The organism is Geodermatophilus sp. SYSU D01180 (assembly GCF_054050415.1).
In genome coordinates this window covers 1-109,899 of the sequence record NZ_JBJGZH010000009.1, presented here as the reverse complement: position 1 = coordinate 109,899, position 109,899 = coordinate 1, and the positions used below count along the sequence as shown (strand labels likewise).

115 protein-coding genes, 3 tRNA genes and 1 riboswitch (1 of these 119 only partly in view) are annotated in these 109,899 nt (G+C 76.1%); of the genes, 32 read left to right on the top strand and 86 right to left on the bottom strand.

Annotated elements, in window-relative coordinates; all coding sequences use genetic code 11:
• The 7 genes from ACI8AA_RS10780 to ACI8AA_RS10750 form a co-directional block, all read right to left on the bottom strand.
• Nucleotides 1–449, bottom strand: partial view of a M1 family aminopeptidase gene (locus tag ACI8AA_RS10780; RefSeq protein ID WP_457044441.1) — the 5' end (the start) only. The gene continues 1,006 nt to the left of window position 1, outside the view; the window shows 449 of its 1,455 coding nt (coding positions 1–449); the start codon lies at nt 447–449; the stop codon falls past the left edge of the window.
• Nucleotides 446–874: a MaoC family dehydratase gene (locus ACI8AA_RS10775; RefSeq protein ID WP_457044440.1), complete on the bottom strand. Its 429-nt coding sequence runs from the start codon at nt 872–874 to the stop codon at nt 446–448. The genes ACI8AA_RS10780 and ACI8AA_RS10775 overlap by 4 nt, the downstream gene beginning before the upstream one ends.
• Nucleotides 871–1,317, bottom strand: a complete 447-nt coding sequence (locus ACI8AA_RS10770) for an FAS1-like dehydratase domain-containing protein (RefSeq protein ID WP_457044439.1) — start codon at nt 1,315–1,317, stop codon at nt 871–873. The genes ACI8AA_RS10775 and ACI8AA_RS10770 overlap by 4 nt, the downstream gene beginning before the upstream one ends.
• Before the next feature lie 32 nt (nt 1,318–1,349).
• Nucleotides 1,350–1,514 (bottom strand): 50S ribosomal protein L33, encoded by a 165-nt coding sequence (gene rpmG, locus ACI8AA_RS10765; protein WP_113811290.1) that lies wholly within the window; start codon nt 1,512–1,514, stop codon nt 1,350–1,352.
• 99 nt (nt 1,515–1,613) lie between these two features.
• Nucleotides 1,614–1,687, bottom strand: a tRNA-Met gene (locus ACI8AA_RS10760).
• 45 nt (nt 1,688–1,732) lie between these two features.
• Nucleotides 1,733–1,805, bottom strand: a tRNA-Thr gene (locus tag ACI8AA_RS10755).
• Between the two features lie 85 nt (nt 1,806–1,890).
• Nucleotides 1,891–4,377, bottom strand: a complete 2,487-nt coding sequence (locus ACI8AA_RS10750; protein ID WP_457044438.1) for a putative bifunctional diguanylate cyclase/phosphodiesterase — start codon at nt 4,375–4,377, stop codon at nt 1,891–1,893.
• Nucleotides 4,378–5,044: 667 nt separating this feature from the next.
• Here ACI8AA_RS10750 and ACI8AA_RS10745 point away from each other — a divergent pair.
• Complete coding sequence (locus tag ACI8AA_RS10745) at nt 5,045–5,437, top strand: pilus assembly protein TadG-related protein (protein WP_457044437.1); 393 nt, start codon at nt 5,045–5,047, stop codon at nt 5,435–5,437.
• Nucleotides 5,438–5,505: 68 nt separating this feature from the next.
• Here the strand turns inward: ACI8AA_RS10745 and ACI8AA_RS10740 are convergent.
• Nucleotides 5,506–5,587: transfer RNA gene (locus ACI8AA_RS10740), tRNA-Tyr, on the bottom strand.
• A gap of 89 nt (nt 5,588–5,676) precedes the next feature.
• Between ACI8AA_RS10740 and ACI8AA_RS10735 the strand changes: the two genes are divergently transcribed.
• Nucleotides 5,677–6,168, top strand: coding sequence for a YajQ family cyclic di-GMP-binding protein (locus ACI8AA_RS10735; protein ID WP_457044436.1), 492 nt, complete (start codon nt 5,677–5,679; stop codon nt 6,166–6,168).
• Between the two features lie 92 nt (nt 6,169–6,260).
• Nucleotides 6,261–7,301 (top strand): anti-sigma factor RsbA family regulatory protein, encoded by a 1,041-nt coding sequence (locus tag ACI8AA_RS10730; protein ID WP_457044435.1) that lies wholly within the window; start codon nt 6,261–6,263, stop codon nt 7,299–7,301.
• 7 nt (nt 7,302–7,308) lie between these two features.
• Here ACI8AA_RS10730 and ACI8AA_RS10725 read toward each other — a convergent pair whose 3' ends face one another.
• The gene (locus tag ACI8AA_RS10725) at nt 7,309–8,163 is read right to left on the bottom strand and encodes a M48 family metalloprotease (RefSeq protein ID WP_457044434.1); all 855 of its coding nucleotides are present in this window, start codon (nt 8,161–8,163) and stop codon (nt 7,309–7,311) included.
• 224 nt (nt 8,164–8,387) lie between these two features.
• On the opposite strand from ACI8AA_RS10725, the gene ACI8AA_RS10720 reads away from it, so the two are divergent.
• The gene (locus ACI8AA_RS10720) at nt 8,388–10,331 is read left to right on the top strand and encodes a 2-oxoacid:acceptor oxidoreductase subunit alpha (RefSeq protein WP_457044433.1); all 1,944 of its coding nucleotides are present in this window, start codon (nt 8,388–8,390) and stop codon (nt 10,329–10,331) included.
• Entirely contained in the window at nt 10,328–11,440 is a 1,113-nt protein-coding gene (locus ACI8AA_RS10715; protein WP_456929535.1) for a 2-oxoacid:ferredoxin oxidoreductase subunit beta, read from the top strand. The genes ACI8AA_RS10720 and ACI8AA_RS10715 overlap by 4 nt, the downstream gene beginning before the upstream one ends.
• A gap of 25 nt (nt 11,441–11,465) precedes the next feature.
• Here ACI8AA_RS10715 and pdxR read toward each other — a convergent pair whose 3' ends face one another.
• Nucleotides 11,466–12,848 carry a MocR-like pyridoxine biosynthesis transcription factor PdxR gene (gene pdxR, locus ACI8AA_RS10710; protein WP_457044484.1) on the bottom strand — a complete coding sequence of 461 codons (1,383 nt, stop codon included), beginning with the start codon at nt 12,846–12,848 and terminating at the stop codon, nt 11,466–11,468.
• Nucleotides 12,849–12,940: 92 nt separating this feature from the next.
• Here pdxR and ACI8AA_RS10705 point away from each other — a divergent pair, with 92 nt between their 5' ends.
• Nucleotides 12,941–13,600 carry a pyridoxamine 5'-phosphate oxidase family protein gene (locus ACI8AA_RS10705; RefSeq protein WP_457044432.1) on the top strand — a complete coding sequence of 220 codons (660 nt, stop codon included), beginning with the start codon at nt 12,941–12,943 and terminating at the stop codon, nt 13,598–13,600.
• Here the strand turns inward: ACI8AA_RS10705 and ACI8AA_RS10700 are convergent.
• The 19 genes from ACI8AA_RS10700 to ACI8AA_RS10610 form a co-directional block, all read right to left on the bottom strand.
• Entirely contained in the window at nt 13,584–14,840 is a 1,257-nt protein-coding gene (locus ACI8AA_RS10700; RefSeq protein WP_457044431.1) for a PQQ-dependent sugar dehydrogenase, read from the bottom strand. The two genes, ACI8AA_RS10705 and ACI8AA_RS10700, sit on opposite strands and share 17 nt — an antisense overlap.
• Before the next feature lie 12 nt (nt 14,841–14,852).
• Nucleotides 14,853–15,911, bottom strand: a complete 1,059-nt coding sequence (locus tag ACI8AA_RS10695) for a polyprenyl synthetase family protein (RefSeq protein WP_457044430.1) — start codon at nt 15,909–15,911, stop codon at nt 14,853–14,855.
• Nucleotides 15,911–17,440 carry an NADH-quinone oxidoreductase subunit NuoN gene (nuoN, locus tag ACI8AA_RS10690; RefSeq protein WP_457044429.1) on the bottom strand — a complete coding sequence of 510 codons (1,530 nt, stop codon included), beginning with the start codon at nt 17,438–17,440 and terminating at the stop codon, nt 15,911–15,913. Before nuoN ends, ACI8AA_RS10695 begins: the two co-directional genes overlap by 1 nt.
• On the bottom strand, nt 17,440–19,053 hold the full coding sequence (locus ACI8AA_RS10685) for an NADH-quinone oxidoreductase subunit M (protein WP_457044428.1): 1,614 nt from the start codon (nt 19,051–19,053) through the stop codon (nt 17,440–17,442). Before ACI8AA_RS10685 ends, nuoN begins: the two co-directional genes overlap by 1 nt.
• 34 nt (nt 19,054–19,087) lie before the next feature.
• Nucleotides 19,088–20,995, bottom strand: coding sequence for an NADH-quinone oxidoreductase subunit L (gene nuoL, locus ACI8AA_RS10680; protein WP_457044427.1), 1,908 nt, complete (start codon nt 20,993–20,995; stop codon nt 19,088–19,090).
• A gap of 18 nt (nt 20,996–21,013) precedes the next feature.
• A complete protein-coding gene (nuoK, locus tag ACI8AA_RS10675; protein WP_073421291.1) occupies nt 21,014–21,313 on the bottom strand; it encodes an NADH-quinone oxidoreductase subunit NuoK in 300 nt (99 codons plus the stop codon).
• Entirely contained in the window at nt 21,310–22,113 is an 804-nt protein-coding gene (locus ACI8AA_RS10670) for an NADH-quinone oxidoreductase subunit J (RefSeq protein WP_457044426.1), read from the bottom strand. Before ACI8AA_RS10670 ends, nuoK begins: the two co-directional genes overlap by 4 nt.
• Nucleotides 22,110–22,751 carry an NADH-quinone oxidoreductase subunit NuoI gene (gene nuoI, locus ACI8AA_RS10665; RefSeq protein WP_457044425.1) on the bottom strand — a complete coding sequence of 214 codons (642 nt, stop codon included), beginning with the start codon at nt 22,749–22,751 and terminating at the stop codon, nt 22,110–22,112. The genes ACI8AA_RS10670 and nuoI overlap by 4 nt, the downstream gene beginning before the upstream one ends.
• Nucleotides 22,744–24,240, bottom strand: coding sequence for an NADH-quinone oxidoreductase subunit NuoH (nuoH, locus tag ACI8AA_RS10660; RefSeq protein WP_457044424.1), 1,497 nt, complete (start codon nt 24,238–24,240; stop codon nt 22,744–22,746). The genes nuoI and nuoH overlap by 8 nt, the downstream gene beginning before the upstream one ends.
• On the bottom strand, nt 24,237–26,738 hold the full coding sequence (locus tag ACI8AA_RS10655; RefSeq protein WP_457044423.1) for an NADH-quinone oxidoreductase subunit G: 2,502 nt from the start codon (nt 26,736–26,738) through the stop codon (nt 24,237–24,239). Before ACI8AA_RS10655 ends, nuoH begins: the two co-directional genes overlap by 4 nt.
• A 73-nt stretch (nt 26,739–26,811) precedes the next feature.
• Nucleotides 26,812–28,140 carry an NADH-quinone oxidoreductase subunit NuoF gene (gene nuoF / locus ACI8AA_RS10650; RefSeq protein WP_457044422.1) on the bottom strand — a complete coding sequence of 443 codons (1,329 nt, stop codon included), beginning with the start codon at nt 28,138–28,140 and terminating at the stop codon, nt 26,812–26,814.
• A 3-nt stretch (nt 28,141–28,143) separates the two neighbouring features.
• Nucleotides 28,144–29,166 carry an NADH-quinone oxidoreductase subunit NuoE gene (nuoE, locus tag ACI8AA_RS10645; protein WP_457044421.1) on the bottom strand — a complete coding sequence of 341 codons (1,023 nt, stop codon included), beginning with the start codon at nt 29,164–29,166 and terminating at the stop codon, nt 28,144–28,146.
• Nucleotides 29,163–30,485, bottom strand: coding sequence for an NADH-quinone oxidoreductase subunit D (locus ACI8AA_RS10640; RefSeq protein WP_457044420.1), 1,323 nt, complete (start codon nt 30,483–30,485; stop codon nt 29,163–29,165). Before ACI8AA_RS10640 ends, nuoE begins: the two co-directional genes overlap by 4 nt.
• Nucleotides 30,482–31,219, bottom strand: a complete 738-nt coding sequence (locus ACI8AA_RS10635) for an NADH-quinone oxidoreductase subunit C (protein WP_456930278.1) — start codon at nt 31,217–31,219, stop codon at nt 30,482–30,484. Before ACI8AA_RS10635 ends, ACI8AA_RS10640 begins: the two co-directional genes overlap by 4 nt.
• Nucleotides 31,216–31,893: a NuoB/complex I 20 kDa subunit family protein gene (locus ACI8AA_RS10630; RefSeq protein ID WP_457044419.1), complete on the bottom strand. Its 678-nt coding sequence runs from the start codon at nt 31,891–31,893 to the stop codon at nt 31,216–31,218. The genes ACI8AA_RS10635 and ACI8AA_RS10630 overlap by 4 nt, the downstream gene beginning before the upstream one ends.
• Nucleotides 31,894–31,920: 27 nt before the next feature.
• Nucleotides 31,921–32,283, bottom strand: a complete 363-nt coding sequence (locus tag ACI8AA_RS10625) for an NADH-quinone oxidoreductase subunit A (RefSeq protein ID WP_456941620.1) — start codon at nt 32,281–32,283, stop codon at nt 31,921–31,923.
• A gap of 152 nt (nt 32,284–32,435) precedes the next feature.
• A complete protein-coding gene (locus tag ACI8AA_RS10620) occupies nt 32,436–33,710 on the bottom strand; it encodes a geranylgeranyl reductase family protein (RefSeq protein WP_457044418.1) in 1,275 nt (424 codons plus the stop codon).
• 41 nt (nt 33,711–33,751) lie between these two features.
• Nucleotides 33,752–34,438: a phosphoribosyltransferase gene (locus ACI8AA_RS10615; protein ID WP_457044417.1), complete on the bottom strand. Its 687-nt coding sequence runs from the start codon at nt 34,436–34,438 to the stop codon at nt 33,752–33,754.
• A gap of 244 nt (nt 34,439–34,682) precedes the next feature.
• The gene (locus tag ACI8AA_RS10610) at nt 34,683–35,399 is read right to left on the bottom strand and encodes a demethylmenaquinone methyltransferase (protein ID WP_457044416.1); all 717 of its coding nucleotides are present in this window, start codon (nt 35,397–35,399) and stop codon (nt 34,683–34,685) included.
• A gap of 36 nt (nt 35,400–35,435) precedes the next feature.
• On the opposite strand from ACI8AA_RS10610, the gene ACI8AA_RS10605 reads away from it, so the two are divergent.
• The gene (locus ACI8AA_RS10605; protein WP_457044415.1) at nt 35,436–36,710 is read left to right on the top strand and encodes an isochorismate synthase; all 1,275 of its coding nucleotides are present in this window, start codon (nt 35,436–35,438) and stop codon (nt 36,708–36,710) included.
• Between the two features lie 97 nt (nt 36,711–36,807).
• On the opposite strand, the gene ACI8AA_RS10600 is transcribed toward ACI8AA_RS10605, so the two are convergent.
• On the bottom strand, nt 36,808–37,983 hold the full coding sequence (locus ACI8AA_RS10600; protein ID WP_457044414.1) for a transglycosylase family protein: 1,176 nt from the start codon (nt 37,981–37,983) through the stop codon (nt 36,808–36,810).
• A 4-nt stretch (nt 37,984–37,987) separates the two neighbouring features.
• A riboswitch (cyclic di-AMP (ydaO/yuaA leader) is annotated at nt 37,988–38,158 on the bottom strand.
• A gap of 467 nt (nt 38,159–38,625) precedes the next feature.
• Here ACI8AA_RS10600 and ACI8AA_RS10595 point away from each other — a divergent pair.
• The gene (locus tag ACI8AA_RS10595; protein WP_457044413.1) at nt 38,626–38,874 is read left to right on the top strand and encodes a VOC family protein; all 249 of its coding nucleotides are present in this window, start codon (nt 38,626–38,628) and stop codon (nt 38,872–38,874) included.
• Nucleotides 38,875–38,880: 6 nt separating this feature from the next.
• On the opposite strand, the gene menD is transcribed toward ACI8AA_RS10595, so the two are convergent.
• On the bottom strand, nt 38,881–40,560 hold the full coding sequence (gene menD / locus ACI8AA_RS10590; protein ID WP_457044412.1) for a 2-succinyl-5-enolpyruvyl-6-hydroxy-3-cyclohexene-1-carboxylic-acid synthase: 1,680 nt from the start codon (nt 40,558–40,560) through the stop codon (nt 38,881–38,883).
• Entirely contained in the window at nt 40,557–41,516 is a 960-nt protein-coding gene (locus ACI8AA_RS10585) for an o-succinylbenzoate synthase (RefSeq protein ID WP_457044411.1), read from the bottom strand. The genes menD and ACI8AA_RS10585 overlap by 4 nt, the downstream gene beginning before the upstream one ends.
• Nucleotides 41,517–41,557: 41 nt before the next feature.
• Here ACI8AA_RS10585 and menE point away from each other — a divergent pair, with 41 nt between their 5' ends.
• Entirely contained in the window at nt 41,558–42,694 is a 1,137-nt protein-coding gene (menE, locus tag ACI8AA_RS10580; RefSeq protein WP_457044410.1) for an o-succinylbenzoate--CoA ligase, read from the top strand.
• Nucleotides 42,694–43,566 carry a 1,4-dihydroxy-2-naphthoate polyprenyltransferase gene (locus ACI8AA_RS10575; protein ID WP_457044409.1) on the top strand — a complete coding sequence of 291 codons (873 nt, stop codon included), beginning with the start codon at nt 42,694–42,696 and terminating at the stop codon, nt 43,564–43,566. The genes menE and ACI8AA_RS10575 overlap by 1 nt, the downstream gene beginning before the upstream one ends.
• 10 nt (nt 43,567–43,576) lie before the next feature.
• Here ACI8AA_RS10575 and ACI8AA_RS10570 read toward each other — a convergent pair whose 3' ends face one another.
• The gene (locus ACI8AA_RS10570; RefSeq protein WP_457044408.1) at nt 43,577–43,888 is read right to left on the bottom strand and encodes a DUF4229 domain-containing protein; all 312 of its coding nucleotides are present in this window, start codon (nt 43,886–43,888) and stop codon (nt 43,577–43,579) included.
• 29 nt (nt 43,889–43,917) lie between these two features.
• Complete coding sequence (locus ACI8AA_RS10565; RefSeq protein ID WP_457044407.1) at nt 43,918–44,427, bottom strand: Lrp/AsnC family transcriptional regulator; 510 nt, start codon at nt 44,425–44,427, stop codon at nt 43,918–43,920.
• A gap of 37 nt (nt 44,428–44,464) precedes the next feature.
• Here ACI8AA_RS10565 and ACI8AA_RS10560 point away from each other — a divergent pair, with 37 nt between their 5' ends.
• The gene (locus ACI8AA_RS10560) at nt 44,465–44,674 is read left to right on the top strand and encodes a hypothetical protein (protein ID WP_457044406.1); all 210 of its coding nucleotides are present in this window, start codon (nt 44,465–44,467) and stop codon (nt 44,672–44,674) included.
• A 49-nt stretch (nt 44,675–44,723) separates the two neighbouring features.
• Here the strand turns inward: ACI8AA_RS10560 and ACI8AA_RS10555 are convergent, their stop codons facing one another.
• The 15 genes from ACI8AA_RS10555 to ACI8AA_RS10485 all read right to left on the bottom strand — a co-directional run bounded on the left by ACI8AA_RS10555 (nt 44,724) and on the right by ACI8AA_RS10485 (nt 59,459).
• The gene (locus ACI8AA_RS10555; protein WP_457044405.1) at nt 44,724–45,089 is read right to left on the bottom strand and encodes a hypothetical protein; all 366 of its coding nucleotides are present in this window, start codon (nt 45,087–45,089) and stop codon (nt 44,724–44,726) included.
• A 116-nt stretch (nt 45,090–45,205) separates the two neighbouring features.
• A complete protein-coding gene (gene ccsB, locus ACI8AA_RS10550) occupies nt 45,206–46,171 on the bottom strand; it encodes a c-type cytochrome biogenesis protein CcsB (RefSeq protein ID WP_457044404.1) in 966 nt (321 codons plus the stop codon).
• Nucleotides 46,168–47,802 carry a cytochrome c biogenesis protein ResB gene (resB, locus tag ACI8AA_RS10545; RefSeq protein WP_457044403.1) on the bottom strand — a complete coding sequence of 545 codons (1,635 nt, stop codon included), beginning with the start codon at nt 47,800–47,802 and terminating at the stop codon, nt 46,168–46,170. Before resB ends, ccsB begins: the two co-directional genes overlap by 4 nt.
• Nucleotides 47,799–48,617, bottom strand: a complete 819-nt coding sequence (locus ACI8AA_RS10540; RefSeq protein ID WP_457044402.1) for a cytochrome c biogenesis CcdA family protein — start codon at nt 48,615–48,617, stop codon at nt 47,799–47,801. The genes resB and ACI8AA_RS10540 overlap by 4 nt, the downstream gene beginning before the upstream one ends.
• On the bottom strand, nt 48,618–49,250 hold the full coding sequence (locus ACI8AA_RS10535; protein ID WP_457044401.1) for a TlpA family protein disulfide reductase: 633 nt from the start codon (nt 49,248–49,250) through the stop codon (nt 48,618–48,620).
• Nucleotides 49,247–49,879 carry a histidine phosphatase family protein gene (locus ACI8AA_RS10530; RefSeq protein WP_457044400.1) on the bottom strand — a complete coding sequence of 211 codons (633 nt, stop codon included), beginning with the start codon at nt 49,877–49,879 and terminating at the stop codon, nt 49,247–49,249. The genes ACI8AA_RS10535 and ACI8AA_RS10530 overlap by 4 nt, the downstream gene beginning before the upstream one ends.
• Nucleotides 49,879–51,261: a glutamate-1-semialdehyde 2,1-aminomutase gene (gene hemL, locus ACI8AA_RS10525; RefSeq protein ID WP_457044399.1), complete on the bottom strand. Its 1,383-nt coding sequence runs from the start codon at nt 51,259–51,261 to the stop codon at nt 49,879–49,881. The genes ACI8AA_RS10530 and hemL overlap by 1 nt, the downstream gene beginning before the upstream one ends.
• Nucleotides 51,258–51,788, bottom strand: coding sequence for a hypothetical protein (locus ACI8AA_RS10520; protein ID WP_457044398.1), 531 nt, complete (start codon nt 51,786–51,788; stop codon nt 51,258–51,260). Before ACI8AA_RS10520 ends, hemL begins: the two co-directional genes overlap by 4 nt.
• 13 nt (nt 51,789–51,801) lie before the next feature.
• Nucleotides 51,802–52,800 carry a porphobilinogen synthase gene (gene hemB / locus ACI8AA_RS10515; protein WP_457044397.1) on the bottom strand — a complete coding sequence of 333 codons (999 nt, stop codon included), beginning with the start codon at nt 52,798–52,800 and terminating at the stop codon, nt 51,802–51,804.
• On the bottom strand, nt 52,797–54,326 hold the full coding sequence (locus ACI8AA_RS10510) for a uroporphyrinogen-III synthase (protein ID WP_457044396.1): 1,530 nt from the start codon (nt 54,324–54,326) through the stop codon (nt 52,797–52,799). Before ACI8AA_RS10510 ends, hemB begins: the two co-directional genes overlap by 4 nt.
• A 103-nt stretch (nt 54,327–54,429) precedes the next feature.
• On the bottom strand, nt 54,430–55,380 hold the full coding sequence (gene hemC / locus ACI8AA_RS10505; RefSeq protein ID WP_457044395.1) for a hydroxymethylbilane synthase: 951 nt from the start codon (nt 55,378–55,380) through the stop codon (nt 54,430–54,432).
• Nucleotides 55,377–56,732 (bottom strand): glutamyl-tRNA reductase, encoded by a 1,356-nt coding sequence (locus ACI8AA_RS10500; protein ID WP_457044394.1) that lies wholly within the window; start codon nt 56,730–56,732, stop codon nt 55,377–55,379. The genes hemC and ACI8AA_RS10500 overlap by 4 nt, the downstream gene beginning before the upstream one ends.
• Nucleotides 56,729–57,415, bottom strand: coding sequence for a redox-sensing transcriptional repressor Rex (locus tag ACI8AA_RS10495; protein ID WP_457044393.1), 687 nt, complete (start codon nt 57,413–57,415; stop codon nt 56,729–56,731). Before ACI8AA_RS10495 ends, ACI8AA_RS10500 begins: the two co-directional genes overlap by 4 nt.
• A 278-nt stretch (nt 57,416–57,693) precedes the next feature.
• On the bottom strand, nt 57,694–57,945 hold the full coding sequence (locus ACI8AA_RS10490) for a glutaredoxin family protein (protein WP_456949112.1): 252 nt from the start codon (nt 57,943–57,945) through the stop codon (nt 57,694–57,696).
• Nucleotides 57,942–59,459 carry an AMP-binding protein gene (locus ACI8AA_RS10485; protein WP_457044392.1) on the bottom strand — a complete coding sequence of 506 codons (1,518 nt, stop codon included), beginning with the start codon at nt 59,457–59,459 and terminating at the stop codon, nt 57,942–57,944. Before ACI8AA_RS10485 ends, ACI8AA_RS10490 begins: the two co-directional genes overlap by 4 nt.
• A 199-nt stretch (nt 59,460–59,658) precedes the next feature.
• On the opposite strand from ACI8AA_RS10485, the gene ACI8AA_RS10480 reads away from it, so the two are divergent.
• The 3 genes from ACI8AA_RS10480 to ACI8AA_RS10470 all read left to right on the top strand — a co-directional run bounded on the left by ACI8AA_RS10480 (nt 59,659) and on the right by ACI8AA_RS10470 (nt 62,768).
• On the top strand, nt 59,659–60,459 hold the full coding sequence (locus ACI8AA_RS10480; RefSeq protein ID WP_457044391.1) for a sigma-70 family RNA polymerase sigma factor: 801 nt from the start codon (nt 59,659–59,661) through the stop codon (nt 60,457–60,459).
• Between the two features lie 118 nt (nt 60,460–60,577).
• Nucleotides 60,578–61,759 (top strand): DUF5667 domain-containing protein, encoded by a 1,182-nt coding sequence (locus tag ACI8AA_RS10475; protein ID WP_457044390.1) that lies wholly within the window; start codon nt 60,578–60,580, stop codon nt 61,757–61,759.
• Nucleotides 61,760–61,853: 94 nt separating this feature from the next.
• Nucleotides 61,854–62,768, top strand: coding sequence for an HAD family hydrolase (locus tag ACI8AA_RS10470; RefSeq protein ID WP_457044389.1), 915 nt, complete (start codon nt 61,854–61,856; stop codon nt 62,766–62,768).
• Between the two features lie 215 nt (nt 62,769–62,983).
• On the opposite strand, the gene ACI8AA_RS10465 is transcribed toward ACI8AA_RS10470, so the two are convergent.
• The 5 genes from ACI8AA_RS10465 to proC form a co-directional block, all read right to left on the bottom strand.
• On the bottom strand, nt 62,984–63,895 hold the full coding sequence (locus tag ACI8AA_RS10465; RefSeq protein WP_457044388.1) for a lysophospholipid acyltransferase family protein: 912 nt from the start codon (nt 63,893–63,895) through the stop codon (nt 62,984–62,986).
• Nucleotides 63,888–65,006: an NAD-dependent epimerase/dehydratase family protein gene (locus tag ACI8AA_RS10460; protein WP_457044387.1), complete on the bottom strand. Its 1,119-nt coding sequence runs from the start codon at nt 65,004–65,006 to the stop codon at nt 63,888–63,890. The genes ACI8AA_RS10465 and ACI8AA_RS10460 overlap by 8 nt, the downstream gene beginning before the upstream one ends.
• A 10-nt stretch (nt 65,007–65,016) precedes the next feature.
• Nucleotides 65,017–65,115, bottom strand: coding sequence for a 30S ribosomal protein bS22 (locus ACI8AA_RS10455; protein ID WP_012854759.1), 99 nt, complete (start codon nt 65,113–65,115; stop codon nt 65,017–65,019).
• A 267-nt stretch (nt 65,116–65,382) separates the two neighbouring features.
• Nucleotides 65,383–65,724 (bottom strand): helix-turn-helix domain-containing protein, encoded by a 342-nt coding sequence (locus ACI8AA_RS10450; RefSeq protein ID WP_456901439.1) that lies wholly within the window; start codon nt 65,722–65,724, stop codon nt 65,383–65,385.
• Nucleotides 65,725–65,975: 251 nt separating this feature from the next.
• On the bottom strand, nt 65,976–66,794 hold the full coding sequence (gene proC, locus ACI8AA_RS10445) for a pyrroline-5-carboxylate reductase (protein WP_457044386.1): 819 nt from the start codon (nt 66,792–66,794) through the stop codon (nt 65,976–65,978).
• A gap of 105 nt (nt 66,795–66,899) precedes the next feature.
• Between proC and ACI8AA_RS10440 the strand changes: the two genes are divergently transcribed.
• The gene (locus ACI8AA_RS10440) at nt 66,900–67,469 is read left to right on the top strand and encodes a type 1 glutamine amidotransferase domain-containing protein (RefSeq protein ID WP_457044385.1); all 570 of its coding nucleotides are present in this window, start codon (nt 66,900–66,902) and stop codon (nt 67,467–67,469) included.
• Nucleotides 67,470–67,496: 27 nt separating this feature from the next.
• Here the strand turns inward: ACI8AA_RS10440 and ACI8AA_RS10435 are convergent, their stop codons facing one another.
• Together ACI8AA_RS10435 and ACI8AA_RS10430 are read right to left on the bottom strand one after the other, a co-directional pair.
• Complete coding sequence (locus ACI8AA_RS10435) at nt 67,497–68,369, bottom strand: hypothetical protein (RefSeq protein ID WP_457044384.1); 873 nt, start codon at nt 68,367–68,369, stop codon at nt 67,497–67,499.
• On the bottom strand, nt 68,369–69,313 hold the full coding sequence (locus tag ACI8AA_RS10430; RefSeq protein WP_457044383.1) for a Ppx/GppA phosphatase family protein: 945 nt from the start codon (nt 69,311–69,313) through the stop codon (nt 68,369–68,371). Before ACI8AA_RS10430 ends, ACI8AA_RS10435 begins: the two co-directional genes overlap by 1 nt.
• 40 nt (nt 69,314–69,353) lie before the next feature.
• Between ACI8AA_RS10430 and ACI8AA_RS10425 the strand changes: the two genes are divergently transcribed.
• The 3 genes from ACI8AA_RS10425 to ACI8AA_RS10415 all read left to right on the top strand — a co-directional run bounded on the left by ACI8AA_RS10425 (nt 69,354) and on the right by ACI8AA_RS10415 (nt 73,277).
• Nucleotides 69,354–70,160: a hypothetical protein gene (locus ACI8AA_RS10425; protein ID WP_457044382.1), complete on the top strand. Its 807-nt coding sequence runs from the start codon at nt 69,354–69,356 to the stop codon at nt 70,158–70,160.
• 94 nt (nt 70,161–70,254) lie between these two features.
• Nucleotides 70,255–72,432 carry a bifunctional MFS transporter/dTMP kinase gene (locus ACI8AA_RS10420; RefSeq protein ID WP_457044381.1) on the top strand — a complete coding sequence of 726 codons (2,178 nt, stop codon included), beginning with the start codon at nt 70,255–70,257 and terminating at the stop codon, nt 72,430–72,432.
• A gap of 5 nt (nt 72,433–72,437) precedes the next feature.
• Complete coding sequence (locus ACI8AA_RS10415) at nt 72,438–73,277, top strand: class I SAM-dependent methyltransferase (protein ID WP_457044380.1); 840 nt, start codon at nt 72,438–72,440, stop codon at nt 73,275–73,277.
• Between the two features lie 305 nt (nt 73,278–73,582).
• On the opposite strand, the gene ACI8AA_RS10410 is transcribed toward ACI8AA_RS10415, so the two are convergent.
• Nucleotides 73,583–74,596: a helix-turn-helix domain-containing protein gene (locus tag ACI8AA_RS10410; RefSeq protein ID WP_457044379.1), complete on the bottom strand. Its 1,014-nt coding sequence runs from the start codon at nt 74,594–74,596 to the stop codon at nt 73,583–73,585.
• 81 nt (nt 74,597–74,677) lie between these two features.
• Between ACI8AA_RS10410 and ACI8AA_RS10405 the strand changes: the two genes are divergently transcribed.
• Both ACI8AA_RS10405 and ACI8AA_RS10400 read left to right on the top strand, forming a co-directional pair.
• Nucleotides 74,678–74,896 carry a hypothetical protein gene (locus ACI8AA_RS10405; protein WP_457044378.1) on the top strand — a complete coding sequence of 73 codons (219 nt, stop codon included), beginning with the start codon at nt 74,678–74,680 and terminating at the stop codon, nt 74,894–74,896.
• Nucleotides 74,897–74,906: 10 nt separating this feature from the next.
• Nucleotides 74,907–75,128, top strand: coding sequence for a DUF3072 domain-containing protein (locus tag ACI8AA_RS10400; protein ID WP_446757487.1), 222 nt, complete (start codon nt 74,907–74,909; stop codon nt 75,126–75,128).
• Nucleotides 75,129–75,168: 40 nt separating this feature from the next.
• Here ACI8AA_RS10400 and ACI8AA_RS10395 read toward each other — a convergent pair whose 3' ends face one another.
• Both ACI8AA_RS10395 and ACI8AA_RS10390 read right to left on the bottom strand, forming a co-directional pair.
• Entirely contained in the window at nt 75,169–75,849 is a 681-nt protein-coding gene (locus ACI8AA_RS10395) for a winged helix-turn-helix domain-containing protein (protein WP_456938205.1), read from the bottom strand.
• The gene (locus ACI8AA_RS10390) at nt 75,846–77,072 is read right to left on the bottom strand and encodes a sensor histidine kinase (protein WP_457044377.1); all 1,227 of its coding nucleotides are present in this window, start codon (nt 77,070–77,072) and stop codon (nt 75,846–75,848) included. Before ACI8AA_RS10390 ends, ACI8AA_RS10395 begins: the two co-directional genes overlap by 4 nt.
• Nucleotides 77,073–77,291: 219 nt before the next feature.
• On the opposite strand from ACI8AA_RS10390, the gene phoU reads away from it, so the two are divergent.
• Nucleotides 77,292–77,945 carry a phosphate signaling complex protein PhoU gene (gene phoU / locus ACI8AA_RS10385; protein ID WP_387988372.1) on the top strand — a complete coding sequence of 218 codons (654 nt, stop codon included), beginning with the start codon at nt 77,292–77,294 and terminating at the stop codon, nt 77,943–77,945.
• A gap of 60 nt (nt 77,946–78,005) precedes the next feature.
• Here phoU and ACI8AA_RS10380 read toward each other — a convergent pair whose 3' ends face one another.
• From ACI8AA_RS10380 to mshA, 5 genes are read right to left on the bottom strand one after another with little or no spacing between them, the layout of a single operon-like run.
• Complete coding sequence (locus tag ACI8AA_RS10380) at nt 78,006–78,776, bottom strand: phosphoglyceromutase (RefSeq protein ID WP_457044376.1); 771 nt, start codon at nt 78,774–78,776, stop codon at nt 78,006–78,008.
• Between the two features lie 5 nt (nt 78,777–78,781).
• Nucleotides 78,782–79,084 (bottom strand): hypothetical protein, encoded by a 303-nt coding sequence (locus tag ACI8AA_RS10375; RefSeq protein WP_457044375.1) that lies wholly within the window; start codon nt 79,082–79,084, stop codon nt 78,782–78,784.
• Nucleotides 79,085–79,102: 18 nt separating this feature from the next.
• Nucleotides 79,103–80,695, bottom strand: a complete 1,593-nt coding sequence (locus tag ACI8AA_RS10370; RefSeq protein ID WP_457044374.1) for an MFS transporter — start codon at nt 80,693–80,695, stop codon at nt 79,103–79,105.
• Complete coding sequence (locus ACI8AA_RS10365) at nt 80,692–81,276, bottom strand: YbjN domain-containing protein (RefSeq protein ID WP_457044373.1); 585 nt, start codon at nt 81,274–81,276, stop codon at nt 80,692–80,694. The genes ACI8AA_RS10370 and ACI8AA_RS10365 overlap by 4 nt, the downstream gene beginning before the upstream one ends.
• Nucleotides 81,277–81,289: 13 nt before the next feature.
• Nucleotides 81,290–82,576, bottom strand: a complete 1,287-nt coding sequence (gene mshA, locus ACI8AA_RS10360; RefSeq protein ID WP_457044372.1) for a D-inositol-3-phosphate glycosyltransferase — start codon at nt 82,574–82,576, stop codon at nt 81,290–81,292.
• Between the two features lie 126 nt (nt 82,577–82,702).
• Between mshA and ACI8AA_RS10355 the strand changes: the two genes are divergently transcribed.
• Nucleotides 82,703–83,491 (top strand): SDR family oxidoreductase, encoded by a 789-nt coding sequence (locus ACI8AA_RS10355; protein ID WP_457044371.1) that lies wholly within the window; start codon nt 82,703–82,705, stop codon nt 83,489–83,491.
• A 20-nt stretch (nt 83,492–83,511) separates the two neighbouring features.
• Here ACI8AA_RS10355 and ACI8AA_RS10350 read toward each other — a convergent pair whose 3' ends face one another.
• Nucleotides 83,512–84,513 carry a UDP-N-acetylmuramate dehydrogenase gene (locus ACI8AA_RS10350; RefSeq protein ID WP_457044370.1) on the bottom strand — a complete coding sequence of 334 codons (1,002 nt, stop codon included), beginning with the start codon at nt 84,511–84,513 and terminating at the stop codon, nt 83,512–83,514.
• Between the two features lie 59 nt (nt 84,514–84,572).
• Between ACI8AA_RS10350 and ACI8AA_RS10345 the strand changes: the two genes are divergently transcribed.
• Genes ACI8AA_RS10345 through ACI8AA_RS10335 form a run of 3 tightly spaced genes read left to right on the top strand, consistent with a single transcriptional unit; the run spans nt 84,573 to nt 86,545 of the window.
• A complete protein-coding gene (locus tag ACI8AA_RS10345; RefSeq protein ID WP_457044369.1) occupies nt 84,573–85,430 on the top strand; it encodes a class I SAM-dependent methyltransferase in 858 nt (285 codons plus the stop codon).
• A complete protein-coding gene (locus ACI8AA_RS10340) occupies nt 85,427–86,284 on the top strand; it encodes a spermidine synthase (protein WP_457044368.1) in 858 nt (285 codons plus the stop codon). The genes ACI8AA_RS10345 and ACI8AA_RS10340 overlap by 4 nt, the downstream gene beginning before the upstream one ends.
• A 51-nt stretch (nt 86,285–86,335) precedes the next feature.
• Entirely contained in the window at nt 86,336–86,545 is a 210-nt protein-coding gene (locus tag ACI8AA_RS10335) for a PspC domain-containing protein (RefSeq protein ID WP_387988362.1), read from the top strand.
• Nucleotides 86,546–86,567: 22 nt separating this feature from the next.
• Here ACI8AA_RS10335 and ACI8AA_RS10330 read toward each other — a convergent pair whose 3' ends face one another.
• The 9 genes from ACI8AA_RS10330 to ACI8AA_RS10290 all read right to left on the bottom strand — a co-directional run bounded on the left by ACI8AA_RS10330 (nt 86,568) and on the right by ACI8AA_RS10290 (nt 94,361).
• Nucleotides 86,568–86,852: a DUF2516 family protein gene (locus ACI8AA_RS10330; protein WP_387988361.1), complete on the bottom strand. Its 285-nt coding sequence runs from the start codon at nt 86,850–86,852 to the stop codon at nt 86,568–86,570.
• Between the two features lie 146 nt (nt 86,853–86,998).
• Nucleotides 86,999–87,739, bottom strand: a complete 741-nt coding sequence (locus ACI8AA_RS10325) for a hypothetical protein (protein WP_457044367.1) — start codon at nt 87,737–87,739, stop codon at nt 86,999–87,001.
• A complete protein-coding gene (locus ACI8AA_RS10320) occupies nt 87,736–88,260 on the bottom strand; it encodes a helix-turn-helix domain-containing protein (protein WP_456938219.1) in 525 nt (174 codons plus the stop codon). Before ACI8AA_RS10320 ends, ACI8AA_RS10325 begins: the two co-directional genes overlap by 4 nt.
• Before the next feature lie 88 nt (nt 88,261–88,348).
• Nucleotides 88,349–89,290, bottom strand: coding sequence for an asparaginase (locus ACI8AA_RS10315; protein ID WP_457044483.1), 942 nt, complete (start codon nt 89,288–89,290; stop codon nt 88,349–88,351).
• Between the two features lie 152 nt (nt 89,291–89,442).
• The gene (locus tag ACI8AA_RS10310) at nt 89,443–90,012 is read right to left on the bottom strand and encodes an RsiG family protein (RefSeq protein ID WP_457044366.1); all 570 of its coding nucleotides are present in this window, start codon (nt 90,010–90,012) and stop codon (nt 89,443–89,445) included.
• Entirely contained in the window at nt 90,009–91,118 is a 1,110-nt protein-coding gene (ygfZ, locus tag ACI8AA_RS10305; protein ID WP_457044365.1) for a CAF17-like 4Fe-4S cluster assembly/insertion protein YgfZ, read from the bottom strand. Before ygfZ ends, ACI8AA_RS10310 begins: the two co-directional genes overlap by 4 nt.
• Nucleotides 91,115–91,570 carry a Fur family transcriptional regulator gene (locus ACI8AA_RS10300; RefSeq protein WP_457044364.1) on the bottom strand — a complete coding sequence of 152 codons (456 nt, stop codon included), beginning with the start codon at nt 91,568–91,570 and terminating at the stop codon, nt 91,115–91,117. The genes ygfZ and ACI8AA_RS10300 overlap by 4 nt, the downstream gene beginning before the upstream one ends.
• Before the next feature lie 99 nt (nt 91,571–91,669).
• Nucleotides 91,670–93,004, bottom strand: a complete 1,335-nt coding sequence (locus ACI8AA_RS10295; RefSeq protein ID WP_457044363.1) for a hypothetical protein — start codon at nt 93,002–93,004, stop codon at nt 91,670–91,672.
• Nucleotides 92,994–94,361: a Mur ligase family protein gene (locus ACI8AA_RS10290; protein ID WP_457044362.1), complete on the bottom strand. Its 1,368-nt coding sequence runs from the start codon at nt 94,359–94,361 to the stop codon at nt 92,994–92,996. Before ACI8AA_RS10290 ends, ACI8AA_RS10295 begins: the two co-directional genes overlap by 11 nt.
• A 128-nt stretch (nt 94,362–94,489) precedes the next feature.
• Here ACI8AA_RS10290 and nhaA point away from each other — a divergent pair, with 128 nt between their 5' ends.
• Together nhaA and ACI8AA_RS10280 are read left to right on the top strand one after the other, a co-directional pair.
• A complete protein-coding gene (nhaA, locus tag ACI8AA_RS10285) occupies nt 94,490–95,839 on the top strand; it encodes a Na+/H+ antiporter NhaA (RefSeq protein WP_457044361.1) in 1,350 nt (449 codons plus the stop codon).
• A 344-nt stretch (nt 95,840–96,183) separates the two neighbouring features.
• Nucleotides 96,184–96,882: a hypothetical protein gene (locus ACI8AA_RS10280; RefSeq protein ID WP_457044360.1), complete on the top strand. Its 699-nt coding sequence runs from the start codon at nt 96,184–96,186 to the stop codon at nt 96,880–96,882.
• A 2-nt stretch (nt 96,883–96,884) separates the two neighbouring features.
• Here the strand turns inward: ACI8AA_RS10280 and ACI8AA_RS10275 are convergent, their stop codons facing one another.
• Entirely contained in the window at nt 96,885–97,532 is a 648-nt protein-coding gene (locus ACI8AA_RS10275) for an NAD-dependent epimerase/dehydratase family protein (RefSeq protein ID WP_457044359.1), read from the bottom strand.
• A complete protein-coding gene (locus ACI8AA_RS10270; RefSeq protein WP_457044358.1) occupies nt 97,523–97,822 on the bottom strand; it encodes a hypothetical protein in 300 nt (99 codons plus the stop codon). The genes ACI8AA_RS10275 and ACI8AA_RS10270 overlap by 10 nt, the downstream gene beginning before the upstream one ends.
• 128 nt (nt 97,823–97,950) lie before the next feature.
• Between ACI8AA_RS10270 and ACI8AA_RS10265 the strand changes: the two genes are divergently transcribed.
• Nucleotides 97,951–98,634 (top strand): TetR/AcrR family transcriptional regulator, encoded by a 684-nt coding sequence (locus ACI8AA_RS10265; protein ID WP_457044357.1) that lies wholly within the window; start codon nt 97,951–97,953, stop codon nt 98,632–98,634.
• Here ACI8AA_RS10265 and ACI8AA_RS10260 read toward each other — a convergent pair.
• The 3 genes from ACI8AA_RS10260 to ACI8AA_RS10250 all read right to left on the bottom strand — a co-directional run bounded on the left by ACI8AA_RS10260 (nt 98,631) and on the right by ACI8AA_RS10250 (nt 101,068).
• On the bottom strand, nt 98,631–100,322 hold the full coding sequence (locus tag ACI8AA_RS10260; RefSeq protein WP_457044356.1) for a DUF885 domain-containing protein: 1,692 nt from the start codon (nt 100,320–100,322) through the stop codon (nt 98,631–98,633). The genes ACI8AA_RS10265 and ACI8AA_RS10260 overlap by 4 nt on opposite strands.
• A complete protein-coding gene (locus ACI8AA_RS10255; RefSeq protein ID WP_457044355.1) occupies nt 100,319–100,855 on the bottom strand; it encodes an FABP family protein in 537 nt (178 codons plus the stop codon). Before ACI8AA_RS10255 ends, ACI8AA_RS10260 begins: the two co-directional genes overlap by 4 nt.
• A 66-nt stretch (nt 100,856–100,921) precedes the next feature.
• Nucleotides 100,922–101,068 carry a hypothetical protein gene (locus tag ACI8AA_RS10250; RefSeq protein WP_457044354.1) on the bottom strand — a complete coding sequence of 49 codons (147 nt, stop codon included), beginning with the start codon at nt 101,066–101,068 and terminating at the stop codon, nt 100,922–100,924.
• Nucleotides 101,069–101,135: 67 nt separating this feature from the next.
• Between ACI8AA_RS10250 and ACI8AA_RS10245 the strand changes: the two genes are divergently transcribed.
• Nucleotides 101,136–101,873 (top strand): DUF4184 family protein, encoded by a 738-nt coding sequence (locus tag ACI8AA_RS10245; protein WP_457044353.1) that lies wholly within the window; start codon nt 101,136–101,138, stop codon nt 101,871–101,873.
• A gap of 127 nt (nt 101,874–102,000) precedes the next feature.
• Here the strand turns inward: ACI8AA_RS10245 and ACI8AA_RS10240 are convergent, their stop codons facing one another.
• The 7 genes from ACI8AA_RS10240 to ACI8AA_RS10210 form a co-directional block, all read right to left on the bottom strand.
• Nucleotides 102,001–102,294 (bottom strand): DUF1416 domain-containing protein, encoded by a 294-nt coding sequence (locus ACI8AA_RS10240; protein ID WP_457044352.1) that lies wholly within the window; start codon nt 102,292–102,294, stop codon nt 102,001–102,003.
• Between the two features lie 2 nt (nt 102,295–102,296).
• Nucleotides 102,297–103,130: a sulfurtransferase gene (locus tag ACI8AA_RS10235; RefSeq protein WP_457044351.1), complete on the bottom strand. Its 834-nt coding sequence runs from the start codon at nt 103,128–103,130 to the stop codon at nt 102,297–102,299.
• Between the two features lie 36 nt (nt 103,131–103,166).
• Nucleotides 103,167–103,574: a DUF4395 domain-containing protein gene (locus tag ACI8AA_RS10230; RefSeq protein ID WP_457044350.1), complete on the bottom strand. Its 408-nt coding sequence runs from the start codon at nt 103,572–103,574 to the stop codon at nt 103,167–103,169.
• A gap of 215 nt (nt 103,575–103,789) precedes the next feature.
• Nucleotides 103,790–104,227 carry a TlpA family protein disulfide reductase gene (locus ACI8AA_RS10225; RefSeq protein WP_457044349.1) on the bottom strand — a complete coding sequence of 146 codons (438 nt, stop codon included), beginning with the start codon at nt 104,225–104,227 and terminating at the stop codon, nt 103,790–103,792.
• Nucleotides 104,228–104,272: 45 nt separating this feature from the next.
• Nucleotides 104,273–104,962 carry an LmeA family phospholipid-binding protein gene (locus ACI8AA_RS10220; protein ID WP_457044348.1) on the bottom strand — a complete coding sequence of 230 codons (690 nt, stop codon included), beginning with the start codon at nt 104,960–104,962 and terminating at the stop codon, nt 104,273–104,275.
• Between the two features lie 16 nt (nt 104,963–104,978).
• Entirely contained in the window at nt 104,979–105,809 is an 831-nt protein-coding gene (locus tag ACI8AA_RS10215; protein WP_457044347.1) for a hypothetical protein, read from the bottom strand.
• Nucleotides 105,806–106,603 carry an alpha/beta hydrolase family protein gene (locus tag ACI8AA_RS10210; RefSeq protein WP_457044346.1) on the bottom strand — a complete coding sequence of 266 codons (798 nt, stop codon included), beginning with the start codon at nt 106,601–106,603 and terminating at the stop codon, nt 105,806–105,808. The genes ACI8AA_RS10215 and ACI8AA_RS10210 overlap by 4 nt, the downstream gene beginning before the upstream one ends.
• Before the next feature lie 99 nt (nt 106,604–106,702).
• Between ACI8AA_RS10210 and ACI8AA_RS10205 the strand changes: the two genes are divergently transcribed.
• The 3 genes from ACI8AA_RS10205 to pstS all read left to right on the top strand — a co-directional run bounded on the left by ACI8AA_RS10205 (nt 106,703) and on the right by pstS (nt 109,776).
• The gene (locus ACI8AA_RS10205; RefSeq protein ID WP_457044345.1) at nt 106,703–107,473 is read left to right on the top strand and encodes a winged helix-turn-helix transcriptional regulator; all 771 of its coding nucleotides are present in this window, start codon (nt 106,703–106,705) and stop codon (nt 107,471–107,473) included.
• Nucleotides 107,470–108,408, top strand: a complete 939-nt coding sequence (gene mshD, locus ACI8AA_RS10200; RefSeq protein WP_457044482.1) for a mycothiol synthase — start codon at nt 107,470–107,472, stop codon at nt 108,406–108,408. Before ACI8AA_RS10205 ends, mshD begins: the two co-directional genes overlap by 4 nt.
• Before the next feature lie 243 nt (nt 108,409–108,651).
• Complete coding sequence (gene pstS, locus ACI8AA_RS10195) at nt 108,652–109,776, top strand: phosphate ABC transporter substrate-binding protein PstS (RefSeq protein WP_457044344.1); 1,125 nt, start codon at nt 108,652–108,654, stop codon at nt 109,774–109,776.
• The last annotated feature ends 123 nt before the right edge of the window (nt 109,777–109,899 follow it).

The window sequence follows — 109,899 nt, the reverse complement described above, 5'->3', positions numbered from 1 at the left end:
CCGTCGAGCTGGAGCACGTAGAGCCCGCCCGGGCCCTCGGCGCCGGCGTCCTCGTAGCCGGCCTGGTCGACGTCGTCACCGCGGACGTCGTCCACCGTGATCCGGTTGCCCAGCTCGGTCGCGCCGGGGCTGTTGGGCACCAGCCGGAACACCATCTCGTCGGTGGCGCGGTCCGGGGTGAAGACGATGTTCTCGGTGCCGGTGACGGTGCGCCCGTCGTCGGAGAGCCGGAACTCCAGGTCGACGACGGGGCGGTCGGGGTCGGGCTCGGCGCGCTCGGCCGGGCAGCTCGGGGCGTCGTCCCCGCCGCCGCCGTCCTCCTGGCCCGGCGACGACGGCGCCGCCGAGGAGGAGTCCTCCGCGGCGAGCGTCTCGGTGAAGGAGGTGCCGCAGCCGGCCAGCAGGAGCAGGGCCGCGGCCGCGACCGGCAGGGCCCGCCGGGGGGTCATGCCAGTGCGACGGTGGCGCGGGCGAGGGACAGCACCTTCTCGCCGCCGCTGGTGACCGTGAGGTCCACGCGCACCCGGCCGTCGTCGAGGACGGCGCCGACCCTGCCGCGGACGGTGACCTCGGCCCCGGTGTCGTCGTCGGGCACGACCACCGGGCGGCCGAAGCGGACCTGGTACTCGACGACGGCGCCCGGGTCGCCGGCCCAGTCGGTCACCGCGCGGGCGGCCAGGCCCATCGTGAGCATCCCGTGGGCGATGACGCCGGGCAGGCCGACGCCGGTGGCGACCCGGTCGCTCCAGTGGATCGGGTTGAGGTCGCCGGAGGCGCCGGCGTAGCGGACGAGGTCCGCGCGGGTGACCCGGTGCGCCTGCTCGGGCAGCTCGGTGCCGACGGCGACGTCGGCGGCCCGCAGCCGGGCGCTCACGCCGTCCCCCGGGCCACGAGCATCGAGGTGGCGGTGCAGACGGCCTCGCCGTCCTCGGTGGCGACGTCGACGCGGGTGGTGAGCAGGTCGTTGCCGGCCACGCTGCGCACCGCCTCGATGGTCGTGGTGCTCACCAGCCGGTCGCCGGCGCGGATCGGCCGGTGGTGGGTGAAGCGCTGCTCGCCGTGCACCACCCGGCTGTAGTCGAGGGCCACGTCGGGATCGTCCAGCACGACGTCGGCGGCGCCCAGGGTGACCACGATGGCGAAGGTGGGCGGCGCGACGACGTCGGGGTGGCCGGCCGCGCGGGCGGCGTCGGCGTCGGTGTGCACCGGGTCGGCCGCGCCGACGGCGGCGGCGAACTCGGCGATCTTGGCGCGACCGACCTCGTAGACGGCGGAGGGCGGGTAGCTGCGCCCGACCAGTCCTGCGTCCAGCGCCACTCCCGCCCTCCCTCGCTCCTCGCGGACCTGCGTCAGCGGGTCTCGCGGTGGACCGTGTGCTTCCTGTCCCGCGGGCAGTACTTCTTCAGCTCGAGCCGGTCGGGGTCGTTCCGCCGGTTCTTGCGGGTGATGTAGTTGCGGCTCTTGCACTCCTGGCAGGCCAGGGTGATCTTCGGACGGACGTCGGTGGCTGCCATGGGGCACTCCTCGCCTTGTGCGGACCGGCCCGGGGGCCGGGACCGTGGCGGCGGGTGCCGACACGGCGACGGACCCCGGGGTACGGGGTCCGTCAGGGGTAGCGGTGACCGGATTTGAACCGGTGACACAGCGATTATGAGCCGCTTGCTCTGCCAGGCTGAGCTACACCGCCGGGAAGACCGCGCGGCCCGGTCTCGCGACAGGACCGGTGGGTCGGAGCCCCTTTACGGAATCGAACCGTAGACCTTCTCCTTACCATGGAGACGCTCTGCCGACTGAGCTAAAGGGGCGTGCTCACTGAGCCGGAGGGAACTCTACCCCACCGTCTCCGGCGGTCTCGCACCCCCTCCGGGGTGTGCCAGACGACTGTAACAGTCAGGCGCGGACGAACAGCCGGCGGTGCTGGGCGCCGGGCGCGGCGGACCGCACACCGGTGCGCGCGAGCAGCCACTTCTCCAGCACCTCGTCCGCCAGCGGCCGGCTGACCAGGAAGCCCTGGAGCTTGTCGCAGCCCATCTCGGTGAGCAGCTTGCGGGTCAGCTCGTCCTCGACGCCCTCGGCGACCACGCGCAGGCCGAGGTTGTGCGCGAGCTCGATGATCGAACGGGCGATGAACGACTCCCCCTGGCTGGTGGACATCCCCAGCACGAAGGACTTGTCGATCTTCACCTCGTCGATCGGCAGCTGCCGCAGCTGGGACAGCGACGAGTAGCCGGTCCCGAAGTCGTCCATCGACAGCCGCAGGCCCAGGGCGTGCAGGTCGGTGAGGACGGTGCCCGAGCGCACCGAGTCGTCGACGACGCTGCCCTCGGTCAGCTCGAGGATGAGCAGCTCCCCCGGGACGCCGTGGCGGCGCAGCGCGCGCTGCACCCGCTCGACCAGGTCCGGCTCGGCCAGGCAGCGGGCGGAGAGGTTCACCGCGACCGACAGCGCGATGTCCTGGTCCAGCCACCGCCGGCAGCGGGCCAGCGCGAGGTCCAGCACGTGGTCGGTGAGCGGGCCGATGCGGCCGATCTGCTCGGCGAGGTGGATGAAGTCGTCCGGCGGGATCGCGCCGAAGCGCGGGTGCGCCCAGCGGACGAGGGTCTCCACGGAGACGATGTCGGAGGTCCGGGCGTCGATGATGGGCTGGAAGACGACGCTGATCTGCCCGTCGGCCATGGCCTGCTCGAGCTCGGTGCCCAGCTGCAGGCGGCGCAGGCTCTGCTGGTCCAGCACCTGGTGGTAGCTGGCGACGCCGCCGCTCTCGGAGGCGGCCGCCAGCAGCGCGACGTCGGCCCGCTGCATGAGCGTGCCGGAGTCCGTGCCGTGGACCGGCGCGGCCGCGACGCCGACGGTCAGCGTGACCTCGAGGTCCAGGCCGGCGACCCGCGCCCGGGTGGAGGTGGCCTCGCGCAGCCGCCGGGCGGCCCGCTCGGTCGCCGGCAGGGACAGCCCCGGCAGGAGGACGGCGAACTGCTCGCCCTCCATCCGCGCGACGAGCGCGTCCGGCGGCGCGTGCTCGCGCAGCAGGCCCGCGGTGACCAGCAGCAGCTCGTCGGCGGCGGCGTGTCCGAGGGTGTCGACGATCTCGGTGTGGTTGTCCAGGGCGGCGAGCACCAGGCCGGCCCGCGCCCCGACCGGGTCGGCGCCGAGCATCTGGTCGATCTCGGCGGCCAGCCGCTGCCGGTTGGGCAGCCCGGTGAGCCGGTCGTGGTCGGCGTCGTAGCGGATCTGGGTGAGCAGCTGCTGCTGGCGGATGGCCGCGTTGACGTGGGTCAGCATCGAGTCCAGCGCGGAGCGGTCGCTGCCGGAGAAGGACACGACGTCGCTGCGCCGGTCGCACACCTCGAGGTAGCCGGGCTCGCCGGCCGCCGTCGCCACCGGGGCGCCGAGGACCTCCTGGGCACCGCGGCGGGCCAGGGCGGCGGACTCGGCGGGCGTCGCGCGGCCGGCGGCCACCAGGACCGGCTCGGAGGACCCGGACGTCAGCACCCGCAGGCGCAGGACGTCCTCGGGGTCGGCCGGACCGTCGTACCAGGTGACGCCGCCGTCGCCGGCCACGACCAGCCGCGGCGGCTCGTCGAGGTAGGGCGGCAGCCACAGCGCGACCTTGTCCGCGTTGAGCAGCTCCTGGACGGCCTGGACGATCTGCAGCGGCCCGTCGGCGTCCGGCCGCACCTGCTCCACCCGCCGGGCGAACTCGTAGACCTGCTGCACGGTCCGCCGCTCACGCAGCGCCGAGGCCGAGAGCCGGAACACCGCGATCATCGCGGCGAGGATCGGGAGGATCAGCAGCCAGGTCCAGCCGTTGCCCTTCGTGAGCAGCAGGGCTCCGACACCGGCGGCCACGCTCAGGGGCCCGACGACGAACTGCGGCACCAGGGCGTCGATCCAGAAGCGCCGGTCGAGTCGGCCGTCGGTCATCGTGATGATGGCGGCGACGCAGGCCGCGGAGACGATGTCGGCGACGGTGACGGCGACGGCCAGGCCGGCCCAGGTCAGCGGCGAGCTGAGATCGGCCGGCGGGAACAGCTGCAGGACCGCCACCGCCGCGGTCACCTCGAGGACGGCGAGCGCGACGTTGAAGACCGTCTTCATCGGTGCGTACCGCTGACGCACCAGGACGAGGAGGACCGCGGCGCCGCGTGCCACGGCGGCCCACAGGCCGCCGACCTCGACCAGCGCGATGACGACGACGAGCTCCATCGGCGTCAGGGAGAACGTCTGGCGCCGCACCTCGAGGTCGAGCTTGACCGACTCGGTGACCAGGAAGGCGACGAACATCGCCAGCACGGCCAGCAGCGACGCCGACTCAGCAGCGGACGGCAGGACGAGGAGTCCGAGGACCAGCGTGATCAGCGCGGTTCCCCAGACGGGCACCCATGCCCGTCGCACGCGCGCGTCGACGGCCTCGGCTGGGACGGCCGAGGTCTCGGGCTGCTCCACGACGGGAGCCTGGGGCTCGGCCAACGGGACCCTGTCTCTTCGGTGGGCGGGCGTCGGCCGAGGCTAACAGCGGAGACCGCTGGTTGAGAGCGATCTCACCCCTCGGAGGCAGCCGCCGGCCACGGGCGGCGGCTGCCTCCGCTCAGGAGCGTGGAGGTCAGCTCCAGCGGTTGCCGCGGCTCCAGCGGTTGCCCCGGCTCCAGCGGTTACCCCGGCTCCAACGGTTGCCGCGCGCAGACAGGACCGTGGACGTGGTGGTGCCCATGACGCCTCCTCAGGCATGGAAAAGACAGCTGTCAGTGCGGCTGTCACCCAGGCGCGGGGGCAGAGCGTCGTTCGAGTACGGACCGCGCCCGGAACCATCGTTTCCCTCACTCGGGCGAGGCAAGCACAGAGCATCACGAACGGGTGACGGCCCGTAGTGTCACTACGGAACGTGGTTGTTGATCAGCAACACGTCACCGGCACGGGTGACAGGTGGTGCTCGTGTGATCGACCGTGTCTGTGGACGCCGGCCCGCCGGAGCCGCACCGCACCTACGCTGCGCGCCGTGCGAGGAGGCGGGAGGCCGGTCGACGGCGGGGCGGAGCGGGGCTCCGCGATGCCCTTCGTCCTCGTCTGCTGGCTGGTCGCCGCGTTCATGGCGCTGGGCGCCGTCGCCGCGTCCGACGCCTTCCTCGAGCACCAGGACGTGCAGGCGGTGTGCGACGGCGCGGCCCTGGCCGCCGCCAACCGGACCGACGAGGGGCGGGTCTACGCCACCGGCGTGGGCGGGGCGCTGCCCCTGACCGGCGAGACGGCGCGGGCCGCCGTCGCCGACCACCTGGCCGACGGCGGGACCGCCCTGGACGCCTGGTCGGCGGAGACCGACGGCACCGAGGTCACGGTCCGCTGCACGCGGGCGGTGCACATCGCCTTCGGCTGGCTGTTCCTCGGCGGGCGGCCGCTGGAGGTCACCGCGGTGGCCGGCGCGCAGGCCCCGACGCTGCCCTGAGGCCGGACACGGACCCGGAACGCGAGAGCGGCCCCCGACCTGCTGGTCGGGGGCCGCTCTGCGAGGGGTGGCGGGTGAAGGATTCGAACCTTCGTAGGCTAAGCCGACGGATTTACAGTCCGCTCCCATTGGCCACTCGGGCAACCCGCCGTGGACCCACGGGGAGAGCGTACAAGACGGGCCGGCGACGGCCCGACGAGGTCCCGACGCGGGTCCTCCGCGCGGGGTGAGGAGCAGACATGGCCGACTCGTCCTTCGACGTCGTGAGCAAGGTCGACCACCAGGAGATCGACAACGCGATCAACCAGGCGGGCAAGGAGCTCGCCCAGCGCTTCGACTTCCGCGGGACCAACGCCAGCATCGCCTGGGCCGGCGAGAACGGCGTCCTCCTCCAGGCCGACACCGAGGAGCGGGTCACCGCCGCCCTCGACGTCTTCAAGGACAAGCTCGTCAAGCGCGGCATCTCGCTCAAGGCGCTCGACGCCGACGAGCCGCAGTCCTCCGGCAAGGCCTACAAGCTGTCGGCGCGGATCAAGCAGGGCATCGAGTCCGACGTGGCCAAGAAGATCGCGAAGATCATCCGCGACGAGGGCCCCAAGGGCGTGCAGGCGCAGATCCAGGGCGACCAGCTCCGCGTCAGCGGCAAGAAGCGGGACGACCTGCAGGAGGTGCAGCGACTCCTGCGCGCGCAGGACCTCGACGTCGCCCTCCAGTTCGACAACTACCGCTGACCGGCGGACCCGCGGACGGCGACCGCCCCGATCGGGCGGTCGCCGTCCGCGGGCGTGCGACCCTCCCGGCGGGGCCGGTTACCGTGGGGGCGATGGTCCTCCACGGGAGCTGGCGGACCGGTGGGGAGCCCGGGGACGGCGCAGTGCGCCGCGACGGCTCCGCCGCCGCCGGCCACGACGCACACGACGCGGGTCCCCTGCCGCCCGCGGGCTCACGGCACGACGCGCTCGTCTACGACACGGCCGACGACGTCGCCGCCGCGGCCGCGCCGTGGCTGCTCGAGGGCCTCGAGTGCGGGGACGCGGCCGTGATCGCGACCGGGCCGGAGACCGCCGGCCCGCTGTGGGAGGCCGTCGGCCGGGACCCGCGGGTGGTCGTCGTCGAGCGGCACCGGCTGTACCGGTCCCGCACCCCCACGGCGATCACGGCCTTCCGCCGGTTCGCCGAGCAGCACGCCGCGTCCGGCCGGCTGGTCCGGTGCGTCGGCGAGGTCGACTTCGGCGCCGGCCCGGCGGACTGGCGGGAGTGGCAGGCCTACGAGTCGGTCATCAACGACGCGTTCGCCGCGCTGCCGCTGTGGGGCCTGTGCGTCTTCAGCTCCGCGCTGCCCGACCCGCTGCTGGCCTCCGCGCTGCACACGCACCCCGGCGTCGTCACCCCCGACGGCCGGGCGGTCAACCCCCAGTACGTCGAACCGGCCACCTACCTGCGGGCCCTGCCGGTGCCCGACGAGCCGCTCGAGGCCACGGTCCCGGCGCTGGCCGACGACGACATCACCGACTACGCCGGCCTGCGGCACGCCGTCCGCGCCCACCTGGACTCCGTCGACGGGCCGGCCGACGTGCTCGAGGACTTCCTCATGGCGGTGGACGAGATGACGTCCAACGCGGTCCGGCACGGCTCCCCGCCGGCCGGGTTGCGGCTGTGGACGGCGCCCGGGCGGCTGGTGGCCACCGTCCGCGACTCCGGCCGCGGGCTGGACGACCCGTTCGCCGGCTACGGGCCCGCGCACGGGGAGGACCTGTCCCACGGCGGGATGGGTCTGTGGCTGGCCCGCCAGCTGTGCGACCACGTCGCCATCCGCCGCGACGACGCGGGCACCAGCGTCCGCCTGTCGACGTCCTGGACCTGAGGCCGGGTCAGCCGCGGCCGGACTCCCCTGCCATGCGCTCCAGCCGGGCGATCCGCTGCGCCATCGGCGGGTGGGTGGAGAACAGCGCCGCCAGCCCCGCGGCGCGGACCGGTGCCGCGATCATGAGGTGGCTCTGCGCGACCAGCCGGTCGTCGGCGGGCAGCGGGCGGGCCGTGGCGCCGGCGGAGATGCGGCGCAGGGCGCTGGCGAGGGCCAGCGGGTCGCCGCTGAGGCGGGCGCCGTCGGCGTCGGCCTCGTACTCCCGGCCGCGGGTGACCGCCAGCCGCACCAGCCCGGCGGCCAGCGGGCCGAGCAGCACCAGCAGCACGGTCCCGGGGACGCCGCCGTCGCGGTCGTCGTCGGAGCGGCCGCCGAACAGCGTGGCGAACGTGGCCAGGTGCGCCAGGTAGGTGACGACGCTGGCCAGGGCGCCGGCGACACAGCCGACCAGGACGTCGCGGTTGCGGACGTGCGAGAGCTCGTGGGCGAGCACCGCCCGCAGCTCGCGGCGGTCGAGCAGCTCGAGGATGCCCTGGGTGCAGCAGAGCGCGGCCCGGCGCGGCGTGCGCCCGGTGGCGAAGGCGTTGGGCTGGTCGGTGGGGCTCACGTAGAGGCGCGGCATCGGTTGGCGGGCCTGCGTGGCCAGCTCGCGCACCATCGCGTACAGGCCCGGCGCCTGCGTCTCGGTCACCGGGAAGGCCCGCATGGCGCGCAGGGCCAGCCGGTCGGAGGAGTACCAGGCCCAGCCGTTGACCCCGAGCGCGACGACGAGCGCCACGAGCAGACCGCCGCGCCCGCCCACCAGCGCCCCGGCGGCGAGGGCGAGACCGGCCACCAGGCCCAGGAGGAGCGCGGTCCGCACCCCGTTGTCCCATCGCCGCACGCCCCGGTGAACGGAACGGCCGCGACCGCCGTTCCCGGCCCCCGTGCTGCGACCCCCGTCACGGACGGGAGTGGAGCGGAACAGCGGCCCGTCGGGGAGGGTTGGTGCCGAGAGCGCCGCGCGCGGCGACGGGTCCCGTGAGCCGCCTCACAGGACCGGCCCGTGAACCCGGCCCGTAATCTGAGCCGTCGGAGGTACACCTGATGACCGTCACCGGATCGCCTGCAACGCCCGGCAGCTCGGCCCCCGGCGGGCTCGTCAAGAGCGTCGTCGAACTCGACCGCGTCGTCATCCGGCTGGCCGGCGACTCCGGCGACGGGATGCAGCTGACCGGCAACCGGTTCACCAGCGAGACGGCGTCCTTCGGCAACGACCTGTCGACGCTGCCCAACTTCCCCGCCGAGATCCGCGCGCCGACGGGGACGCTGCCCGGCGTCAGCTCCTTCCAGCTGCACTTCGCCGACCACGACATCATGACGCCGGGCGACGCCCCGGACGTGCTGGTCGCGATGAACCCCGCGGCGCTCAAGGCCAACCTCTCCGACCTGCCCGGCGGCGGGCTGGTGATCGCCGACAGCGACGAGTTCACCCCGCGCAACCTGGCGAAGGTCGGCTACGCGACCAACCCCCTCGAGGACGGCTCGCTCGACGGCTGGCAGGTCGTCGCCGTGCCGCTGACCTCCATGACGCTGGAGGCGCTCAAGGACTCCGGGCTCGGCAAGAAGGAGGCCGAGCGGAGCAAGAACATGTTCACCCTCGGGCTGCTGAGCTGGATGTACCACCGGCCCACCGAGGGCACCGTCCGCTTCCTGGAGCGGCAGTTCCGCCGCAAGCCGGAGATCGCCGCGGCGAACATCGCGGCCTTCCGCGCCGGCTACAACTACGGCGAGACGACCGAGGCCTTCGCCGTCTCCTACGAGATCAAGCCGGCCCCGATGGCGCCGGGCCGCTACCGCAACATCTCCGGCAACCAGGCGCTGGCCCTCGGGCTGGTCGCCGCCGGCCAGCGGTCGGGCCTGCCGGTCTTCCTCGGCGCCTACCCGATCACCCCGGCGTCGGACATCCTCCACGAGCTGTCCCGGCACAAGGCCTTCGGCGTGCGCACCTTCCAGGCCGAGGACGAGATCGCCGGCATCGGCGCGGCGCTGGGCGCCTCGTTCGGCGGCGCGCTGGGCATCACGACGACGTCGGGCCCCGGCGTCTCGCTGAAGTCCGAGACCATCGGCCTGGCCGTGATGACCGAGCTGCCGCTGGTGATCGTGGACGTGCAGCGCGGCGGGCCCTCGACCGGCCTGCCCACCAAGACCGAGCAGTCGGACCTGCTGCAGGCGATGTTCGGCCGCAACGGCGAGGCGCCGCTGCCGGTGATCGCGCCGCGCTCCCCCGCCGACTGCTTCGACGCCGCGCTCGAGGCGTCGCGGATCGCGCTGAAGTACCGGACGCCGGTCATGCTGCTGTCCGACGGCTACCTGGCCAACGGCGCGGAGCCGTGGGCGATCCCGGCCGCCGACGAGCTGCCCGACCTGCGGGTGGAGTTCGCCACCGAGCCCAACGGCGCCACCGCCGACGGCACGCCGGAGTTCCTGCCCTACCTGCGCGACCCCGAGACCCTGGCCCGGCCGTGGGCGGTCCCGGGCACCGCGGGCATGCAGCACCGCATCGGCGGGCTGGAGAAGGCCGACAAGAGCGGCAACATCTCCTACGACCCGGCCAACCACGACCTGATGACCCGGCTGCGGCAGGCCAAGGTCGACGGCATCGCCGCCGACATCCCGCCCACCGACGTCGACGACCCCGACGGCGACGCGCGGGTCGCCGTCATCGGCTGGGGCTCCACCTACGGACCGATCGGGGCCGCCTGCCGGCGGATCCGGCGCTCGGGCCGCAAGGTCGCCCAGATCCACCTGCGGCACGTCAGCCCGATGCCGGCCGACCTCGGCGACGTGCTGAGCCGGTACGACCGGGTGGTCTGCCCCGAGATGAACATGGGGCAGCTCGCGCTGCTGCTCCGCGCGAAGTACCTCGTCGACGTCCAGAGCCACACCCAGGTGCGCGGGCTGCCCTTCCGGGCCGCCGAGCTGGCCGGGGCGGTCCAGGACGTCATCGACTCCACCACTCCGACCGCCAGCACCGGAGGCCTGCAGTGACCACCTCCCCGCACGTGCACGACCTCGGCATGCCGGGGACGCCGATCGACGACCGCATCCAGCAGGCGATCGCCGACTCGGTCGTCAGCCAGGGCGAGAAGCAGACGGCCCTCAAGGCCAAGGACATGAAGACCGACCAGGAGGTGCGCTGGTGCCCCGGCTGCGGTGACTACGTCATCCTCAACGCGGTCCAGAGCTTCCTGCCCTCGCTCGGGATCGCCCGCGAGGACATGGTCATCGTCTCGGGCATCGGCTGCTCCTCGCGCTTCCCGTACTACATGAACACCTACGGGATGCACTCGATCCACGGCCGCGCCCCGGCCATCGCCACCGGCCTGGCCGCCTCCCGGCCGGACCTGTCGGTGTGGGTCGTGACCGGTGACGGCGACGCGCTGTCGATCGGTGGCAACCACCTGATCCACGCGCTGCGCCGCAACGTGAACATGACGATCCTGCTGTTCAACAACCGGATCTACGGGCTCACCAAGGGCCAGTACTCGCCGACGTCCGAGGTCGGCAAGGTAACCAAGTCCACCCCGATGGGCTCGCTGGACCACCCGTTCAACCCGGTCTCGCTGGCCATCGGCGCCGACGCCACGTTCGTCGGCCGGGCGATGGACTCCGACCGCAAGGGCCTCACCGAGGTGCTGCGGCAGGCGGCCGAGCACGAGGGCACCGCGCTGGTGGAGATCTACCAGAACTGCAACATCTTCAACGACGGCGCCTTCGACCTGCTCAAGGACCCGGCCACCGGCCCGATGTGGACGATCCCGCTGGTCCACGGCGAGCCGCTGGTGTTCGGCCCGGACGGCGCCTCGTGCGTGGTCCGCGACGACTTCGGGGGCCTGCGGATCGCCGAGACCAACCAGGTCGACGCGAGCGAGATCGTCGTCCACGACGCGACCCGCCAGGACCCGTCCTACGCGTTCGCGCTGTCGCGGCTGTCCAGCCAGGACCTGCGGTACACGCCGATGGGCGTCTTCCGGTCGGTGCGCAAGCCCACCTACGACCGGATGATGCTCGACCAGCTCGAGGAGGCCCGCACCGGCGGCGCCGGCGACCTCGACGCCCTGCTGGCCGGCAACGACACCTGGACCGTCTCCGCCTGAGGCGCCTCCGCCGGGCCCGTCTCCCTCAGGGGAGGCGGGCCCGGCGCGTCTCCGCGAGCACCCCGGCGAGGACGGGGAGCGCCCGGGTGAGCTCGGCGCGGGACGGGGCGGCGAAGCCCAGGACCAGGCCGGCGGCCGGGTCGTGCGGCCCCGGGCCGGTCAGGTGCCGGGCCAGCCCGTCGACGGCGAGCCCGCGGGCGGCCGCGGCGGCGACCACCGCCTCCTCGGCCGCGCGGTCCGGCAGCGGGACGAGCACGTGCGCGCCCGCCGGGTCCCCAACGACGGCCACGCCCGCCGCGGTCAGCGCGTGCACCACGAGGGCCCGCCGCTCGGACAGCTCCCGGCGCAACCGCCGCAGGTGCCGGGCCAGGTCGCCGGAGGACGCCAGCGCCGCGAGCACCCGCTGCCCGGCGCGGGCGGGTCGGGTGCCGGTGGCCGTCCGGGCGGTCACCAGCTCCGCCCGCAGGCCCGGCGGCGCCACCAGCCAGCCGGTGCCGAGCGTCGGGCTGACGACCTTGCTGCTGGTGCCGAGGTGCACCACGACGTCGGGGGCCAGCGCGGCCAGCAGCGGCAGCGGGGCGACGTCGTAGCGCAGCTCGCCGTCGTAGTCGTCCTCGAGCACCCACCAGCCCCCGGCCCGCGCGCGGGCGACCAGCGCGACGCGGCGGCCCGCCGACATCCGCCGGCCCAGCGGCCACTGGTGCGCGGGCGTGCAGTAGACCGCGGCCAGCCCGTCCGGGACGGCGTCGACGACCAGGCCGTCGTCGTCGACCGGGCAGGGCACGACCTCGACGCCGGCCGCGCGCAGGGCGCCGGCCGCCCGCTGGTAGCCGGGGTCCTCCACGCCGACCCGGCTGCCCGGCGGCAGCAGGCGGGCGAGCTCGCTGACGGCGGCGGACGTGCCCGCGGTGGCGAGCACGTCGGCGGGGTCCACCGGCAGGCCGCGGTGCCGCAGCAGGTGCCCGGTGACCGCGGCCTGGAAGGCGGGGTCGGCCGCGGGCTCGGGCGCGGCGTCGGGAGGCCCGTCCCCGGCGGCGCGCCACGCCCGGCGCCAGGCGGCGCGGTCGAGCACCTCCAGGCACGGCGACCCGGCGCGCAGGTCGACGGTCACGGGGGCCGGCCGGGTCCGGCCGGCGCGCGGCGCGGGCAGCGGCGTCCCGGCTGGTGCCGTGCCGACGACGAAGGTGCCCGCGCCGCGACGGCCGGCGGCCCACCCCTCGGCGAGGAGCTGGTCGTAGGCGGCGGCGGTCACGGTGCGGCTGACCCGGAGGGCCGCGGCGAGCTCCCGTGTGGACGGCAGCCGGTCGCCGGGGCGCAGCACCCCGCCGGCGGCCGCGGTGCGCAGCGCGTCGGCGAGCTGGACCGCGAGCGGGCGGCCGGCGGTGCGGTCGAGGACGACCGGTGGCATGTCCACGTGCGCCTCCGTGCCCGAAGTGGCCTGGTCGATCGGCAGCATACTGGCCCTTCCGGCAGGCCAGTCGGCGTCGCAGGGTGGTCGCCGTGAGCACCGCGCCGCCGCTGTCCCCCACTCCCCGCAGCACCGTCCGCCGGGGCGCGAGGCGCGCCCGCACCGACCGCGCCGAGCTGCACGCCGTCCTCGACGCCGGGCTGGTCGGCCACCTCGGCGTCGTCCTCGGCGACGCCCCGGTCGTGCTCCCCACCGGCTACGGGCGCCGCGGCGACACCCTCTACCTGCACGGCTCCACCGGCGCGGCCACGCTGCGCGCCGCGGCCACCGGGGCGCCGGTCTGCTTCACCGTCACCCACCTCGACGGCGTCGTGTACGCCCGCTCGGCGTTCCACCACTCGGTGAACTACCGCTGCGCCGTCGTCCACGGGACCGCGCGCGTGGTGACCGACCCCGAGGAGCGGCTGCGCGGGCTGGAGGTCCTCACCGAGCACCTGGCGCCGGGGTCCTGGGCGGCGACCCGGCGGCCCACGCGCCGCGAGCTGGCCGCGACGGCGCTGCTGGCCCTCGACCTGACCGAGGCCAGCGTCAAGGTGCGCACCGGGCCGCCGGTCGACGACGAGGAGGACCTGAGCTCGCCGGTGTGGGCCGGCGTGCTCCCGCTGCGCACCGTGGTCGGGGAGCCCGAGCCCTGCCCCCTGCTGCCGGAGGGGACGCCGGTGCCCGACCGGGTGCTCAGCCGACCGGTGTGACGCGCAGCAGGACGTCCTCGCCGCCGCCGTTGTCGGTGGTGACGTACAGCGCGCCGTCGACGCCGAGCCGCGGCGTCCGGATCCGGCCGAAGCGGTCCTCCAGCCCCGGCATGCGGAACTGCTCGGTCAGCCGCCCCTCGCCGTCGATCCGCAGCGCGAGCACTCCGGTGTCCTTCTGCACGCCCACGAGCAGCAGCCCGTCGTAACCGCCCCAGGGGGCCCCGCTGAGGAAGTCGGCGCCACTGGTGGCGATCGTCGGGTCACCCGAGGACCAGACCGCGGCCACCGCGCCGGGCAGTCCGGGATCGGTCATCGGCACGCTCTCGTCGTAGGAGCCGCCCTCGCCGTCGGGGTCCCAGCCGTAGTTGCCGCCGGGCACCGACCGGTTGACCTCGTCGTCGCGGTCGGGCCCCTGCTCGACGGTGTAGACCTCCCCGGTCCCCGGCCGGACGGCGATGCCCTGCACGTTGCGGTGCCCGTAGCTCAGCAGCAGCCGGGTCACCGGGTCCGGGTCGCCGGCGAACGGGTTGCCCGGCGCGGGGCCGCCGGTGGCGGCGTCGACGCGCAGCACCTTGCCGGCCAGGGTCGAGCGGTCCTGGGGGTTGCTGCCGACGGCGTTGTCGCCGGTGCCCACGAGCAGCGCGCCGTCGGGCGCGAAGCGGACGCGGCAGCCGCCGTGCCGTCCGGTGCGCTCGTTGACCGGGATGCCGCCGACCAGCGGGTCGGCGACGCGGGTGGCGCGGGTCCAGCCGGCGTCGACGGTCCAGGCGATCACCTGGATCTCCGCGCCGCCGTCCTCCTGCACGCCCTGGCAGGTGTACAGCCGGCGGTTGCCGGCGAAGGCCGGGTCGAGGGTCAGGCCCATCAGGCCGGTCTCGCCGTCGGCGAAGAGGTCGGAGAAGTCGGCGTCGAGCTCCCGGGCGGTGCCGTCGGGCAGCACCGCGGTGAGGCCGCCGCCGCGCTCGTCGAGCAGCAGGGTGCCGTCGGGCGCCTGGGCGACGTCCCAGGGGTGGTCGAGCCCGCCGAGGACGGTCTCGACCTGCAGCTCGGGCAGGCCGCCCGGCGCGGGCACCCCGCCGTCGGGGGCCTCGGTGGCCGCCGCGTCCTCCTGCGCGCCGGGCAGGTCGCCGGTCCCGTCGCCCCCGTCGGTCCCGGAGCAGCCGGCCAGCACCAGGACGGCGGCCAGGACCGTGGCCCTCGTGCAGGGGCCCGCCGCGAGCGTGCGAGCGGTGCGGGGCACGGGGGTCCTTCGTCAGCTGGTGCGGGTGACCACGTAGTCGCACAGCGCCGACAGCGCGTCCCGCACCTCACCGGCGGGGACGGCGGACAGCGAGGACCGGGCACGGTCGGCGTACTCCCGCAGCACCGCGCCGGCGCGGTCGAGCGCCGCGGACCCGCGCAGCAGCGCCAGCGCCTCGGCGTGCTCGGCGTCGTCGGACAGCGGGCGGGACACCAGCTCGCGCAGCCGCGCGTCGTCGGGGTCGTCCCCGGCCAGGGCGATCAGCGCGGGCAGCGTGGCGACGCCCTCGCGCAGGTCGGTGCCGGGCGCCTTCCCCGACGCGCCGTCCTGGCTGACGATGTCGAGCAGGTCGTCGGAGATCTGGAACGCGACGCCGACCTCCTCGCCGAAGCGGGTCAGCGCCGCCACCAGGTCGGCGTCGACGCCGGCGAAGCGGGCGCCGAAGCGGGCCGAGGTGGCCACCAGGGAGCCGGTCTTGTCGGCCAGCACCTCGAGGTAGTGCTGCACGCGGTCCTCGCCGGGGCGGGCGCCGACGGTCTCCCGGATCTGGCCGGTGACCAGCCGCTCGAAGGTGCGCGCCTGGATGCGCACCGCCTCGGGGCCGAGGTCGGCGAGCAGGTCCGAGGCGCGGGCGAACAGGAAGTCGCCGGTGAGGATCGCGACGCTGTTGGTCCACCGGCTGTTCGCGCTGGGCGCCCCGCGGCGGACGGCGGCCTCGTCCATGACGTCGTCGTGGTACAGCGTGGCCAGGTGGGTGAGCTCGCACACGACGGCGGCCCGCACGACGTCCGGCGCGTGCGCGTCGCCCAGGTGAGCGGCCAGCAGCGCGAGCATCGGGCGGAAGCGCTTGCCGCCCGCGGCCATGAGGTGGCCCGCGGCCTCGGAGACGAAGGAGTGCTCGCTGGCCACCGCGGTGGCCAGCGCCGCCTCCACGTTCGCCAGCCCCTCGGCCAGCGAGTCGCCGAGGTCCCCGCCCGGGAGCCAGGGGCCCATGGTCGAGGCGGGGGTCGAGATGCGGTGCCAGACCTCGGCCGGGGCGATCCCGTCGACGGCGGCACGGGGTCCGGTCATCAACCGACGAAGATAGCCGCCCGATCGGCGAGACCGAGCACCGCCCCGGGGACGATCCCCAGGACCAGGGTGGCCGCGGCGGTCACCGCGAGGACGACGGTGGTGGGCAGCCCGGGCACGCCGACGGTGGGGCCGTCGGCGGCCGGCTCGGAGAAATACATGAGCACGATGACCCGCAGGTAGAAGAACGCCGCCACCGCGCTCGCCAGCAGCGCGACCAGCGCCAGCGGCCAGGCGCCGTCCTCGATCGCCGCCCGGAAGACGGCGAACTTGCCGGTGAAGCCGCTGGTGAGCGGGATGCCGGCGAGGGCGAGCAGGAACAGGCTCATCACCGCCGCGGTGACCGGCGAACGCTGCGCGAGGCCCGCCCACTGCGACAGGTGCGTCGCCTCGCCGTCGCCGCTGCGCACGAGGGTCAGCACGGCGAACGCGCCGAGCGTGGTCAGGCCGTAGACCAGCAGGTAGAACATCACGGCCGACAGGCCCGTCCCCGGGTAGCCGAGGACGCCGGTGAGCAGGAACCCGGCGTGCGCGACCGACGAGTAGGCGAGCATCCGCTTGAGGTCGGTCTGGGTGAGCCCGAGGACCGCACCGACGACCATCGAGACGATCGCCACGGCGTAGACGAGCGGCCGCCAGGTCCACTCCTCGGTGCCGAACGCGACGTAGAGCAGCCGCAGGATGGCGCCGAAGGCGGCGACCTTGGTGCAGGCGGCCATGAACGCGGTCACCGGGGTGGGCGCGCCCTGGTAGACGTCCGGCGTCCAGGTGTGGAACGGCGCCACGCTGGCCTTGAACAGCAGCCCGACGACCAGCAGCGCCAGGCCGAGGACGGCGAGCGTGCCGCCCCCGCCGGCCGTGACCGCCTCGCGGACGGTGGAGAGCCGGACGCTGCCGGTGGCGCCGTAGACCAGCGCCAGGCCGTAGAGGAAGAACGCCGAGGCGAACGCGCCGAGCAGGAAGTACTTGACCGCCGCCTCCTGCGACAGCAGCCGGCGCCGGCGGGCCAGGCCGCTGATCAGGTACAGCGGCAGGCTGAGCACCTCGAGCGCGACGAACATCAGCAGCAGGTCGTTCGCCGTGACGAACAGCATCATGCCGCCGATGGCGAAGGTGGCCAGCGGGTAGACCTCCGTCTGCACGCGCTGCACGGTGAGCAGCTCGCGGTCGCGGACGCTGCCCGCCGGCACCGCGGCGGAGACGACGAACGCCGAGCGGGCCGGGTCGAGGTTGCGCTCGGCGAACAGCAGGAGCGACAACGCGCCGAGCCCGGCGATGGTGGCCTGCAGGAACAGCCCGGCGCCGTCGATCGCGAGCGCTCCCCCGGCGGTCACCTCGCGGGTGCCGGCCAGCAGCAGGGTGCTGACCAGCCCGCCGACGGTGCCGACCAGCGCGACGGCGACCTGCACCGGGTGCCGGGTGTCGCGCGGGCCGAACGCCTCGACGAGCACGCCGATGCACGCGGCGCCGAGGACGAACAGGAGCGGCGCGAGCGCGGCGAACGAGAGGTCGGGGGCCTCGATGGTCATCAGTCGGTCCCCTCGGTCGGAGCCTCGACGCCGGCCGGGTCGGCGCCGACGTCGCTCATGGTCGCGGCGACGGCCGGCTCGATCAGCCGGATCAGCGGCTGCGGGTAGACGCCGAGCACGACGATCAGCGCGACGAGCGGGGCGACGACGGCCGTCTCGCGGCGGGTGAGGTCGCGCAGCCGCGCCGTCGCCCGGGCCGGGGCGGTCAGGGTCGCCGTCGCGCCGTGCGCGCCGCCCGCGGGGGCCGGGGCCGGCTCGTCGTCGGCCGGGAAGAGCACGCCGCGCGGCGGGCCGTGCATGGTCCGTTGGTAGAGCAGCAGGACGTAGAGGGCGGCGAGGATGATCCCGACGGTGGCCAGGACCGTGAACACCGGCCGGGTCGGGAACGAGCCGACGAGCACGAGGAACTCGCTGACGAAGCTGTTGGTGCCCGGCAGCGCCAGCGAGGCGAGCCCCGCGATCAGGAAGACCCCGGCCAGCTTCGGCGCCCGCGCGGCCACGCCGCCGTAGTCGCCGACCAGCCGGGAGCCGCCGCGGGCGATGAGCATCCCGACGACGAGGAACAGCAGGCCGGTCGCGATGCCGTGGTTGACCATGTACAGCACCGCGCCGGTGCCGGCCTCGGTGGTGAAGGCGAAGACGCCGAGGGCGATGAAGCCGAAGTGCGCGATCGAGGTGTAGGACACCAGCCGTTTCATGTCGCTCTGCCCCATCGCCAGCAGCGCGGCGTACAGGATGCCGGCGACGGCGAGCACGAGCACCAGCGGGGCGAACTCCCGCGAGGCGTCGGGGAACAGCGGCAGGCAGTAGCGCAGGAACCCGAACGTGCCGACCTTGTCGAGGACGCCGACGAGCAGCACCGCGCCGCCGATCGGGGCCTCGGCACCGGCGTCGGGGAGCCAGGTGTGCAGCGGCACGAGCGGCGCCTTGATCGCGAAGGCGACGAAGAAGCCGAGGAACAGCAGCCGCTGCGCGGCCGGGTCGATGTCGAGCTGCCGCAGCGACTCGAAGGCGAACGTGCCGTCGCCCGCCGCCTCGCTGACGACGTACAGGCCGATGACCGCGGCGAGCATGACCAGCCCGCCGACCAGGCTGTACAGGAAGAACTTGACCGCGGCGTACTGCCGGCGCGGGCCGCCGAAGCTGCCCACGATGAAGTACATCGGGACGAGCATCGCCTCGAAGAAGACGTAGAAGAGGAAGACGTCGGTGGCGGCGAAGACGCCGACCATGCAGGCCTCGAGCAGCAGCAGCCAGGCGAAGAACGTCCGCATGGAGCGCCGGGTCGTGGGCTCGTCGCGCCAGGAGGCGAGCACGACCACCGGCACCAGCACGCCGACCAGGAGCAGCATGACCAGCGCGATGCCGTCGACGCCGAGGGCGAAGTCGACGCCGAAGCCCTCGATCCACGGCACCGACGTCGTCAGCTGGAACCGGTCGCCGTCGGGGTCGAACGCCACCGTGGCCAGCACCGCGAGCAGCAGCACGACCAGGCTGACGCCGAGCGCGAGCTGCCGGGCCAGCGCGGTGTTCGCGCGGGGCAGCGCCGCGACGACGGCGGCGCCCACCGCGGGCACCACCAGCATCGCGACCAGGAGCAGGGAGTCGCTCACTCTGTCGTCGTCCTCTCCTGAGAGCCCGGCCCGCTCACCCGGCCGTCACCGCCAGCAGCGCCCCGGCCACCAGGACCGCGCCGCCGAGCATCCCGAGCGCGTAGGACCGGACGAACCCGGTCTGCGCCCGGCCCAGCCGCGACGACGAGCCGCCGAGCGTGGCGGCCAGGCCGTTGACCGCGCCGTCGACGCCGCGGTTGTCCACCCACACCAGCGCCCGGGTGAGCCACTGGCCCGGCCGCATGAACAGCGACTCGTTGACCGTGTCGGCGTAGAGGCTCTTGCGCGCCGCGCGCACCACCGGGGAGACGCGCGCCGGGGCGACCTCGGGGACCTCGCGGCGACCGACGAACAGCCAGGCCGCCAGGACGCCGACCAGCATCACCGCGGTGACCACGACCCCGACGACGGCCGGGGCCACGACGTGTGCGGCCTCCTCGGGCTCGCCGAACACCGGGGCGAGCCACTCGTCGAGCGGGAAGACCTGCACCAGCAGGAAGCCGGCGGCCACCGAGCCGACGGCGAGCAGCACCATCGGGGCGGTCATCACCGGCGGCGCCTCGTGCGGGTGCTGGCCCTCGGTCCACCGCGGCCGGCCGAGGAAGGTCATGATCACCAGCCGGGTCATGTAGAAGGCGGTCAGCCCGGCGCCGACGACGGCGACCGCGCCGAGCAGCCAGCCCCACCCGTCGCCGCGGTCCAGCGCCGCCTCGATGATCGCGTCCTTGGTCCAGTAGCCGGACAGGAACGGGAACCCGATCAGCGCGAGGTAGCCCAGGCCGAAGGTGGCGAAGGTGACCGGCAGCTTCCGCGCCAGCCCCCCGAAGCGGCGCATGTCCACCTGGTCGCCCATGGCGTGCATGACCGACCCGGCCCCGAGGAAGAGCCCGGCCTTGAAGAAGCCGTGGGTGAGCAGGTGCGCGATGCCCGCGGCGTAACCCACCGGGCCCAGGCCCACGGCCAGGAACATGTAGCCGATCTGGCTGACCGTCGAGTACGCGAGCACCTTCTTGATGTCGTCGTACGCGCAGCCCACGATCGCGCCGTAGAGCAGCGTGATCGCGCCGACGGCGAGGACGACGGCGCGGGCGGTCGGCGTCAGGTCGTAGATCGGCGCGGACCGGGCGATGAGGTAGACGCCGGCGGTGACCATCGTCGCGGCGTGGATGAGCGCCGAGACCGGCGTCGGGCCCTCCATGGCGTCGGGCAGCCACGCCTGCAGCGGGAACTGGCCGGACTTGCCGCACGCGCCGAGCAGCAGGAGCAGGCCGAGCGCCGTCACCGTGCCCCCGGCCAGGGCGCCGACGCCGCCGAAGACGCCCTCGTAGGACACCGTCCCGAGCTGGGCGAACATCACGAAGATCGCCAGGGCCAGGCCGACGTCGCCGACCCGGTTCATCACGAAGGCCTTCTTCGCGGCGGTGGCCGCGGCCGGGCGCTCGTGCCAGAAGGCGATGAGCAGGTAGGAGGCCAGGCCCACGCCCTCCCACCCGACGTAGAGGGCCACGTAGTTGTCGCCGAGGACCAGCAGCAGCATCGCCGCGACGAACAGGTTCAGGTAGGCGAAGAACCGGCGCCGCCGCGGGTCGTGCGCCATGTAGCCGACCGAGTAGACGTGGATCAGCCCGCCCACGCCGGTGATCAGCAGCATGAAGGTGGCCGACAGCGGGTCCACCAGCAGCCCGGCCGGCACGTCGAGCGAGCCCACCGACAGGAAGGTGAACAGGTCGACGTCGACCGCCCGCTCCTCCAGGCCGGCCAGCTGGATCGTGCACAGCAGCGCGACGACGAAGGCGGCCAGGACGGTCGCCGTCCCCAGCAGGTGGCCCCACCGGTCGGTGCGGCGCCCGCCCAGCAGGAGGACCGCGGCCCCGAGCAGCGGCAGTGCGATGACCAGCCACGAGGCCGACAGCAGGCCCTCGGCGGCGACGGCGGATTCCATGGGGGTGACCGGCTCCCGTCAGTACTTGAGCAGGTTGGCGTCGTCGACCGACGCCGACCGGCGGGTCCGGTAGATCGACATGATGATCGCGAGGCCGACGACGACCTCCGCCGCGGCGACGACCATGACGAAGAACGCCATGATCTGGCCGTCGACGGTGCCGGTGGCGCGGGCGAAGGTGACCAGGGTCAGGTTGACCGAGTTGAGCATCAGCTCGACGCACATGAAGACGACGATCGCGTTGCGCCGCACCAGCACGCCGACGGCGCCGATGGTGAACAGGATCGCCGCGAGCACCAGGTAGTGCGTGAGCGTCATGCCCGGTCCTCCGGGGCCGGGTCGAGCGTGCCGAGGGCGGCGTCCGGGCTGCCGAGCTGGGCCCGGCCGGTGGGGCGGGGCATCTGGTCGACCTCCTGGGGCTCGATGCCGGTGGCCAGGCTGTCCTCGGCGGTGCGCCCGTCGGGCAGCAGCGCGCCGGCGGCGACGGAGTTGGCGCGGGCGAACACGCCGGGGCCGGGCAGCGTCTGCGGCCGGTCGGTGAGGAACCGGGCGCGGGAGAGCTCCTTCTGCGTCCGTCGGGTCCCGGGCTCGCGCTCGATGTGCGCGAGCACCATCGCGCCGACCGCGGCGGTGATGAGCAGCGCGCTGGTGACCTCGAAGGCCAGGAGGTAGCGGGTGAACAGCAGCTCGGCGATCGCGTCGATGTTGCCGGCGCCGCCCTGCGCGTCGGACAGGCCCGCGACCGGGGTGTCCTGCGTGGCGCGGGCGATGCCGGCGCCGACCAGCCCGGCGAACCCGACGCCGAGCACCGTGGCCGCCACCCGCTGCCCGCGCAGGGTCTCCACCACCGAGTCCGAGGAGTCCCGGCCGACCATCATGAGGACGAACAGGAACAGGATCATGATCGCGCCGGTGTAGACGATGATCTGCACGGCGCCGAGGAACGGCGCGGACTGGACGACGTAGAAGACGCCCAGCGCCAGCATCGTGTTCACCAGCCACAGCGCCGAGTGGACGGCGTTGCGGCTGAACACCATCCCCAGCGCCCCGGCCAGCGCGATCGGCCCGAGGACCCAGAAGACGACGGCCTCGCCGGTGCCGATGACGACGTCGGTCATGCCCGCTCCACCGTGACCGGCTCCGCCGCCGAGCCCTGCTGCGGCTCGCGCACGTAGTAGGCCTTCTCGTCGTCGCCGAGGCGCATCGCGTGCGGCGGGGCCTCCATGCCGGGCAGCAGCGGGGCCATGAGCTGTTCCTTGGTGTAGATCAGGTCCTGCCGGTTGTCGTCGGCCAGCTCGAAGTCGTTGCTCATCGTCAGCGAGCGGGTGGGACAGGCCTCGATGCACAGCCCGCAGAAGATGCAGCGCAGGTAGTTGATCTGGTAGACGCGGCCGTACCGCTCACCGGGGCTGTAGCGCGCGTCCTCGGTGTTGTCCCCGCCCTCGACGTAGATCGCGTCGGCCGGGCACGCCCAGGCGCACAGCTCGCAGCCGATGCACTTCTCCAGCCCGTCGGGGTGCCGGTTGAGAACGTGCCGGCCGTGGTAGCGCGGCTTGGTCACCTTGGGGACCTCGGGGTACTCCTCCGTGGTCACCTTCTTGAAGATCTGGGCGAAGGTGACGCCGAAGCCCTGGCCGGGCGCCGGCAGCAGGCTGCGGCGCGGCGCGGGCGTGCCGCCGCCGGCGCCGCCTGACCGCTCGACCTCACCGCCGCCGCGCCGGGCCGGGGTGGCCCCGGCGGGGGTCCGCTCAGACATCGGAGTCCTCCTGTGCGCTGGTCGCGGTGCTGCCGGCGGCTCGGCGGCCGCTGCTGACCACGCCGCCCTCGGGGCGCGTGCCCACCGGCTCGGCCCGGCGCAGCCGCGGCGACGGCGGCACGACGAGGTCCATGGGCGGCACCGGGAACCCGCCCTCGGCACGGGCCGGGCCGGTGCGCTGCGCCGGCCGGTGCCGCGGCCCGGCGGGGGGCAGCACCTCGGGGTCGGGGTCGGTGGCGTGGATGCCGCCGGCCGCGGCGTCCTCGGCCATGAGCCGCGTGTCGCGGTTGCTGGCCCGGCTGGCGACCGACAGGCCGAGCAGCACCAGCAGCGCGATCGGCACACCGACGAACACCGCCACCTGCCCGGTGGACAGGTCCGCCTCGCGGGAGACGGTGCGCATGGTGGCGACGGCGAGGATCCAGACCAGCGCCGTCGGCACCAGGACCTTCCAGCCGAAGCGCATGAACTGGTCGTAGCGCAGCCGGGGCAGCGTCCCGCGCAGCCAGATGAACACGAACAGCGCGGCGGCGACCTTGAGGAAGAACCACAGCAGCGGCCACCAGCCGGAGTTGGCGCCGTCCCAGATCGAGATCGGCCACGGGGCCCGCCAGCCGCCGAGGAACAGCGTCGCGGCCAGCGCCGAGACGGTGACCATGTTGATGTACTCGGCGAGGAAGAACAGCGCAAACTTCAGCGACGAGTACTCGGTGTGGAAGCCGCCGACCAGCTCGCTCTCGGCCTCGGGCAGGTCGAACGGCGCCCGGTTGGTCTCGCCGACGACGGCGATCACGTAGATGACGAAGCTGACCGGCAGCAGGACCGCGAACCAGCTCGGCCCGGTGAACTCCAGCCCGAAGAACGACAGCCGGTTGCCGTCGGCCTGGGCGGCGACGATCTCCGAGGTCGACATCGACCCGGCGTAGAGGAACACCGCGACGATCGACAGCCCCATCGCGATCTCGTAGCTGACCATCTGGGCGGCGCTGCGCAGGCCGCCGAGCAGCGGGTAGGTCGAGCCCGAGGCCCAGCCGGCCAGCACGATGCCGTAGACGCCCATCGCCGAGCAGGCCAGGACGACGAGGACGCCGATGGGGGCGTCGGTGAGCTGCAGCGGGGTCTGCTGGCCGAAGATGCTGACGACCGGGCCCAGCGGGATGACCGAGAACGCCAGGAACGCCGGGATGGTCGCGATGACCGGGGCCAGGAAGTAGATCGGCTTGTCCGCGAGCGCGGGCCGGATGTCCTCCTTGAACGCCAGCTTCAGCCCGTCGGCCAGGCTCTGCAGGTAGCCGCGCGGGCCGACCCGGTTGGGGCCGATGCGCTGCTGCATCCGGGCGACGACCTTGCGCTCGAACACGATCGCGAACAGCGTCATCAGGACCAGCACGACGAAGACACCGACGATCTTGAGGAGCACGATCCACCAGACGTCGTGCCCGAAGTCCTCGAGCGTCGGCTGGTCGGCGGCGGCGGCGAGCAGGGTCACGCGGCACCTCCCGCGCTCGATCCGGAGGCGCTCGATCCGGAGGCGCTCAGCCGGACGACGCCGCCGGGCGCCGTGCCGAGGCCCGTGCGCAGCTCGCTGCCCGGTGAGCGCATCGGCAGCCACACCACGTCGTCGGGCATCTCGGTGACGCACACGGGCAGGGTGACCGAGCCGGTGGCGCCGGTGACGGTGAGCGGGGCGCCGTCGGCCACGCCGAGCCCGGCGGCCCGCGCGGCGCTGATCCGCACCACCGGCGGGCGGGCGGTGCCGGCGAGCTCCGGCTCGTCGCGCTGCAGCGTCCCGACGTCGAGCAGCTGCCGCCAGGAGGCCAGCAGCGCCTCGCCCTCGCCCGGCTCCGGCGCCACGGCCGGCGGCACGTCGAGGCCGCCGTCGGCGCGGGCGCTCGCGTCGCCGAGGAAGGCGAGTTCGGCGCGCGCGGCGTCGGGGGTGGGCAGCCGCAGGTCGGCGTCGAGGTGCTCGGCCAGGCCGTGCAGCACCCGGCCGTCGGGGAGCTGGCCGGTGCCGTGCAGCGTGGCGTCGAAGGACCGCACCCGGCCCTCCCAGTCCAGGTAGCTGCCGGCCTTCTCCGGCGCGGCGGCCACCGGCAGGACGACGTCGGCGTGCTCGGTGACGGCGGTCGGCCGCTGCTCGAGGCTGACCACGAACGACGCCGCGGCCAGTGCCTCCGCCGCCAGGGCGGGGTCGGGCAGGTCGGCGGGGTCCACGCCGCCGACGACGAGGCCGGCCAGCCGGCCGTCGCGGACCGCGGCGAGGATGCCGGTGGTGTCCCGGCCGGGCAGCGCCGGCAGGTCGGCGGGGTCCACGTCCCACAGCGCGGCCACCTCGGCGCGGGCGACGGGGTCCTCGACCGGCCGGCCGCCGGGCAGCAGCGCTGGCAGCGCGCCGGCCTCGACGGCGCCGCGCTCCCCGGCCCGCCGCGGCACCCAGGCCAGGCGGGCGCCGGTGGCGCGGGCGAGGGCGGCGAGCGCGGTGAACGCGCCGGGCACCTCGGCCAGCCGCTCGCCGGCCAGCACGACCGCGCCGGGCTGGCGCAGCGCCTCGACGGCGGGACCGCCCCAGCTGCCCTCGGCCAGCGCCGCGAGCGCGCGGGCCTCCTCGCCGGGCCGGGTGACCAGCACGGTGGCCTGCAGCTTCTGCGCCGCGCGGGTGGCGAAGGGGGCCAGGTCGTAGACGGCCAGCCGGTTCTTCCGCACCGCCCGGCGCAGGCGGAGGAAGACGATCGGCGACTCCTCCTCCGGCTCGAAGCCGGCCAGCAGCACGGCCGGGGCGGCGGAGAGTTCGTCGTAGGTGACCGCCCCGCGACCCGGGCCGGTGCCGGCCACGTGCGCGGCGAGGAACGCCTGCTCCTCGGCGGAGTGGGCGCGGGCGCGGGCGTCGACGTCGTGGGTGCCCAGCGCCACGCGGGCGAACTTGGCGTACGCGTAGGCGTCCTCGACGGTCAGCCGGCCGCCGGGCAGCACCCCGACCCCGCCCGCGGCCCGCGCCGCGCGCAGGCCCTCGGCGGCCGCGGCCCACGCGTCCGGCCAGGAGGCGGGCTCCAGGACGCCGTCGCGCCGGACCAGCGGGGTGGTGAGCCGGTCGTTGGTGGCGGCGTAGCGGAAGGCGAAGCGGCCCTTGTCGCAGGTCCACTCCTCGTTGACCGCCGGGTCCTCCCCCGCCAGCCGGCGCATGACCTTGCCGCGCCGGTAGTCGGTGCGCATCGAGCAGCCCGAGGAGCAGTGCTCGCACACCGAGGGCTCGCTGCGCAGGTCGAACGGCCGCGACCGGAACCGGTACTGCGCGCTGGTGAGCGCGCCGACCGGGCAGATCTGGGTGGTGTTGCCGGAGAAGTAGGAGGAGAACGGCTCGTCCTCGTAGACGGCCACCTGCTCCAGCGCGCCCCGCTCGAACAGCTCGATGAACGGGTCGCCGGCCACCTGCTGGGAGAAGCGGGTGCAGCGGGCGCACAGCACGCAGCGCTCGCGGTCGAGCAGGATCTCGCTGCTGATCGGCAGCGGCTTGGGATAGGTCCGCTTGACGTCGACGAAGCGGGTCTCGGCGCGGCCGTTGCTCATCGCCTGGTTCTGCAGCGGGCACTCGCCGCCCTTGTCGCAGACCGGGCAGTCCAGCGGGTGGTTGATCAGCAGCAGCTCCATCGTGCCCTGCTGCGCCTTGTCGGCGACCGGGCTGGTCAGCTGCGTCTTCACCGCCATGCCGTCGGTGACCGGCATGGTGCAGGAGGCCACCGGCTTGCGCTGGCCCTCCACCTCGACCAGGCACTGCCGGCAGGCGCCGACCGGGTCCAGCAGCGGGTGGTCGCAGAACCGCGGGATCTGGATGCCGACCATCTCCGCGGCCCGGATGATCAGCGTCCCCTTGGGCACCGCGACGTCGAAGCCGTCGATGGTGCAGTGGACGGCGTCCGGCGGGGTGTGCGGGCCGGGGACGCCCGGCGGCACCGCCGGCGCGGGCTCGGGGGCGGTGGGCGTGAGGGTCACTGGTCCTCCTCGCTGGCGCTCGTCGCACCAGTGCCACCCGGTGCTCTGTTCCTGCGTGACCTCGCGAGCTCGGTCACGAGGCCACTCCGACGGGCTCGAGCCGCAGCGAGCGGCCCAGGCGGGCCTGCTCCTCGGGCGGCAGCAGGGCGACGTAGTCGTCGCGGAAGTACTTGAGCGAGCTGGTGATGCAGCTGGTCGCGCCGTCGCCGAGGGCGCAGAACGAGCGGCCGAGGATGTTGTCGCAGGTGTCGGTGAGCAGGTCCAGGTCGGCCGCCGTGCCGCGGCCGTCGACCAGCCGCTGCAGCACCTGGACCAGCCAGTAGGTCCCCTCGCGGCAGGGCGTGCACTTGCCGCAGGACTCGTGCGCGTAGAACTCGGTGAACCGCAGGGTGGCCTCGACGATCGAGTCGGTCTCGTCGAACACCATCAGGGCGGTGGTGCCGAGCATGGAGCCCGCGGCGGCGACCGAGTCGAAGTCGAGCGGCACGTCGAGGTGCTCGGCGGTGAAGTACGGCGTCGAGGAGCCGCCCGGCGTCCAGAACTTGAGCTCGTGCCCGGCGCGCACGCCGCCGGCCATCTCCAGCAGCTCGCGCATCGTGCTGCCCATCGGCGCCTCGTACTGGCCGGGGCGGGTGACCCGGCCCGACAGCGAGTAGATCTTCGGCCCGGGCGACTTCTCCGGCCCGAACCGCTTGAACCACTCCGCCCCGCCACGGACCACGAACGGCACGGTGGCCAGCGTCTCGACGTTGTTGATGACCGTCGGGGCGCCGTAGAGGCCGGCGACCGCCGGGAACGGCGGCTTGAGCCGCGGCTGCCCGCGGTAGCCCTCGAGCGAGTCGAGCAGCGCCGTCTCCTCGCCGCAGATGTAGGCACCGGCGCCGGCGTGCACGACCAGCTCCAGGTCGTAGCCCGAGCCCAGGACGTCGCTGCCGAGGTACCCCGCGGCGTAGGCCTCCTCGACGGCGGACACCAACCGGCGGTGGGCGTGCACGGCCTCGCCGCGGACGTAGATGACGGCGAACCGGCAGCGGATCGCGTACGCGGAGATGATCACGCCCTCCACCAGGGAGTGCGGGTCGGTCATCATCAGCGGCAGGTCCTTGCAGGTGCCCGGCTCGCCCTCGTCGGCGTTGACCACCAGGTACTTGGGCATCGCGGCCGGCCCGGTGGGCGTCTCCCCCGGCTTGGGCTGCGGGATGAAGCTCCACTTCATGCCGGTGGGGAAGCCGGCGCCGCCGCGGCCGCGCAGGCCGGAGTCCTTGACCAGGGAGACCAGCTCGTCGGGCTGCATCGACAGCGCGGTGCGCAGCGCGGCGTAGCCGTCGAGGGACTCGTAGGTGGACAGCCGCCAGGGCTGCTCGGCGCCCCAGCGCGAGGTGAGGACGGGGGTGAGGGGCATCGGTCAGGCCTCCCGCTGGGTCGCGGGCCCCTGGCCGGAGGTGCCCGGCTCGGCGCCCGCGGGGGTGTCGGGGGTGGGACGGTCGCCGCCGGGGGTGCGGCGGCCGTACTCGGCGCCGCGGTCGGGGTGCGCCTGCGCGGCGCCGGCCCGCTCGGCCGGGTTGTCGGCGGCCGCCACCCGGGCGTCGGCGGCCTCCTCCTCCGGCGTCTGCCCGGCGTCGCCGGACGGCGCGACGGCGTCCGCGGGCTCGCCGGTGTCGGCGGGCTCGGGCTCCGGGCCGCTCATCGGCGGGGCGGCCTCGCCGCGGTCGGCGGCCAGCCGGACGCCGGCCAGCGTGGGGCCCCACTCCCCCGGCGCGTCGACGGCGGCGCGCGCGGCCCCGGCGTCGGCGTGCTGGGAGAAGCCGGCCAGCTGCCGGGACACCCCGCGGAAGTCGGTGAGCGGGGCGCCGCGCGTGGGGTGCGGCTTCTCGCCCCGGCGCAGCGCGGCGACCAGCGCGCGGGCGCTCTCGACGTCCTGCTGGTCGTAGAACTCGTAGTCGACGGTGACCACCGGCGCGTAGTCGCAGGCGGCCAGGCACTCGGCGTGCTCGAGGGTGACCGAGCCGTCGGCCGCCGTCTCGTCGTGGTGGACGCCGAGGTCGGCCGACAGCGCGTCCATGATCCGCTGCCCGCCGAGGACGGCGCACAGCGTGTTGGTGCAGACGCTGACCAGGTGCCGGCCGGTCGGGCGGCGCTTGTACATCGTGTAGAAGGTCGCGACCGCGCCGACCTCGGCCTTGGTCAGCCCGAGCACCTCGGCGCACAGCGCGACGCCCTCCGGCGTCACGTAGCCCTGGTAGCTCTGCACCAGGTGCAGCATCGGCAGCAGCGCCGAGCGCGGCTGCGGGTAGCGGGTGGTGATCTCCCGCGCCTCCAGCCACGCCTGCTCGGTCAGCGGCGGCAGGTCGGCCGGCGGCGGCTCGACCGGGCTGTCGACCAGCCCGGTCGTCGCCGCGCCCTCCCGGGACCCGGGGAGCGCGCTCATCGGTCCACCCCTCCCATCACGGGGTCGATGGAGGCGATGGCGGCGATGACGTCGGCGATCATCCCGCCCTCGCTCATGGCGGCGGTGGCCTGCAGGTTCACGAAGCTGGGGTCGCGCACGTGGACGCGCCACGGGCGGGTGCTGCCGTCGCTGACCACGTGGTAGCCGAGCTCCCCGCGCGGCGACTCGATCGGGACGTACACCTGCCCGGCCGGCACCCGGAAGCCCTCGGTGACCAGCTTGAAGTGGTGGATCAGGGCCTCCATCGAGGTGCCCATGATGTGGCGGACGTGCTCGAGGGAGTTGCCCATGCCGTCGGCGCCGAGCGACAGCTGCGCGGGCCACGCGATCTTCCGGTCCTCGACCATCACCGGGCCGGGCTCGAGCCGGTCGAGCGCCTGGCGGACGATCCTCAGCGACTCGAACATCTCGGCCATCCGGACCAGGTAGCGCCCCCAGGCGTCGGACGTGTCGGCGGTGGGGACCTCGAAGTCGTAGGTCTCGTAGCCGAGGTAGGGCTCGGTCTTCCGCAGGTCCCAGGGCAGCCCGGCCGCGCGCAGGACCGGCCCGGTGACCCCGAGGGCGAGGCAGCCGGTGACGTCGAGGTAGCCGACGTCCTTGAGCCGGCGCTGCCAGATCGGCTGGCCGGTGAGGAGCTTGTGGTAGCCGGCGAGCCGCTCGGGCATGACGGTCAGCCACTCGCGGATCGAGTCCTCCACGCCGGCCGGCAGGTCCTGGGCGACGCCGCCCGGCCGGATGTAGGCGTGGTTCATCCGCAGCCCGGTGATCTCCTCGAGCAGGTCGAGGCACAGCTCCCGCTCGCGGAAGCCGTTGGTCATGCCGGTGAGCGCGCCCAGCTCCATGCCGCCGGTGGCCAGGCCCACGAGGTGCGAGGCGATCCGGTTGATCTCCATGACCAGCACGCGGATGGTCTGCGCGCGCTGCGGCACCTCGATGCCGAGCAGCTTCTCGACGGCCGTGCAGTAGCCGGCCTCGTTGAACAGCGGGGCCAGGTAGTCCATCCGCGTCACGAAGGTCGTGCCCTGCACCCAGTTGCGGTACTCGGTGTTCTTCTCGATGCCGGTGTGCAGGTAGCCGATGACCACCCGCGCCTTGGTCACCGTCTCGCCCTCGAGGTCGAGGACCAGCCGCAGGACGCCGTGCGTCGAGGGGTGCTGCGGCCCCATGTTGACGACGAGCCGCTCCTCGCCGGAGAGGTCCGCGCCGAAGGCCTGGTCCCAGTCGCCGCCGGTGACGGTGTAGACCCGCCCCTCGGTGGTCTCCCGCGAGCCGGCGTACGGGTCGTGGGTGGTGCTCATCGGTAGCTCCGCCGGGTGTCGGGCGGCGGGATCGTCGCGTCGTGGTACTCCACCGGCACGCCGCCGAGCGGGTAGTCCTTGCGCTGCGGGTGCCCGTCCCAGTCGTCGGGCATGAGGATCCGGGTCAGCGCCGGGTGTCCGTCGAAGACGACGCCGAACATGTCGTACGTCTCCCGCTCGTGCCAGTCCGCCGTCGGGTAGACCGAGGACACCGACGGCACGTGCGGGTCCTCGGCGGTGACCGCGACCTCGAGCCGGATCCGCCGCCGGTAGGTCATCGAGGTGAGGTGGTAGACGACGTGCAGCCGCGGCCGGCCGGCGTCCACCGCGGGGCCGCCGCTGTCCAGGTAGTCGACGCCGGAGACGCTGCTGCACAGCTCGAAGCGCAGCGCGTCGTCGTCGCGCAGCGCCCGGACCAGGGTGAGCAGGTGCTCGCGGGCGACGAAGTAGGTGATCTCCCCGCGGTCGACGAGGACCCGCTGCACGGCGGCGGCGTAGGTGGCCGCCCCGACGGCGTCGACCAGCGCGTCGGTCACCTCGTCGAACCAGCCGCCGTAGGGGCGGTCGGTGGAGTGCAGCGCGACCGCCCCACCGGGCTCGACGCGGACCAGGCCGCCGAAGCCGGAGGTGTCGCCGCTGCCGCTGACGCCGAACGCGCCCTTGCGGAAGCCGCCGCCCGCGGCCGCGGCGCCCTGCGAGGCGTCGGCGCCGCTGCGGTCGCCGGGGCCGGTCACCGGGACCCGCCGCGCGATCCGGGCAGGAGGACGGCGTCGCCGCCGCGCTGCTCGATGGCGAACTGGCCGGTGCGGCCGAGGGCCGCGGCCTGCTCGTAGGCGGCCCGCTTGGCCTTGTCGGCGCGGACGCTGGAGGGCATCTCGACCAGCAGGTCGGGCGCGCGGCCCTCGGCCCGGTCCTCCTCGAGCCGGCGGGCCCGCTTGGGACCGAGCGGCTCGTTCTGGATCTTGTGGTGCAGCTTGAGGATCGCGTCCACGAGCATCTCCGGGCGCGGCGGGCAGCCGGGGAGGTACATGTCCACGGGGACGACGTGGTCGACGCCCTGCACCACCGCGTAGTTGTTGAACATGCCGCCGGAGCTGGCGCAGACGCCCATGGCGAGCACCCAGCGCGGCTCGGGCATCTGGTCGTAGATCTGCCGCAGGACCGGCGCCATCTTCTGGCTCACCCGGCCGGCGACGATCATGAGGTCGGCCTGGCGCGGGGAGGCGCGGAACACCTCCATGCCGAAGCGGGCCAGGTCGTAGCGGCCGGCGCCGGTGGCCATCATCTCGATCGCGCAGCACGCCAGGCCGAAGGTGGCCGGCCACAGCGAGGACTTGCGCGTCCAGTTGACCAGCTTCTCGACCGTGGTCAGCAGGAAGCCGCTCGGCAGCTTCTCCTCGAGCCCCACGTCAGCTCCCCTCCGTCGGTCCCACGCTCAGTCCCACTCCAGGCCGCCGCGGCGCCAGACGTAGGCGTAGGCGAGGAAGACGGTGGCGATGAAGACCGCCATCTCGACCAGGCCGAAGACACCCAGCGCGTCGTTGGCGACGGCCCACGGGTAGAGGAAGACGATCTCGATGTCGAAGACGATGAAGAGCATCGCCGTCAGGTAGTACTTCACCGGGAAGCGGCCGCCGTGCAGCGGCTGGTCGACCGGTTCGATGCCGCACTCGTAGGCCTCGAGCTTGGCCCGGTTGTAGCGGCGCGGGCCGACGAACGGCGCGACCGTCACCGAGAACAGCGCGAAGGCCGCGGCGAGCGCGAACAGCCCCACGATCGGGACGTAGGACGACAGCACCGGCGCCTCCCTCGGCGGCTCGTGGGCTTGTGAAGAAATTCACAAACTCGTGCCACGAGCCTATGCCGCCGGGGACGGCAAGTGAAGCGCGGGGGGTGAGTGAGTTCACATCCCCGGGTAACGGTCCTGTCACGGACCGCTTCGGGCCCTCCTCAGACGGACGGCGCCAGGCGGGTGAGGACGGCGACCACGCGGTCGAAGCGGTCGCCGTCGCGGCCGTCGGAGAGGTTGCCCATGAGCCGCAGCGCGGCGTTCACCATCGCCGGCCGCTTGAGCCCGTGGGCGGTGGCGAAGCGGACCAGGCCGGGGCGGTCGAGCAGCGAGAGGAAGGCCATCCCGAGCCGGTGGTGGCGGCCGTAGGCCTCGCGCAGCCGCTCGGGGTAGCGGCGCAGCACCGCCTCGCGGGCCGGCCCCTCCGGTGCGGCGAGCGCGGCGGCCGCCGTCTCCCCGGCCATCCGGCCGGTCTCGAGCGCGTAGCTGATGCCCTCGCCGTTGAACGGGTTGACCACGCCCGCGGTGTCACCGGCCAGCAGCAGCCCGCGGGTGTAGGCGGGGCCGCGGTTGAGCGCCATGGGCAGGCCGGCACCGCGCAGCGGGGTGACCGCGTGCTCCTCGCCGAGCTGCCACTCCCGCGGCAGGGTGGCCAGCCAGCGGCGCAGCACGGTGCGCGCGTCGGTCTCGCCGCCGCGGCGGGTGTCGAGCAGGCCGAAGCCCACGTTGGCGGTGCCGTCGCCCATGCCGAACGACCAGCCGTAGCCGGGCATCGAGTCGGCGGTGGGGCCCGCGGCGGACAGGTCGAAGGAGATGTCGAGGTAGGGGTCCTCGCCGCGCGGCGTCTGCACGTACCGGCGGACGGCGACGCCGAGCGGCCGGTCCTCGCGGCGGGTCAGCCCGATCGCCTTGGCCAGCCGGCCGGACAGGCCCTCCGCGGAGACGACCAGCGGCGCCCGCCAGGTCACCGGCTCCCTGCCGGGGCCGGCCTGCGCGTGCACGCCCACGACCCGGCCGGCGTCGTCGAGCAGCGGGTCGGTGACGGTGACCTCCTGCTCGAGCCGGGCGCCGGCGGCCACGGCGTGCTCGGCGAGCACGAGGTCGAGGTCCTTCCGCGGCCGGATGAGGCCGTAGCCGGGCCAGGAGGACAGCCGCGGCCAGTCGACCTCGACCACCTGGCCGCCGCCGAAGACCCGCAGGCCGCGGTGCCGCACCCAGCCGGCCTCCGGGGAGACGTCGATCCCCATGTCGTCCAGCGCCTTCACCGCGCGCGGCGTCAGCCCGTCGCCGCAGACCTTCTCCCGCGGGAAGCGCGCCTTCTCCAGCACGACGACGTCGAGCCCGGCGGTGGCCAGGGTCCACGCGGCGGCCGACCCGGCCGGCCCGGCACCGACCACCACGACGTCGGCACTGCCCCCGGCGGTCGGACTCGTCACGCGCTGGCCCCCTCGGCGCTCGGTCTGCGGTCGCCCCGAGCCTAGGCGGGCGCCCCGCCGGGGCCGCCGGCGAGCGCGGCGCGCACCTCGTCGTCGGACGTCTCGCCGAAGTCGTCGTAGTAGCGGCCCACGGCGCCGAACGGGTGCGGGGTGACCGGGCAGACGACCTCGTCGGCCAGCACGGACAGGTCGGCGCACACGTCGGGCGCCCCGACCGGGACGGCGACGACGACCGCGGCGGGCCCGGCCGCCCGGACCGCGGCGAGGGCGGCGCGCATGGTGGCGCCGGTGGCCAGCCCGTCGTCGACGAGGACGGCGGTGCGGCCGGCGAGCGCGGGCGGCGGTCGGTCCCCGCGGTAGGCCAGCTGCCGGCGGCGCAGCTCGGCCAGCTCGGAGCGGCGCACCTCGTCCGCGGCGGCGGGCGCGACGGGGTTGCGGGCGAGGACGGACTCGCTGCGGACGCTCTCGACGGTCTCCCCCACCGCGGCCAGCGCGCCCATGGCCAGCTCCGGCCGCTCGGGCAGGCCGAGCTTGCGGACGGCGACCACGTCGAGCTCCGCGCCCAGCGCCGCCGCGACCTCGGCCGCGACCAGAACGCCGCCGCGGGGCAGGCCGAGGACCAGCGCGTCCGGGCCGAGCGGCACGCCGGGGGGACGGGCCGGGTCGGTCAGGCGCGCGGCGAGCCGCCGGCCGGCGTCACGCCGGTCGCGGTACGGGCGGCCGTCCACCGCGCGGCCGGATCAGACGGGCTGGGGTCCCGACGGCGGCGGGGCGCTCGGGTCGGTGGGGCTCGGCTGCGGGAGCGGGGCCGGCGACGGCGGCGAGATCGGGTCGACCGGGGACGGCGACGGACCGGGCGGCTCGGGCATCGGTGTCGGTGTCGTCATGCGCCGACGCTAGTGGAAGGACCCCCTCGCCCCCACACCTCGCTCCGCTCGGCGCGGGCCCCTGCGACGGGGCCGTCCCAGCAGGTCACCTGCGGGCGCGGTGGAGGGCGACGACGCCGCCGGTGAGGTCCCGCCAGGCGACGTCGGTCCACCCGGCGGCCTGGATGCGGGCGGCCAGCGCCGGCTGGTCGGGCCAGGCGCGGATCGACTCGGCCAGGTAGACGTAGGCGTCGGGGTTGCTGCTCACCGCGCGGGCGATCCGCGGCAGCGCCCGCACGAGGTACTCGGTGTAGACGGTGCGGAACGGCTTCCACGTGGGGCTGGAGAACTCGCAGACGACGAGTCGCCCGCCCGGCCGCACGACCCGGGCGAACTCCCGCAGCGCGGCGTCGGGGTCGGCCACGTTGCGCAGGCCGAAGGAGACCACCAGCCCGTCGACGCTCGCGTCGGCGAACGGCAGCGCCATCGCGTCGCCGGCCACCTTGGGCACCGGCCGCCCGGCGCCGGCCCGCAGCATCCCCTGCGAGAAGTCGCAGGCGATGGCCCGCACGCCCCTGGCGGCGAGCTCGACGGTGGAGACGGCGGTGCCGGCGGCGACGTCGAGGACGACGTCCCCCGGCCGGGCGCCCAGCGCCTCGCGGGTGGCCCGCCGCCAGGCGGCGTCGCGGCCGCCGGAGAGCACGGTGTTGGTGAGGTCGTAGCGGCGGGCGACGCCGTCGAACATGGCCGCGACCTCGTGCGGCTGCTTGTCCAGCCCGGCCCTCGACCCGGCGGTGTGTGCGCTGTCTCGCCGGTCTGCCACGGCGGACGACGCTACCGGCTGCCTACGCTGGGGGCTGTGACGGCAGCGGCGGTGACCACCCCGGACGCCGTCGCGCCCGCCGTCACCACGGTCGCGCTGCCCGACTCCCCCGACCTGCTGGCGCTGCTGCCGCGCGAGGGCGCCCTGTCCTGGGTGCGCCGCGGCGAGGGCCTGGTCGGCTGGGGCGAGGCCGACCGCCTCGAGGTCTCCGGTCCCGGCGCGCTGGCCGAGGCCGCCGCCTGGTGGGCCGACCGCAGCGCCGCCCTCGCCGTCGACGACCAGGTGGGCGTGCCCGGCTCCGGGCCGGTGGTGTTCGCGAGCGTCGCGTTCGACCCCGCGCGGGAGACGTCGGTGTTCGTCGTCCCCGAGGTCGTCGTCGGCCGCCGCGACGGCGTCGCGTGGGTGACCACGACCGGCGGCGCCGACCCGCGCGACGTGCTGCCGGCCACCCGCGAGCCGCTGACCCCCGCGCCGGGCCGGCTCCGCTACGCCGACGGCGCGCTCGACCCCGCCTCGTGGTGCGGCGCGGTGTCCGCCGCGATCGGCCGCATCGGGGCCGGCGACCTCGCCAAGGTGGTGCTCGCCCGCGACCTGCTGGTCACCGCCGACGTGCCGCTGGACCCGCGCCGCCTGCTGGACCGGCTGGCCGCCCGCTTCCCGGACTGCTGGACCTTCGCCGTCGACGGGCTGCTCGGCGCCACCCCCGAGCTGCTGCTGCGCCGCACCGGCCGGCAGCTGTCCGCGCGGGTGCTGGCCGGCACCGCCCCGCGCGGCGCGGGCGCCGAGGACGAGCGGCTCGCGGCGGGCCTGCTGGCCAGCGCCAAGGACCGCGCCGAGCACGCCCTCGCCGTCGACTCGCTCGTGCGCGCGCTCGACCCGTTCTGCACCGCGCTGTCGGTGCCGGAGCAGCCCTCGCTGCTGACGCTGCCCAACGTGCGGCACCTGGCCACCGACGTCGTCGGCACCCAGCGCCGCTCCGGCGCCCGCGGCCGGGCCGGGCTGCTGGAGCTGGTCGACACCGTGCACCCGACCGCCGCCGTCTGCGGCACGCCGCCCGAGGCCGCCGCCGCGGTGATCGCCGAGCTGGAGGGCATGGGCCGCGGGCGCTACGCCGGGCCGGTGGGCTGGCTCGACGCCCGCGGGGACGGCGAGTTCGGGCTGGCCCTGCGCTGCGCCCAGCTGGTCGACGACGACCCGCGCTCGGCCCGGCTGTTCGCCGGCTGCGGCATCGTCGCCGCCTCCGACCCGACGGCCGAGCTCGCCGAGACGCAGGCGAAGTTCGCCGCCTTCCAGGCCGCGCTGGAGGGCTGAGGCGGCTCCGTCCCGCCGGCGCCGGCGTCCTGCCCCGGAGACGGCGAGGGCCCCGGCCGCTGCGCGCGGTCGGGGCCCTCGTCGGGTGTGCGGGAGGTCAGCCCACGTAGTTGACGTGCACGTGGTCGAAGTGGTTGGCGGTCACACCGCCGCGGTCCTCCATCGCCTTCCAGGCACCGTCGGGCGAGGTCAGGATGCGCTGCTGCCAGATGACGTACTCGACGCCGAGCTCGTCCCAGTGGTCCACGTGGTACTGGGCGATCGCGTCGCCGAGGGCGGCGTCGGACATGACCATGTAGTCCAGGGCCTTGCCGGAGGGGTGGCCGTCCGGGTCGACCGCGCTGGCCCGCGTGCCGCCGAGGGTGATGTCCGCGGCGCCCGGGACGTTGCTGACGACGGCGTTCGCCGCCGCCTGCACGGCCTCGTGGATGGCGCCGGCGGTGTTGGTGATCTCGGCGACGACCGAGGCCTGCGCGACCTGCGGGGCGGCCTCGGCGATCGGCGGGGTGGCGGCGGGCGCGGCCTCACCGGCGGCGGCGACCGGGGCCGGGGCGGCCTCGGCGGCGGGGGCCGGGGCGGCCTCGGCAGCGGGGGCCGGGGCGGCCTCGGCCGGGGCGGCGGTCGAGCCGCTGAGCGCCAGCACCTGACCGGGGAAGATCAGGTTCGGGTTGGCGCCGATGACGTCGACGTTGCGCTCGTAGAGCTCCCGCCAGCTCTGGCCGTGGGCGGCGGCGATCTTCGCCACCGTGTCCCGCCAGCGGACGGTGTACTCCTCGGTGGTGACCTCGGCCTGCTCGGCCGGGGCGACCTGCTTGGCGGCCGGCTGCTCGGCCGGGGCGGCCGGGGCCTCGGCGGCGGCGGGGGCGGCCTGCTCGGCGGCCGGCGCCTCGGCGGCGGCCGCGGTGGTGCCGTCGGTCAGGTACTTGCCGCAGCTCGGCCAGGCGCCGACGCCCTGGCCGGCCAGGACGGCCTCGGCGATCTGGACCTGCTGGGCCGGGGTGGCGAGGTCGGCACGCGGGGCGAGGTCGGTGCCCCCGAAGGCGGCCCAGGTGGACTGGCTGAACTGCAGGCCGCCGTAGTAGCCGTTGCCGGTGTTGATGCTCCAGTTGCCACTGGACTCGCACTGGGCGACGCCGGTCCAGTCGTGGGTGGTGGAGGCGGAGGCCGGCGAGCTCAGGACGCCCAGACCGACGGCGGCGGCGCCGGCGGCGACAGGGGCCTTGGCGATGACCTTCTTGGTGCGGACGTAGCGGGGTGCGCGGTGCTTGGGCATGGTGATGATCTCCCGATCACCGCCGGCGAGGTGAGCTGTCGGGTTCGGGCGATCGGTGCCCGGCCGCGGTCCGCGGCTTCACCCCGAGGCGCGCTCCGACCAGGCCCCCGTGGGCCGTCGCGCGCCGGAAGAGTGGGTCCCCCACCCCTGCCCTGGGAGTTGACGTGGGCGACCGGTGGGCAGGGTTTGGCGGACCGGCGCCGCGCTCCGTGTTCGCTGAGCGCAGCCAAAACGTTACGTGTCGTCATGTCGACTGTCGTCGTGACGGCGGTCACAGCACGGTTCGACTGGGACCCGTGGGGTACGGCGTGACGTCGGCGTGATCCCCGCGCGGGTAACGGAACGCGCTGCTCGCCGCGCGCGATCCGGCCCTGCCGCGGTCCTCCCGCCCCCGTCCCGGCCGCCCCGGATCCCGTGACGAAGGCCACCGGCGACGGGCTCCCCCTCCCCCGTCGGGACCGCGCCGCGAGGCACCCGCCGGGTGCCCGGACCTCCCTGGGGTCCCCCGCACGGACACGCGACTCGAGGTGACCGGGATCCCGGTGAGCGACGTCGACGTCGCCAGGGCCTTCCACGTCGAGCAGGTCGGTTCCGGGCTCGACCACGACGTCAGCCCGGCCCCCGGGCATGCGTGTGGTGCAGATGACGCCGGGCTCCCCCTGCTCGGTGGTCATCGTCCAGGGCATGCCGCTGGGCGAGCCGGGCTCGACCCGGGGCCCGCCGCTCGTCGTCGAGGACGTCGACGCCGTCCGCCGGGAGCTGGCCGAGCGCGGGGTCGACGTGACCGAGGTCCAGCAGCCGGGCCCCGAGGGCGCCCCCGGCTCGCGGTTCGCATTCTTCAGCGACCCCGACGGCAACGGCCGGTCGTTGCAGGAGATCCGCCGCTCCTGAGGCCGGTCAGGCCAGCGCGCGGCCCGCGGCCTCCCGGAGGGCGACGGCCAGGTCGGCCTCCGCGCGCTGGTCGGTGCGGGCGACGACCACCCGCGGCCCGCCGCACGCCAGCGCGGCAGCGAGCTCCTCCGGCGTGGCCACCGCCGTGGCCGCCCACCCCAGGGACGCCGCGACGGCGACCAGGTCGCGCCCGTGCGGCGTGCCGAACACCCGCCGGTAGTCGCGGGCGTACGCCGGCCGCCCCGGCTCCAGCTGGGCGAAGATCCCGCCGCCGTCGTTGTCGGGCACCACCACGGTGAGGTCCGGGCGCGGCTCGCCCTCGCCGGTGAGCAGCCCCTGCAGGTCGTGCAGGAACGTGAGGTCGCCCATGAGCGCCACCGCCGGCCCGCCGTGCGCCAGCGCGGCGCCGACGGCGGTGGACACCGTGCCGTCGATGCCGGCGACGCCGCGGTTGGCGAGCACGGCGACGTCGCCGCGCGGCACGGCGAGCCGGTCGACGTCGCGCACCGGCGTCGAGGAGCCGAGCACCAGCAGCGCCCCGGACGGCAGCGCGGCGACGACGTCGCGGGCCAGCCGGGCGGCGGTCAGCCCGGGCGCGGTGTCCAGGGCGGCGTCGACGGTCGCGCCCACCCGGTCCGCGGCCACGCGCCAGGCGGCGGCCCAGCCCGGGTCCGACGGCGGGCCGCCCGGCGGGGCGGCGCGGGTGACCAGCGCGGCCGAGCGGCCGGCGTCGGGCCAGCGCGGCCCCGCGACCACGGTCTCCACGCGCACCCGCGGGTCGGCCAGCAGCGCCGACACCGGCCGGGACAGCGTCGGCCGGCCGACGACGACCACGCGCTCGGGCCGGTGCGCGTCCAGCCAGCCGGGCACGCCGAGCAGCAGCGCCCCGCCGCGCACGGCGCCGTCGGTCCACGCCCCGCCGCTCGGCTCGGCGACCACCGGCCAGCCGGCCGCGGCGGCGCCGGCCGCCCACGCCCGGCCGACGGCGTCCGGCCCGTCCCCGGCGACGACGAGCGTGCGCGGGCCGTCCGCGACCGGCGCGGTCGCGGCGGGCGCGGACGCGCCGGCGGTCCACGGCGCGCCGCCGTCCCGGCCGGCCCACGGGCCGGTCAGCGGTCCGGGCTCCTCCTCGGGCAGCAGCGGGTCACGGAGCGGCAGGTCCAGCTGGACCGGCCCGGGGTCACCGGACAGGACGCCGGTGGCCGCGAGCAGCGCCCGGGACACCACCGAGCGCCAGTAGCGGTTCTGCGCGGCCTCGCGGCCGGCCTCGGGCACGCCGACGTCGGCCGCCCAGCGCACCGCGCCGCCGTAGAGGCCCGGCTGCTCGATCGTCTGGTTGGCGCCGGTGCCGCGCAGCTCCGGCGGCCGGTCGGCGGTCAGCGCCAGCAGCGGCACGCCGCTGACGTCGGCCTCGAGGACGGCGGCATGCAGGTGCGCGGTCGCCGTCCCGGAGGTGGTGAGCACCGGCACCGGCCGGCCGGACGCGCGGGCCAGGCCCAGGGCGAGGAAGGACGCCGTCCGCTCGTCGATGCGCACGTGCAGCCGCAGGACGCCGGCCCGCTCGGCGGCGGCCAGCGCCAGGGCGACCGGCGCCGAGCGCGAGCCGGGCGCGACGACGGCGTCGCGGACCCCGCCGCGGACGAGCTCGTCGACCAGCACGCGGGCCAGCGCGGTGGAGGGGTTCACGCGGCCAGCACCGCGCCCAGCCGCTCGGTCCAGCGGGCGGTCACGTCAGCGGGCGCGGCCACGGCGTCCAGCCGGGCGGGGTCGGGCCGGGTCACCGGCAGCACGCCGTCCACCGGCAGCAGCGGGGCGTCGGTGACGTCGCCGTCGAGGAGGGCGACCGTGGCCAGGCCGCAGGCGAAGGGCAGCTCCGGCAGCGCGGCGGCCAGCGCGACCCCCGCGGCGATGCCCACCGAGGACTCCAGCGCGGAGGAGACCACGCACGGCAGCCCGTGCGCCTCGGCCACGCGCAGCGCCGCCCGCACGCCGCCCAGCGGCTGCACCTTGAGGACGACGACGTCGCCGGCCTCCCGCAGGTCCACCCCCAGCGGATCGCCGGCGCGGCGCACGCCCTCGTCGACGGCGACGCGGACGTCGACCCGGCGGCGCAGCGCGGCGAGCTCGGCCAGCGTGGCGCAGGGCTGCTCGACGTACTCCAGGCCCACCCGGTCCAGCTCCCGGATCCGGGCGACCGCGGTGTCGACGTCCCAGGCGGCGTTGGCGTCCACCCGGACCGCGCCGGACGGGCCGAGCGCGTCGCGGACGGCCTCCACGCGGGCGAGGTCGTCGGAGCGCGTCTGGCCCGGCTCGGCCACCTTCACCTTCGCCGTCCGGCAGCCCGACGCCGCCACGATCGCGTGCGCCCGCTCGGGCCCCACCGCGGGGACGGTCACGTTGACCGGCACCGCGTCGCGCACCGGCGCGGCCCAGCCCTCCAGCGCAGCCTCGGCGGCGGCCGCCCACCACCGGCGGCTCTCCTGCGCGCCGTAGTCCCAGAACGGGGAGAACTCGCCCCAGCCGGCCGGGCCGTGCACGAGCACGCCGTCGCGGACGTCGATGCCGCGGAAGCGGGTGCGCATCGGCACCGACCACACCGCCAGCCGGTCGATCCCCTCGGGGAGGCCGGCGGGGGTGATCACGCCCGCAAGCCTATGTCGCGCGCGACGTACCCTCGGGACCCGTGATCCGGCAGCTGACCGTCCTCCCCGCGCCGGACTCCCCCGACGCCGTCCTCGGCACCGTGCTGCCCGCCGTCCGCGAATGCCTGGAGGGCGCCGCGCCGCTCGCGGTCCTCCCGGCCGGGCCACCCGCGGCGGCCGCGCGGGAGGTCCTCGCGCCGGACGAGCCGCTGGAGGACGGCGCCGACCTCGTCGTGGTCACCTCCGGGTCCACCGGCGGCCCGCGCGGCGTGCTGCTGCCGGCCGCGGCGCTGCGGGCCTCGGCGACGGCGACCCTCGACCGGCTCGGCGGGCCCGGCGTCTGGCTGCTCGCGCTGCCGGTGTCGGCGATCGCCGGGCTGCAGGTCCTGGTGCGGTCCCTGCTCGGCGGCACCGCGCCCGCGGTGCTCGCGCCCGGGGAGGACCTGGCCGCGGCGGTTGGGCGGATGCCCGCCGGCCGCCGGTACACCGCCCTGGTACCCACCCAGCTGCGCCGGTACCTGGAGCGCGAGCCGGAGGCGCTGTGCGCGTTCGACGCGGTGCTCGTCGGCGGCGCGGCCACCGACCCCGACCTGCTGGCGCGCGCCCGCGGGGCCGGCGTCGCGGTGGTCACCACGTACGGCATGACCGAGACCGCCGGCGGCTGCGTCTACGACGGCGTCCCCCTCGACGGCGTCCGGGTGCGCGTGGGCGCCGACGGGATCGCGGTCGCCGGGCCCGTGCTGGCGCTCGGCTACCGCCGCGACCCGGACGGCACCGCGGCGGCCTTCGCCGGCGGGGAGTTCCACACCCGCGACGCCGGGTCGGTCGGCCTCGACGGGCGGCTGACCGTGGCCGGGCGGCTCGACGACGTCGTCGTCACCGGCGGGGTGAACGTGGCTCCGCAGGCGGTCGAGGGGGCGCTGCGCACGCACCCCGCCGTCGCCGACGCCGTGGTGTTCGGCCGGCCCGACGAGGAGTGGGGGCAGCGGGTGGTGGCCGCCGTCGTCCCGGCGCCGGGCGCCGCGCCCGACCTCGCGGCCCTGCGGCCGTGGGTCGCCGAGCGGCTGGGCGGGCCGTCCGCGCCGCGCGAGCTGCACGTGATCGAGTCGGTGCCGACCCTGCACACCGGCAAGCCCGACCGCCGCGGCGTCGCGGCCCGGCTCGGCGGGGTCGGCTAGTGGCCACCCCCGCGCAGTGGGTGGCCGGCGCCCGGCCCCGTACGCTGCCCGCCGCGCTCGCGCCGGTGCTCGTGGGCACCGGCGCCGCGGCCGCGCTCGACGGCTTCCGGCTCGTGCCCGCGCTGCTGGCGCTGCTCGTGGCGCTGGCGCTGCAGGTGGCGGTCAACTACGCCAACGACTACTCCGACGGGAAGCGCGGCACCGACGCCGTCCGGGTCGGGCCGATGCGGCTGGTCGGCTCGGGCGCCGCCTCGCCCCGCGCGGTGCTGACGGCGGCGCTGCTGTCCTTCGCCGTCGCGGGGGTCGCGGGGCTGGCGCTGGCGGCACTGTCGAGCTGGTGGCTGGTCGCCGTCGGCGCGGTGTGCATCGCCGCGGCCTGGACCTACACCGGCGGCCCGCTGCCCTACGGCTACCGGGCGCTCGGCGAGGTGTTCGTCTTCGTCTTCTTCGGCCTGGTCGCCGTCGCCGGGACGACGTTCGTGCAGACCGGGCGGGTCGAGGGGCTGGCGCTGGCCGCCGCCGTGCCGATCGGGCTCCTGTCGGTGGCGCTGCTGGTGGTGAACAACCTGCGCGACGTCGAGGGCGACGCCCGGGTGGGCAAGCGCACGCTCGCGGTGCTGCTCGGCGACCGCGCGACCCGGCGGTTCTACGTCGTCCTGCTCGCGGTCGCGTTCGCCGTCGTCGTCGCGATCGGGGTGGGCCGGCCCTGGGCGCTGCTCGCGCTGGCCGCCGCGCCGCTGGCCGTGCCGCCGTCGCGGGTGGTCCTCTCCGGCGGGCGCGGGCCGGCGCTGATCGCCGCGCTGCAGGCCACCGGCCTGCTCACCCTGGTCACCGGCGTCCTGCTCGGCGCCGGGCTCGCCCTGTCGGGCTGAGCGGGGGGGCTCAGGCGGCGGCGTCGCCCGACAGCCGGGCGCGCAGCTGCTCCTTGCGGGCGCGGCGGGCGACGCTGCGGGCGGCCAGGCCCTCGGTGAGCTTGTCGCGGACCGGGCGCAGCAGGACCAGCGCCACCGGCATCGACAGCAGCAGGCCGAACAGCAGCGCCGGGAAGCCGGGAAGGCCGACCAGCCAGATCAGCGCGACGAGCGCGACGGCGATGACCAGCCGGCCGAGCGTGTAGAGCAGCAGCCACGGGGCGATCCGCGGCGGGGTCGCGGGACCGCCGGTGGGCGCGCCCGGGGTGGTGCTCTCGGCCATGCTGCTGTCCTCCTGCGTGCGGTCGGGCGTCATCCCGTCCGGCCCTCCCACTTGGTGGAGAGCACGACGGTCGTCCGGGTGCGGGCGACGCCCTCGATCCTGTTCAACGCGTTGATGGCGGCCTCGAGTGCCGGGATGTCGGTCACCCGGACCTTGAGCACGTAGCCCTCGCTGCCGGCGACCCGCCAGCAGTCCTCGACCTCGGGCATCGCCCGCAGCGCCGCCTCGACGCCGGTGTCGTCGACGGCGTCGCTCTCGATCACGCCGATGAGCGCGGTGACGTCCAGCCCCAGGGCGGCCGGGTCGACGACGGCGCGGTAGCCGAGGACCACGCCGGAGGCCTCGAGCTTGCCCACGCGCTCGTGCACGGCCGGCGCGGAGAGCCCGACCTGCCGGGCCAGCTCGGCGATGCTGGCCCGGCCGTTGGCGCGCAGCAGGTCGATCAGCTGCCGGTCGACGGCGTCGATGGAGGGCTCCGTCCAGGTCGTGTGCGGACGCGGTCGCGGTCCGCTCCCCCGAGTATCCCTGCGCTCGTACATTGGGCGGCGAGGGACGTTCCTGGAGAGGGGAGGCCGGGTGCCGGTCGTGCTGCTGGTGGTCGCGGTGCTCGTGGTGGTGCTCGTCGTCCGGGCGACGGCGGTCGCCGGGAGCGAGTTGCGCCGGGAGCGGCCGGCCCGACGTCCGCGGCCCTCGCGCGCGGTCCGTCCGGTCGCCCCCGACGACGACCCGGAGTTCCTCCGCGAGCTCGGCCGCCGCGTCCGCCGCGACGACGGCTCCCCCGCCTAGCGGACCCACTCCCGCTGCACCTCCGCGGAGGGGCACGGCCGAGGTGACGTCAGGCCGCGCGGCCGCCGAAGAGGCGGCGCCAGCCGCGCGGGCCCGGCGGCTCCGGGTCCCCGTCCGGCCCGGTCCCCGGCACGGCGGGGACGACGTCGATGCGCGCGGTGGCCTCGGGGCCCGCCGTCGCGTCGGTCCCGGCCGGCCCGGCCTCCGTCGTCTCGCCGGCGTCGCCGGCCCGGTCCAGCGAGCCCGGCCAGCCGAGCCCGCCGCCGGTGGTGGTGTCCCCCGGCCAGCCCAGGTCGCCCTCGGTCCCCTGCGCGGCGGCTCCGGGCGCGTGCCGGGTCACCGGGGTGCCGGTGGCCAGCGCGGCCGCCACGATCGGGTCGGTGCCGGCGCCGTCGGCGGCTGCGTGCCTACCCACGGCGTCCCCCCGCGCGTGCAGTCATGCGCCCATCGCAACACGCCGGGCCGGGAACACGCGCCCCGACCCCCTCACGGGAGTGAGGGGTGGGACGGGTGGGGCGGACGGGGCGCAGGTCAGTTGACCCCGCCGTAGCTGTGCAACCCGGACGACACCATGTTCACGTAGAGCAGGTTGAAGACCATGACGCCCAGGCCGACCACGTTGACCCACGCCGCGGGCCGGCCGCGCCAGCCCGCCGTCGTCCGGGCGTGCAGGTAGGCGGCGTAGACCACCCAGGCGATGAAGGCCCAGGTCTCCTTGGGGTCCCAGCCCCAGAACCGGCCCCAGGCGCTCTCGGCCCAGATGGCGCCGGCGATCACCGCGAAGGTCCAGATCGGGAAGCCGAAGATCGCCGTGCGGTGCGCGACCCGGTCCAGCGTGGCGGCCGAGGGGATGCGCGCCACCAGCCGCGACGACGACGGGTCGCCGCCGCGGGCCTCGAACCGGCCGCGGACCAGGTACAGCACGCTGGCGATGCCGCTGACGAAGAAGACGCCGAAGCCGAGGATCGCCGTCGACACGTGCACGGCCAGCCAGCTCGACCGCAGCGCCGCCACCAGCGGGGCGCTCTCGACGTAGAGGAACAGCCCGATCGCGACCAGGCTGACCACGACGGGGGCGAGGACGAACAGCCCCAGGTGCCGCAGGCCCGGCGAGCGGACGGCGAGGACGAGGAAGGCCACGACGGCGACCAGCACGACCGCGACGGCGAACTCGTACATGTTGCCCCAGGGCAGCCGCTCGACGGCCAGGCCGCGGGCGACGAGCACCCCGGTGTGGGTGAGCGCCCCGAGGGCGGTGAGCAGCATCGCCACCAGGCCCCAGCGGCGCACCGCCGGCGGGTCGTCCGTGCCGGCCGGGGCCGCCTCGGGGGCCACCGGCTCGTCGACCGGGGCACCGGCGCCGACCAGCGCGCGGGCGCGGGCGGGCCGGCGGCCGAAGGCCAGCTGGGCGGCGAAGGCGACGACGGCGAGCGAGTACAGGCCGACGCTGACGGAGAACAGGGTGTCCGACAGTCCGGACAGCTGGTCGGCGGTCACGCGGGTGTGCCTCCGGTCTCGGGTGCGCCCCCGGACGGGGCGCGGGGCGCGGCGCGGGGGGCGAGGGCCGCCCGCAGGTCGTCGGTCAACGCCGTGAAGCGCGGTGCGCTGTCGCCGCTGCCTCGAGTCAGTCCACCGACCTCGAGCACGGTACCGCCGTCGGCGGAGGGCCCGGTGGCGCGGGCGAAGACCCGCTCCCGGCGCAGCAGCAGCATCCCGAGGAGGCCGGCGAGCACCGCGATCGCCGCGGCGAGCACCCACACCTGCCCCGGGTCGTGCGAGAACTGCATCGCGGCGAACTCCTTGTAGCCGGTGAAGGTCACCGTCGTCCCGTCGGGCAGCGTCAGCGACTCACCCACCGACAGGTTTCCCCGGCCGACCTCGGTGAGCCGGCCGCGCTCGATCTGCGAGGCGTCGAGTGAGTAGACCGACTGCGGCAGGCCGGAGTCCAGGCCGAGGTAGCCCTCGTAGGCAACGACTGCCACCTGCGGCGCCAGCGGGCGCGGGTCGATCGAGGTGAGGACGCCGCCCTGCGTGAGGCCGGTCGGCGCGAAGAAGCCCTCCAGCGCGAACTGGTCCTCGCTGCCGGCGCCCAGGTCGGGCAGCTTGAGCGCGCCCTGGCTGCCCATCATCCGCTGGTCGCTGGGCAGGAACGGCGCCGAGACGTCGTCGATGCTGAACCCGTCGGGCCGGGTCACCGTGAACGTCGGGCTGAACCCGTGGCCGGTGACGTAGACCCGGTCGCCGTCGACCCGCAGGGGGTCGTTGACGCCGATCGTCGTCGGCCGGCCCTCCTCGCCGGGGGCCCCGTAGGTGATGTCGGCGGTGAACGAGGAGGCGGTGAGGTCCTGCTCGTAGGTGGCGCGGAAGTCGTCGAGCCCGACGCAGATCGGCGTCAGGTCGCTGCCCTCCACCAGCGCGCCGGAGGAGTGGGTGTCGTACTGCTGGAACGAGTTGCAGAACCGCTGGCCCTCGGTGACCAGGATGCTGCCCTCGTAGCCCCACAGCTTGCCGCCGGCCAGCGCCAGCAGCAGGCCGACCAGGGCCAGGTGGAAGACCAGGTTGCCGGTCTCCTTGAGCAGGCCCTTCTCGGCCGACAGCTCCTCCACCCCGTCCCGCTCGCGGCGCACCACGCGGTAGCGGCGGACCCGCAGCTCCTCCTCGACGACGTCGAGGGCCCCGGCGGCCGGCAGCGCGGTGGGCAGCGCGGCGGCGTCGGGGAGCCGGGACAGCCGCCGCGGCGCGGGCGGCGGCGGGGTGCGCAGCGCGCGGGCGTGCTCGAGCGCGCGGGGCAGCACGCAGCCGATGAGCGAGACGAACAGCAGCAGGTACACCGCGGCGAACCACGGCGAGCCGAAGACGTCGAACAGGTAGAGCCGGTCCAGCCACGGCGCCAGCGTCGGGTGGTCGGCGAAGTACTGCGTGACGTTGCTCTGCGACAGCGAGCGCTGCGGCAGCAGAGAGCCGGGGATGGCGGCCAGTGCCAGCAGGAACAGCAGCACGATCGCCGTGCGCATGGCGGTGAGCCGGCGCCACTGGCGCAGCAGGAACCCGCCGAGGCGGCGGAGCCCGGAGGGCCGGGCCGGCGGGGTGGGCGCGGCGGCCGGGCGGGGCGGGGCGGTCGTCGTCACAGCGGCGCCGACTCCCCCAGCCCGGTGACCGCCAGCCAGGACCGCAGCCAGCCCATCATCTCGGTCCACGCGCCGGTGACCAGGAGCAGGCCGACGAGCACCAGCACCGCGCCGCCGAAGCGGGTGACCCCGCGGGCGTGCCGGCGCAGGAACGTCGTCGCCCCGACCGCCCAGCGGGCGCCCAGGGCGACCAGCACGAACGGCACGCCCAGGCCCAGGCAGTAGGCGACCGACAGCAGCGCGCCGCGGCCGGCGGTGGCCTCGGTGTAGGCCAGCGAGTAGACCGCCGACAGCGTCGGGCCCAGGCACGGCGTCCAGCCCAGCCCGAAGACGACGCCGAGCAGCGGGGCGCCGGCCAGCCCGGCCGCGGGCCGCACCGACAGCCGGGCGGTGCGCTGCAGGAACGGCAGCCAGCCGAGGAAGCCGAGGCCCACCACGACGACGACCGCGCCCATCACCCGGGTGATGACGTCGTCGTACTGGACCAGCAGCCGGCCCAGCCCGCCGAAGGCGGCGCCCGCGGCGACGAACACGACGGTGAAGCCGAGGACGAACAGCAGCGCGCCGAGCACCATCCGCCCGCGCGGGGTGCGCTCGTCGGTGCGGACGGCGGTGGCCGTGGCGCCCTGCCCGGCGGGGACGGGCGCGGGCGCGGGGCGGGCGCCGGTGCCGACCAGCCCGGTGACGTAGGACAGGTAGCCCGGCACCAGCGGCAGCACGCAGGGCGAGGCGAAGCTGACCAGCCCGGCCAGCGCGGCGACGGCGGCGGCCACCAGCAGGGGGCCGTCGGTCACGAGCTCACGCACGCCGTCCACTCAGCTCTCCTCCCCGAGCAGCCGGTCGAGGACGGCGCGCAGGTCCTCCTGCGCCACCTCGCCCGTGTACACGGCGGCGACCCGGCCGTCCCGGTCCAGCACGATCGTGGACGGGATCGCGTTCGCCGGGTAGTCCCGGAAGGCCAGCGCGACCTCGCCGGCGGGGTCGTACAGCGAGGGGAATTCGATGCCCTGGCTGTCGACGAACGCCTGCGCGAACTGCTCGTCGGCCTCCTTGACGTTGAGCCCCAGGAAGGCCACGCCCCGGTCGCGGACGTCGGCGTAGACCTCCTGGAACGCCGGGGTCTCCACACGGCAGGGCGCGCACCAGGACCCCCAGAAGTTGAGGACGGCGACCTGCCCGGCGAGTTCCTCGGAGGTCCAGTCACCGCCGCCGACCAGGGTGCCGCCGAACGCGGGCGCGGAGTCCCGCTCGCCCTCGGGGATCACCTCGCCGGCCGGGGTGGCCGCGACGAAGCGGAACTCGCCGCCGTTGCTCACGTCGACCGCGTCCGAGCCCGTGGAGCAGCCGGCCAGCAGGGCCGCCGACGCCACGAGGGCGGTCAGGGCGCGCCTCCCGGGGCCCCCGCGGAAGCGCGGAGCGCCGGCGGAGCGCTGTCGTGGGGTGGTCATGCCCCGGGCACCGCGTCGGGGTCGGTGGCCCCGGCCGGCTCGGCGTAGGTGATGCCGGCGACCCGGTCGCCCTCGTAGGTCACCGACGTGACGCTGGCCAGCCCGCACTGCCGTCGGCGCGGGTCGTGCACGTACCGCTTCCCCTCCAGGTGCAGCCGCAGCGTCCAGATGGGCAGCTGGTGGCTGACGCAGACGGCGGTGCCCCCCCGGGCGGCGTCGCGGGCCGCCTCGACGGCGAGCAGCATCCGCGCGGCGATCTCCACGTAGGGCTCGCCCCACGAGGGCCGCACCGGGTTGCGCAGCTTCCACCAGTCCCGCGGCCGGCGGACCAGCCCCTGGCCGCCGGCGACCGGCATCCCCTCGAAGGCGTTGCCGGCCTCGATCAGCCGCTCGTCGACGGCGACCCGCAGGTCCAGCGCCTCGGCGACCGGCTCGGCGGTCTGCCGCGCCCGCTCCAGCGGGCTGGACACCAGGTGCGTGACGCCGCGCCCGACCAGCCACTCGGCGGCGCGGCGGGCCATCGCCTCGCCGGCCTCCGACAGCCGGTAGCCGGGCAGCCGGCCGTAGAGCACCTTCCCGGGGTTGTGGACCTCCCCGTGCCGGAGCAGGTGGACGACGGTCGTCTCCATCAGGGCTGCAGCTCCTGGGCGTCCTTGGCGTCCGCGTCGGACGGGGCGTCGGCGGGGTCGGCGGCCGCGGCGGCGCGGGCGGCGGCGGGCAGCGCGTCGAGCACCCGCTCCACGGCCTCGTCGTCGAGCGCGGCGCTGACGAACCAGGCCTCGAACGCCGACGGCGGCAGGTACACGCCGTGGGCGAGCATCTCGTGGAAGAAGGCGCGGTGGGCCGCGGTGTCCTGGGTGCGGGCGTCGTCGTAGTCGCGCACCTGGCGCTCGTCGGGCACGAAGAAGACCGAGAACATCGACCCGGCCTGCTGCACCCGGTGCGGGACGCCGGCGGCGAACAGGGCCGCGCTGGCCGCGCCGCGCAGGGTGACCGCGACCCGGTCGCAGCGGGCGTAGACGTCGTCGGTGCAGTGCCGCAGCGTGGTGAGCCCGGCGGCGACGGCGACCGGGTTCCCCGACAGCGTGCCCGCCTGGTACACCGGCCCGATCGGGGCCAGCTGCTCCATGAGGTCGGCGCGCCCGCCGAAGGCCGCGGCCGGCAGCCCGCCGCCCATGACCTTGCCGAAGGTGAACAGGTCGGCGTCGACGGGGTCGAGGCCGTACCAGCCCGAGCGGGACACCCGGAAGCCGGTCATGACCTCGTCGAGCAGCAGCAGCGCGCCGTGCTCGGCGGTGATCCGGCGCAGGTGCGCGTTGAATCCGCCCAGCGGCGGGACGACGCCCATGTTGCCCGGCGCCGCCTCGGAGACCACGACGGCGATGTCCGAGCCGCGCTCGGCGAACACGGCCTCGACGGCGGCGACGTCGTTGTAGGGCAGCACGATCGTGTCGGCGGCCGCGCCGGTGGTGACGCCGGGGGTGTCGGGCAGGCCGAGGGTGGCGACGCCGGACCCGGCCGAGGCCAGCAGCGCGTCGACGTGGCCGTGGTAGTTGCCGGCGAACTTGACCACCAGCGGGCGGCCGGTGGCGCCGCGGGCCAGGCGCAGCGCGGACAGCACCGCCTCGGTGCCGGAGTTGACCAGCCGCACCCGCTGGACCGGGCGCACGCGGGCGATGATCTCCTCGGCGAGCTCGAGTTCGCCCTCGGTGGGCGCGCCGAAGGACAGCCCGCGGCGGGCGGCGGCGGTCACCGCCTCGACGACGGCCGGGTGCGCGTGGCCGAGGATCATCGGCCCCCACGACGCGACGAGGTCGACGTAGCGGCGGCCGTCGGCATCGGTCAGCCAGGGGCCCTGGGCCTGCGCGATGAACCGCGGGGTGCCCCCGACGGCGCGGAAGGCGCGCACCGGCGAGTTCACCCCGCCCGGGGTCACGCGCTGCCCGCGGGCGAACAGGTCGGCGGAGACCGGTGCGCCGTAGTCGTACCGGGTCGTGTCCAGCGAGGTCACGGCCCCAGTGTCCCCCCGCTGCCTGGACGCCCGTCGGGGGTGTCGGGGCCGGCGTCGTGTGAGCCTGCGCTCCCCGGGACCGCGGACAGCAGCGCGCCGGCGAGCGCCGCGGGGTCGCGGGTGGGCACGAGCACGGTCCGCCCGTCGGTCAGCCGCAGCGGCAGCCCGGTGCGCCCGCGGGGCACCGACCAGCCGCCGCCCAGGACGGGGGCGCCGGCGTCCACGCCCGCCGTCCCCTCGCGCACCGCGCGCAGGTGGGCGGCGTCGACGTCGGCCAGGGGCACCCGCTCGCGGCCCACCGACAGCGCGCCGTCGGGACCGCCGCCGGCGACCCGCACCGTCCACACCCGCCGGGCCGCCGTGCAGCCGAAGGCCACGACGCCGAGCACCGCGACGACGGCGAGCACCCACAGCAGCGGCGGCACGTCCGGGCCGGGCAGCACCAGGTCCAGGACGGCGAGGAGCCCGAGGACCCCGGCGACCAGCCAGAACGGCCGCCAGGAGCCCCCGGGCTCGACGTAGGTCATCGGGGCGTGGACCTCAGCGGAGCAGGCGCGCGGCCTCGACCGCCCAGTAGGTGAGCACCTGGCCGGCGCCCGCCCGGCGGATGGCGGTGATCGTCTCCAGGACGGCGCGCTCCCGGTCGATCCAGCCGTTGGCCGCGGCCGCCTCGACCATCGCGTACTCGCCGGACACCTGGTAGGCGCTGACCGGGACGTCGACCGCGTCGGCGACCCGGGCGACGATGTCCAGGTAGGGCATCGCCGGCTTGACCATGACGGCGTCGGCGCCCTCGGCGAGGTCCTGCGCCACCTCGCGCAGCGCCTCGTCGGCGTTGGGCGGGTCCATCTGGTAGGTCGAGCGGTCCCCGAACTGCGGCGCGCCCTCGGCCGCCTCGCGGAACGGCCCGTAGAAGCCCGAGGCGTACTTGGCGGCGTAGGCGAGGATCGGCGTCTCGGTGAACGCGGCGCCGTCCAGCGCCCGGCGGATCGCCGCGACCTGCCCGTCCATCATCCCGCTGGGGGCGATGACGTGGGCGCCGGCCTGCGCCTGCGCGATCGCCACGGCGGCGTACCGGTCCAGCGTCGGGTCGTTGTCCACGACGCCGGCCGGGGTGACCAGGCCGCAGTGCCCGTGCGAGGTGTACTCGCACAGGCACAGGTCGGCCATGAGCACCAGCTCGTCGCCGAGGTCGGCCCGCAGCTGGCGCAGCGCCACGTTGACGATCCCGTCGGCGGCGTCGGCCTGCGAGCCGACCTCGTCCTTCTCGGCGGGGATGCCGAACAGGACCAGCCCGCCGATGCCGGCGTCGGCCGCCTCGTGCGCGGCCTTCCGCAGCGAGTCCAGCGTGTGCTGCACGACGCCGGGCATCGCGCCGATCGGCTGCGGCCGGTCGATGCCCTCCTTGACGAACACCGGCAGCACCAGGTCGGCCGGGGCCACCCGGGTCTGCGCGGTGAGCCGCCGCAGCGCGGGCGTCGACCGCAGCCGGCGCCCGCGCGCGAAGCCCGGGTTCGACCCGCCCTGCGGGGAGGTCACTCGCCCTCACCCTCCCGCCGCGCCTCGGCGTACTCGGCCAGCGCGTCGACCAGCGGGAGCACCGCGGCGGTCTCGGGCTGGACGTCGACCCGCAGGCCGAACTCCTGCGCGGTGGCCGCGGTCGCGGGGCCGATGACGGCGACGACGGTCTTCGCGTGCGGCTTGCCGGCGATGCCGACCAGGTTGCGCACGGTGCTCGAGGAGGTGAAGCAGACCGCGTCGAAGCCGCCGCCCTTGATCGCCTCGCGGACCGCGGCGGCCGGCGGGGCGGCGCGCACGGTGCGGTAGGCGGTCACGTCGTCGATCTCCCAGCCGCGCTCCTGCAGGCCCGCGGCGAGGGTCTCGGTGGCGATGTCGGCGCGGGGCAGCAGCACCCGGTTGATCGGGTCCAGCACGTCGTCGTACTCGGGGAAGTCGGCCAGCAGGCCCTCGCTGGACTGCTGCCCGGCGGGCACCAGCTCCGGCACGATGCCGAACGCGCGGACCGCCTCGGCGGTCTGCTCGCCGACGCAGGCGACCTTCACGCCGGCGAAGGCGCGGGCGTCGAGGCCCAGCTCGGTGAACTTCTCCCGGACCGCGCGCACCGCGTTGGCCGAGGTGAACACGATCCAGCCGTAGCGGCCGGTGACCAGGCCCTTGATCGCGCGGTCCATCTGCGCGGGGCTGCGCGGCGGCTCGACGGCGATGGTCGGCACCTCGACCGGCACCGCGCCGTAGGCCCGCAGCCGGTCGCTCATCTCGCCGGCCTGGTCCTTGGTGCGCGGCACCAGCACCCGCCAGCCGAACAGCGGCCGGCTCTCCCACCAGGAGAGCTTGCCGCGCTTGTCGACGGCAGCGCCGACGGTGGCCACGACCGGCCCGCTGACCCCGCCGAGGTCGGCGGTCTTCTCGGCCACGGCCGACAGCTTCGCGGTCACGCTCTTCTGCCCGGTGCCCGAGCCGCCGGTGGTGACGACGACCGGCGTGCTGCCGGACAGGCCGCCCTCGACCAGCCGCGCGGCGGCGTCGGGCAGCTGCTCGGCGCCGCCCTGCAGCACCACCGGGGCGCCGAGGGCGTGCGCGGCGCCGGCCAGCGCGGGCAGGTCGACGCCGCCGTCGCGCAGGTCGGCGGTCAGCGAGGTACCGCCGAGCGCGACGCCGGCGAAGGCCGGGACGGCGGTGGCGGGGGCGACGCCGGGGACGACGTCGAAGGGCACGGAGGTGCGGCCGACGGCGAGCACCTCCTTGACCACGGCGTCGGAGGTGAACGGGTCGCCGGCGACCAGCCGGACGACGACGTCACCGGCCTTCGCGGCCGCGACGGCGCCCTTGGCGACGTCGGCCGGCTCGCCACTCACGACGGCCGGCTCGACGCCGGGGCGGCCGGCGCGCACGGCGTCGAGGAGGGCGGCGGGCACGTCGGGGTCGACGTGCAGCACCGCGGCCTCGGCGATCGCGGCCGCGGCCCGGGCGGTGAGCATGCCGGGGTCGCCGGGGCCGGCGCCGACGAAGACGACGCGGCCGGGGGTCTTGCGGAAGCGCGTCATCGCGAGCTCCTGGTCCTTGTTGGTGTCGAGGCCCTGGGGAGGGCGTGGGTGGGGGTCTGGGGTGCCGGGACGGACTGCCCGGCGGGGGGACGGCGCCCGGGGGTCACCGGGCGGCCGCCATGAGCGCCGCGGCGCCGCGGTCGAGCAGGTCGGCGGCGAGGTCGCGGCCCAGCCGCTCGGCCTCGCCGACCGGCCCGGTGACCGAGCCGCGGACGCCGTCGCTGCCGTCGATCGCGGTGACCGAGGCACGCAGGTACAGCTCGGCGCCGTCCTCGCCCTCGGCCAGCTCGGCGTGGGCGGCCACCGGGGCGCTGCAGCCGGCCTCGAGCGCGGCCAGCGTGGTGCGCTCGGCGAGCACGCAGGCGCGGGTGCCGGGGTCGTCGAGGGCGGCGAGCAGCTCCCGCGTCCGCTCGTCGTCGGCCCGGCACTCGACCGCCAGCGCGCCCTGCGCGGGGGCGGGCAGCACCTGCAGCGGGTCGAGGGTCTCGGTGACCGCGCCCAGCCGGCCCAGCCGGGCCAGTCCGGCGCGGGCGAGGACGACGGCGTCGAGGTCGCCCGGGACGACGCGGGCCATCCGGGTGTCGACGTTGCCGCGGATCGGCACGACCTCCAGGCCCAGGCCGAGCGCGCGCAGCTGGGCGACCCGCCGCGGGGCGCCGGTGCCGACGCGGGCGCCGGCCGGCAGCTCGCCGAGGGTCAGGCCGTCGCGGGCGACCAGCGCGTCGCGGGGGTCCTCCCGCGGCGGGACGGCGGCGAGCACCAGCCCGGGCTCGGGCGCGGTGGGCAGGTCCTTGTAGCTGTGCACCGCGACGTCGACGGTGCCCTCGAGCAGCGCCTGCCGGATCGCGGTGACGAAGACGCCGGTGCCGCCGAGCTGGGCGATGGCCGCGGCCGACCGGTCGCCCTCGGTGCTGATGTGCACCAGCTCGACGGGCACGCCGCTGGCCGCGGTGATCGCGTCGGCGACGGTCTGCGACTGGGTGCGGGCCAGCTGGCTGGCGCGGGTGCCCAGGCGCAGCGTGCGGGTGGTGGTGCCGGTCGACGGCGTGGTCATGCCACACCGCCGGGGCGCAGGTCGTCCGGGTCCACGGTGACCGCCTCGGCCAGCCGGGTGCCGTCCTCGGGCACCTCGGTGTCGATGCCGAGGCCGAACAGCGCGCGCAGGGCGTCGGCGTAGTCGACGCCGCCGGGGGTGGCGGCCAGCTCCTTGACCCGCACGGTCGGCTCGTGCAGCAGCTTGTCGACGACCCGCCGCACGGTGCGGGCGATCTCGCCGCGGGCGCGGGCGTCGAGGTCGGGCAGCCGGGTGGACAGCCGCAGCAGCTCGGCGTCGACGACCTCGGCGGCCTGGCTGCGCAGCGCGGACACGGTCGGGGCGACGGCGGCGGCCTGCCGCTCGGCGCGCAGCAGCGCGGTCTCGGCCTCGATGAGCGCGTGCGCGGCGGAGACGTCGTCGGCGGCGACCGGGCCGGTGCCGCCGGCGGCGGAGCGCTCGCCCTGCAGCAGCGCGAGGTCGACCAGGTGCACGCCGGGCAGCGCGGCCACGCCCGGGTCGACGTCGCGGGGCAGGGCCAGGTCGACGACGGCCAGCGGGCGGCCGTCCCGGTCGGCCAGGGCGCCGGCGACGACGTCGGTGCCGACCACGAGGCCGGTCGCGCCGGTGCAGGTGACCACGACGTCGGCGTCGGCGATCGCCGCGCGCAGGTCGGCGAGCTCGGCGGTGCCGCCGTCGACCGCGGCGGCCAGGCGGGCGGCCGACTCCGGCGAGCGGCTGGCGACGGTGACCAGCGCGCCGCGGCGGGACAGCGTGGTGGCGGCCAGCGCGCCCATCGACCCGGCGCCGACCACCAGCGTCGGGCGGCCGGCCAGCGGGCCGACCCGCTGCTCGGCGTGGTCGAGGGAGACGGTGACCAGGTTGGCGCCGGCGCGGTCGATGCCGGTCTCGGAGTGCACCCGCTTGCCCACGCGCAGCGCGTGCTGGGCGACCGGGTGCAGCGAGCGGCCGACCGTGCCCTCGTCCTGGGCGAGGGCGTACGCGGCGCGCAGCTGGCCGAGGACCTGTGTCTCGCCGACCACCATGGAGTCCAGGCCCGCGGCCACGGTGAACAGGTGGGCGACGGCCTGGTCCTCGTAGTGGACGGTGACGTAGGGCGAGAGCTCCTCCACAGTGGCGCCCGCCTGGCGGGCCAGCACCCGGCTGACCTCGGCGACGCCGCCGTGGAAGCGGTCGACCTCGGCGAAGACCTCGACCCGGTTGCAGGTGGCCAGCACCAGCGCCTCGCTGACGTGGTCGCTCTCGACCAGCTCGTGCAGCGCCTTGACCTTGTCGTCCGCGCTCATCGCGACCTGCTCGAGCAGGGCGACCGGCGCGGTCTGGTGGCTGATGCCGACGGCGAGCAGGCTCATGCCATCCCCCCGGCGGGGGCGAGCCCGGTGCCGAGCGCCGAGACCGGGGCCGGGCCCCGCTGCTTGTCGAGGAACGCGAGGACCTGCAGCTCGACGGAGAGGTCGACCTGGCGGACGCCGACCCCTGCGGGCGCGGTGAGCGCCACCGGCGCGAAGTTCAAGATGCTCCTCACCCCGGCCCTGGTCAGCCGGTCGCAGACCCGCTGTGCCACCTCGGCCGGTGTCGCGATGACCCCGATCGTCGCCCGCGTGGCGGCGACGACCTCGTCGAGCTCCTCCATCGGCCGGACCGGCAGGTCGCCGATCCGCTGGCCCACCCGGGCCGGCGAGGCGTCGAACAGGCCGACGAACTCGAAGCCGCGGTCGCCGAAGCCCCCGTAGCCTGCCAGCGCCGACCCGAGGTTCCCGATCCCGACGAGGACGCACGCGTGCGCGGTCTCCATCCCGAGCACGGCCGCGATGCGGTCGCGCAGGGTGGCCACGTCGTAACCGACCCCGCGCACGCCGCACGGGCCGAGGTGGGAGAGGTCCTTGCGCAGCCCGGCGGGGTTGACGCCGGCCGCCGAGGCCAGCTCGCCGGAGGCGACGGTGCCGCGGCCGCTGTCGGCGAGTCCGGTGAGCACCCGCAGGTACACGGCCAGCCGGGCGACGGTGGCCTCCGGGATCCGGGGCCGCGACTGCATCACGGGCCTACTCCACAGCGGTCGCGCCCGGGCGCCGGCGGGAGCCTGCGGGGGCGGACGACATCGGGGATCCGGGCGGTACACCCACCCGGCGACAGCCACGGTAACCGCTTGTGAACGCAGGAACAAAGTCCCGGGGACGGCCTCGGGCCCCGGGCCAGCGCGGATGCCCGCGGCTGTGTCCGACACCATACCCGCCTGGGCGTCTTCCGACTCTCTCGGACGGCCCCGTCCCGGGTCCCGCCCCGGGCCTGCGAGGGGTGGGGAGGACGGGGTCCTCATGCGATGCCGAGGTCGCGGCGCAGCCGGGGGACGTCGACGGTGAAGTAGGAGTGCTCCCGGCCGTCGAGCAGCACCACCGGCACCCGGTCGCCGTACTCGGCCTGCAGCTCCGGGTCGGCGTCGACGTCGACCTCGCGGGTGGCGACGCCGGCCTCCCCGGCGATCCGCGCGAGCGTCTCGGCCGCGGTGACGCACAGGTGGCAGCCGGCCCGGGTGAGCAGCTCCAGCCGCACGGGGGTCTCGGTCACGGGGTGCCTCCTCCTTCCGGGGCGAGGCCGAGCTCCCGCAGCCGCGCCCGGCTGACCTTGCCGGTGAGCGAGTGCGGCAGCGCGGACCGGAAGGTGACCGACGCGGGCACCTTGTACCGGGCCAGCGACGCCGCCGCGTGCTCGCGGAGCTCCTCCGCGGTCGCCCGCGCGCCGGGCCGCAGGACGACGACCGCGTGGACGGACGCGCCGGTGCGCGGGTCGGGGACCCCGATGACCGCGCTCTCGGCGACGGCGGGGTGCGCGTCCAGCACCCGCTCCACCTCCGCCGGGTAGACGTTGAACCCGCTGACCAGCACCAGGTCGCTGCGCCGGTCGACCAGGTGCAGGTCGCCGTCGTCGTCGCGGTGGGCGAGGTCGCCGGTGGCCAGCCAGCCGTCGTCGTCCGGGCCGTCGGCGCCGTCGGGCCAGAACCCGGAGAACAGGTTGGGGCCGCGCACCCAGACCTCCCCCGGCCCCTCCTCCTCGGGGTCACCGGCCGGTCCCCGGAGGTCGACCTCGACGCCGGGCACCGGGCCGCCGATGCAGGCCGGCTTGGCCCGCCCGGTCGCCAACGTGCTGGCCACCACCGGGCAGGCCTCGGTGAGGCCGTAGCCCTCCCACACCCGGACGGCGGCGCGGTCGCGCATCGCCGTCCACGTCTCCTGCGGCAGCGGGGCGGCACCCGAGGTGGCCATCCGCACCGCGGCGAACGCGCGGCGCAGCCCGGCGTCGCTGCCGTCGGCGTCGGCGACCGCCAACCACGCCTGGTACACCGGCGGGGCCCCGGGGACCGTGGTGACCTGCTCGCGCTCCATGACCTCCAGCGACGCGCGCGGGTCGAAGGCCGGCTGCAGCACCGCGCAGGCGCCGGTGGCGACGACCAGGCCGAAGCCGGCGTTGAGGCCGTAGACGTGGAACAGCGGCAGGACCAGCAGCACGCGGTCGTCGGGACGCACCGGCGGCGGCTGCATCCCCAGGCACTGCCGCTGGTTGGCGCGCAGCGCGCCGGCGGTGAGCATCGCGCCGCGCGGCCGGCCGGTGGTGCCGCTGGTGTAGGCGAGGAAGGCCAGGGCGGCGGGGTCGTCGGGGTGCTCCGGCGGCGGGCCGTCGGCCTCGGGCGGCCCGGCGAGCACGGGCACGCCGGCCGGCGGCTCCCGCCGGGCCACCAGCAGCGCGGCGCCGGAGTCGGTGAGGAGGTGCTCGAGCTCCGGGTCGGTGTAGGCGGTGTTGACCGGGACGACGACCAGCCCGGCGCGCAGCGCGCCCAGCACGGCGCGCAGCCAGTCCACGCCGTTGGGCAGCTGCACGGCGACGCGGTCGCCCGGCGCGAGGCCGCGGGCGGCGTAGCCGGCGGCGGCGCGGTCGACGAGCGCGTCGAGCTCGGCCCAGGTCAGCCGCGTGGCGCCGTCGACGACGGCGGGGGCGCCGGGCCGCTCCCCGGCGGCGGCGCGGACCAGGGCGGCCAGGCCGGTGGGGGTCGGCTCCGGGATCGCGGCGGTCACCGGCGGGGTCACGGGCACCTCCTGCGGGGCGGCGGCGGTCCCCCCGGCGAGGTACCGAGACGTACCGCACGGCCGGCCGACGTGGACGGTTCGCAGTGATGTTGTCACCATGGGAGAGGACCCGCAGGACAGCGGGACACCGCCGAGCCGGGAGGACCCCCCGGGCGAGCCGTCGCGGCTCGGCGGGCCGACGAGGAGGTCGACGTCCCGCATGCCGCAGTCGCGCCCGGTGGACGAGCGGTCGTCCGCCGTCCCGGCGGGGCGGCGGCCCGGTCCGCGCCCCCGCCCGACGCCGTACCCGCGCGCCAGCGTGGAGGGCGCGCCGGCGGAGCCGGACGTCGCCGTCGACCCCGAGGCCGTCGCCCCGGAGGCCGTCTCGGCCGATGCCGTCGCGGAGCCGCCCGAGGAGGACGAGGGCGCGCTCGCCGAGGAGCTCGCGGCGCTCGAGGAGGACCTGCCCGACGACCGGGTCGACGTCTGGGACCTGGTCCGGCAGGCGCAGGCCGGCGACGCCGAGGCGTTCGGCCGGCTCTACGACCACTACGTGACGCTGGTCTACCGGTACGTGCTGCACCGGGTGGGCGACCGCGCCCAGGCCGAGGACTTCACCAGCGAGACCTTCGTCCGCGCGCTGCGGCGCATCGACTCGCTGTCGTTCCAGGGCCGCGACGTCGGCGCCTGGCTCGTGACCATCGCCCGCAACATCATCCGCGACCACGTGAAGAGCAGCCGGTTCCGGCTGGAGGTCACCACCGCGGACATGCGCGACGCCGACCAGGCCACCGACGGCCCCGAGGACGCCGTCGTCTCCCGGCTCACCAACGAGCAGCTGCTGGCCTGCATCCGCCAGCTGGGCGGCGAGCAGCAGGAGTGCATCTCGCTGCGGTTCCTCCAGGGGCTGTCGGTGTCGGAGACCGCGGCGGTCATGGGCAAGAAGGACGGCGCGGTCAAGGCGCTGCAGCACCGGGCGGTGCGGCGGCTGGCCGGCCTGCTGCCGGAGGGGCTGCGGTGACGCGCGGGACCCCGGGCGCGGGACCCGCCGTTGTTACCCGCGGGTACGCCGTAACGGCCCCCGACCTGCGTCGTTGCTCCCGTCGATCGACTCCCGACCGAGCGACCGGAGGACCCAGGTGAGCGCCGAGCACGACGCCGCGGGGGCGACCCGCCGCGCGTCCGTGCAGCAGCGGGAGGCGGCCCTCGAGGACCGGCTCCGCGCGCTCGCCGTGGACCTCGACGACGAGCCCTCGCCCGACTTCCGCGCGGCCACCCGCGCCCGGCTGGTGGCGATGGCCGCCGTCCGCTCCCCGGAGCCGGAGCCGCGCCGCGGCCTGTCCCGGCTGTGGGCCGCGCGGCCGGCTCCCCGCCGCCCGGCGTGGCGGTCCCGGCTGACCGCCGGGGTCGCCGGAGCGGCGCTGGCGGTCACCGCGCTCGGGTCCCTGGTCGCGCTGTCCACCGACGCCGAGCCCGGCGACGCGCTCTACGCCCTCAAGCGGGGCACCGAGCAGACCCAGCTCGCGCTGGCCGGCGACGAGCGCGGCCTGACGCTGCTGGAGTTCGCCACCACCCGGCTGCAGGAGCTCGGCGACCTGGTCGAGGACGGCGGGGGCGCGCCGCCGGCCGACCTGGTGGTCGACACCCTCGCCACCATGGACGCCCAAACCACCGAGGGCGCCGCCCTCGTGCTGACCCAGGCCGTCGCCGGCCGCGACACCGCTCCCCTGGCGGTCCTCGCCGGCTGGGCCGAGGACCAGGGCTCCGGCCTCGCCGGCCTGCAGGGCGCGTTGCCCGCGGACGCCGGCACCGCCGCCACCCGCTCGCTCGGGGTGGTCTCCGAGGTCGGCACCCGCGCGGCGGAGCTGCGCACCGCGCTCGACTGCCCCACCGGCCCCGCCGTCTCCGGGGCGGACCGGTTCGGCCCGCTGCCCGTCGCCTGCGGCGCCGCCCCGGCCCCGCCGCCGGCGGGCTCGGGGACGACGGCCCCCGCACCGGCCGGCCCCGGCACCCCGACCCCCGACCAGCCGGCCGCGCCGTCGACGCAGCCGGCCCCGTCGTCGGCCCCGGCGCCCTCGAGCCCGCCGCCTGCCCCGTCCAGCGGCAGCGGCCCGGCGGCGCCGACCGGCTCCGGGGGCGGGAGCACCCCCACCGGTGGCACCGCGCCGACGACGACCTCGCCCGCACCCACCGGGGGCCTGCCCCTGCCGCCGCTCCCGCTGCCCGGGGGCGGCGGTCAGCCGTCCGCGCCGTCCACCACCACGCCGCCGCCGATCCTGGACACCCCGCTGCCGATCTGCCTCTGGCCGATCCTCTGCTGAGGTCCCGGTCCGGGTCGGGGGTCCCGGCGGGCGGCCGATAAGGTCGGCCGGGTACCGCCCCAGGGCGGAGGGATCACCCCAGGGGAGGGAGCCCGTGCCGGGTCTGCCGTTCCGCGGCCGCCGCAGGCAGGACGGCGGGGCGCCGTCCGAGGAGGAGATCCGCGCGCACGTCGCCGGCGCGGCGTCCGCGGCCGCCGCGGAGGTCGAGCCGGTCCCGGCCGTGGTGGCCGACCGCACCGCCGCCGCGTTCTTCGACGTCGACAACACGATGATGATGGGCGCCTCGCTGTTCTGGTTCGCCCGCGGCCTGGCCTCCCGGAAGTACCTGACCTCCCGCGACATCGCCCGCTTCGCGTGGCAGCAGGCCAAGTTCCGCGTCGCGGGCAACGAGAGCGCCGGCGACATGCACACCATCCGCGAGACCGCGCTGGCCTTCGTCGCCGGCCGGACGGTCGCCGAGATCGTCGACGCCGGCGAGGAGATCTACGACGAGCTCATGGCCGACCGGATCTGGTCGGGCACCCGCAACCTGGCCCAGCAGCACCTCGACGCCGGCCAGCGGGTGTGGCTGGTCACCGCGACGCCGGTGGAGCTGGCGCGGATCATCGCCCACCGGCTGGGCCTCACCGGCGCGCTGGGCACGGTCGCCGAGGTGGTCGACGGCCGCTACACCGGCCGGCTGGTCGGCGAGCTCATGCACGGCGAGGCCAAGGCCGAGGCGGTGCGGGCGCTGGCCGAGCGGGAGGGGCTGGACCTGGCCCGCTGCACCGCCTACAGCGACTCGGCCAACGACCTGCCGATGCTCACCCTGACCGGGACGGCGGTGGCGGTGAACCCCGACACCGAGCTGCGCGCGGTCGCCCGCTCCCGCGACTGGACCGTCCGCGACTTCCGCACCGGCCGGAAGGCCGCCCGGATCGGCGTCCCCACCGTGGCGGCCGCGGCGGTCACCGGTGGCGTCGTCGGTGGCGCGGTCGCCCTCCGCCGCCGCAACGCCTGGCCGTTCTGATCCGTCGGCCTCCGGCCGACACCGCGGCCACGTGCCGTCCCCCTGCCGCGTGGAGCCCTTCCTGCCGCTCGGTCGCGGGAGCCTCCGGCCCCCACCCTCGCGGCACCTCGCAGGGCGCGTCACCTCGGCACCCGCGAGCACGTGCCGTCTCCCACCCCGCAGTGCGACTCCGACCCGCTCCTCGGCGGACCCTCCGGGCCCGCACTCGTCGCGGGTCAGGAGAAGACGGACTTGCGCTGCAGGAGCAGCTGGTAGATCGAGTGCTGGATGGTCTCCCGGACCTGGTCGGTCAGGTTGAACACCAGCATCGGGTCCTCGGCGGCGGCCGGGCCGTAGTGCGCCGTCTCGATCGGCTCGCCGAAGGCGATCAGCCACTTCGACGGCAGCGGCACCAGCCCGAGCGGTCCGAGCGCGGGGAAGGTCGGCGTCACCGGGAAGTAGGGCAGCCCCAGCAGCCGCGCGAGGGTCCTCGCGTTGCCGACCATCGGGTAGATCTCCTCGGCGCCCACGATGGCGCACGGGACGATCGGCTTGCCGGTGCGCAGAGCCGCCGTGACGAAACCGCCCCGGCCGAACCGCTGCAGCGTGTACCGGTCGCGGAACGGCTTGCCGATCCCCTTGAACCCCTCGGGGAAGACGCCGACCAGCTCGTCGGCGCACAGCAGCCGCTCGGCGTCCTCGCTGCAGGCCAGCGTGGCGCCGAACTTGCGGGCCAGCGACCCGACGAAGGGCAGGTCGAAGACCAGGTCGGCGCCGAGCAGCCGGAACCGCCGCTGCGCCGGGTGGTCGTCGTGCAGCGCGACGGTGGCCATGAGCGCGTCGACCGGCAGCGTGCCGGAGTGGTTCGCCACCACCAGCGCCCCGCCGTCGGTGGGCACGTTCTCGATGCCGTGGGTCTCGACGCGGAACCACCGGTTGAACAGCGGCCGCAGGACCGGCAGGAGCACGTGGTCGGTGAGGTCGGTGTCGAGGCCGAACTCGTCCGTCTCGTACTCGCCGGTCAGGCGGCGGCGGAGGAACTCCAGGCCACCGGCCACCTGCTCGTCCCAGCTCGGGTCCGCCGGCGGCGGGACGTGCGGCCGGCCGTCGTCGTCGGGACGCAGCCGGATGACGCGGGCCTCAGGCATCGCGCACCGCCCGCAGTCCCGGCGGGGCCGGCGACGGCCGCAGCCGGCCCTGCACCGTCGTCCCCACGGAGGAGGCGACCGACCCGGCCCGCGCGACCAGCCCGCGGGCCTGGTCGGCCACCTCGCCGACCAGGGTCGGCGGGACCACCGGCGGCACGGTGCGCGCGTAGTCGGCCAGCGCCTCGGCGGTGGTGTAGCGGGGGGTGTAGCCGAACTCTCTGCGCAGCACGGTCGTGTCCACGACCCGGCCGAAGTTGAGGAAGCGCATCTGCTCCGGGGAGTAGTCGACGTAGCCGAAGCGGCGGGTGAGCCGGCCGAGGGAGCCCAGCGCCGGCGAGGGCACCGGCAGCTGCAGCCGGCCCAGCCGGCGGATGACCTGGGAGAGCAGCAACGTGCCCTCTCCCCCGACGTTCACCGTCCCCGCGAAGTCCCCGCTCGTCGCGCGGGCGAGGACGCCGAGGGCGTCGTCCTCGTGCAGCAGCTGCACCCGGGCGTCGTAGCCGAGGGCGGTGGGGACGACGGGCATGCGCAGGAACCCGGTGAGCACCGAGTCGATGCGCGGGCCGATGAAGTTGGTGAACCGCAGGACCGCGACCCCGACGTCGGGACGGCGGCGCGCGAAGGACCGCACGTAGCCCTCGATGTCGAGGCTGTCCTTGGCGAACCCGCCCGAGGGCACCCGGCGCGCCTGCATCGCCTCGGTGAAGACGGCGGGGTCGCGCGGGGAGGCACCGTACACGGCGCTGGTCGACTTGAGCACCAGCCGGCGCACCGAGGGCGCGCGCTGGCAGGCGGCGAGGAGCTGCATCGTCCCGATGACGTTGAGCTCCTTCATCGGCCCCCGCCCGCCGGCACCGGCGGGCGTGGAGCTGATGTTCATGTGCACGACGGTGTCGACCGCCGCGGTGCTGATGACCTTGCCGATCAGCGGGTTGCGGATGTCGGCGCGCACGAACTCGGTGCGGCCGAGGCGGCGGAGCAGCTCCGCCGACGGGGGGACGGTGTCGACCCCGATGACCCGGTCGATGGACGGGTCGCGAGCGAGCTCGGCCGCCAGCGCACCACCGAGCCACCGGCTGACACCGGTGACGAGGACGACGGCGGGCGGCACGAGCGTCAGCTCACTTCTTGTTGCGACGCTGCACGCGGGTCTTCTTCAGCAGCTTGCGGTGCTTCTTCTTCGCCATCCGCTTGCGGCGCTTCTTGATGACCGAACCCATGTCCTGCTCCCGACGTCGTTGCCGCGTGTCGCGCCGGGGACCGCTGGTTCGGAACCGGACGCCACGCGAGTGTGGATCAGCTCGTGTGCGACAGGCTCCGGCCGGGGCCGGGGTGTCGCTCGGCGCCCGAGCCTACCCGGCGCCCCCGCGGCGACGCTGCCGCGGGAACCGGGCCGGATGGATCTCCCCCTGGCGAGGGGATGGAACGGCCTCCCTGCAGGGGCCCGCGCCGGGCGGAGCGAGGCGTGGGAGCAGGGAGGTCCTTCGTCAGGCGATGTCGGTGTAGGCGTCGCGCAGGTAGTCCTGGACGGCGCGCTCGGGGACGCGGAAGGAGCGGCCGACGCGGACGGCGGACAGCTCGCCGGCGTGCACGAGGCGGTACACGGTCATCTTGGAGACGCGCATCATGCTGGCGACCTCGGCGACGGTCAGGAAGGTGACCGCGGCGCGCGGCTGCGGGACGGCCGGGCGGCCGACGGGCATCGCCGCGGGGTGGGCCGGGCCGACGGGGCGCGCGACGGCGGCGGCCGGCATCGGGCGGGCCATGGGGCGCGGGCCGGGGACGGCCGGGCGGACGTAGGCGGCGTTGGTGCGCTGGGGCATGGTCATGATCAGCTCTCCGGACCTAGCACGCGTCGGGCGTCGGCTTCCCCACCGACTACGGGACACGCACGTGCTGACACAGAGAGTAGGGGGGCCCGCGTGACAGAAGCGATGGAAGAAACGAACACGGGGAACGGTCCGTCCCTGTCAGAACTACACCTATGCAACTCGCTTCACAGCCGTGTCGGCGCGTCTCCACGTGGACGTGTCGACACGATCACGCAGCGTCCCCCTCTTCGGCCGCTGCCGGGTTACCGTCACCGGCTCCCGTCGGCCCGGCCGAGCTCCACCGAGCGGCGGGCGGCCGCCTCGATGGCCGCGATGAGCGCCGAGCGCACCGAGTGCCGCTCCAGCTCCCGGATGCCGGCGATGGTGGTGCCGCCGGGGCTGCTCACCGCGTCCCGCAGCTGGGCCGGGTGCTCCCCCGACTCGCGCAGCATCACCGCTGACCCCAGCGCCGTCTGGACCACCAGCTCGGTGGTCAGCGCCCGCGGCAGGCCGAGCAGCACCCCGGCGTCGACCATCGCCTCGACGAGGTAGAAGAAGTAGGCGGGCCCGCTGCCGGACAGCGCCGTCACCGCGTCCTGCTGGTACTCGGGCACCCGCGCCACCCGGCCGACGGTGGACAGCAGCGCCTCGGCCTCGTCCAGCTCGGCCTCGCCCGCCGACGCCCCGGCCGAGAGCACGCTCATCCCCTCGTCGACCAGCGCCGGGGTGTTGGGCATGACCCGCACCACCGGCACGCCGGCCGGCAGCGCCGCCTCGATCGTGGCGGTGGAGATGCCGGCGGCGATGCTCACCACCAGGTGCCCGGGGTCCACCGACGGCGCCAGCCGCTCCAGCAGCCCCGGCAGGTCCTGCGGCTTGACCGCCAGGAGCAGCACCCGCGCGCGGGCGGCCGCCTCCTCGATCCCGACGACGTCGATGCCGTAGCGGGTGGCGAGCTCGCGGCCCCGCTCCGGGTGCCGCTCGCAGACGACGACGCCGTCCGGGCCCTGCCTCTTCACCAGCCCGGCCAGCAGCGCCTCGCCCATCTTCCCGCCGCCGTAGACCGCCAGGCCCTGCCGCTGTGCCATCCCGTTCTCCCAGCTCTCGGTGTGCGCCGGACGCCGCATCGACCCCGCGTCGGACGGTAGTGCGCGCGGGTGTGCCGCCTCCCGGTGCCGGGTAGCCGCGCCCGCATGGCAGGAGAACTGGACGGGATGAAGGTGGCCGTGCTCGCGACCGACGGCGTCGAGCAGGTCGAGCTCGAGCGGCCGTGGCAGGCGCTGGAGGACGCCGGGGCCGAGCCGGAGCTGGTCTCGCTGGACGGCGGCAGCATCACGATGTACCAGCACATCGACAAGGGCGACACGAGGAAGGTGGACACGACCGTCGCCTCGGCCGACCCCGAGGACTACGCGGCGCTGGTCCTGCCCGGCGGCGTCATCAACGGCGACTTCGTCCGTGCCGACGCCGACGCCGTCGCCTTCGTGAAGGCGTTCTTCGACGCGGACAAGCCGGTCGCGGCGATCTGCCACGCGCCGTGGGTGCTGGCGGAGGCCGACGTCGTCCGCGGTCGCCGGATGACGTCGTGGCCGTCGCTGCAGACCGACCTGCGCAACGCAGGCGCGAAGTGGGTCGACGAGGAGGTCGTCGTCGACGGCAACCTGGTCACCAGCCGCAACCCCGACGACCTCGACGCGTTCAGCGCGGCGATCGTCGAGCAGTTCGGCCAGGCCGGCGCCGACGAGGACGACGAGGACGAGTGAGGTGCCGCCGGGCTGCCCGGCGGCACCTCAGGTGCCGGCGAGCAGCCCGGCGGCCGGGGCGATGGTGAGCAGCGTCCCGGCGAACACGAGGACGGCGACCAGCCGCAGCCCGGTGGGCTCGCGGCCGGTGCGCTGCCGCCAGGCGCCCACGCCGGCGACCAGGCCGGTCACCGCGAGCGGGGCGAGGACCACCGCGACCTGCGGCACCTGCTCCCAGACGACGGTGGCCAGGAAGTAGATGCCGACACCGGCGGCCAGCGCCAGGACCAGCTCGCCGGCGAAGCGCAGCCAGGCCAGCGCGCCCTCCTTGGCGCCCAGCGGCTCGTCGAGGACCTCGGTCTCCCCGGCGCGGGTGACCGGGATCGGTCCGGTGGCCGGGGTGGGCCCCGCCGCCGAGGCGCCGGGGACGCCGGGCTTGCGGGAGGGCCGGATGCCCGGGATGGCCGCGGTCGACGGCTCGGCCGGACCGCGCCCGTCCTCGGCCGGCGCCCCCGCGACGCGACCGGTGTCCCGGGTCCTCCTGGCCTTCTCGGCCGCCCTCCCGGCGGCCTTCTCCGCGGCCTTCTCGGCCCGGCCCGCCTTCTCGGCCCGCGCGGCCGCCTTCTCCGCGGCCCGGTCCCGCGCCGGGCGGCCGGTGTCGGCGACCGGTCCCGTGTCGCGGGACAGCCGGCCGGTCTCGGAGACCCGGCCGGTGTCGCCGGCGCGGCGGCCGGGGTTGGGTGCGTCCTCGGTGTCGGGGTCCCGGCGGCGCTGCTTGATCGGGATGTCGCCGGTGTCGCCGCGGCGCCGGCGCACGCTGCGCGGTGCCTCGATGCCGGCCTCGCGCAGGATGTCGGCCAGCGGCCGGCCGCCGGTCTCCGGGCCGCGCCCGGGGTCGGGGTCCCTGCGGGGCTGGGCCATCACGCGTCTCCCAAGGAGTCCAGTCGCCGCAGGATGACGCCCTCGCGCAGCGCCCACGGACAGATCTTGACGGAGGGTAGTTCCAGCGCCTGCATGGCCGCCTGCGCCACCACGGCACCGGCCGGCACCTGGTGGGCGCGGTCGGGCGACACGCCGCGCAGCTCGGCGAGGCTGCGTGCCTCGATGCGGGACACGAAGCCGATCAGCTGGCCGAGGCCGTCGAGGGTGAGCTCGCGGGGGACCCGCAGGCCGGCCGAGTAGGGCGCCGCGCCGGTCAGCCGGGCCAGCGTGCGGAAGGTCTTGCTGGTCGCCGCCACCAGGTCCGGCGCGCCGGCGCCGCGGAGCTTCTTCGCCGCCGGCTTGAGCACGTCGGCCGCGTGCTCGCCCAGCGCCTCCAGGGCCGCGAGGTCGGGCCGGCCGCCCTCGGCGGCGTCCTGCAGGAAGCGGCGGGTCATCCGCCCGGCGCCCAGCGGCACCGACAGCGCGACGTCGGGGTCCTCGTCGACGCCGCTGGCCAGCTCGAGCGAGCCGCCGCCGATGTCGAGGACCAGCAGCCGGCCCGCGCTCCACCCGTACCAGCGGCGGACGGCGAGGAAGGTCAGCCGGGCCTCCTCCTCGCCGCTGGTCACCTGCAGCTCGACGCCGGTCTGCGCGCGGACGCGGTCGAGCACCTCCATGCCGTTGACCGCCTCGCGGATGGCCGAGGTGACCAGCGCGAGGACCTCGTCGCAGCCCTGCTCCTCGGCCCGCCGGCATGCCTTGCGCACGGCGGTGACCAGCGCCTTCTCCCCGGTCCTGGAGAGGACGTCGTCCTTGCCGACGTGCTCGGCCAGGCGCAGGACCGCGCGGTCGTCGTACGTCGGGGTGGGGTGGCCGCCGCGGTGGGCGTCCACCACGAGCAGGTGGACGGTGTTCGAGCCGACGTCCAGCACCCCGAGCCGCATGCGGTCAGTCTGCCGGTCGGGCCGTCCCTAGGCTGGACCGGTGCAGGACGTACCGCCGGAGGTCGACCCGGACTTCGCCCGCGAGTGGATCGAGTTCCCGGACCCGGCCGACCCGCGGCACGTCGTCCGCGCCGACCTCACCTGGCTGTCCTCGGCCTGGACCTGCGTGTTCGGCCGCGGCTGCGCCGGCGTCGTCGAGGGCCGGGCCGACGACGGCTGCTGCAGCCACGGCGCGTTCTTCAGCGACGAGGACGACCTCGCCCGGGTGACCGCCGCCGTCGCCGACCTCACCGACGAGGACTGGCAGCTCGCGCCGCTCGGCCGCGGCGCCTGGACCGAGGAGGACGACGCCGACGAGGAGGGCGGCGTCCGCTCGCTGCGCACCCGCCTGGTCGACGGCGCCTGCGTCTTCCTCAACCGCCCCGGCTTCCCGGGCGGCACCGGCTGCGCGCTGCACCGGATGGCGCTGCGCGAGGAACTGCACCCGCTGCTCACCAAGCCCGACGTCTGCTGGCAGCTGCCGGTGCGCCGCGAGCAGGAGGAGGTCGAGCGGCCCGACGGGACGACGGTGCTGGTGAGCACGATCGGCGAGTTCGACCGCCGCGGCTGGGGCCCGGGCGGCGCCGACCTGCACTGGTGGTGCACCGGCTCCCCGGCCGCGCACGTCTCCCCCGAGCCGCTGGTGGTCACCTACGCCGCCGAGCTCACCAGCCTGCTCGGCCCGGCGGCCTACGCCGAGCTGCGCCGGCTCACCGAGGCCCGGCTGGACCTCGGCCTGGTCGCCCCGCACCCGGCCAGCCCGGCGCCGGTGCCCCTCCCGCTGCCCCGGCTGCGGCCCGGCGGCTGAGCGGCACTCCCCGTCCGGGTGCGGCGGCGGCCGGATCGACACCCCCCGCCACTACCCTGCTGGGGACGACCGCGACGACCGGACGGCGAGGACTGTGAGCGACGGACAGGCGGCGAGCCCCCGCGCGCGCCCGGCGGGGTCGTCGGCCAGTGGGCGGGCGCAGGAGAACGCGCTGCTCGTCCTCCTGCGCATCCCGGTGTTCCGCCGCATGTGGGCGGCGATCACCGTCTCCAGCCTCGGCGACTGGCTGGGCCTGCTGGCCACCACGGCGATGGCCCAGCAGCTCACCCGCGACCAGTCGCTCGGCGTCCAGGGCGCGGCGATCTCCGGCGTCATCCTCACCCGGCTGCTGCCCGACCTGCTCCTCGGCCCGATCGCCGGCGCGCTGGCCGACCGGCTCGACCGCCGCACCACCGTCGTCGTCGGCGACCTGCTGGCCTGCTCGCTGTACCTGTCGATCGCCTTCAGCTACGAGCTGACCTGGCTCTACGTCGCGCAGTTCCTCGTCGAGGCGGTCGGGCTGTTCACCAACCCGGCCAAGCAGGCGATCTGGGTGGCGATCGTGCCGCGCGAGCGGCTGGCCGTGGCCAACCAGGTGTCGCTGTTCAGCGTCTACGGCGCGGTGCCGGTCGCCTCGCTGCTGTTCGCCCTGCTGTCCACGGTCGCCCGCGTGTTCCCCGGCAGCGGCGGGGCCGCGGACGCGCGGACGGCGATCGTCGTCGCCCTGCTGTTCAACTCGGCGAGCTTCGCGCTCTCGGCCACCACGGTGTTCCTGTCCCGGCGGCTCATCCCGCGGACACCCGTCGACCGGCAGTCGTCGTCGAACGTGTTCTCCCTCGTCGTCGAGGGCGTCTCCTTCCTGCGCGGGCAGCCGCTGATGCGCGCGCTGTACGTCGGCGTCATCGGCGCGTTCGGGGCGGGCGGGCTGATCATCGGCGTGGCGCAGCTCTACATCGCCACCCTCGACGCGGGCGCCGCCGGGTACGGCGTGGTGTTCGGCATCGTCTTCACCGGCCTGGCCCTCGGCATGCTGGTCGGCCCGCGGATCCTGCCCACCATCCCGCGGCGCAGCCTGTTCGCCCGCTCCATCGGCCTGGCCGGGATCGCGCTGCTGGCGATGTCGCTGCTGCAGGACTTCGTCCTCGCCACCATGGCGGCGTTCCTCGTCGGCCTGTTCGCGGGGATCTCCTGGATCATCGGCTACACGCTCATCGGCTTCGAGGTCGAGGACCGGCTGCGCGGCCGCGTGTTCGCCTTCGTCGTGTCCTCGGTGCGCATCGTCCTGCTGCTGTCGGTCGCCGTCGGTCCCGGCCTGGCCGGCCTGCTCGGCAGCCACGACCTGCGCGTCGGCGAGCTGATGCTCAGCCTCACCGGGCCCGGTCTCACGCTGATGATCGGCGGCGTCCTCGCGCTGCTGGTCAGCGCCTACGCCGTCCGTCAGGTCGTCCCCCGCGGCCGGCCGGGCACCCGCCCCCGCGACGTGTTCCGGCTGCTGTGGGGCAGCTCGGACATCCTGTCGGCCTCGGCGAGCGGCACCGGCCTGTTCGTCGTCGTCGAGGGCGCCGACCGCGACCTCACCCGCCGCTACACCGCCGAGCTCGCCCAGGTGCTGCGCGACTGGGGCTGCCCGGTGGTGGCCACGCACGAGCCGAGCGACACGGGGCTGGGCCGGCAGGTCCGCACGCTGCTCTACCCGCCGGCGCCCGAGGTGGCCGGCGCGACCGACGGCGAGGGCCACCCGGTGGCCGCCTACACCGCGGCGCTGCTGGCCGCGGCCGACCGCGCCGAGCACGTGGCCACGGTCATCCGGCCGGCGCTGCAGCGGCGCGAGGTCGTGGTGTGCAACCACTACGTGGACACCTCGATCGCCTTCCACGGCGCCGGGCAGGGCCTGGACGCCGACCGCATCTTCCGCACCTCGCTGTGGGCCACCCGCGGCCTGCTGCCCGACCTCACCGTGGTCGTCGACACCCCCGTCACCGCCGGTCCCGCGGGCGCCGACGCCGATGCCGTGCGCGCCGCCTTCCTCGCCCAGGCCGACGCCGCGCCCGACCGCTACCTCGTCGTGCCGGGCGAGCTGCTCGGCGCCGACGGGGGTCCCGACGGCGAGGGCCTGGTGTCGACCGCGGTGCGGCGGAAGCTCACCGCGCTGGTCACCCAGCGCTGTCCCGAGCACGCCGAGCACGCGGACGGCGCCTGCGGTGCGGCCGACCCGCCGGTCGGCGCGGCGCGGACCGGTACCGGGGGGATCGGCGGCGGCTCCGTAGGCTGACCGGCGTGGACGCCCCGGTGACCCCCGGCCCGGTGACATGGACCCCCGAGGACACCGAGGCGGTCGACTGCTGCCTGTGCGGTGTCCCCGGCCGGCTCGTGCACGACCTCGCCCCGTTCGGCGTCGTCCGCTGCCCGTCCTGCGGCCTGGTGTTCATCAGCCCCCGGCTGCGGCCGGAGGCGCTCCAGCGGCTCTACGACGACGTCGGCTACTTCGAGGGCGGCGTGTACGGGGACGCGGCGCAGGAGCCCCGCCGCTTCGACCCCGCGATGCTGCTGCAGCGCACCTGGACCGCCGGGCGGCTCGCGCTGCTCGACCGGGTCCGGGGCCGCGCCGCCGGGGGCCGGCTGCTCGAGGTGGGCGCCGGCTACGGCCTGTTCCTCGACGCCGCACGCCGGGCCGGCTGGCAGACCAGCGGGGTGGAGCTGTCCCGCACCGGCGCGAAGCACGCCACCGAGGTGCTCGGGCTCGACGTGTTCTGCGGTCAGCTCGCCGAGGCGCCGCTGGAGGCGGGCTTCGACGTCGTCTGCGCGTGGGACACCGTCGAGCACGTGCCCGACCCGCTCGACTTCTGGCGCACCGCCCGCTCCCTGGTGGCCGACGACGGCGTCGTGCTGTTCTCCACGCCCTACGTCTCGTCGCTGCCGGCGCGGCTGCTCGGCACCCGCTGGTGGACGCTCAAGCCCGCCGAGCACATCTGGCACTTCACCCCGCGCACGCACGCGATGCTGCTGGCCCGGGCCGGGTTCGCGCTGACGCAGGTGGTCCGCAGCCCGCTCGCGCCGGCCAACGCCGGCCGGCTGGACTCCCTGGTCGGCGTCGCGCGCCCCGTCCCCCTGGCCTGACGCGCGGGTGCGGGTCGGCCTCGACGGGCTGGTGTCCGCGGACTCCCCGGGGCACGTCCCGGAGAGCCGCGCGTTCCCCGCCGCGCGGGGCGGCCCCGCGTCCCCGGGGGAACGGCGGCGGGCCCGTGCCGCGCACGTCCCTCCCCTGCCTCCGGCACCGGGGAGGTCGCGCAGGTCGTGGACGCCGCCGGGCGGAGGGTCCCGCTGCGGGTCAGCGTGCCGTCGTCGGCGGCGGTGCGGGGCGTGTACCTCGACGTCCCCGGCGGCGGGGTCCCGGGGGCGGCGGGGTCCCGGGCGGCGGGGGCCTAGGCGGCGGGGTCCTCGCCCGCCGGCACGAGCTCGACCCGGGCGCCGCCGGTGCGGAAGGTCTGCCGGTACGCGCGCGGCGAGACCCCGCGGCGGCGGCTGAACTGCTCGCGGAACCCGGCGGCGGTGCCGAAGCCGACCAGCCGGGCGATCTCCTCCACCGGGGCGTCGCTCTCCTCGAGCAGCGTCTCCGCGGCGGCGAGCCGCTGTCCGAGCAGCCACGCGTGCGGCGTCGTCCCGGTGGTGGCCTTGAAGCGGCGGGCGAAGCTGCGCGGGCTCATCAGCGCGCGGCGGGCGAGCACCTCGACGCTGATGTCCTCGGCCAGGTGCGCGCGGGCCCAGTCCAGGACGAGGCCGAGCAGGTCGTCCTCGCAGCGGGCGACCGGCTCGTCGATGTACTGGGCCTGCCCGCCGTCGCGGTGCGGCGGCACGACCATCTCGCGGGCCAGGGCGTTGGCCGCCGCGGCGCCCCACTCGCGGCGGATGAAGTGCAGCAGCGCGTCGACGCCGCTGGCGGTGCCGGCGCCGGTGATGAGGGTGCCCTCGTCGACGTAGAGGACCCGCGGGTCGACGTCGACCCGCGGGTAGCGGGCGGCCAGCTCCCCGGCGTAGCGCCAGTGCGTGGTGGCCCGCTTGCCGTCGAGCAGCCCGGCCGCCGCGACCACGAACGCGCCGGTGCAGTGACTGATGATCTGGCCGCCGCGCGCGTGCACGGCGCGCAGCGCGTCGAGGACCTCCGGCGGCACGGGCGCGGACAGCTTCTCCCAGGCGGTGACCAGGACGACGTCGGAGACGGCCAGCCGCTCCAGGCCGTGCTCGACGTAGAGGGTCAGCCCGGTGTCGGTGCGCACCATCCCCGGCCGGTCGGTGACGATCGCGAAGTCGAAGCGCGGCATGCCGAAGCGGCGGTAGTCGTAGCCGAAGACCTCGGCGGCGACGCCGAGGCCGAAGGCGCCCAGGACGCCGTCACCGGCGAGGAGGCTGACGACGACGGGACGGTCGTTTCCGGTCACGCCGACATCATGGCAGGAAAGACGCGATCCGTGTCACCTCTGCCACTCGTGGGTCCCGGGCCGCCGGAGCACGCTCGTCCCATGTTGCTGATCACCTGCCCCGTGACCCGGACCGACGAGCTGGTCGCCGAACGGCGCATCCGGTCGGTCGCCAACCACCCGACCCACATCGCGATGGCGGTCGAGTGCCCCTCCTGCGGGAGCGTGCACGTCTACCGCACCGGCCGGCGCTGGGAGGACGCGCGGGCCGCCGGGGCCGGACAGGTCGCTCGACCTGCGGCGGAGCTCGCCCACGCCTAGGATCGAACACATGAGCGAATCGAACGTGAACACCGGCCAGGCCGGCGACCCGACCGCCGAGAAGGACCCGTCGGACTGGGTGACCGGCGACGAGCCCGCCACCGGGGCGCAGAAGAGCTACCTCCACACGCTGGCCCGCCAGGCCGGCGAGGACGTGCCGGAGGACATCACCAAGGCCGACGCGTCCCGGAAGATCGACGAGCTCCAGGAGGAGACCGGCCGGGGTCAGTGACCCCGGCCGGCCCCCGGCCCCGTGGGGTGCCGGTCCCCGCCTACTGCTCGAACTTGTAGCCCAGGCCCCGCACCGTCACCAGGTGCTTGGGGTTGGCCGGGTCGGGCTCGATCTTGGCGCGCAGCCGCTTGACGTGGACGTCGAGGGTCTTGGTGTCGCCCACGTAGTCCGAGCCCCACACGCGGTCGATGAGCTGGCCGCGGGTGAGCACCCGGCCGGCGTTGCGCAGCAGCAGCTCGAGCAGGTCGAACTCCTTGAGCGGCAGCGCCACCGGCTCGCCGTCGACGGCGACCACGTGCCGCTCGACGTCCATCCGCACCGGGCCGGCCTCCAGCGCGCCGTCGGCGGGGGCGTCGACGTCGCCGCGGCGGCGCAGCACCGCCCGGATCCGGGCGACCAGCTCGCGCGCCGAGTACGGCTTGGTGACGTAGTCGTCGGCGCCGAGCTCCAGGCCCACGACCTTGTCGACCTCGGAGTCCTTGGCCGTCAGCATGATGATCGGGACGTTGCTGCGGGAACGCAGTGCCCGGCACACCTCGGTGCCCGGCAGGCCGGGGAGCATGAGGTCGAGCAGGACGACGTCGGCGCCCGCGCGGTCGAACTCGGCCAGGGCGTCGGGGCCGGTGGCGGCGACGACCGCCTCGAACCCCTCCCGCCCGAGCATGTAGGACAGCGCGTCGGAGAAGGACTCCTCGTCCTCCACCACGAGCACTCGGGTCATGACCGTCCTTCCTGGAGGACCGGCGCGGCGCCAGCGGCCGCGCCGGGAGCTTCGCGGCGGTCCTCGACCGCCAGGGGGATGCGCAGCGTGAAGGTGGAGCCGAGGCCCTCCTCGCTCCACACGCTGACGGAACCGCCGTGGTTGCTGGCCACGTGCTTGACGATCGCCAGCCCCAGGCCGGTGCCGCCGGTGCTGCTGGCCCGCGACTGGTCGACGCGGTAGAAGCGCTCGAAGACCCGCTCCCGGTCGGCCCGCGGGATGCCGATGCCGCTGTCGGTGACGGCGATCTCGGCGAAGCCGCCGCGCGCCCGCGCCCCGACGGCGATCTTCGTGTTCTCCGGGCTGTAGGCGACCGCGTTGGCCAGCAGGTTGGTGACCGCCGTCGTCAACTGGGCCTCCACCCCCCGCACGGTCAGCCCGTGGGCGCCGCCGACGGCGATCGTGATGCCCTTGGCCGCCGCGGCCAGGCCGGTGCGGTCGACGGCCTCGGCCAGCACCGTGTCGACGTCGACCGGCACGAGCTCGGGCAGCGGCTCGGCGCCCTGCAGGCGGGACAGGTCGATGAGCTCGCGCACCAGCCGCGCCAGCCGGTCGGCCTCGTGGGCCATCCGCGCGGCGAAGCGCTGGACGGTGTCCGGGTCGTCGGCGGCGCCCTGCATGGCCTCGGCGAGCAGGCCCAGCGCACCCACCGGCGTCTTGAGCTCGTGGCCGACGTTCGCGACGAAGTCGCGCCGGACCGCCTCGACCCGGCGGGCCTCGGTCACGTCCTGGAGGACCAGCGCCACGGGGCCGGGGACGGCCGAGGGCGCGACCTCGCCGGGCGGGGTGTCCAGCCGGACGCCGTGCGCGCCGACCAGCCGCGTGCCGGCGCCGACGACCTCGCCGGGGAGGGTGACGTCCGCACGCCGGTGCCCGCGGCGGCGGACCTGCTTCACGAGGTCCTGCAGCGCGGGGACGACGAGCCGGCGCTCGCGGACGATGCCGAGCCCGCGCGCGGTCGGGTTGGCCACGACGACGGCGTCGTCCTTGTCCAGCAGGAGGACCGCGGGGTCCATGAGGTCGAGCAGCCGGCGGGCGAGCAGCGCCTCGGAGGGCGCGTTCCGGGCGTCGTCGTCGCCGGGGCGCTCGGTCCGGTCGGCGGGCCGGCGGGCGAGCAGCACGACGACGGCCGCCACGACGGCGCCGACGACGAAGCCGGCCACGAGGGCGACCAGCGTGCTCACGGGGCCGATGCTAGGCCGCGGCCGGACCCGGTCATCCCCCGTGTGAGTGGTGCCGCAACCGGGTAGGGCGACTGTTCACGCTGGGGTGCCCCCACGTTCACCGATCGGGCCCGTCCGGTGTCTCCTCACCCCCTACCCTCGAACCGTCAGGACGGCGCACCGAGCAGACGGTGTCCGGACGGCGGTACCCGGTGGACGGCCGGCCGACGAGGAGGACCCGTGCGCGAGCACTACCGCGAAGAGCTCGAGGACATCAACCACTGCCTGGTGGAGATGGCCAACTCGGTCGGTTCGGCGATGAACAAGGCCACGACCGCGCTGCTCGACGCCGACGTCGCACTCGCCGACCTGGTCATCGCCGGCGACGAGCACATCGACGCGGTGCGCGAGAGCATCGAGGAGCGCTGCTTCACCCTGCTGGCCCGCCAGCAGCCGGTCGCCACCGACCTGCGCACGGTCACCACCGCGATGCGCATCGTCGGCGACCTCGAGCGCATGGGCGACCTCGCCGTCCACGTGGCCAAGCTCGCCCGGATGCGCTTCCCGGAGTCCGCCGTCCCCGCCGAGGTGCGGCCGATCTTCCTCGAGGCCGGTCACGTCGCGCAGAGCCTGGTCACGCAGGTCGGCGCCGTCATCGCCAAGCTCGACGTCGAGGGCGCCGCGCAGCTGGAGAAGGACGACGACCTCATGGACCAGCTGCACCGCCAGCTGTTCACCGAGCTGCTCAGCCCCGGCTGGACGCACGGCATGGAGTCGGCCATCGACATCACCCTGCTCGGCCGCTACTACGAGCGTTTCGCCGACCACGCCGTGAGTGTCGCCCGCCGGGTCGTCTTCCTCGTCACCGGCGAGCGGGACATGCAGGCGGTCTGACCGCACCCACACGCACGAGGGCCCCACCGCTCGCGGTGGGGCCCTCGTGCGTGTGGTGGGCTACTTCTTGCCCTGGTTCTTGACCGCCTCGATCGCGGCCGCGGCGGCCTCGGGGTCGAGGTACTCCCCGCCCGGCTTCACCGGCCGCAGGTCGGCGTCGAGGTCGTAGCGCAGCGGGACGCCGGTGGGGATGTTCAACCCGACCACCTCGTCCTCGCCCATCCCGTCGAGGTGCTTGACCAGCGCCCGCAGGCTGTTGCCGTGGGCGGCCACCAGCACGGTGGCGCCGCTGCGCAGGTCCGGCACGATCGCGTCGTACCAGTACGGGAGCATCCGGACGACGACGTCGGCCAGGCACTCGGTGGCCGGGCGCACCTCCGGCGGCAGGAAGGCGTAGCGCGGGTCGGCGTCCTGCGAGAACTCGCTGCCGGGCTCGATCGGCGGCGGCGGGGTGCTGTAGGAGCGCCGCCAGGTCATGAACTGCTCCTCGCCGTACTCGGCGAGGGTGGCCGCCTTGTCCTTGCCCTGCAGCGCGCCGTAGTGCCGCTCGTTGAGCCGCCACGAGCGGCGCACCGGGATCCACTGCCGGTCGGCGGCGGCCAGGGACAGCTCCGCGGTGGTGATCGCCCGCCGCAGCAGCGAGGTGTGCAGCACGTCGGGCAGCAGGCCGTGCTCGGCCAGCAGCTGCCCGCCGCGGGTGGCCTCGGCCCGGCCCTTCTCCGACAGCTCGACGTCCACCCAGCCGGTGAACAGGTTGGCCTTGTTCCACTCGCTCTCGCCGTGGCGGAGCAGGACCAGGGTGCCGGGTGCGTTCTCCGCAGACGTCGTCACACCGGTCATCCTGCCAGCAGCGGCCAGAGCACCCACGCCTCGTACAGCACCGGCGGGACCAGCCCGAGCAGCAGCCACGGGCTGAGCACCCGGCGGGCGGCACCCCAGCGCACGGCGGCGACCAGCGCCACGCTGCAGGTCAGCGCGACCGCCAGCCACAGCGCGGTGGCGGCGACGTCGACGACGAACAGCTGCACCAGCACCAGCTGCACCGCGCACAGCAGCAGCGGGTAGACCAGGCCGGACGCGGCGACCACGCCGATCAGCGCGCGGCCCAGCCGTTCCTGCGCGGCGGGCGGCTCCTGCACGCACCCACGCTAGGCCCCTCAGGCCGCCTGCGTGCCCGTCTCGCGCCGCCCGGGCAGCCACACCAGGACCACGACGGCGGCGACCGCCGCGGCCGCCGCGGTCCCGACGGCGGTCAGGTGCATCGCCGCGACGAACCCGTCACGGGCGGTGTCGGCGAGCGCGTCGGCGGCCGCGGCGAGCTCGGCGTCCCCGGCGGCCCGCGCCTCGTCCGCCGTCGCCCCGGCCGCCTCGAGGGTCGCCGCGATCGAGGTGCTCGCCTCGTCGCGCAGCCCGGCCGGCAGCACGTCGACGGCGCCGCGGACGTTGGCCGCGTACGCGGTCGCGAGCACCGAGCCGAGGATCGCGACGCCGAGCGCCCCGCCCACCTGGCGGACGGTGTTGTTCACCGCCGCGCCCGCGCCGGCCTTCTCCCGCGGCACCACCGACATGATCGACTCGGTCGCCGGGGCCATGACCGCGCCCATGCCCAGCCCCTGCACGGTCAGCGTGGTGAGCAACAGCCACAGCGGCGCGGCCTGGTCGAGCAGCTGGAAGCCCAGGAACGACAGCGTGATGAGCCCGAAGCCGGACGCGCAGACGGCCTTGGCGCCGAACCGCTCGGCCAGCCGGGAGCTGCGCGGCGCCATCACCGCCATGCCCAGCGCCACCGGGATGAGCGCGGCGCCGGACTGCAGCGGGTCGTAGCCGCGGGCGCCCTGCAGGTAGTAGACGAGGTAGAACGTCGCGCCCATCAGGGCGAAGAAGTTCAGGCCCAGGGCGGCGGCGGCCGCGGAGAACGCCGGGTTGCGGAACAGCGAGACGTCGAGGGTCGGGTGTGTCGAGCGCCGCTGCAGCCAGACGAACAGCACCATGAGCAGCGCGCCGCCGACCAGCGGGACGAGCACCTCCGGCGTCCCCCAGCCCACGCCCGAGCCGCCGTGGATGAGCCCGTAGACCAGCCCGGCCAGCGCGGCGATCGACAGCAGCACGCCCGGGACGTCGAGCCGGCCCGGGTCGGGGTCCCGCGACTCGGGCACGAAGGCGAGCGTGCCGAGGACGCCGACCAGGGCGACCGGCACGCCGATGAGGAAGATCCCGCCCCACCAGAAGTGCGTCAGCACCAGGCCGCTGGCCAGCGGGCCGCCGGCGACGGCGAGCCCGGCGGTGGCCGCCCAGATGCCGATGGCGCGGCCCCGCTCGGCCGGCGGGAAGACGTTGGTGATGACGGCGAGCGTCGTCGGCTGCACCGCGGCCCCGCCGACCCCCATCACCGCCCGCCAGGCGATGAGCTCCAGCGGGCTGTCGGAGAAGGCGGCCAGCACCGAGCCGCCGGCGAAGACCGCGAGGCCGATCAGCAGCACCCGGCGGCGGCCGATGCGGTCGCCGATGACGCCCCAGGAGAACAGCAGCCCGGCGAACACGACGATGTAGGCGTCGACGGCCCACTGCAGCTCGCCCTGGGTGGCGCCGAGCTCCCGCTGCAGCGTCGGGATGGCCACGTTGAGCGTCGTGTTGCCGGTGATCACCACGAGCAGGCAGACGGTCATGGTGGCCAGCACCCACCACCGCCGGGCGTAGCCGGGGCGCTCCTCGACGGCCGGCGCCGCCGCGGGCCGCCCGGTGGTGGTCATCCCCCGCCGTCCGCGGGCGACGCTCCCCCGCCGTCGGCCGGCCGCTCGGTCCGGCCCTGCTGGGCGAAGGCGGCGAAGGCCTCCAGGTTGCGCAGCGACTCGCCGCGCTTGACCCGCCACTCCCACTCCCGGCGGATCGAGGTGCCGAAGCCGATCTCGAGCATGGTGTTGAAGTGGTCGTCGGCGTAGCTGAGGACCGCGCCGAGCAGCCGGTCGAGCTCCTCCGGGGTCACCGCGGCGTGCGGGACGCGGCCGGTGAGGTAGACGTCGCCGACCCGGTCGACCGAGTAGGCGACGCCGTACATGCGCGCGTTGTGCTGCAGCAGGTAGGTCCACAGCTGCTCGCGGTTCTCGTCGGGCTGGCGGCAGACGAACGCCTCGATCCGCAGCGCGTGCTCGCCGACGATGAGCCCGCAGACCGTCTTGAGCTTCTTGGTGCCCGGGAGGTCGACCAGCCAGCGACCGGGCGCCGGGTGCTCGTGCACCAGGTCGGCCTCGCGCAGCGTGCGGTCGATGACCGCGTCCAGCGCGGCGACGACGTCGGCGCGCGTGGTGGGCGCCTCCCCGATCCCCTCGCTCACCAGGCCCCCTCGCTCACCAGGCCACCTGCGTCCCCGCGACCGGCCGCAGCGAGCCGAGCGCGCGGCGGCGCCGGGCGGCGACGGCCATCTCCGCGGCGGCCGAGGAGTAGGCGGCCACCAGCGCGTCGGCGGTGCGGTCCCAGGAGAACGCGGCGGCGTGCCGGCGGGCGCCGGCGCCCATGAGCTGCCGGCGCTCGAGGACGGCGCGGACCGCCGCCGCGTAGGCGCCGGCGTCCCGCCCGTCCACCAGGACGCCGGACACCCCGTCGCGGACCGCCGTCCGCAGGCCGCCGACCGAGGCGGCGACCACCGGGGTCCCGCAGGCCTGGGCCTCGAGCGCGACCAGGCCGAAGGACTCGTTGTGGCTGGGGACGACGCCGACGTCGGCGGCGCGGTAGTGCAGGGCCAGCCGGTCCGGCGGCTGCGGCGGCAGGAAGCGCACCAGGTCGGCGATGCCCAGGTGCGCGGCGAGCTCCTCGAGCTGCCGCGGCGCCTCCAGGCCCGACCCGCTCGGCGCCCCGACCACGTGCACCCGCAGCCGGGAGCGCAGCGCCGGGTCGCCCTCGAGCATCCGGGCGGCGGTGGCCAGCAGCAGGTCGGGCGCCTTGAGCGGCTGGATGCGGCCGACGAAGGTGAGCACGACGGCGTCGGCGGGCACGCCCAGCGCGCGGCGGGCGGCGGCGCGGTCGCCGGGGGTGAAGCGGTCGAGGTCCACGCCCGGGGGGACGACGAGGGTGCGGCGCGGGTCCGCCCCGTAGTGCTCGACGAGCTGGTCGGCCTCCTCGTCGGTGTTGGCCACCAGCCGGTCGGCCTCGGCGACCACCTGCTCCTCGCCGATCACGCGGGCGCGCGGCTCGGGCCGGTCGCCGTCGGCCAGCGCGGCGTTCTTCACCTTGGCGAGGGTGTGCGCGGTGTGGATCAGCGGCACGCTCCACCGGTCCCGCGCCAGCCAGCCGACCTGGCCCGAGAGCCAGTAGTGCGAGTGGACGACGTCGTAGTGGCCCGGCTCGTGCTGGGCCTCCTCGCGCAGCACGCCGGCGGTGAAGGCGCACAGCTGGCCGGGCAGCTCCTCCTTGCCCAGGCCCTCGAACGGGCCGGCGCTGACGTGCCGCACGGTCACGCCGGGGCTCATCTCGACCACCGGCGGCAGGTCGCTGGAGGTGGCGCGGGTGAAGACGTCGACGGCGATGCCGCGGGCGGCCAGCCGGCGGGAGACCTCGACGATGTAGACGTTCATGCCCCCGGCGTCGCCGGCGCCGGGCTGGTCCAGCGGGCTGGTGTGCACCGAGATGGTCGCCACCCGCCGCGGCGCACGCGGAGGGAGGAGGCGGCGAGCAGGCACCCACGACCTCCCACCTCGCCGCCCCGGGTGCCGGTGCAGCACCCCTGTCGACTCTCCATCCTGCAACAGGGTCAGGATGACCACATGACCGGTGTTGCCGAGATCTCCTCCTCCGGCCCGCGTGCGCTGCCGGGGACCGGTCGCACCGCCGTCGTCACGGGCGCCTCCAGCGGCATCGGCGCGGCCACCGCGGCCCGGCTGGCGGCGGAGGGCTTCGACGTCGTCGTCGGGGCCCGGCGGCTGGACCGGCTGACCGGGCTCGCCGAGCGGATCGGCGCCCGGGCGCTGCCGCTGGACCTCACCGACCCGGCGTCGGTCGAGGCGTTCGCCGCCGCCCTGGACCGCGTGGACGTGCTGGTCAACAACGCCGGTGGGGCGTTCGACGCCGCGCCGGTGGCCGAGGCCGACCTGGACTCGTGGGCGCGGACCTACGAGGTCAACGTGCTCGGCACCGTCCGGCTGACCAAGGCGCTGCTGCCGAAGCTCGTCGCGTCCGGCGCCGGCGACCTGCTGTTCATGGGCTCCACGGCGGGGCTGGTCTCCTACGAGGGTGGGGCGTCCTACACGGCGGCCAAGCACGCGGTGCACACGCTGGCCGAGACGCTGCGGCTGGAGCTGTACGACCAGCCGGTCCGGGTCGTGGAGATCGCGCCCGGGATGGTCAAGACCGAGGAGTTCACCCTCAACCGGGTCGGCGACCGGGAGCGGGCGGAGTCGGTCTACCGCGGGGTGCGCCGGCCGCTGGTGGCCGAGGACGTCGCCGACTGCGTGGCCTGGGCGCTCACCCGCCCGCACCACGTCAACGTCGACCTGCTCGTCGTCCGCCCGCGTGCCCAGGCCGCCCAGCACAAGGTGCACCGCGAGGAGCTCTGAGCCGTCGGGATCACCGCCGTCTACAACCGGGTGGGCTCCGGGACCAGGGTGACGCCGAAGCGCTCGCGGACCGCTGCGACGACGCGGTCGGCGAAGGCCATGAGCTCGGCCGCCGTGGCGCCGGGCTCGGTGGTCAGCGCGAGGCTGTGCCGCGACGACGTCCCGACCCGGCCCTCGCGGGTGCCGCGGCCGAAGCCGGCCGACTGCACCAGCCACGCGGCGCTGAGCTTGACCAGCCCGTCGCCGGCCGGCCAGCTCGGGCAGCCGGGCACGGCCCGCTCCGCCGGGACGACCGGGTTGGTGAAGAACGACCCGGCGCTGCGGGTGTCGGGGTCGGCCGGGTCGACCACCATCCCCTTGCCTCGGCGCAGCTCCAGCACCGCCGCGCGGACGTCGGCCAGCGGCGCCCGCCCGCCGAGGTCCACGCCGAGCCGCTTGGCCAGCTCGGCGTAGCCCACCGGCCGGGACAGCGGACCGGCGTCCAGCGCGAAGGTCACGGTGAGGACGACGAACCGGCCGGGCTCGCGCTTGAACCGGCTGTCGCGGTAGCCGAAGCCGCACTCGGCGCTGGTCAGCGTGCGCTCGCGCTTCTCGGCGCGGTCGTACACCCGCACCGCGGTGATCGTCTGGGCGACCTCCTGGCCGTAGGCGCCGACGTTCTGCACCGGGGTGGCGCCGGTCGAGCCGGGGATGCCCGACAGCGCCTCCATCCCGGCCAGCTCCTCCGCCACGGTGAGCGCGACCAGGTCGTCCCAGTCCTCGCCGGCCTGCACCTCGAGGACCTCGCCGCGGCGCTCGACCCCGCGGCTGCGCACCGCGACGACGTCGCCGGCCCAGCCCTCGTCGGGCGCGACCAGGTTCGAGCCCCCGCCGAGCACCAGCAGCGGCCGCCCGGCCTCGTCGGCCTCCCGCACGGCGGCGACCAGCTCGGCGGCGTCGGTGACCTCGACCAGCCGCTCGACGGGCCCGCCGATGCCGAGGGTGGTCAGGTCGGCGAGACGGGCGTCGGAGCGGAGGAGCACCAGCCCACGGTAGCCGCGGCGCGCGAGGCCGCCGGGCGGGGCGACTACCCTCGGGGCCGGTGAGCGACGGGGGCAGCGAGCACAAGCGCCGGGCGAACCTGGCGCCGAGGAAGGCCCACCCCCGCCTGGCCGCCGGCCGCGCGCGGGCGCTGGGCCTGCCCACGCGGGGCACCACCAACGCCAACCGGCTGCGCCGGGTCGACCGCTGGCTGGTCACCACCCAGGTGCCGCGGCTGCGCGACGCGGCGCGCCCGCTGGTGGTCGACCTGGGCTACGGCTCGTCGGCGGTCACCACGCTGGAGCTGGCCGACCGGCTGGGCCCGGAGGTCCCGGGGCTCGAGGTGGTCGGCCTGGAGATCGACCCCGCGCGCGTCACCGCCGTCGCCGGGGACCGCGACCCGCCCCGGGTCGACTTCCGGGTCGGCGGGTTCGAGCTGGCCGGGCTGCGGCCGGTCCTGGTGCGGGCGTTCAACGTGCTGCGCCAGTACGACGAGTCCTCGGCCGCGCGGGCGTGGGAGACGATGTGCGCCGCCCTGGGCCCCGGCGGGCTGCTGGTCGAGGGCACCTGCGACGAGTGGGGACGGCGGGCGACCTGGGTGGCCCTGGACGCCGACGGGCCGCTGACGCTCACGCTGGCCGCGCGGGTCGCGGACCTCGAGCGCCCCTCCGACCTCGCCGAGCGGCTGCCCAAGGCGCTCATCCACCACAACGTCCCCGGCCGGCCGGTGCACGACCTGCTGCGCGCCCTGGACGCCGCGTGGGCCGCGGCAGCGGGGCTGTCGACGTTCGGGCCGCGGCAGCGCTGGACGGCCGCGGTGCAGGCGCTGGCCGACGACGGCTGGCCCCTGGTGGGCAGCAGCCGCCGCTGGCGGCACGGCGAGCTCACCGTCCGCTGGTCCGCGGTCGCGCCGGCGTGAGGCGTCCCCGGCCGGAGGTGCTCCCGCCCGGCCCCACCGAGGTCGACGGCGGCACCGCGGAGCTGCTCGGCGACGCCGACCGCGACGGCTCCTGGGTGCTGATGGTCGACGGCACACCGCAGTCGCACGTCGACCTCGACGACCCCGCGCACCTGGAGTTCGAGTACGTGCGCCGGATGGGACACGTGCTCGACCTCGCCGCGCCGGAGGGCGAGCCGCTCGACGTCGTCCACCTCGGCGGCGGCGCGCTGACGCTGGCCCGCTACGTCGCGGTGACCCGCCCCGGCTCGCGGCAGCGGGTGGTCGAGCTCGACCAGCGGCTCACCGACCTGGTCCGCGCCCACCTGCCGCTGCCCCGCGACGCCCGGGTGCGGGTGCGCGCCGCCGACGCCCGGGCCGGCCTCGCCGCGCTGCCGACGGCGAGCGCCGACGTCGTCGTCAGCGACGTCTTCGCCGGCGCCCGCACCCCCGCCCACCTGACGACGGTCGAGTACGCCGCCGAGGTGCACCGGGTGCTGCGGCCGGGCGGGGTGCTGGCGGCCAACGTCGCCGACGGCCCGCCGCTGCGCTTCGCCCGCGGCCAGGTGGCCACGCTGTGCGCCGTCTTCCGGCAGGTCGCCGTCCTGGCCGAGCCGGGCACGCTGCGCGGACGGCGGTTCGGCAACCTGGTGGCGGTGGCCTCCGACGCCGAGCTGCCGGTGGCCGGGCTGACCCGGCGCTGCGCGGGCGACCCGATGCCGGCGCGGGTGGTGGCCGGCCCCGACCTCGCCCGGTTCACCGGGAGGGCGCAGCCGGTGCACGACGACGGCGCCGTGCCCTCACCGGAGCCTCCCCCAGGGGTCTTCGGCCGCTGACCAGGGTCTTCCCCGATGTCCGGGACGGCCGGCCGCGCCTAGTGTCGGGTCATGACGTACCCCGCTCCGGCTCCGCGCCGTCTCGCCCGCGACACCCGCAACAAGATGATCGCCGGTGTGTGCGCCGGGATCGCCCGCCGCTACGGCATCTCCACCGGCGCCCTGCGGCTGGCGTTCGTGGTCTCGTGCATCCTGCCGGGGCCGCAGTTCATCGCGTACCTCGTCCTGTGGGTGCTGATGCCCGCGGACGACCGCTGGTGACCCGCCGTCCCGGCGGGCCGGCTCACCAGCTGCTGTTGCCCCGCTGCACCCCGCGGACCGCGGGCCGCACGTCGACCAGGTAGACGACGGTGGCGATCACCGCGGGCAGGCCGAGGAAGGTCATCGGCCCCTGCAGGTAGATGACCACCGCGGCCAGCGCGGTGATCGCCGCCCAGGCCGGCTTGCTCAGCTTGCCGGCGGCGACGTAGCCCGCGGCCGGGCGGATGACGGCGTCGACGAACGCCCAGGCCGCGACGGCCAGCAGGACCAGCCGCAGGCCCTCGAGAACGGCCCAGTCGAACCCCATGCCCGGAGGGTACCCGCCGGGACGCCGTCACGGCCCCTCCGCGGGGGACGTCTCACCCCGCAGACGCGACAGGGCCCCGGAGCGCGGTGGCAGCTCCGGGGCCCTGGTCTCGCGTGGCCCTCCTGCGCGGGCAGGAGGGCCCGTGCTCAGTCGGTGGTCTTGGCGGTGCGGGTGCGGGTCACGCGGGTCGAGGTGCCGGTGGCCTTGCCGCGGGCGGCGGTGGTGCGCTTGGCCGGCTTGCGGGCGGCCTTGGCGGTCGCCTCGTCGGTGGCCTCGGCACCCTCCTCGATGGCGGCCTTGGCCTGGTCGGCGGCCTGGTCGACGACCTCCTCGGCCTTGGCGGCGGCCTTGGTGGTCTTCGAGGCGGCCTTCTGGACCAGCGAGGTGACCTCGTCGGAGGCCTCGTTCACGGCCTCGGCGGCCTCCTCGATGACCTCCTCGACGGCGTCCTCGACGGTGTCGACGGCCTGCTCGGCGCGGACCACGAAGCGGCGGAAGCCGGGCTGGCGGCGCAGCTCCTGCAGCACGTCGGCGCCGCGCTCGGCCAGCTGCTCGATGGTCGCGGTGGCCTGGGTGCGGGCCTGCTCGACCAGGGTCGAGACGGTGCTCACGACCGCGTCGGGACGGACGGCGCCGGCCAGCTGACGGCCGTTGGCGCGGGCGTGGGTGACGGCCTCGCGGGCGCGGTCGGCGGCCTGCTCGGCGCGGGTGCGGGCCTCCTTGGTGGCCAGGTCGACCTGGACCTGGGCCTCACCGGGGAGGGTGCGCAGCGAGGCGAGGACGGTGCGGGCCTGCTCGACGGCGAGGTCACCGGCGCCGACGGCGACGAGGAACTGACGGCGGCCGCGCTCGGCGACCTGCTCCAGCAGGGTGGTGGCGGTGCTCATGCGGACTCCTTGGAGGGGGTCGGGTCGGAACCGGGCGTGGCGCCCGGGACGGTGCTCGGGGCGGTGGTGCGGGTCGCCGCGTACTCGCGGACGTAGGTCTCGTACAACTCGACGAGCACGGCCTTGTGCCGCTCGGAGAGCTGGTCGTCGGACCGGATGGCCGCGACCGTGTCGGGGTTGCCGGCCCGCCGGTCGAGGATGCCCGCCTGCTCGTAGAGCGACTCGGCGGAGATCTTCAGACCCCGGGCGATGGCGGCGAGGATCTCCGCCGACGGCTTGCGCAGCCCCCGTTCCACCTGCGACAGGTAGGGGTTGCTCACCCCCGCGGTGCGGGCGAGCTCGCGCAGGGACACCCGGGCGGCGCTGCGCTGCTCCCGGATGTACTCCCCGACCTGCGAGCGCACCGCCGAGACCTGCTGGGCCTCGGCCGCGACGGTCTCCGCGACGCTGCCGGCGAGCTGGTCCACCTTCTCGCGGACCGACCTCACCTGACCGCTCACGAACTCGCCGGGGGTCTGCACGTCCACGACGCTAACCACGGGTGCTAGCAACTGCAAGCGCAGGAGCAAGCACCGGGGCGTGAGTCCGCTCACACCCGGCGTGTCGCCGTCAGGCGGCCAGCACCGCCGAGGACCGGATCTCGCCGACGACGCCGTCGCCGCCGGTCACGGGCGTGACCGACCAGCGGGCGAGCGCCTCGGCGTCCACCCCGAGCCGGCGCAGCGCGGCGGCGAGGACCGGCGCGCGCCCGCGGTCGCCGCCGTCGTCGAGCTTGAACGCGACCGCACCGCGGCCGGGCAGCGCGGCGACGTGCACGCCGTCGGCCCCGCCCTTGACCAGCAGCCCGGGGACGGCGGTCATGAGGTCGGTGTCGTCCCGGCCGGTGCCGGCGACGTACCAGGGGTGCGCCCGCACGGCGTCGGCCACCGCCCGCCCGGCGGTGCCCTCGGCCGCCTCGACCAGCGAGCCGACGCCGCGCGCCAGCCCGGTCAGGGACAACCCGTGCTGCGGCGCGCCGCACCCGTCGACGACGACGGCGGCCACCTGCTCGCCGGCCGCGTCGGACAGGCGGGCCTCGACGGCCTGCTGCAGCGGGTGGCCGGGATCGAGGTAGCCCTCGGTCGGCCAGCCGGCGGCGACGCAGGAGGCGAGCATCGCGGCGTGCTTGCCCGAGCAGTTGAACGCCAGCCGCTCCGGCTCGCGGCCGGCGACCGTCCAGGCGGCGCGGGTCGGCTCGTGCCCGGGCAGGGCCGCCGGGCAGCCGAGCGCGTCCGGGCCGAGGCCGGCGGCGGCGAGCACGGAGGCGGCGAGGGCGCGGTGGCCGTCCTCGCCGGCGTGCGAGCCGGCGGAGATGGCCAGCTCCTCGCCCGAGCGCGGCTGCCAGCCGGCCGCGAGGTAGGCCGTCGCCTGCACCGGCTTGTTCGAGGAGCGGGGCAGGACCGGGCGGGCGACGTCACCGGCCGACCAGCGCACCCCGCCGTCGGGCCCGACGACGACGACCGCGCCGCGGTGGACCGACTCCAGGAACCCCGAGCGCCAGACCTCGACCAGGACCGGCGCGTCCGGCCACGACGACGTACTGGAACGGCCCCCTCGCAGGGTCCCGCCGCGAGCCTCTGTCGGCCTCCCTGCAGGGTCCCGCCGCGAGCTTGCGAGCGGTGGGGGGCAGGGAGGTCCTTCAAGGGGGGCGAGGGGGTCCTTCATCAGTGCCGGCCCTCGTCGGCGAGCAGGGCGGCGACGTCGGCCTCGCCGTTGCGGTACCGGCGGGCCAGCTCGCCGGCGAGGGCGTCCATCACCTGTTGCACGCCGCGGCGCCGCTCGGACAGCGAGCCCTCGGCGGCGGCCAGCGCGCGGGCGGCCCGCTCGAGGGCGGCGTCGTCGAGGTCGGGGACGGCGGAGAGGTCGACGTCGGGGGTCAGCGCGTTGACCCAGGACTCGTACTCCTCCGGCGCGGCCGGCTGGACCGTCTGGTGCCGGCCCAGGCCGTGCGCGGGGCCGCGGCCCTTCTCGGCGAGGATCTCGGGCAGCAGGTCGACCAGAGAACGCCCGTCGTGCTCGGCGCGGCGCTGCAGCTCGCGCCGCACGATGTCGAGCCGGCCCTGCAGCAGCCGCCGCGTGTAGGAGAGGTTGACCTCCTCCTGCTCGGCGCGGCGGCGCAGCCCGCGCACCTCGCCCATGGGGCGGGACTCCACGCCCACGAGGAGACCGGGGGCGAGCAGCGCGTCGACGGCGGCGCCGCCGGCGGGGGTCGGGCCAGAGCTTGCGGAGGTCACCGCCCGATGGTGGCAGACCGGACCGCGCGGACCCGGTCGCGGGCCGCGGCCCGGGTGTCGTCGAGCGCGGCGGGGGCGTCGTCGGGGTCCACCGCGGCGCGCGAGCCGCCGACGGCGAGCTCCGCCCCGGGCGCCACCGACTGCTTGACCAGGGCCAGCGCGACGACGCCGAGCTCGTGGTGCCGCACGACCGTGCCGGTGCGGCCGACCTCGCGGGCGCCGGAGGTCACCGGCGTCCCCGGGACGGGCAGGTCCTCGCTGACGCCGTCGAGGTGCAGCAGGACCAGCCGCCGCGGCGGGCGGCCGAGGTTGTGCACCCGCGCGACCGTCTCCTGCCCGCGGTAGCAGCCCTTCTCCAGGTGGACGGCGGTGGTCAGCCACTCCAGCTCGTTGGGGATGGTGCGGTGGTCGGAGTCGACGCCCAGCCGCGGCCGGCGGGCCTCCACCCGCAGCGCCTCGTGGGCGTCCAGCCCGGCGAGCCCGGCACCGGCGGCGGTCAGCGCGTCGGCGCGGGCGGTGAGGTCGGCGCGCGGGACGAGCAGGTCGAACGTGGTCGCGCCGCCGTCGCCCAGGGGCGGCATCCGGCGCACCCAGCCGCCGTCGGGCAGCGCGGTGACGGCGTACGGGGCGTCGGGCGCGGGCAGCCCGGCGGCGGCGAGCACCTCCGGCGCGTGGGGGCCCACCAGCGACAGCAGCGCCCGGTCGGCGGTCACCAGCGCGGGCTCGACGCGGAGCATGAACCGCATCCGGTCGAGGAAGGTGTGCAGCGCCGCGCCCGTGCCCGGCTCGACGTCGGCCCAGGTGGTGCCGCCGAGCTCGGCGAGGACCAGGTGGTGCTCGACGTGCCCGTTCGGGGAGAGGACCAGCGCCTCGGTGCCGGTGCCGTCGGCCAGCCGCTCGAGGTGCTGGCTGGTGAGGCTGTGCAGCCAGGTGAGCCGGTCCGCGCCGGGGACGGTGAGCACGTCGCGGTCGCTGCGGTCGACGAGCCCGGCGCCCTCGGCGAGAAGCCGCTGCTCGCGCAGCGGGTCGCCGTAGTGGGTGGCCACGGTCGCGCCCTCCGCGACGACGGCGCCCGCCCGTGCGGCCAGCGGTGAGGTGGTGGTCATGTGTTCTCCGTCCCGGACTCTCGGCAGCGGCGGCACGTGCCCGACAGCGCGACGTGCCCCACGTCCAGGGTGAAACCCAGGTCGGCGGCCAGACGTTCCGCGGCCTGCTCCAGCAGCGCGGGGTCGGCGGATGAGATCTCCCCGCAGGTGGCGCAGACCACGTGCAGGTGCGGGTGCTCGGAGGCGTGGTAGACCGGCGCGCCCTTGGCCACGTGGGTGTGCCAGACCAGGCCGAGCCGCTCGAGGAGCTCCAGGGTGCGGTAGACGGTCGAGGTGTCCGGCGCCGCGCCGCCGGGCCCGGCCTCCTCGCGCAGCCGCGCGCCGATGGCCTCGGGGGTGGCGTGGTCGAGCGCGGCGACGGCGGCCAGCACCTGCTGGCGCTGCGGGGTCAGCCGCAGGCCCTGCGCCCGCAGCCGCTCGGCCAGCGGCGCCGGACCGTGCTCGGTCGTCACGGGGCGAGCGTAGTGAAGGACCCCTCTGCCCCCCACGCCTCGCACGCTCGGCGCGGGCCCCTGCAGAGGGGCCGAGAGGCAAGCGGAAGAGGTCCTCGCTCAGGCGACGGCGCTGCGGGCGTCCGCCAGCACCCGCTGCAGGGACTCGAGGTACCGCTCCGGGATGGCGTGCTCGCCGCGCGGCGGGAGGAACCGCGCGACGGTCGCGCCGGTGACCTCCGCGGCGGCCGCGGCCTCGGCGCCGAGCGCCCGCACGACCGGCGCGTCGCCCCACGACCGGCTGGCCGCCAGGTGCGCCATCGCCGCCGCGCTCTCGGCCCGCTCGCCCACGCAGTCGAACGGCTTCTCCGTGGCCCACAGCCTCCGGAACCCGTCGGCCAGCGTGACGTCGGCCAGCGGGTTCCCGCCGAACATCGCCTCCGCCTCGGCCGGGGTCAGGAAGACCGCGAAGCAGAGGAACGTGAACAGGCACTTGTCGCAGTGCAGGCACCAGCGCTGCTCGGCCCGCCCGCCCAGGTGCTCCTGCGTGTAGGAGCGGTTGCAGCTGAGGATGTCGGCCTTGAGCGGCAGTGCGGCGACGGCGGCCACGGTGGCCAGCTCCGACAGCTGCCGGGTGAGGCTGAAGTAGCCGGTGCCGACCTCGGCGGCGGCCGCGGCGAACAGGCGCTCGAACTCGTAGGACTTCGAGTACTGGTGGTTGACGCTGGCGCCGTCGACGGTGAGCGTCTCCTCGTCGGCGGAGCGCTCGTTGGCGAACACCACGGGGTCGTGGCCGCCGAGGACGGCGACCAGCGTGGCGATCGCGGAGTTGATCGCCGTCACCGGCACGTGCCCGTTGAGGCCGCCCTGCGCCGTCCGCTCGGCCAGCAGCGGGTCCAGCCTGCGGCGGACCTCGACCAGCGGGACGCCGGCCGCGCGGGCGACGTCGCGCTGCGCGCCGGTGGGGTTGACCGCCAGCGCCGTCCCGTCGGGGATGACGACGAGCGCCAGCGCGGAGTCCTTGCCGCCGCCCACCGGCAGCAGCGCGCCGCGCCCGCCGCCGGCCGGGACCGGGCCGGGCTCGCGGACCTCGGCGTCGAACTCGACCCGGTGCGGCACCGGCAGGTGGTTGACGGCGGCGAACTCGCCGAGCCCGTGGGTGTAGGCGGCCTGCGCGACGGCGAGCTGCGCGGCGGTGACCGGCCGCTCCACGGTGACCCGGCCGGGCGCGGCCAGCTTGTAGTAGCTGGTGCCCATGACCAGGTGCACGAGGTCCAGCGCGGCCTCCACGGCGGCACCGAGCTGCGCGGGCGCGGCGCCGGTCAGCAGCGTCGGGTCGAGGGTGAGCCGCTCGGTGAACTCGTCGTCGCCGAGCCGGTAGGTGAAGGCCGCCTCGCCGGTCGCGCGGTCCAGGGACCGGCTCGCGACGACGAAGGCGCCGACCTCAGGACGCACGGACGCGGTCGGCGCCGGCGTCGACGAGGATCTGCTCATAGGTGGCTGCCAACTCCTCGAAGTCGCGGAAGCGGTTGTAGCTGGGGGCGCCGGGCGAGAGCAGCACGACGCCGCCCGGGGCGGTGCCGGCGATCGCCGCCGCGACCGCCTCGGCCAGCGACGCCGTCTCGGTCACCCGCACGGCGGCGCCGGCGGCCGCCCGGCGGACGTCGTCGGCCAGCCGGGCCCCGGTGTCGGGGACGGTCACCAGGGCGACCTCCTCCCGACGGGCCACCAACGTCGCGGCCAGGCCCGTGTAGTCCAGGCCCCGGTCCTGGCCGCCGGCGATGAGCGTGACCGGTCGGCCGGCCAGCGCGTCGAGCGCGGCCAGCACCGAGACGGGGGTGGTGCTCAGCGTGTCGTCGACGAAGGTGACGCCGCCGAGCGTGGCCACCGGCGCGAGCCGGTGCGGCAGCGCGCGGAAGGCGGCGACGGCGCCGGTCACGGCGTCGGCGGTGGCGGCGAGGTCCAGGCCGAGGAGGGCGCAGGCGGCCAGCGCGACCTCGACGTTGCTGCGGTTGTGCGCGCCGGGCAGGTGCACCGGCTGCACGGCCTCGCTCAGGCCCGGGGGGAGCACGTCGGCGGGGTCGACCAGCTGCGCGGGGTCCAGGTACCCGGCGGTCAGCGGCCGCGCCGGGGCGCTGACGACCACCGAGCGCTCCGGGCAGGAGGAGAAGACGCGCAGCTTGTCGCGGTAGTAGGTCTCGACCGACCCGTGCCAGTCCAGGTGCTCGGGCGCGAGGGAGGTGAGCGCGCCGCGGCCGGCGAAGTCCGGGACGGCGGCGGCCTGGTAGCTGGAGACCTCGACGACGAGCGTGCGGTCGCCGACCCCGTCCAGGACGTCGAGCAGCGGGGTGCCGATGTTGCCGGCGTGCACGGCCGGGCGGCCGGCGGCGGTGAGGACGGCGGCGGCCAGCGCGCTGGTCGTGCTCTTGCCCTTGGTGCCGGTGACGCAGAGGACCGGGATCCCGCGCGCGGCGGCCTCGGCGAGCGCGACGCCGGTGCCGGTGGTCACGAGCGTGCGGTCCGCCAGCGCCCGGGCGTCCTCGCGGTAGGGGCTGATGCCCGGCGAGCGGACGACGACGTCGCAGCCGGCGAGGTCGGCGACCTCGGCGGTGGCGGTGACGCCGTCGGGCAGCGACGCCGGGTCGACGGGCCGGCTGTCGGCGACCAGGACCGACGCGGCGCCGGCGGCGCGGGCCGCGGCGACCGCGGCCCGCCCCTCGCGGCCGTGTCCCCAGACCCCGACGCGCCGGCCGGCCAGCTCCGCGAGCCGGAGGGACCGCTCCCGCGGGGGCGGTGCCGGGCGGGGGTCCACGGCGCCCACTCTACGGACCGGTCCGGTGCACGGACGGCGACGACGGGGCCGCCGGTAGGGTGGCCGTCAGGTGTGCCGGGAAGTCTGGTCGGCGGCGTCGTACCCGACCCCTCCCCAGGAGCCGCCCGATGACCACCCCGCACGGATCCACCAGCGTGTTCGGCCGCGGGTCGTGGACCGAGGCCAGCCGGATCGCCGCCGTCCTGCGCAAGGAGACCGTCGGCGGCGTCCTGCTGCTCGTCGGCACGGTCGTCGCGCTGGCCTGGGCCAACTCGCCCTGGGCGGACTCCTACGAGGCGCTGCGCGACACCCGGGTCGGGCCGGCGTCGCTGCACCTGGACCTGACGCTGGGCACCTGGGCGGCCGACGGGCTGCTGGCGGTCTTCTTCTTCGTCGCGGGCCTGGAGCTCAAGCGCGAGTTCGTCGCCGGTGACCTGCGCGACCCGCGGCGGGCGGTGCTGCCGGTGGCCGCGGCGGTCGGCGGGATGGTGGTGCCCGCGGTGCTCTACACGCTGGTCAACCTGGGCGGCGACGGCGGCCTGCGCGGCTGGGCGATCCCGACGGCGACCGACATCGCCTTCGCCCTCGCCGTCCTGGCGGTGATCAGCACCCACCTGCCGAGCGCGCTGCGGACGTTCCTGCTCACCCTCGCCGTCGTCGACGACCTGCTGGCCATCGCGGTCATCGCGGTCTTCTACACGTCGTCGCTCGCCGTGGGGTGGCTGGCGCTGGCGCTGGTGCCGCTCGCGATGTTCGGCGTCCTCGTGCAGAAGCGGGTCCGCTCGTGGTGGCTGCTGCTGCCGCTGGCGCTGCTCACCTGGGTGTTCGTCCACGAGTCAGGCGTGCACGCCACCGTGGCCGGCGTGCTGCTGGCGTTCACGGTCCCGGTGGTGCGCAGCGAGGCGGCCGGCGGGCCGGGCGCGGGGCCGGGCCTGGCCGAGCACCTGGAGCACCGGTTCCGGCCGATCTCGGCGGGTGTCGCCGTGCCGGTCTTCGCGTTCTTCGCCGCCGGGGTGACCGTGGGCGGGCTGTCCGGGCTGGTCGAGTCGCTCGGCGACCGGGTGGCGCTCGGCATCGTCGTCGGGCTGGTCGTGGGCAAGGTCGCCGGCATCGCCGGGGCCACCTGGCTGGTCACCCGGTTCACCCGGGCGGAGTTCGCCGACGAGCTGGGCTGGCCGGACCTCGTCGGCATGGCGCTGCTCGGCGGCATCGGGTTCACCGTGTCGCTGCTGATCGGCGAGCTGGCGTTCGGCGCGGGCAGCGAGCGCGACGACCACGTGAAGGTCGGCGTGCTCGTCGGCACGCTGGCGTCGGCGCTGCTGGCGAGCGTGGTGCTGCGGCTGCGCAACCGCCGCTACCGGCGCATCGAGGCGCTGGAGGCGGTCGACGCCGACCACGACGGCATCCCCGACGTCTACCAGCGCGACCCCGACACGCCCGGCGCTCCGGGGCTGCGCAGGGGTTCCGCCGACGGCTGAACAACGTCGTTGCCGACCCCGGAACTGCGACGTACCGTCGAGGTACACGAGAGGGGAGGTGGTCCGAACAATTGAATTCTTATCGGACTCGTGAGGTGGCTGTCCGCTAGCCGCCGTCCAGATGGGCCGCCCGTTCGGAGTGGAATCCGAACGACGGCATGATCGCCCGTCCGTCGTACGGCGGCGAGCGAGAACCGGACAGTCACCCGACCCCCGGGCTGCCGACACTTGTCCAGTCGGCCCGTGCGCTGCCGCCTCCCGAGGTGGCGCCGCGGAGCGGCCCGGGGGTTGTCCGTCCCTGGGCACGGACCGGCCCAGCGCGCTGAGGGGGAGGAACGGCGGCCGTGCAGACCGCTGGGCGTTCCGCGCCGGCCGGCCGCTGGCTCACCGACGCCGTCCGCGCCGCTCCCCCGGACACCGTGGCCGCGCTCCTGCCGGCCCGCTTCCCCGCCTACGCCCGCGTCTTCCACCCCGCCGTCCGCTACGACGGCGACGTCGACGTGCACGTCCGCTGGGACGAGGTGGCCGCGGCCAACGGCACCCGGGCGCACCGCCTCATGCAGTGGCCCGGCATCACCGGCTCCTGGGAGCACCTCGGCGAGGCCGACCAGCCCGGGCTGTGGAACGACGCCCCCGCCGAGGGCCACCTGGTCGCGCACGTCGCCCGGGAGCTGGCCGCGGTCCTCGGGGACCAGACGACGACGCCGGGCGAGTGCTGGTTCGGCTGGGACGACGGCGGCGCCGCCGACCTGCCCCGGCTGCGCCTGCCCCGCGCGGACCTGCTGCTGACCGGCGGGCCGGTGGAGCGGGCCGCCAGCAACTTCGCCCCCGAGCCGCACGAGCAGAGCGCCGCGCTGTGGTGGCCGGCCGACCGCGCCTGGTGCGTCGTCACCGACCCCGCGCTCACCAGCACCTACGTCGGCGCGGGGGTGGCCGCCGTCGACGCGCTGCTGGCCACCCGGCTCGAGGTGGCCCCGGCCGGCCCCGCCGACCCGGTCACGCCCGACAGCGACCCGGTCAACGCGGTGCCGCCGCGGGCCTGAGCTCACGCCCGCGCGGGCTCCGGCGCGCCGGCGGTCGCGGCGAGCACCTCCTCCCACGGCGTGGCGGTCAGGCCGAAGGCCGCCGTGGTCGCCGTCGCGTCGACCACGTACTCCTGGTCGAACTGGTGCCGCACGTCGAGGACCTCCCGCATCACCGGCGAGAGCACGCCGGCGGCGCGGAGCACCGGCCACGGGATGCCGCTGACCGGCACCGGCTCCCGGCCCATCGCCCGCGCGAGGTCGCCGAGGGCCTGGCGCTGGGAGCGCGGCGGCGTGCTCGGCACGTGCCAGGCGCGGCCCAGCGCCCGCTCGTCGGTGCCGAGGGTCGCCAGCGTGGCGGCGACGTCGGGCAGGTACGCCCAGCTGCGCGGGACGTCGGGGTCACCGACCACCCAGGCGCGGCGGCCGCGGCGCAGCGCCGGGAGCTGGCGCACCAGGTGCGACTGGGCGGCCGGCACCTGCGGCCCGACGAAGTCCGCGGCGCGGGCCTCGGTCATCCGGATCCGGCCGGCCTCGTGCGCGGCCAGCGCCTCGCGCCACATGGCCACCCGCACGCGACCCTTGGTGTCGGTGGCGGCGAGCGGGCTCTCCGGCGTCATCGGCGCGGTGGGCCGGCCGTAGACGTAGAGGTTGGCCATCGTCACGAGCACCGCCCCGGTCCGGTCCGCTCGGCCGCGGTGAGCAGGGCCGCCGCGACCGGGGGCCAGTCGGTGGTCCAGCGGTGGTAGGCGGGGTTGACCGCGTTGTAGAGGGCGGCGGCGCCCTCGGTCGCGGCGGTCAGCGCCGCGGCGTCGGCGGCGTCCACCCGACGGTGCTCGACCGCGCCGGTGGACGTGCCGCCGCTGCGCGACAGCACCCGCACCCGGTGGCCGCGGGCGGCCAGCAGCTCCGCCGTCGTCGTGCCCACCGGCCCCTTGCCGACGATCACGTGCAGTGCCATGGCGATCTCCTCGTCGCTCCGACGAGAGCAGTGCTCTCGTTCGAGGGCGACGCTCTCGTGCCAGGTGCCGCGTGTCAAGAGCAGTGCTCTCTCTTGTGTGCGGCGCTCTCGCGAGGGAGCATGGCGGGGTGCCCACCGCCCGCGAGCGCGTCCGCGCCGAGCTGACCGCCGAGATCACCGCGGCCGCCCGCCGTCAACTGGCCGAGGTCGGGGCGGCCGGGCTGTCGCTGCGCGCGGTGGCGCGGGAGCTGGGCATGGCGTCGTCGGCGGTCTACCGCTACTTCCCGAGCCGCGACGACCTGCTGACCCGGCTGATCATCGACGGCTACGACGCCCTCGGGGAGGCGGCCGAGGCCGCCGACGACCCGGCCGCGGCGCCGGAGCGGCGCTGGGCGGCGGTGTGCGCGGCGGTGCGCGACCGGGCCCGCGCGCACCCGCACGAGTGGGCGCTGCTGTACGGCTCCCCGGTACCCGGCTACACCGCGCCGCGCGACACCGTCCCGGCCGCGTCGCGGGTCGGCGTCGTCCTCGGCCGCGTCCTCGGCGACGCCGCCCGGGCCGGCCGGCTGCACGGGCACGGCGGGCGCGTGCCCGGCCTGCTCGGCGACGTGGCGGTCGAGATCCTGGGCCAGGACGCCCCGGGCATCGACGACGCCGTCCGGGTGCGCGCCCTGCTGGCCTGGAGCGCGCTGTACGGCACGGTCAGCTTCGAGCTGTTCGGCCACCTCGCCGGGTCGGTCGAGGACGCCGACGCCTACTTCGAGCGCGCGGTGGCCGAGCTCGGGGCGCTGGTCGGGCTGACCGCCGACTAGAGGACCGCGAGCTCGGCCTCGAGGTCGTCGAGCCCGAGCGAGCCCTGCGACAGCGCCGCCATGTGCCAGGCCTTCAGGTCGAAGTCGGCGCCGCGCGCCCGCTGGGCCGCCGCCCGCCCGGCGAGCCAGGCGCGCTCACCGAGCTTGTAGCTGATCGCCTGCCCGGGCAACCCCAGGTAGCGGATCAGCTCGCTGTCGAGGAACGCCGGGTCGCTGCCCAGGTGCTCACCGGCGAACGCCCGCGCGAGCTCCGGCGTCCACGGCTGCCCGCGGTGCTCGGCCAGCACGCCCTCGGCGTCGCCGGGGACCGGCAGCCGCAGGTGCATGCCGATGTCGATGACCACCCGGATCGCGCGCAGCTGCTGGGCGTCGAGGTAGCCCATCCGGGCGCCGGTGTCGGTGAGGTACCCGAGCTCGTCCATGAGCCGCTCGGCGTACAGCGCCCAGCCCTCGACGTTGGCGCTGACCGAGCCCAGCGACGTCTGGTAGGTGGACAGGTCGCCGGAGACGTAGGCCCACTGGGCCAGCTGCAGGTGGTGGCCGGGGACGCCCTCGTGGTACCAGATCGACACCAGGTCCCAGAGCGGGAACCGCTCGCGGCCCAGCGTCGGCAGCCAGGTGCGGCCCGGCCGGGAGAAGTCCTGCGCCGGGCGCGTGTAGTACGGCGCCGCCGCGCTGCCGGGCGGCGCGATCATCGCCTCCACCCGGCGGACCGGCTCGGCGAGGTCGAAGTGCGTGCCGTCGAGGGCGGCGATCGCCTCGTCCATCATCGCCTGCAGCCGCTGCCGGATCGCCTCGACGCCGTCGACCGCGGGGCCGTGCTCGCCGAGCCAGGCCATGGCCTCCTTCGGCGAGGAGCCCGGCCGCAGCGCCCGGGCCTCGGCCCGCTGCTCGGCCAGCAGCCGCCGGTGCTCGGCCCAGCCCCACGCGTAGGCCTCCTCCAGGCCCTGCCCCGCGCCGAGGTCCGAGCCGTTCCACCGGCGCGCGGCGACGGCGTAGCGGTCCCGGCCGACGGCGTCCGGCGTCCCCTCGGCCCGCGGGAGGTACTCGTCGCGCAGGAAGTCCCGGACCTCGGCGACCGCGGCGTCGGCCGCGCGGGCGGCGGCGTCGAGGTCGCCGCGCACCGCGTCCGGGCCCGCGGCGGCCAGCCCGCCGAAGAACGGCCCGGACAGCCACTCGCCGAGCTGGCCGACGACGGTGGACACCTGCCGGGGCGCCACGAACAGCCCGCGGCGGGCGCCCTCGCGGAGAGTCTCCACGTAGCCGCGGTAGGCCTCGGGCACCCGGGCCATCCGGCGGGCGACGACGCCCCAGTCGTCGTCGGTCGCCGTCGGCATGAGCAGGAAGACCTGGCGGATCGAGTGCACCGGGCTGAACAGGTTGGACAGTGCCCGGAAGCCCTCGCCGGCCTCGTGCGCGGCCAGCTCGGCGCCCAGCCGCTCCCGCAGCAGGCGGGCGCAGCGGCGCTCGATCGGGTCCTCGTCCAGCGCCGGGTCGGCGGCGAGGACGGCGTCGAGCCCGGCCAGCGTGGCGCGGGTGAGCTCGGCCTCGGCCTCGAGGCCGGCGGGGCTGGGGTCGGGCAACCGGTCGTCGCCGGGCCGGGTGCCCAGCGACGTCGCGACGATCGGGTCGAGGTCGCAGACGGCGTCGACGTAGCGGTCGGCGACCTCGCGGGGAGTGCCGCTCACCGCAGCCGCTCCAGCCGCGCCGACATGGCGGGCCGCAGCGGGGTGTCCGCGCCGGCGCGGTCGACGGCGTACATGAGCGCGCCCTCGACGATGCCGTACAGCCGCACGGCGCGGGTGGTGTCCGGCGCGTCCTGGGTCCGGGCGACGACGTCGGTGGTGAGCTCCCAGCTCGTCGTCGTGCGGGCGCGGCCGACGTACAGCTCGAGCACGCCCTCGGCGCTGGTCACCAGCAGCTCGACGTCGTCCTCGCCGCGCGGCCGCCAGAAGCCGGACTCGCGGGACGCGGGGCCCTCGACCCGGCCGTCGTCGCCGATGAGCCACGTGCGGGACTCGTAGGCGAGGAAGTCGCGGCCGTCGTGGGCGAAGCGGATCCACTGGCCGAAGCGCCGGTCACCGGCGTCCCCGCCGGCGAGCACGCCCTCGCCGTGCCACTCCCCCAGCAGCGGCAGCACCGACAGCAGGGCGTGCGCCACCTCGGGGCCCTCGCGGACGTCGACGGTGTCGGCGACGGGCAGTTCGGTCGGGCCGGTCACCGGCCGGCGTCCCGGGGAGACATGCCCGTCACCGTAGCCCGGCCCCGACCTGCGCTCCCGCGGCGGTCAGCGCCCGCGGGCGGGCCGGCCCGGAGGCGACGGCGGCACGCGGCGGGACCGCCCGGCCGGCCGCCGGGCCAGCCGCCGGGCGGTGACGCCGCACGCGACCGCCAGCAGCACGGCGACCGCGACGAGGACCCAGGCGGCGACCACGACGCCACGGTAGGCACCCGCCCGGCGCGGCGCCGCGGGACCCGCCGCTGCAGGGAGGATGGCGGGCGTGCCGTTCACGGGAAGCCACCCCGCCGCGGTGCTGCCCCTGCTGCGCACCGGCCTGCCCGCCTCGGCGCTCGTCGCGGGCAGCCTCGCCCCCGACCTGCCCTACTACCTCCCCGGCCGGCCGGACTGGCCCACGCACGCGCCGCTCGCGGTGGTCACCCTCGACGTCGTCCTCGGGGGCCTGCTCTGGGCGTCGTGGCACGGACTGCTCGCCGCGCCGGCGCTGGCCGCCGCGCCGGCGGGACTGCGCCGCAGGGTCCACCGGCCCCCGGGGCTGCGCGACCGGGCAGGGTCGCCCCGGGCGGTCGCCGGGGTCCTCGCGGCGCTGGCCGCGGGAGCGGCCACGCACGTGGGCTGGGACCAGTTCACGCACTGGTGGGGCTGGGGGACGCGGCACGTCGGCGCCCTGGCCGCGCCGGTGGGCCACCTGGCCGGGGAGGACTGGTACGGCTACGACGTGGCGCAGCACGCGAGCACGCTGCTCGGCGCGGCCGCGCTGGCGGTCTGGCTGGTGCGGTGGTGGCGCCGGACGCCGTCGCGCCCCGGCGACCTGCGCGACACCGCCTGGGTGGTGTGGGCCGGCCTGCTCGCCCTCGGCGCGGCCGCGGGCGTCGCCGCCGCGCTCCGCGCGCCCGACGTGCTGCGCGCCGGGTTCCTGGGGGTCACGGTGGGCGGCGGGGTGATGGTCGCCGCGGCCGTCCTGGGCGCCGGCGCCTGGCACGTCGCCCGGCGTCTCTGACGGTCCCCGCACACGGCAGCGCCCCTCCCGGCGGGAGCCGGGAGGGGCGCTGGTGACGTGCTGGAACGGCCCCCTCGCAGGGCCCCGCGGCGAGCTGGCGAGCCGTGGGGGGCGAGGGGGTCCTTCGTCAGTCGAGGACGACGGTGGTCTCCGTCAGGCCGACCTCGGCCTCGACGACGCGCTCACCGCGGCCGACGGGGGCCAGCGAGCGCAGCTTCCACGTGCCCGGGGCGGCGAAGAAGCGGAACTCGCCCTCCGGGCTGGTCACCACCTCGGCGGTGAACTCGTCGGTGGCGTCGAGCAGCCGGACGTAGGCCCCGGCCACCGGCGCGCCGTCGTGCCACACCTGGCCCTGGATCACCGTCTGGGTGGCCAGGTCGATCCCGGCGAGGGCACCGCCCTGCCTCGGGGCACCGCACATGCTCAGGCCCCCTTCTCGATCGGCACACCGACCAGCGAGCCGTACTCGGTCCACGAGCCGTCGTAGTTCTTGACGTTCTGCTGGCCGAGCAGCTCGCGCAGCACGAACCAGGTGTGGCTCGAGCGCTCGCCGATCCGGCAGTAGGCGATGGTGTCCTTGGACTCGTCGAGGCCGGCGTCGGCGTAGAGCTTGCGCAGCTCGTCGTCGCTCTTGAAGGTGCCGTCCTCGTTGGCCGCCTTGCTCCACGGCACGTTCACCGCGGTCGGGATGTGGCCGGGGCGCTGCGCGCCCTCCTGCGGCAGGTGGGCGGGGGCCACCAGCTTGCCGGCGAACTCGTCGGGCGAGCGGACGTCGACCAGGTTCTGCTGGCCGATCGCGGCGACGACCTCGTCGCGGAAGGCGCGGATGGAGGTGTCGGGCTCCTTCGCCTGGTACTGGGTGGCGGGGCGCTCGACGGCGTCGGCGGACAGCGGGCGGCTGTCGAGCTCCCACTTCTTGCGGCCGCCGTCGACCAGCTTGACGTCCTGGTGGCCGTAGAGCTTGAAGTACCAGTAGGCGTAGGCGGCGAACCAGTTGTTGTTGCCGCCGTACAGGACGACGGTGTCGTCGTTGGAGATGCCGCGCTCGGAGAGCAGCTGCTCGAACTGCTCCTTGCTGACGAAGTCGCGGCGCAGCGGGTCCTGGAGGTCGGTCTTCCAGTCCAGCTTGACCGCGCCCTCGATGTGGCCCTTGTCGTAGGCGCTGGTGTCCTCGTCGACCTCGACGAAGACGATGCCGGGGGCGCCGATGTTCTCCTGCGCCCAGTCGGCGGTGACGAGCACGTCGTTGCGGCTCATGGGGGGTCTTCCTCCCTGTGGTGGGTGTGCGGACGGTCAGGCGGTGCGGGCGGGACGGGCCCGCCGGACGGTCAGGTACAGCTCGCAGCCGAGGCAGAAGCCGGTGGCCGCGTTGAGCAGGGCCGCGACGAGGGCGAGCCCGGTGGCGACGGCGCCGAGCACCGGCGCACCGAGCAGGTACCCCGCCGCGCCGACGGCGGCGAACACGAACCCGGCGAACTGGGCGAAGCGCACCGGCGCCTCGGGCTCGCGCTCCCGCGCCGGCCCCACCCGGGGGGCGACGAGGGTGCGGAACAGCACCGCGTACGGCGCGTACCGCAGGCCGGCGACGGCGCCGACGGCGAAGACGACCGCCTGGGCGGCGGCCAGCCACCCGCTCGCGGTCAGCAGGACGACGGCCAGGACGGCGCTGGTGACCCACGCGGCGACGCGTGGGCCGCGCACGTCGACCGTGCGGGCAGGACTCAGGGGCATCGAGGAGGCTCTCCGGACGGCGGTCAGTTGAAGGACCCCGCTACCCCCCACCGCTCGCACGCTCGCGGCGGGCCCCTGTAGCGGGGCCGGAGATCAGCGGCCCGGACACTGGGCGCTGCCGACGCGGCACAGGTCCACTGTGCGGCGCGAGGTCAGCAGGGTGCCCACGCGGCGAGGGTAGCCGATCACGACCGGGCGCCCGTGTGCGCGTCCACCAGGGCGGTGAGCTCTTCCGGGCGCGGGGCGCCGCTGCTGCGGCCCAGCAGCCGGCCCGACCGGTCCAGGTAGAACAGCGTCGGCGTGCGCCGGACGTCGAGCGCGCGGACCGCCTCGAGGGAGCTCTCGGCGTCGACGTGCACGTACGCCAGGCCCGGCCGGGTGGCCTGCAGGTGCTGCAGCCGGGCGCGGGTGGTGCGGCAGGGCCCGCAGAACGCGGTGGAGAACTGGACGACGGTCAGGTCCGCCTCGCCCGGCCGCACGCCGAGCCCCTCGAGGACCGCGGTCGGTCCGCCCACGGGCTCCTCCTCCGTCCTGAGCCGGCCGTCGCGGGTGCGCAGCCACCAGGCCGCCGCGGCGGTCAGCACGAGCGCCACGGCGAGCACCGCCAGGCCGGTCCCGCTCATCCCCCGCACCAACCCGACCGTCCCGGTGCGCATTCCCGGGCGGGCTCAGGGCGCGCGCAGCACCGTGTCGGTGGCCCCGGCGGTGACCTCGACGCCGGCCTCGGCCGGGCGCAGGCCGGTAAGCTCCAGCCCGAACGGCAGCTCGACCGGGTAGCGCAGGTCGAGCAGGTCGCTCGCCCGGTCGACGACGAACCCGGGCACGTCGACACCGGCCGCGTCGGCCTCCTCGACGTCGACCACGAGGTCCTGGCCGTCCAGCGACACCGTCCCGGCGGCGGTGAGCGGGACGGTGTACCCGAGCACCTCCACGGTCCGGGTGACCCGGAGCCCGTCACCCTCGCGGGCCACGGTGGTGTCGCCGCCGAGCTGCTGCGCGAGCAGCGCGTAGGACAGCGTCGCGGTGCCGTCGACCCGGTCCACCGGCACCTCGCGCACCGACCCCGACAGCGCGTCGGACAGCGGCACGTGCACCCCGCGCAGCCGGACGTCGGCCGTGGTCCCCTCCGGCTGCCGGAGCTCGGCGGCGGTCAGCGAGATGCGGACGTCCTCGTAGGTGCCCGACACCGCCTGGGTGCGGAACGGCCAGCCGTGGACGTCGACGTCGGGCGTCCCGGCCAGCCCACCGGCGTCCCGCAACGCCCCGGCGACCCGGTCCTCGGCCACGCCCTCGACGACCGGGTCGGCCACCAGCGCGAGGACGACGACTAGCGCGAGGACGACGAGCAGGGCGCGCACGGCTGCGACCGCGGCCTCAGACGGCGGCGAGGGCCAGCAGCACCGGCGCGCAGACGGCCAGCGGCAGCACGGCCTCGACCGCCACCCCGGCGACGGCCGCACCGCGGCGCCGCTCCCCGGCGCCGCCCACCGCGAACGTCGCGGCGGTCCCCGCGAGCCCCGCGACCAGGCCCAGCACCAGGCCGGTCGCGACGCCGCCGACCACGTCGGCCGTCCCGCCGGTGCCGCGCGCCACCAGCGTGACGACGACCCCGGTCGCCACGGCGAGCAGCAGCCCCGCCACGCCGCGGTCGGCACCGGGGGCCACCGCGGGGCGGGGCAGCACGGCGTCGGCGAGGTGCGCGACGACCAGCGCGGCGCCGGCGGCCAGCAGCGGCGCGGCGGCGACGTCGCCGTCGTCGCCGGCGACGTCGGGCAGCAGCAGGAGCGCCAGCGCGCACACGGCGGAGACCAGCACCGCCACGCTGCCCAGCGAGCCGACGACGTCGGTGCGCGGCGGGCGGCGCAGCATCTGGTGCAGCACCGCGACGATCAGCGCGGGCCCCACGACGGCCAGCAGCAGCCCCGGGCCGGGCCGGTCGTCGCCGGCGAGCAGGTCCACGGCGAGGTCGGCGCCCACGGCGGCCGCGGCCCCGACCAGCGCGACGCCCGCCGCCCCGGCCGGGGCCGTGGCGGCCACCCAGCCCGCGACGAGCAGCGCCTGCAACACGAGGACGGCGGCCAGGCGGCCCTGCTCCCCGAGCAGGTCGGGTGCGAGCAGCACCAGGGCGACGGCGGCGCCGGCGACGACGGCCGCGGCGGCGTGCCGGGCGCGGGCGGCCGGCGGGGAGTCCAGCGCCGTGGTCACGTCCCCTCCTGCCCGGGACCGCCCGGCGCCCCCGTCGGCGCCGGCACGTCCCGCTCGCCCCCGATCGTCGCAGACGCCCAGCGCCCGACGCGCTCGACGAGCGGAGCGGTGAGGGCGCTCTCGGCGTGTCCGAAACCGGGGACCACCCACGCGGTCGCCGTCGGGCCGGCCGCCCGGGCAAGCGCGCGGGCGTGCTCGAGCGGGAAGTAGGCGTCCCGGTCGCCGTGCACGAGCAGCAGCGGCGTCGGGGCGATCCGGGCGACCGCCTCCAGCGGCGGCGACGGCACGGTGTCCCACGGCGGCGCCAGGCGGACGCCGAGCAGGCGCGCGCCGGCCCGCCGGCCGGGCGTCGTCTCCAGCAGCCAGTGCACGCGGCGCATGGGCGGGGTGTCGCGGACGTACCACCGGCTGACCGCGCTGACGGCGACCACCGCGTCGGGCCGGTGCCGGCCGTGCGCCGCCTGCCGCAGCACCGCGCCGCCGCCCATCGACAGCCCGAGGGTCACCACCGCGCCCGCGCCGTCGGCCCGCGCGGCGGCCACCGCCGCGTCGACGTCGCGCAGCTCGTCGTCGCCCCCGGCCCCCGTGCCGCCGCCGGAGCGGCCGTGCCCGCGGAAGTCCAGGGCCCGCACCTCGCCGAACCGGGACAGCCAGCCGGCCATCCGCCGGAACGGCGGGTAGGCGGTGGAGTTGGTGAACCCGTGCGCCACGACGAAGACCGTGCCCGTCGCCGGTCCCGAGGCCGGGACGACGACGCCCTCGAGCCGCACGCCGTCCTCAGTGCGGGCCGTCACCGGACGCGCTCGGGTGACCTCGGAGGGAACGGGACGCACGTCGGCTATCCTGCGGTCTCGGTTCGACAGCGCCGTCGATGCCCTCCCCGAGGAGACGACATGCGACTCGTGCTCATGACCGCGGCGCGTCAGGCGACCACCGAGGTGCTGCCCGCCCTGGGGCTGCTCGGCCACCAGGTCCGCGTCGTGGCCCCCGAACTGTCGAGCCTGCTCGACGGCGACTCCGGCGACGTGGTGCTCGTCGACGCCCGCCACGACCTCATCCAGGCCCGCACGCTGTGCAGCCTGCTGTCCTCGACCGGGGTGGCCTCCGCCCTGGTCGCGGTCCTCTCCGAGGGCGGGCTGGTCGCGCTGTCGGCCGACTGGGGCGTCGACGACGTCCTGCTCGACACCGCCGGCCCGGCCGAGGTCGACGCCCGCCTGAAGTGGGCCACCGCCCGCCGGCTCGCCGCGGCCACGCCCGCCGACGGCGCCGACGGCGGCGTCACCCAGGCCGGCGAGCTGGTCATCGACGAGCACAGCTACTCGGCGAAGCTGCGCGGTCGCCCGCTCGACCTCACCTACAAGGAGTTCGAGCTCCTCAAGTACCTCGCCCAGCACCCGGGCCGGGTGTTCTCCCGCGCCCAGCTGCTGCAGGAGATCTGGGGCTACGACTACTTCGGCGGCACCCGCACGGTCGACGTCCACGTGCGCCGGCTGCGCGCCAAGCTCGGCACCGAGCACGAGGCGCTGATCGGCACCGTCCGCAACGTCGGCTACAAGCTCGACCAGCAGGTGGCCGACGCGACCGCCGCGGCCGCCCGCGCCGAGGCCGAGCGGTCGGCGAGCACGGTGGCCGGCGCCTCCCCCACCACGGCCCCGCTGCTCTGAGCGTCGCCGCCGTCTCCGACTCCGCCGGGCTCGACCCCGCGCGGACCGCTGCCGTCCTCGCGCTGCTGCGGGCGGCCGCGGCGGCGGACGGCGTGCGCCCGCTGTCGGAGGAGGCCGAGCTGCGGCTGCAGCACGGCGGCCCGCCCGGCGGCCGGGACGTCGTCGCCACCGACGACGACGGCGGGCTGACCGGCTACGCCCGGCTCGAGCTCGGCGACGGCACCGGGGACGCCGAGGCCGAGCTGGTCGTCGCGCCGGCGGCCCGGGAGCGTGGCGTGGGCGGCGGGTTGCTGACCCGGCTCGAGGAGCTCGCCGCCGGCCGGCCGCTGCGGGTCTGGGCGCACGGCGACCTGCCGGCCGCCGCCGCGCTGGCCGGCACCCGCGGCTACACCCGGGCGCGCGTCCTGCTGCAGATGCGCCGCCCGCTCACCGACGCCGACCTCGACGCGGCCGCCCCGCTGCCGGCAGACGTGTCCGTGGCCGCCTTCCGTCCCGGCCGGGACGAGGCCGCCTGGCTGCGGCTGAACGCGCGGGCCTTCGCCGCCCACCCCGAGCAGGGCGCGTGGACGCCGGAGGACCTGCGGCTGCGCGAGGCCGAGCCCTGGTTCGACCCGGCCGGTTTCCTGCTGGCCTGGCGCGGCGCCCCCGACGCCGGCGGCACGCTGCTCGGCGCGCACTGGACGAAGGTGCACCCGCCCGGTGACGCCGGCCCGGACGCCGTCGGCGAGGTGTACGTGCTGGGCATCGACCCCGACGCCCAGGGGCTCGGGCTCGGCCGGGCGCTGACCGGGCGCGGCCTGGCGCACCTGCGCGCCCGCGGCCTGGACGAGGTGCTCCTCTACACCGAGGAGGACAACACCGCGGCGGTCACGCTCTACGAGCGCACCGGCTTCACGCGGTATGCCGTCGACGTCTCCTGGCGCCGCGTCCCCTGACCCCGGCTCCACGGCACAAATGGCCATTTCTGCCGCACCGGGAAGGCCCGCCGCCACCTGAAACGCGCGGGTTCACCTGCCGGACGTGATGCCGTTCTCACCCGGTCGGTAAAGGCTCGGTTCGCGTTCACCGGACGTTCATCGAGCGACCCGGGACCGGCCACCTGGGCTGCCTACCGTCCCCTTCCGTTGGTCCTCCCCTGCCCGGCATCGAGGTCCGGGCACCTCCGGAAAGGCACTGGCTTGAAGCTCAGCACCCGGTCGCGCGCCGTCGTCCTCAGCACGGCGCTGGCCAGCACCCTCACGCTCGCCGCGTGTGGCGCTGCGAACGAGTCCGACAGCTCCTCGGGCGGCAGCGGCGGCGGCAGCGGCGCGAGCGCCGCCGAGCTCAGCGGCGACCTGGTCGGCGCCGGCGCCAGCAGCCAGCAGGCGGCCATGGAGGCCTGGCAGGCGGGCTTCGAGGGCGAGTACCCCGACGTGCAGTTCAGCTACGACCCGGCCGGCTCCGGCGCGGGCCGCGAGCAGTTCATCGAGGGCCGGGCCGACTTCGCCGGCTCCGACGCCGCGCTGGACGACGAGGAGCTGGCCTCCGCGCAGGAGCGCTGCGGCGGCGGCGAGGTCTTCGAGCTGCCGAACTACATCTCGCCGATCGCGGTCATCTTCAACCTCGAGGGCGTCGACCAGCTCAACCTCACGCCCGACGTGATCGCCCGCATCTTCACCGGCCAGATCACCACCTGGAACGACCCGGCGATCGCCGAGGCGAACCCGGACGCCCAGCTGCCCGACACGGCGATCACCCCCGTGCACCGCGCCGACGACTCCGGCACCACGGACAACTTCACCGACTACCTGTTCCAGGCCGCCGGTGACGTGTGGACCTCGGAGCCCGACGGCGTGTGGCCGCTGCCCGGTGGCGAGGCCGCCAACGGCACGTCCGGCGTCGTGGGCGTCGTCGAGAGCACGGCCGGCGCCGTGACCTACGCCGACGCCAGCCGCGCCGGTGAGCTCGGTGTCGCCAACGTGGGCGTCGGCGAGGAGTTCGTCGCCCCGTCGGCCGAGGCCGCCGCCGCCGTCGTCGAGAACTCCCCCGCGGTCGAGGGCCGGGGCCAGTACGACTTCGCCATCGAGGTCAACCGGCAGACCGAGGGCTCCGGCGAGTACCCGATCGTCCTGGTCAGCTACCACGTCGGCTGCGTCGAGTACGACGACCAGGCGACCGCCGACAACGTCAAGGCCTTCATGTCCTACGTGATCAGCGAGGACGGCCAGCAGGCCGCGGCCGACAACGCCGGCAACGCGCCGATCTCCGACACCCTGCGCGAGCAGGCCCAGCCCGCGGTCGACGCCATCACGGCCGCCGGCTGACCGGAGCACCATCCAGGGTGGCCCCGGGCGGCGGCCCCCCCCCCCCCCCCCCCCCCCCCCCCCCCCCCCCCCCCCCCCCCCCCCCCCCCCCCCCCCCCCCCCCCCCGCCCCCCCCCACCACCC

What these genes read in the sequence shown, in the direction of transcription:
- rpmG (WP_113811290.1), bottom strand. Translation starts at nt 1,514, where the DNA reads ATGGCAGCCACCGACGTCCGTCCGAAGATCACCCTGGCCTGCCAGGAG.
- ACI8AA_RS10745 (WP_457044437.1), top strand. Translation starts at nt 5,045, where the DNA reads ATGCCCTTCGTCCTCGTCTGCTGGCTGGTCGCCGCGTTCATGGCGCTG.
- ACI8AA_RS10735 (WP_457044436.1), top strand. Translation starts at nt 5,677, where the DNA reads ATGGCCGACTCGTCCTTCGACGTCGTGAGCAAGGTCGACCACCAGGAG.
- ACI8AA_RS10730 (WP_457044435.1), top strand. Translation starts at nt 6,261, where the DNA reads ATGGTCCTCCACGGGAGCTGGCGGACCGGTGGGGAGCCCGGGGACGGC.
- ACI8AA_RS10720 (WP_457044433.1), top strand. Translation starts at nt 8,388, where the DNA reads ATGACCGTCACCGGATCGCCTGCAACGCCCGGCAGCTCGGCCCCCGGC.
- pdxR (WP_457044484.1), bottom strand. Translation starts at nt 12,848, where the DNA reads ATGCCACCGGTCGTCCTCGACCGCACCGCCGGCCGCCCGCTCGCGGTC.
- ACI8AA_RS10695 (WP_457044430.1), bottom strand. Translation starts at nt 15,911, where the DNA reads ATGACCGGACCCCGTGCCGCCGTCGACGGGATCGCCCCGGCCGAGGTC.
- nuoN (WP_457044429.1), bottom strand. Translation starts at nt 17,440, where the DNA reads ATGACCATCGAGGCCCCCGACCTCTCGTTCGCCGCGCTCGCGCCGCTC.
- nuoL (WP_457044427.1), bottom strand. Translation starts at nt 20,995, where the DNA reads ATGGAATCCGCCGTCGCCGCCGAGGGCCTGCTGTCGGCCTCGTGGCTG.
- nuoK (WP_073421291.1), bottom strand. Translation starts at nt 21,313, where the DNA reads ATGACGCTCACGCACTACCTGGTGCTCGCGGCGATCCTGTTCACCATC.
- ACI8AA_RS10670 (WP_457044426.1), bottom strand. Translation starts at nt 22,113, where the DNA reads ATGACCGACGTCGTCATCGGCACCGGCGAGGCCGTCGTCTTCTGGGTC.
- nuoI (WP_457044425.1), bottom strand. Translation starts at nt 22,751, where the DNA reads ATGTCTGAGCGGACCCCCGCCGGGGCCACCCCGGCCCGGCGCGGCGGC.
- nuoF (WP_457044422.1), bottom strand. Translation starts at nt 28,140, where the DNA reads ATGCCCCTCACCCCCGTCCTCACCTCGCGCTGGGGCGCCGAGCAGCCC.
- nuoE (WP_457044421.1), bottom strand. Translation starts at nt 29,166, where the DNA reads ATGAGCGCGCTCCCCGGGTCCCGGGAGGGCGCGGCGACGACCGGGCTG.
- ACI8AA_RS10640 (WP_457044420.1), bottom strand. Translation starts at nt 30,485, where the DNA reads ATGAGCACCACCCACGACCCGTACGCCGGCTCGCGGGAGACCACCGAG.
- ACI8AA_RS10600 (WP_457044414.1), bottom strand. Translation starts at nt 37,983, where the DNA reads ATGCCCAAGCACCGCGCACCCCGCTACGTCCGCACCAAGAAGGTCATC.
- ACI8AA_RS10595 (WP_457044413.1), top strand. Translation starts at nt 38,626, where the DNA reads ATGACGCCGGGCTCCCCCTGCTCGGTGGTCATCGTCCAGGGCATGCCG.
- ACI8AA_RS10570 (WP_457044408.1), bottom strand. Translation starts at nt 43,888, where the DNA reads ATGGCCGAGAGCACCACCCCGGGCGCGCCCACCGGCGGTCCCGCGACC.
- ACI8AA_RS10565 (WP_457044407.1), bottom strand. Translation starts at nt 44,427, where the DNA reads ATGTACGAGCGCAGGGATACTCGGGGGAGCGGACCGCGACCGCGTCCG.
- ACI8AA_RS10535 (WP_457044401.1), bottom strand. Translation starts at nt 49,250, where the DNA reads ATGACCACCCCACGACAGCGCTCCGCCGGCGCTCCGCGCTTCCGCGGG.
- ACI8AA_RS10530 (WP_457044400.1), bottom strand. Translation starts at nt 49,879, where the DNA reads ATGGAGACGACCGTCGTCCACCTGCTCCGGCACGGGGAGGTCCACAAC.
- ACI8AA_RS10520 (WP_457044398.1), bottom strand. Translation starts at nt 51,788, where the DNA reads ATGACCTACGTCGAGCCCGGGGGCTCCTGGCGGCCGTTCTGGCTGGTC.
- ACI8AA_RS10510 (WP_457044396.1), bottom strand. Translation starts at nt 54,326, where the DNA reads ATGACGCGCTTCCGCAAGACCCCCGGCCGCGTCGTCTTCGTCGGCGCC.
- hemC (WP_457044395.1), bottom strand. Translation starts at nt 55,380, where the DNA reads ATGACCACGCCGTCGACCGGCACCACCACCCGCACGCTGCGCCTGGGC.
- ACI8AA_RS10500 (WP_457044394.1), bottom strand. Translation starts at nt 56,732, where the DNA reads ATGAGCCTGCTCGCCGTCGGCATCAGCCACCAGACCGCGCCGGTCGCC.
- ACI8AA_RS10495 (WP_457044393.1), bottom strand. Translation starts at nt 57,415, where the DNA reads ATGCAGTCGCGGCCCCGGATCCCGGAGGCCACCGTCGCCCGGCTGGCC.
- ACI8AA_RS10480 (WP_457044391.1), top strand. Translation starts at nt 59,659, where the DNA reads ATGCCGCAGTCGCGCCCGGTGGACGAGCGGTCGTCCGCCGTCCCGGCG.
- ACI8AA_RS10465 (WP_457044388.1), bottom strand. Translation starts at nt 63,895, where the DNA reads ATGCCTGAGGCCCGCGTCATCCGGCTGCGTCCCGACGACGACGGCCGG.
- ACI8AA_RS10455 (WP_012854759.1), bottom strand. Translation starts at nt 65,115, where the DNA reads ATGGGTTCGGTCATCAAGAAGCGCCGCAAGCGGATGGCGAAGAAGAAG.
- ACI8AA_RS10450 (WP_456901439.1), bottom strand. Translation starts at nt 65,724, where the DNA reads ATGACCATGCCCCAGCGCACCAACGCCGCCTACGTCCGCCCGGCCGTC.
- proC (WP_457044386.1), bottom strand. Translation starts at nt 66,794, where the DNA reads ATGGCACAGCGGCAGGGCCTGGCGGTCTACGGCGGCGGGAAGATGGGC.
- ACI8AA_RS10440 (WP_457044385.1), top strand. Translation starts at nt 66,900, where the DNA reads ATGGCAGGAGAACTGGACGGGATGAAGGTGGCCGTGCTCGCGACCGAC.
- ACI8AA_RS10435 (WP_457044384.1), bottom strand. Translation starts at nt 68,369, where the DNA reads ATGGCCCAGCCCCGCAGGGACCCCGACCCCGGGCGCGGCCCGGAGACC.
- ACI8AA_RS10430 (WP_457044383.1), bottom strand. Translation starts at nt 69,313, where the DNA reads ATGCGGCTCGGGGTGCTGGACGTCGGCTCGAACACCGTCCACCTGCTC.
- ACI8AA_RS10405 (WP_457044378.1), top strand. Translation starts at nt 74,678, where the DNA reads ATGTTGCTGATCACCTGCCCCGTGACCCGGACCGACGAGCTGGTCGCC.
- ACI8AA_RS10400 (WP_446757487.1), top strand. Translation starts at nt 74,907, where the DNA reads ATGAGCGAATCGAACGTGAACACCGGCCAGGCCGGCGACCCGACCGCC.
- ACI8AA_RS10395 (WP_456938205.1), bottom strand. Translation starts at nt 75,849, where the DNA reads ATGACCCGAGTGCTCGTGGTGGAGGACGAGGAGTCCTTCTCCGACGCG.
- ACI8AA_RS10370 (WP_457044374.1), bottom strand. Translation starts at nt 80,695, where the DNA reads ATGACCACCACCGGGCGGCCCGCGGCGGCGCCGGCCGTCGAGGAGCGC.
- ACI8AA_RS10355 (WP_457044371.1), top strand. Translation starts at nt 82,703, where the DNA reads ATGACCGGTGTTGCCGAGATCTCCTCCTCCGGCCCGCGTGCGCTGCCG.
- ACI8AA_RS10335 (WP_387988362.1), top strand. Translation starts at nt 86,336, where the DNA reads ATGACGTACCCCGCTCCGGCTCCGCGCCGTCTCGCCCGCGACACCCGC.
- ACI8AA_RS10330 (WP_387988361.1), bottom strand. Translation starts at nt 86,852, where the DNA reads ATGGGGTTCGACTGGGCCGTTCTCGAGGGCCTGCGGCTGGTCCTGCTG.
- ACI8AA_RS10325 (WP_457044367.1), bottom strand. Translation starts at nt 87,739, where the DNA reads ATGAGCACCGCCACCACCCTGCTGGAGCAGGTCGCCGAGCGCGGCCGC.
- ygfZ (WP_457044365.1), bottom strand. Translation starts at nt 91,118, where the DNA reads ATGACCACCACCTCACCGCTGGCCGCACGGGCGGGCGCCGTCGTCGCG.
- nhaA (WP_457044361.1), top strand. Translation starts at nt 94,490, where the DNA reads ATGACCACCCCGCACGGATCCACCAGCGTGTTCGGCCGCGGGTCGTGG.
- ACI8AA_RS10270 (WP_457044358.1), bottom strand. Translation starts at nt 97,822, where the DNA reads ATGGCACTGCACGTGATCGTCGGCAAGGGGCCGGTGGGCACGACGACG.
- ACI8AA_RS10240 (WP_457044352.1), bottom strand. Translation starts at nt 102,294, where the DNA reads ATGTGCGGTGCCCCGAGGCAGGGCGGTGCCCTCGCCGGGATCGACCTG.
- ACI8AA_RS10235 (WP_457044351.1), bottom strand. Translation starts at nt 103,130, where the DNA reads ATGAGCCGCAACGACGTGCTCGTCACCGCCGACTGGGCGCAGGAGAAC.
- ACI8AA_RS10225 (WP_457044349.1), bottom strand. Translation starts at nt 104,227, where the DNA reads ATGAGCGGGACCGGCCTGGCGGTGCTCGCCGTGGCGCTCGTGCTGACC.
- ACI8AA_RS10205 (WP_457044345.1), top strand. Translation starts at nt 106,703, where the DNA reads ATGCGACTCGTGCTCATGACCGCGGCGCGTCAGGCGACCACCGAGGTG.